Below are 115,343 nucleotides of genomic sequence, written 5' to 3'. Positions count from 1 at the left end.
ATTACTATCCCTCATATAACCTTTTGGACTCAATTCAACGATAAGTTCTTTACCTTCTATAGGTTCCTTCTCAAGGAGTCTTTCTGGCAACGGAAGAGGATCACCCATTTTCACATACTGGTCCCCATAGTACCACCTGTGTTCCTTATACTCAAATCCCCATGAGGACAAATAGCCCATATTTATGAAATCTAGTTCATTGTCAGTAAATTTTTGATTAATACGACTATAACTTTCTCTAGAGTATAGTCGCATGATCTCAATAATAGGCTTCTGATATTTGAAATAAGCATCCACTATTGGTAGACACTCTGTGTCATAAATGCTAAGATTTTTATTCTTATAAAAATCCGATCTCTCAGTAATAAACTGATATACATCTTCCTGAGCTAATTCAAAGTCAGTATGCTCAATAACACTAAAGTAAAAATCACCAATTAGACTTGAATGCTCCCATGAAATTTGATTGCCTCCACTAATTCGTGACAATTCCGATCTTACTAACTTAAAAGTTTCTTCAATTATTATGTTAGGAATTTTAATACACTCTTTGAGTATTCCAGTATAAAGACCATTGGAATCTTCCTTTTTCCCATCTCCAGCTAAGCTGTCAGGGCTAGTGGAATAAGAAATAAATGTGCCAATAGGAGCTTCTTTAAACGGTGCAAAACCGTTTGAAACAGGTCCTCTTATAGTATTAATAAATGGATTATTTCTGCATGCATCTAAAATTATTATATTTGTTTTCTCTCTAAAATTACTTATTTTTCTTAGGTAATCATTAATATTATAACTTGTCGAGATTGCTGTTACCTCGTCTGTAGCTTCTATGTCAACTGGTGCAAGATAATTTTCCCCTTTTATTTGAAGTCCATGTCCCGCAAAGTATACCAAGGATGCTTCGCAGTCCTTTATATTCTTAATGAATCTTATAAATGTCGTCTCCATTTCTATATGTGTTATATCAAGATGCTTTTCTACTTCAAAGCCAAGCTGCGTCAAAACATCTGTGATATCATTCGAATCATTTATTGGATTCTTTAATGGAGAATTATAATAATTCGAGTTTCCAATTACTAAAGCAATTCTTTTTTTCATGCTTTCCACTCCAATCTAGCAAATGAATTTCAGATAACGTTCGGTGTTCACGACGTTCCTGAGAAGACTTACAGGTGAAGTCCTGAGCTTAGAAATGCCTTTCTTAGCGAAGGCAAGCCGACACGGTTAGTCTCGGGAATGTTTATTTCTCACTTTTCAGTCTCGTCTTCATAATTTAATTAATGATAAGAACATTTCCACTCACTTAATATGTACCCTTTACTTCAGAAAGAAGCGTTATCTGTTTAATCTGATCTTGAACACTAGCACTCCGTTTGTTTAATAAGAGTTTATATTTTCTAAACCCAAAAACTGTCCTCTATAACCTTCGTCACCTAAAACCCAATATAAAAGAATTGTGATAATAAAAACACCGATTGTTAAACTAAACCATGCAAAATATCTATTCTCTTTATTTATCAAAGGGAATAATACAACCAGTAGTGTACCAATACCCAATGTAATTAGTACCGTTATTCTTGCTACAAGAAACTCCCACACTGCCCTAGCCCCCTTTTTAATTTGTAATGTATGTTTTTAACTTAAACTATCGCTTCCGTTTGTTTAAGTGTAACCTTTCGCAATATTAAGATTTTAATGTGGGTAATCACCAATTCACATCCATATTAGTGGAAGTATGAATGCAATAATTGAACCTGTCATCCATATTACAAGAATAAAAAACATTCTTTTGTTACTAATTTTTCTATCTTTCCAATCCTCTACTGAAGGTAATACCCCATAACTAATATAAACTATACAAGCTACACTCAATATTGTTGAGTTTGACATAATTGCTGAAGTAAGAAAAAGAGGAACACCAATAATTAACAAAATATATTTAGCTAATTTAAAGGATTTTTATATTTTTTTTTAATAGTTCTTTATCCTTTTGGTAAAAAAAATAATGTTTTCTTTCTCCATATTCTTTCCTCCTTATATGTCAAGTCTTCTTGGTCATTGAAAAAATGCTCTACTTAGTATTAAAGTAAAGGCTTTAGTTGTATTTGAATTCAACAGGTATATTTGCTTTTTATTTCCCTAACTGCTTCTTTACTTCAACAAGGAGAGATACTTATCCTGCTTAGAAAAGTACCTCTCCTTGTTCCACATTCGCATCCGTTAGTAAAAACGATTTTTATTTACCAAGAAAATTTTTATCTATTACGTCACCGTTCTCGTCATTAATTAACCAACTACTTAAAATTTCTCCACTATGTGCATCAATATAAATTGACGATAGTTCTTTACCGTCATTTATTTCGTAAGAAACAAACCAAATTGCTTTATATTGTTCTGGATTTTCTATATGATAATACTTTTTAATTAAACTATTTAATTTCTCGGTTTCTTTGATTAAACTTTTATTGACTATTACAAAATCTTGATTTAATCCTTCTGTTGCTATTTTTATCGCTTGGTTTTCATCAATGATGTGATTGTTTATTAATAAAAAACTAATACCAATAAGTAATATTGAAATCACAATAACTTTTTTCATATTCCCCCTAAAACAATACGTTACCATTTTCTAAAATCCGCTTCTTCAACATAAGCCTCCGTTAGTTTAATTAAATATTTTTTCTCCACGTCTCTGTTTTATCATCAATTGCTTTGATATAATTGTTCTTGCCTTCTATATACTTAGCAATATTTGTAGGGAATTTCTCTGCCAATGTTAGTTTCAATTCACTGTACTTCATAGCTTCCTCTGGATGTGCAATCATATAATCCCTAAAAGCTAAGTGACGAACAATTTCTTCATTTCCTTCTTCATAGATATGAACATGGTGAGTTCTATTATCTCCACCCTTTATAAAAAAACGTCTTTTAGAAATTCCGTATTCACCCATCACTTCATAGCCTAATTGTTCCATTTTGTTATTGAACTTATCAACTTCACCAATGTTAGTAACCTCAACCATAATATCAATTACTGGCTTAGCTTTAATATTTGGAATTGCTGTACTTCCAATATGATAGACATTTAAAATTTCATTCTCAAACAAATCTCTAAGTTTCTCACTTTCCTCCTGGAACATTTCTAACCATTCCACACTATATGGTAAAACCTCAACTCTTCGCATTAAATCACCTCACACTACACAATAATTAAACAACTATTTTTGCACTATCCTGCCACGTTTGTAAATAAGTTCCACCAAAAAGGCGTTTATTCCTTCTTGAATAAACGCATTCGTTAGTAAAAAAATTGATTTCTATTTACCAAGAAAACTTTTATCTAATACGTCCCCGTTCTCGTCATTAATTAACCAACTACTTAAAACTTTTCCACTATGTGCATCAATATATATTGACGATAATTTTTTACCATCATTTATTTCATAAGAAACAAACCAAATCGCTTTATATTGCTCTGGATTTTCTATATCATAATATTTTGTAATTAAACTATTTAATTTTTCGGTTTCTTTGATTAAACTTTTATTGACTACTACAAAATCTTGATTTAATCCTTCTGTTGCTATTTTTATCGCTTGGTTTTCATCAATCATGCGATTGTTTATTAATAAAACACTAATACCAATAAGTAATATTGTAATCACAATAACTTTTTTCATATTTCCCCCCTAAAACAATACGTTCCATTTTCTAAAATCCACTTCTTCAACATAAGCCTCCGTTTGTTTAAGTACACTAATTCACAACACTCTGTTTTCAGTTTCATTTAGATTGTTTAATCCAAATTTTCCAATCTTCAATACCATCGATTTCAACAACATTTAAATTCTCAGTAATTGGAACGTTACTTTCAATATAACCAACTTCATATCCAAAGTCGTCGTTAATAATGAGTGTTTGAATTTCACCATTTCCTTCAAAGGGTCCGTTCATTTGGACAATTTCTTTAGCTATCCATTGACCGTCTTCTTTATGAACATCAGCAAGCCAAATATCCTCATCATTCATTACCCCTCTAAAAACTATTAAGACTAAATCTTCATTTACTTTATGAGTACCAAATACATTTATTTCTCTTTCTCCGTTTTCAACCTCTATCATCCTTAAAGCATCTTCTGGTGAATTAGCTGTTTCTTGACTACTTTCATTACAACCTACAAGTAAAAAAACAAATGACATAATTATAAAGATTATACTTGACTTCATTGTTCTCACCCTCTCTAAATTTAAAAAATATGTACGATTATAACAGATAGGAACTGTTCCACTAACCTGCTTCGTTACTTTAATAAATAAAGAGTCCTCTACTTTTTGAAGGACAGCACCCGTTACTTGAAGAAGGGATTTCTATTCCTTTTTTCTTTTTACAAATTGTACAAACCAATATAACGCAATCCAAGGTAATATAAATCGAGTTGCCCATTCAACAAAACTTACTATAATAGTAAATCCATCATAATTTAAAATAGTTAAGACAATAAAAATTAGGACTAAACCTGCGTAACCGTATAGGGAATATTTCATTTATATCTCCTTTCATATTTTGCTAAACTGCTCGTTTGTAAATAAATTCCACAAAAAGAACGTTTATTCCTTCTTGAATAAACGCCTCCGTTAATTGAACATCCCAAATATTATAACGACAGAAAATAATCCAATTACTATCCAAACACTAAGTTGTTTATTTATTCGTCTATTTAGAAATTCAAAATGTAATTCTACCTTACTTTTCGAAAGACTAAGTAAAGATAGCAGAACCACAAAAATTAAATATTTTTGCCACTTTTCAGCTAATATGGGGTCAATATAATAAAAGTAAAAGATAAAAGAAGATAACGAGACAACAAGATATAGTAAGGTAGATATTCTCATATATAACATCCTTATATATATTTTTATTTATTTGTTTTACGTTTTTTTGTAAAGAAGGTTTCACTTTTTGTATTTTTTTAAGGATGATATTTTTCATTAACCTGCTTCAATACTTCGATAAGAAGAGGAACCGTTAGCTAACGCCTTCTTTAGCTTAAGAAGTTCCCAAAAAATATAACGCAAGTTAAAACTGTCGATAACCCCAATGTGAGAATTATAGTAGTTATGCTTCTCGCAATTCCTTTCCAATCTTCAATACCCGAAAAACCAAATCCCCCTAAAATAAACGTAATCAATGTAATATATAAGACCAGATTTAAAGGGTGCGTACCCATTAAGGAATAATCAATTTGACCTGAAAAAGAAACGATTAAAAATAGCAAAATACATATTATTGAAGAGATAAATGACCAAATGTTAATCTTTTTCTTCATTTTAGAACTCCTCTTTTTTCATTCGTTTTAACTGGTAAACTCTTTTACTAAAGCTCTCGTCAGTTGAGTAAAGAATTTGACCTTTTACTTCAAGTGAAATTACAAATTCATTTACATATATTGAATGATCAAAATGAAAAATACACCAGTTAACCAAATTAGCAGAATAAAAAACATTCTTTGGTTACCGATTCTTTTATCTTTCCAATCTTCTAATGAAGGTAATAACACATAACCTATTAGGTTAATTATCAACCCTACAACCAGTAAAGTTTGAATAGACATAATTATTCCAATAAGAAGAAGAGGTGCACCAATAATTAATAAAATAAATATTCCAAGTTTAAAAGGGTTTTTTAAACTCAATTTAAATTGTTCCATTTCCTCTTTGGTAAAAAATATAATATTTTCCTTCGGCAATCCTTCTCCCCCTTATTTGATACGACCTAGGCTCGGGCGCACTCGTATTCGTTACTTAAATAAATAACCTTTATTGCATTTTATTTACTAAATCAAGCAGTGTTTGTTTAACTTCACCTGATCGTTAGCACCACAAGCGATAACCCTGTTCAACTAATGCCTCCGTTAACGTAAGTAGAACAATTCACAGACTGCACTTTTTATCAGCTGACACTGCTTGGTTTTTGAAATATTGTGTTGCACCAACTACTGCAATTAAACCTACAAATAGAGGTGTAAGTAAGCAAATGAATAAAGTACAAATACATTCAATTGTGTACTGCTACCGATATAATTTCCAATCAACAAACTTGAGCCAATAATCGCCAAAACTAAAAGCGGTAAAAGGTAGCGATTCGTCTCTTTAACTTTTATAAATACAACAGAAAATCCAAAAACTAAAAATATAATGGAACCTAGAAGCGTAGCGTTCCACATAGTAATCCAAAATTGTTCTGAAATCCATCCAGAAATTAAACTAAACCGATAACCAATGAACTCAAAGTAACTATTAGATTTACACATGCTAACTTTTTCTTATTTAGATTTAAAAAAATAATAGGACTTATTAGTAAACACAATATTGAAAACCCGACCATAAATGAATCCCTCCATTACGCTATTGTATTCCGTTTGAATAAGAAATTAGAAAGCTTCCCTATCTTAATTTGCTATCCCTGTGTCATAAAAAACCAATTAAATAGTGTGAAGAATGATATTACAACGAAAATTACTAAGAGGATTATTAAAATTTTCTTCATCTAAAATCACTCCTTAAATAAAATCTTCTAATTCAATTAATCTGCTCCTTTACTTCAACAAGGAGAGATACTAATCCTGCTTAGAAAAGTACCTCTCCTTGTTCCACATTAGCTTCCAAGTTAATGCAATAAGAACCGAGCTTCTATTAGCTGGTTTAGTATAAATTCGTTACTTTTTAAACCTTTTGTATAAACCAATTATTAAAATTGAAAATGCTATTAAGTTCACTGTTTTCGGAATAAGATTTAAGATTGCTACAAATTCACTTATACTTTTACCGAATGGTGGTTCACTCATATTATCAATTAATGGCTTGATAGTATGTGGAAAAATAAATGAATATAGTTGAAGAAATAATAAGATTAGAAAGCTATAAAACCCTGCTAAAAAGGAAGATTTCTTAGACTGGATTAAACCAAATACTAATAACCTAAGAAAATTAATCAATTGGTAAAGAAATTGCATTATCATTATCCACCCCTTTCCAAGTGAATTAACTAACGCACCCGTTGTGAAAAATCCCCCTTTTATTATTTTAATTCTGCATTCCTATTCCACTTTTCAACAATCTCTCCATTTTGGTCGTATCCCACAGCGTTTTCAATTCAGAAAAAACATTTCTACATCTATTGTTAAAAAAGATGGAAATTCCGTTATAAAGGTATTATTCTTTGCACTAATTTCTTGTATTTCTCCATTTTTATAATGAATCTCAAATTTTTCTATCTCATGTTCATCTGTTGTAATAGCACCATGAATAATATTTCCTATACCTTCAAAATGGTTAGCTGAAACTAAAAAGGTAAACCACTTTCCGATTCAAAAGTCATACCAACACTTGTTCATTGTTATATTTGTATTTTCCATTCTCAAATTCATAAACTCCTATAATATGCTGTGTTTGGTCTAAGTAATAAACTAATTGATTATTTTCATCTTGGTTAATAACCTTTATAGGTGTTTTCCAATGACTTTGAACAGCTTCTTCAAGACTTGGATAACCTGTGTTACAACCAGATAGAATAACTAAAACAGTAACAAATAATAAAATTAACCTCATGTGTCTCACTCTCCATATCATAAAGACTAATACTTAAAAATTTACAAGTTGTTGTGCTAAACTGCTCAATAGTTACAAAGAAAGCGTCACTGCTGCTTGTTCCAGTAATGCTCTCGTTATTGAATAAGGATATAATTTAAATTATTCGGTTGAGAATTATTCGCCTTTATCAAAACCAAGATGAACAGAGTCTGCAATCCTTTCATAGCCAATTTCTCTATAGATCTTATTTGATGTCGGATTCATCATATCTGTGTACAGGACGCAAAAGTTGAAGTCTTTAAGTAGTTCTCTTGAAACCGCCTTAACAAGCGTCCGAGCATATCCTTTTTTGCGTTCTTCCTTTGGCGTATAAACCAAACTAACGGTTACACCGTTCTTTGTAGGACGTGACTTCTTCATCATAGATACGATCTTTCCTTTATCCTCCCAAATAAAAACCTCTTGTTCCTTAAGAAACATTGCAACACGTTTTTTCACTTGTTCGATTGGAGAAATCGGCAGTCCGGCATCATTTTCGAATGAGTTGAACCACTTCTCTATAAGTGGAGAATCATTTTCTTCCGCATAACGCCAAGAACCGGGACTATGTTCAAGCGTTTCATTGACCTTATTTAAACGATACAATCCCTGATCCATAAGCAGTTGATGAGCCTTACCAGTTTTAATTTCCCACTTCTTCGCGACTTTGTATGCCCACTCTTTCAAACTGATTATCGAACGAAAGTCAATTTCAATTTCGACCATATTTCTTATGAAGAAATCTATTATTTCATCTAAACGGTTTTCATCGACAAAAATAAGATTTAACGGATGCGGGGGTGTCATTTGGAAAAAGGCTAATACATTTCCCTCTTCCTCAATTGTTGCCATAAATGGATTTTCATAATTACCAGCTTTAATCGCTTGCAGTACACCGTAAAAAAGACTGAATATATCTTCCTTCTCCAATAAAAACGACTCTATCTTTCTCTCAAAATCATTAGCATTATCATAAACTTTAAATTTCATTTTCAACACTCTCCACTCATAATCAAATAAAATCGAAGGCACCGATTTAGAAACACCTTTTCATTCTATTTGGTCCAGATTAAGGTATAAACGACTGCTCATTTCGAACAATCGCTATCGTTTGTTTAAGTACAATGTTTCACATAATATCCTTATTTGGGATTTTTGTATTATCACAGTATCATAGGAATACTGCCCCTTAAATAAGGGCTTACTTCTACAAAAAAGGCATCAATCCTGCTTGGATTAATGCCCCCTATAAGTTCACGCTTTACGACCAATATACAACAAATGTTGACTTGTACCAATTAAACTTTCATCAGAACTTAGACGATACCCGATTTCTATCCACTTCCTGTACTCACTTTCATCTAATGAATTTATCTCTTTTTCCTTACAACCTAAAATATTTTCAATCCCTGCAAATGTTACCTCCTGTAATCCGTGGCTATTCATAAATTCTTTTGCTTCATTAGGATTAATAAAATATGCAGTTGTAAAACCTTTGCCTTCTTTATTTTCTCCATTTTCTAAATAACCAAGTAATTCTTCAACAAATTCAATTGGATATAAGTGCAATAAATTATCTTGTATTGGAGCATAACTGGAGATAAAAGTAACAATTATAATTCCATTTGGCTTTAATAATTTTATCGCACCTTCGACTGCCTTTCTCCTATCGGATTCTTTTATCAAGTGGTATAACGGTCCCATTAGAAGGATAACATCATATTGACGCTCAAATTCCCCCAATTCCAATGCATTGCCGTGAATGTATCCCTGTAAAGTAATACCTTTTTCAAAGGATTTTCTTTTTGCTACTTCAATATTTTTTTTCGATAGGTCCAAAAGAGTTACTTTATGTCCTCTTTCTGATAAATACATGGCATATCTGCCTGGACCCCCACCAATATCGAAGATTTCTAAATTCTCCTCTTTAATAAAATCATCAAGGAACCGTTTGGTAATATCAAACTCAATTTTATGACGCTCTAACCTTTCCCATTCGTCGTATTCAGTATCATACCAATACTCGATTTCATTCATTTTGTTGCCCTCCCAAAAAGGAAATATTAAACAAATTATAAACCTCAATGAATTCAATCAATTACCAAATTGTGTCTATTTTCTTACATTTATTATTTAATACACCTGCTTCTTTACTTGAATAAGTAAATTTTAACACTATCTACCAATTACAAAAAGACAATTTTAAAAGAAAAATAAAAGGACCTGGCTTAATAAGTATCCAGGTCCTCCACTGCCAAATTTTTCACTGAAGCACCCGTTTAGTGAAAATTCCCCTATAAGTAAACTTTGAAAATTGTACACCGGCATTTTCTATTAAAGAAAAGTGATATGTTAAGTTAAATCTTCACTGAATAAACACCAAATTCTAGCCTTAATTCAATATATCAGCTAATACCTCTGCTAAATAAGATGCACTTCTCTTTGCTTCTTCAATTGTATTTTCGTGTCCACCTATTTCAATTAAAAAGGCTTTATTTAGCAGGTCCTGATTATAATTTCGGTGAGAAGAAGCAATAACTCCTCTTGCTAAGTTAGGATAAAAATTTTCTATTTTATAATAAAGCTCTTTAGCAAACTCTAAGTTCTCTAAATAGTTTTCGTGACCGTCACCAATAACAATATTAATTCTTGCAACCTCTTCGCCATTAATAGTCGTTGTAGTGATGCTTCTTGGTTGGACATCGCGATGAATATCGAAAGTCATTTCTAAACTTTTATGTGTATTTAATGCTTCCATTACTATTTCTCGAGATAGATTATAAGATTGAGCATATTCCATTCCTTTGTTTTCTAATTCTAGATGATAATTTGTGGCATCATGTAAGGCGGAAACGCCTCTTTTTTCAAGCTCACTACTTAAAAATTTGCCAAGTGACGTAATGTTCTCATTTTCGTCCCAGGCCATTGAAGGATCTGCTTTTTCTCCTAAAAATGCTTCGTAATTATGGGTATGGTAAATGAAAACAACAGGTTCAAAATCTTTATTGTATACAGCATTGTTCAAAAGATTCGGTTGATTACTTACAATTAGTAACAGGATTAGAAGGCTTGCAACAACCGAACTAAAATAAGAAAGATATAACTTGTTTTTTGACTTTTTAGAAAACTTTTCGACAAGCATTTCCTCAAGCTCACTTTCAAATTCCTTGCGGGGAGAATTTAGACTTTTCGTTTTCTTTAATTTTTTTATCATTTCTTCATTATTCATTCTCCAGCCACCTCTCTTCAAATAGGATATTTTCAGACACTAGGCTTTCTTTCAACAGTTTTAAACCGCGGTGATAATTTACTTTCACTTTTGATTCGCTCCAGCCCAAGATAGTAGCTGTCTCTTTAATTGTGAATTCATTAATTCCTCTTAAAACAATCACCATTCTGTAATCATATTTAAGGTTTTTTAATGCAGCATCAACATTTCTTAAATCCTCTTTCGCTTCTACAATTTCTTCAGTTGTTTTTTCTTTTGATGGAGTAAGTTTTAACAATAAATCATTAAAAATTATTTGTCTTTTTAGACTACGATAATGGTCAATAGCAACATTTTTTGCAATGGAGAAAATCCAAGTTTTTAAATCAGATCTTCCATTAAATCTTGGAAGTGATTTAAATAATCTAACGAAAACCTCTTGTGTTAGATCTTCAGCTTCATCATGACTGCTAGTAAAAGAGACAATAAAATGATACACATCCTTAAAATATTCTCGGTATATAGTCCGAATTTCTTCTTCTATGTTCAATATCTCAACCTCCTTTAAAATTTGTTAGATATTAGTCGGATAAGTATCAAAAGGTTACAACTAAAACAATAAAGTTTAACTAATTTTTAAAAAATTATTGGTCATAGGATGTTTACTACTTACTAAATATTAGAATTTACATTTAGTTATTGTTTTGCAAACTTTGAAAATTCAACAAACTTAATTTTTTAAAATTAGAAAATGCGATTACCATTCAGCAATCGCAACAGTGTATTTAACAATTAATTTGTGGATGAAACCACAGTATGTTCTATGTATAAAAAAAATCGCCTGAATATACATCTAGATGAATTAAAATTATTGTATATTCAGGCTAATATTATTCCAAGTTGTTCAACTATTGCCTCCGTTAGTGCAAGAAGTATTAAACAAATCAAGATTACAAGTTTCTGCACTTAATCGGAAAGTAATTTTTCACTTTTATTTTTTTGTGACGGGAAATCCAAAATATTTATATTTAACATTTAAGGTTTCAATGTTTTCTTCATAAAATTCAACTCTTATTCCATAGCTAATGGGTGTCATTTCATTTCTGTTTATTATTTCAATAACATTTTCAGAAGGAATCTTAGTAGGGTAAATGTTCTCTTTGTTTAAGTCCATAAATTTAATATTTGGGCTATCAGTTCCACTTTGTACAATTTGAAGAGTATCATACTTACACCAAGTGCTAATTCCTTTGGAGTTTTGTTATCATTAATAGTTACTTCTTTTAGAGTCAATTCCTTAATGCCCATATTATCTATATTAAAAACAATTTCTTTTCGCCCCTGTTCTTTATAAGTTGTAGAAACTCCGTTAAGAGAAATAGGATTACTAAAATAAAATGAAAATAATAAATCCTCCAATTAGTAAAAAAGTAACAAATGATGCTATTAAAATCCAAATTTTTTCAAAGTACCTACCTCCAGATCAATAGTAGCAAGTTATAAAAACATTGGTTTCAATAATTACGAAAACTTTTGTTTTCATGTTAAAAAAACAAATCAAAAAAGTATTGTTGTTCAAGTATTCTGCTCCTTTACTTCAACAAGGAGAGATACTAATCCTGCTTAGAAAAGCGCCTCACCTTGTTCCACATTCGCATTCGTTACTTGAATATTATTCTTTATTTAACTTCTCTAACTTTTCTAACCTGCTTTCAAGCTCTTTAATTTTAAAATCATATTCCATATTTTTAAATTGCTTTAATGAACGGTCAATTAAGCTTTGAACAATAAGGATAAATATACCAAACAACAAAGGAGCAAAAATTAATAATAAAAAAGAATCCAAATCAAGACACCCCATCTCTATCTATCCTACCTTAACTAAACTGCTTAGTTTGTAAATAAATTCCACAAAAGAAGCGTTAATTCCTTCTTGGATTAACGCTTTCGCTGAAGATTAATAACTTGTTTGAATTTCCTCAATTACATCTCCTTCAAAAGAAATTCCTTTGACGGTAGCATCCAGGAGTTCTCCATTCGCAATCAAAAACCAAAACCTATCATCGTTATTATATTTTATCACTCTGGCTTGATATTCTTTTCCGTACTTCGTGATAACTTGTACTAACTCAATTTCAGGGTCTGTTATTTTCCCTCTAAGTAAATCTGAATAACTTGATAGATTATCTCTTAATTCAAAATGCCCCCAATTCAACTGAGAGTCCTCTAACAGATATAGACTTCCTCCACGAACAATTTCCCACCCTAAGAAGTTTTTCTCCAAGATTACATTCCCAAATGATGAATTTTCTCCTGACCCCAATCGTAAAACTGCGACGGCTTTATTTTTTTCGAGTAATTCAATATGAGCTACCTTTAATTCTGGATGCTCTAATGCAATAACAGCCTTTTGAATTTCCACTATATTGTCTTTTGTTGCTACATTTAAAAGATAAATACCAAAAACAATAACTAATAGTAAATAAAAATAATACCTTTTTCCCCATTCTAAATCTCCTTTTAACTTTTTATCAGTCCTGCTCCGTTAGCATCGTAACAGCAAAGACAACTATTGAACTAATGCTTCGTTAGTACAACAACAGGAGCACCAGATTGTTCGGCTAAAACTTCTCAAAAACTATTTTTTATAAATAATGGTAATTAGGGAGTATATAAAGCCTACTAATCCAAAATAATTAGTGCGGTCTCTTTATTTAATATAAAACCGCTTAGTTCAACCCATTCTGGATATGTCATATAAAAGATTAGATGTCCAATAACAACACCCAAGATACTAAAAAATGGTGTCTTTAAAATTCCCCAAATATCTTATCTTTCTTATCTGTTGATAGCAGGTCTGTCACCATTGTTATAGGTAAATAGATGATAAGGAAAAAAATAAAACCCATTTTTACGCTACTATAAAATCCTACTTGTACGTGTTCAAATGGATAAACTTTTTTACTTTCTAAATTTTCCAAAAGACTAAATCCTAAAGCAAATAGCATGACGTAAAATAGTCCTAGAATTGATAAACGTTTTATAGTTTTCAATAAGGTCACTTCCAATCAGCAATAGTAGATATCTCAAGACAACTTCTTCTTTCGTTAATCTCCCCTTTAGGGACACAAGCGTTGTAATCGCTTGTTCCACTAAAGCCTCCGTTACCTAAATAAAGACTTTATTTTAATTAAGAAAAAACTCTTCCAATTCCTCAACTTTACCTGTTTGAAGGACTATACCTTTATTATCAAAAACCACAATTTGAGGGAACTCATTTAAGGATAATGCTTGTTTATAATCATAATCATGTGAAGAATTTTCGTCCAAAATTATATACGTTAAGGAATGAATTTGTTCCCAAAATTTATTAGCATCAATTAAATCATTATTGATACTACGTTGGTATTCTCCAGAAGGCATTTCATCATCAAAAACCACAATACTGTATTTACCTTCAACTTCAGATTTCAATTTATTAATAACTCTTTCTTCCTCAGAAGAACACCCCATTAAAATAAAAACTAAACTTAGTATAATTGCTAATTTCTTTTTCAAAACTCTCCCCCTTACAACTACTTACTTTAACATGAATTTACGATTACCCTTATTAAACATTACTGCTTCGTTTGTTAATAAATTCCCCAAAAGAAGAGTTAATTCTTTCTTGAATTAAGCTTATCATTAGTTGAAGAAATTCCATTTATTCTTTTATAGGAGTACCTAACTTCACGAAATACGGGGTTATTAGCGAAATAAGAATTGCAGACAATATAAATATTGTGAGTTCAATTAGTAAATTTATTTCTGAGTCTGAGCTAAAAGAGCTAAAATAATTATTAAACAGCAACTTTGAAAATATATACGCTCCAATAAAAATAATTAAGAAGAGTAAAAAAGAATTCCTTACAGGATACTTTGTGTTACACTTGCTACATTTCAACTCTTTAGACGAATAGTGCCATTCTGATTTAATGATTTCTTTCCAGTTAAATTGGTGATTGCATACATTACATTTTGGCAGTTTCATTAATATCTCCCTATCTATTGATACTTTCAATCAGTTTTAAAATAAAATTATTCTTCTTAAAGTTTTCTGTTTCTTTACTTGAATAAGTAAATTTTAACACTATCTACCAATTACAAAAAGATAATTTTCTTAATAAAATAAATAGACCTGGTTTAATAAGCACCAGGTCCATCACTGTAAAATTTTTCACTAAAGCACCCTTTACTTTAAGTACAACAAGCTAATACTTTATCCATATCTTTTTCTCTAACCCAAATTTCACCTTCTCTTATTTCATACTTTATATTTGAATGGTCTAAACGCTGAATTTGATTTTCTGTTTTATCTGTCCAATAAATATAGTTTTCTTCTGTATTACAAGAAGATAAGATAATCACTAATGAAAAAGTAACAACTACTAATACTAATAATTTTTTCATATTAAACCTCATTAAAATAATACTTTTTATGAAACCGTATTGAATAAACCTGCTCTATAGTTACAAAGAAAGCGTTACTGTTGCTGTTCCAGTAACGCCTCCGTTTGTTTAAGAATAATTTAATAATTATTGAAAAGTTCCACTTCCATTGTTGCTTGTATTTCTTAAATCCTTCTTATACTTAGTATAGGATACAAGGACTCCTATCAAAAATACCCCCCATATTATTGGATTATTTAATCCGATACCAACTTGAGAAGCACCGCCAAGTAGACTTAAAATTATAAGTAACGAAAAAAAGTATATCCCCGCAAAACTTTAAAGATAAATTCTTGTCTGCTTGAAGTGAATACTGGTACTCCTTTTTGACGAGAAAGAGCTGATAATAGAATAAAAATAACAAGTCCTATCACCCCTATCGACATACTTATTCCTATATCAGGGAAAAAGTCTATAACAACCATTAAAGTGAAAAACATTACGGCTAAAACTTGGGATATAAAATTAATTTTTTTCATACGTCACTTTTCTCTCCTTTAATTCGACCACAAAATTATTCTAACTATACCATTAACTTACTTTATTTGGATAGTGGACTATTAAAACACATACCCCATATTAAACAAATCTCGTTTGTAAATAAATTCCACAAAAAGAGCGTTTATTCCTTCTTGAATAAACGCTCATCGTTACTTAAACAACATTTTTACGGTCCTAATAAGAAACCTACACCCATTATTAAGAATAATACGATATAGATAACTATAATCAATAAGATAATTATTAATGACAAGAATTTAGGGGAATCCTATTTCTTTGTTTTTAAATGCACAAATACTCAAAATAATACTTATGAAACCCATTATAATAGCCCCATAGAATAGTACTTGCAATAATATGACAATCATACCTTCAGGTTGTACTGGAGCAATTGCATAAGAAACGAAAAGTGAAACAGCACAAATTATACTTAATGTTGCAGACCATTTACCATAATTCAAAAAAATCCCTCCTTTGTTTAACTATACTGCTCGTTAGCATTCCTGTAGAGCGTTAATTATCAGTTTTGAAAAAATAGAGCCCCTCAGTAAGATATGAGAATAGACACCACTCTAAAACTCAAAAATCTAAGGAGGAAGCTCTACTATGAAGTATAAAATGCAAGACAAACAAAATCAATTGATTGAAAGAATTACACATGAACACCTTGTCGTAGGAGTAGATATAGCCCAACAATTTCATGTAGCTCGTGCTGTTAATTTTCGTGGGATTATCGTTGGTGAGCCTCTTACATTTGAAAATAATGAAGATGGCTTTGCTAGATTATTAGAATGGATAAATCATTTAATCTCTAAGGCGAACTTTAAAACAGCTATCGTTGGAATGGAACCTACCGGACATTACTGGCTAAATCTCTCCAAATGGCTCTACAATCATAACGTTGATGTTGTAACTGTCAATCCTCACCTTGTAAAAAAGAATAAAGAAAACCGAGATAATACACAATCTAAGAGTGATATTAAAGACGCTCTACTTATTGCTGATATGGTCAAGAATGGGTACTATGCGTTTATTCGCCCGACTTCAGAAGCCTTCGAACAGTTGCGAGTACTTATGTCAAACCGTGACGTGATCGTTAAAAGATTAGTCAGTTCAATCAATCAGATTAACCGTTGGGTCGATATTGTATTTCCAGAACTTCGACAAGTATTTAAAGATGTCAAAGGCAAAGGAGCTATTGCGACTCTACGTTTATTTCCTACACCAAGCGATCTTCAATCTTTAGAACCTCAAGAAATTATTGATGGATGGAGAACTGTGATGCAACGACACTCTGGTTTACATAAAGCACGCTTACTGATTGAATTAGCTAAACACTCTGTTGGAAGTACACAAGCTACCGCAGCTTATAAACTTCATCTAGAACAATTACTTGAAGAATTTGATTTAGCTACAGCTCAACTTGGAAGGGTAGAAAAAGAAGTCTCAAACGTACTCAAACAGATTACTTTTACAGACAAACTACTTGCCATAAAAGGTATCAGTGAAATTTCTCTGGCTGGAATCCTTGGAGAAGCTGGAGATTTAAGTAGTTTCGCACACGGTAATTCTCTCCTACGACATGCTGGTTTACATCTAGCAGAGGCGAGTTCAGGCAAATGGAAGGGTCAAATTGTGCTGTCCAAGCGTGGAAGGTCTAGGTTACGCCGATTCCTTTACTTAGCGACTATATCACTTATTGTAAATAATCCTGAATTCAAAGCTTATCACGCCCACAATGTACATGTTAAAAAATCAAAAAAATGAAATCCATTATGAAATTGATTGGCAAACTTGCAAGACTTTTAGTAGGAATGGCTAGAAGAAATGAATCTTATTGTCCTAAAAAAATTCAAACATGTTCACCAATTGCAGCCTAGTTAGTTAAAAGCTAGATTATACTTTTCGAGTGTTGTCTTATTCGTAGGATTTACAAAAAAGCACGGAGTACTGGATCACTTACACAAAAGGGCACCGACCCGTTTCGTTAGCAAAACAGCCTCCACCCCTTGGATAGGCATGACGAAGGAATGAAAGGGCTTAGACCCGTTGAGACATGGGAGGGAAAGCCTCCAGGGGCGGCGTGGAGAATACGTGCAATATCTGGTAATAAATGGAGTTAGACACTACCTCCTTTATTCCTGCACGCCTTCATGTAGCTCTTACTCTCAAAAATCTATCCATTATTCAGTCATAGTACGATCAAGTGGTTTGAAATCCTGCGAATAAGTGAGCATTCGAGAGATATATCTATCTAACTGAGGGAGTTTAAGTGAATTAATTCACAAAGCGACTAACCTTCATACGTAAATAATACCAGAAAAGTACTAATAGTTGTTCTTATTTTTCATAAAATTGGAAATAATTCCTCTAAAATACACATAATACATAGGAGGGATCAAGCAGTGCAACTAACTAAAGCCTGGGAAGCATACAAAGCTGAGAAAAGAATTGAAGGATTTTCGCCCCATACCTTGAATGCCTACCGACTGCAAGCAAATCTCTTAGTCCGTCACTTCCAAGATATTAACCCTCAATCCGTTACAACTCAAGGAATTAAAGATTACTTAGCTTCATCCAGCGAAGGATTAAAACCATCGAGTCTTGCTCATCGTGTTCGTTTTATCCGGTCATTTTTCCGTTGGTTACACGAGGAAGGTCATATAACCGCTAATCCAGCTGCCAAAATCAAGGAACCCAAAGTGGGAAAACGAATCCCAAAGTTTTTAACAGAACGAGAAATTGAGCATTTAAGGGAAGGTTGCCATACCACAATGGAGAAGGCCTTGTTTGAATTTATGTTTTCGACGGGATGTAGAATTGGTGAGATCGTTTCATTAAATAAGAATTGTATTAATTTTGGGGATCATTCAGCAATTGTAAGAGGGAAAGGTGATAAGGAGCGTGAAGTGTATTTTAATATCAGATGTGATATTTGGTTAAAGCGTTACCTTCAAGAGCGAACAGATCAAAACCCTGCCATTTTTGTAACGGAGCGAAGTCCTCACCGAATGAGCATTGCCCAGATGAGGTATGTTGTTAAGCGGATATCGAGTCGGGCTGGTATAGATAAGACAATATACCCTCATCAATTAAGACACAGTTTTGCAACTCATTTACTTAATAACGGAGCTCCTCTTGATGTAATACAGAGTTTACTTGGGCATGAAAAAAGTGAAACTACTCGTATTTATGCTCAGTTGAGTGGGAAATTGAGACAAGAATTTTATAAAAAATACTTTTAATCTAACTTAGATTTTATTAATCATTTTTAAAAGAAGGTACCATGTATATTATATAAGGTACCTTTGAAGTATTTTATCCTCAATTTACTAACTCATTGTTCCGCTAAAATATAAACATTATCCAAAACTTAATGTTCATTGTTGCACAGTATACGTCTATTACGTAATATAAAGCTACTCAACAATCAGCCCTTGTTTGCAGGATACTTACCTTATTGAAAATCATCCAATTATTTCGTATAGCAATTGATCTCAAAAATATGTTTTTTGTCTTTTTCATCAAAAATTTTGAAGTGGTAAACAATCTGTCATTGTTCGGAGTGCGTAATTGTTCGTACCATATTTCTAACAGATAGGATTTAAAATAACCGTCCCTGCGCTAAAAAATAAAAGTAGATGTCCTAGTTAGACTATTTGCTCTTGTTTGGGATTTTTTCGTGCAATAGGATTATTCGTGTGGTGAAGGGCGGTGAAACAATGAAAAGAAACGCAAGAATCATCCCTGCACTTTCGTGTTTTAACTTTTTGTATCAAGTAACATTTATTTTCTATATGTAACTTCTGTAGATACAGTAGTACGATTTTTCAACACTAACTTTAGATTCAATTTTATTTTTTATGACAGAATATAAATCAACTTCTGTCTCAGGTGCCTCAATACTTACTATTAAAGAATATCTAATCTTTGAATTATATTTCTTTAAGTTCGTTCTCAGTTTCCACCATCCCGTTATTGGATAAACAGCTATTTGATTGCTTTGACTTAATTCACTTGCCGTTCCTTCCCAAATATCAGAATGAACGGATCCTACGTTTCTATTAGATGCCCCAATAACCCAACGGCTGCTATCGTTTTTTTACATCACCTTTATCTTGCTCATCATCTCGCATAGCCTTATTAATTCTCTTCAAGAAATTATCTTGATCCTCAGTTGAATTATTAACATCAAACAGCAGGCCACAAGAAGGATATCGGTATTTATCTTTCCAGCCAACTTCTCCAGGACCTGGTTCAGTAAAATAAGACAATGTAACTCGCATCTTTACATTTTTATCTTCCAGACTAAGTAATACATCATCTGGCCAAGGTATATTATGAATATGCATTTCTTTTGAAGTAATGCTTCCACTAGCCTTCTTATAAAAAGGTTGAATTTCATCTTCTATAATAAGGTTAACTCTATTAGAAACACTCCAAAGTGCTTTCGAAGATTTGGCACACCATACCCACAAGTTCTCAATAAGTTTCTATAATCCATTCTTTTTGGGGGATTATTCTCAAAACAAGCATTTTTCATTGCATCTGTCCATTCAGCTGAATGAATCATCAAAGCCCTTATTGTTTCTGGCCATAGTTCAGGATAATGATGTAGAATATTTGCACCCATCCATGTAGCTTGTGCTGTTGCAGAACTTGTCATACTAAGTGTATCGAATGATTTACCCGTCGCAGCATCTTTACTTGTCGTCAAAAGTTGTAGATCTGGTAATTCTGTATAAAAATTAGAATTTTCATCATAAGCTAAATTTCCACCCTCTAAAACTATATCTGGTTTCACCGGCCATTTAATACTCCACGTAAGTGAGCTAGAGGTAAATGGTGAGAAACAGCCAGGTTCCACAACTGGATGATATGTACCACTTAATTCTTCAGGTATTTGGTATTTGACTGTATAAGCACCTACAGTAATAGCATTCCAAGCTTGTGCAGGATCTTCAATTGCATGGTTGATGACAGCAGTTTTTACATCACCTGATTCGCTAATCTCTGTAACACTTGTATTTCCTGCAGAAATGAACATAAGCTTTCTTTTTATATCCGTTTCCTCTATTACATTTGCACCTGAAATAATAGAATCAATCGCTCCTGACCATGAGGAAGGTCGTCCATCACCTTTAAGTGTATTCGTGGGAGCCGTAATAGCCATACAAATTGCTCTATTAGTCTCAGGATTTTGTATTTCCGCTAAACTAATAGCACTTTCGGTAACATATCCATATAATTCTCTTTGATTATCATCACTACGATCAAATAACTTTACAGACTCTAAAAAGTGATTAACTACAACAGGAGTAGTATTTTCAAGTTTATCTTCAAGTGTAAAGTAAGATGCTATTCCAGCCATTCTTGTACCATGATTAGCAATGTCATACACGCCTTTGAAGGATCTACTGCATGCATATTTTCATCAGTTAAAAATGGCGCTAACAAATCATGACCATTATTAACACCTGTATCAAGTAAACAGACCGAAGTATTTGACTGTTCTGAAATATCTAGTCTTTCTACTAAATCTTTTACAAAGTCTCTTTGATCTAATTCAGAAAGCTCTTCAAAAAAGCTTATTGGGGTAACCATAATTCTGAATTCTGCAATTCTAGAACTTAACCATTGCAATTCTGATAATTGCTGCTTATTGGCTCTTACTCCTAATACGACCCTCTCTGGAAATACTATTTTTTGATTTTTATGCTGGATTTGTCTTTCATCACAAATTCGAAAAAATTCTCCAATAATGGTGTCCACTTCTTCTTTCATATCAAACATTAACCACACTTCACACCATTTAGGAGTATTGTTGGGTAATTCATTTTTATCGCTCATCCAAAGAGCATCGACCATTGCTAGATTAATACTCTCTATTGTTCCAATTACTTTTTCTTCAGTCTCTGTTTCTTTGTACTTATTTAATTTCTTAACAAAAAAATCCCTTTTGTTTTCAGGGACAAAAACAGTGGAGCTTACAACTTTTTGCTCCTCACCATCATCTTCACTTTTTATATTACAAATCCTAACTTTTTGCGTTGTATTCTCTAAGCTTTTAGTAATCAGATCATAACCAGCCTGACCCTTAATTTCTAAATATACACCGTGTTGAGAAGATACCGAAACCGCACCTAAAGTTTCCTGTTGTTTTTCAGCTTCTTCCCACGCTTTTGTTAAGCTTTCTTCTAATCGTTCTGCATGGCTACGTCTACTAGTTCTAACGGGATAATTACCTTTTCCACCGTTGGAGACAATTGGTGTGTAATTAACTGTTTGAGAGGATTGATTAATATATAAGTTGCTTAATTCTGGTTTCATTTATTGCCTAAGCCTCCTTATATTTATAATAATTCTTCCGATCTTTAATGTAATTTAATAGTATGTTTTTTGTAATCAGCTGATCCTCTAAGATAGAATACTTAACTGCTTCCTCACACGCTTTAACAATGTCTGCATGATTTAATCCTTTAGCCTCTTTGTACACATCTTCTGTAAAAATATTGTTAGATGCTTTGCCATGAAGCTTCATCTTAAATAACCTTGTGATTTGTTCGATATCAGGATTTTTATATTCCATCACATCATCAAATCTTCTAAATAGAGCATTGTCTAAAATGCTCGGATTATTGGTTGCTGCGATGATAATACTATAGGATTCATCATCTTCAAGATTCTGTAAAAATGAATTTAAGATTCTTCTCATCTCGCCTACATCATTATCTAAGTTTCTATCTGACCCTATAGCATCAAACTCATCAAATAAATATACCCCTCGAACTTCCTTTATCTGATCGAATACTTGTCGAAGTTTTGCACTTGTTTCACCCATGTATTTCGTTATCAACCGATCAAATTGTATTACATAAAGCGGTAAATATAACTCGTTGGCTATAACCGAAGCAGTCATGGTTTTCCCTGTACCAGGATCACCTGCAAGTAACAGTTTTGAACGATTCATAAGTCCATTTTTTCTTAAGAGATCTTTTTTGTGATACTCATTGATTAAACGTTTGATTTTTTCTTCTATCTCAACCGAAACGATTAAATCAGATAAATGGACATGAGTCATCTTTTGTTCAAGAATGTCTAATCCATTATTTAATGCTACAACCTTATTTTTGTTTAGATATTTTGGGTTTTGAATAATTTCTTTAATTTCACGAGCACTTGCTGTATGACCTACTTTTGCTTCGTGAGCCGCAATTTGCAAAACAACAGTTTTAAATTTCTCTTCATTACTATCGAATGCGCTCTTATTAAAGCTTTAATCTGTTCTATTGTTGCCATGCGGATTCACCTACTTTCTTTAGAAGTGCTTATGATAAAAATATAAGGCACATACGTCCTTTGCGCCTCAAAAAATAGTGGTAAAGTTTGCTTTAATTACAATGTATGTTAAATTTTTCATTTGTTAAAGTACACGATTCTCTCTTCATTTTATCACTCAATGTCAAGCATCACAACTAAATCACTTGGTTTCGTTTGATAACTTTAGCTTGCTCTTGCTGGATATGCCAACAATTATCTTCGTCTACCCAATACCCATTAAGTAGCTTTCTTCCACCGAATAATTTCTCGGTTAGTCTAACTCTGATGTTCTCAAGCCATGCTCTTTGCAATATTCATCATCTTCTTTGTTTCAGAAAATCTGCCACTTTCATCGTATATTCCTCTATCTGAATGACATCTTCAAAATCAGCTTCAGTACGACGAATGGCGTCCGGGTATTAATCAGCAGTAAGCCGAAGGCAATACTGGGTACCTCTCAATTGCTCTGAATATCTGCGCCATTTCATCCTCTAAAAAATATATGGGTTGGAATTTTTAAGATATTTAGCTAAATATCGGTAATTTAAAACGAAAACCAATGCAGCATTTATTACAACTGCATCAAAAAAGATCCTGTATAACTTAGTGGCACTAAGTTATACAGGATCTTTTTTTAATTCGTTCTACAGCTACGGTTTTTATTACAAATCTTAGTTTAAATTAATAAAGTTAAAGCAATTCGTTGCCTAAAGTTTCATAAAGCATATCCTTGCCTTAGTGGCAATAATATGGTTTAAGTTACACGGCTACGCGGTTGATGTTGGTAATATTGGTGGAGACGGTGGGACATGTTATTCCACGCTTTCGCGGTGGCACTGACTATATCTTGAACTTGAGTGTTCTCAAGTCCCTTGGCGTATTATGCAGAATGTAGTTTTGCCTTTTGGCAGGATCCTGCATCCTAGTACTACCTATTAGGTAGCCTATAAGTCGATACACGGCTGTTGGATTGCTCCACATACCGCTCGGTGTTACCGTATCGCGTTTGCGACTTAGAGTTCACCGATAAAGCCAAGTTATCACTTGTGTGTCACCACACAAGGCGACCATTTTACTAATCGAACCCACGTCCAGAAACATTGGCACTTAAGCTTCTACGAGTGTAGTCACTACATTAGCGTTTCGCAATCAACTTTGCCTAGTGACAGGCGTCCTTGATGCTAGTCTGGTTAATCTCTTCCTTCGTCCTCAGACGGTGAACAACCGGCGTATCCCACTAAGTTGAGCCCCGACCCCTACCACATGGGCGATGGAGGGAGGAGCAGCTACTTTATATTAAGCAGCTAAAGCGTAATTAGGTTTGCCAGTTATAGGCGTTGGCGTTTTAACGAGGCCGACCCCCTCGACTCGCCACTTAAGCTCAAACTATCCCTGTCGAATCCAAAACGTCCCCAGATTAACAAAGTAATTTTGAGTTTTGAGTTTGTTTATGCATTATCAGTGATGCTTTTTGAAGCAACTCTGAGAAGCTTTCAGTAACTCATAACTCATAACTTAACTTACAAATTGATTATAGCACAAAGATCATTCGACATAAATGGAAATTATTGTTTTTGTCGTTCTCTAAATGCTTTTTCGATTTGGCGCTTGGCATCTTTTTCTTTTAAAGACTCGCGCTTATCGTAGTTTTTCTTTCCTTTACCTAGTCCGATTAAAACTTTTGCGAAGCCGTTTTTTAAATAAATCTTTAACGGGACAAGAGTGTAGCCTTGCTCTTTCGTAATACCAATGAGCTTACTAATCTCTTTTTTCTTCATTAAAAGTTTACGTGTTCGTAAAGGATCGTGATTGTAGCGGTTTCCCTGCTCGTATGGACTAATGTGGGCATTCCAGAGAAATACCTCGCCATTTTTGATCCGGGCAAAGGAGTCTTTAATATTGGCTTTGCCAGCACGAATAGACTTTATTTCAGTACCAGTAAGAACAATGCCTGTCTCATACGTTTCTTCTATAAAGTAGTCGTGATTTGCTTTTTTGTTTTGAGCAACAACTTTCCCATCAAGCTTAGCCATTATAACACCTCTTTACAATCATCGTCCCTAAATCATAACATTTCAATTGAAGTTTATCAAGATGCTCAGGCAGAGCTTTGAGTTTTGAGTTTTGAGTTACTCTCAGGTATAGCTTCGAAGCCCAACCTAAAACCACTCAAAACTCATCACTCACAACTCATAACTACTTACTACGTTTTTTTCCTTTATTGCGTTTTGCTTTAGGTGCGTTTTCGTAAAATTTCTTCTTTTTGGCGCCGCCTGGTTTTTGTCTGTCGCTTGGTTTTGCCTTGCCATCTTTTTTAGGACCGGTACCGCTTGCTGCTCCACCACGTCCATCGCCGCCGCTACGATCTTTGCGTTTTCCACCGCCAACAATGACTTTTGGCTTTTCGCGTTGTGGACGTTCTTTTCTCGCTTTCATGCCAACGACTTCAAAATCGATCGACATCTCATCAACGTTAACGCCGATGACTTTAATTTCGATTTCATCACCAATACGGAAGACGTTGCCTGTTCGTTCACCGATCATCGCGTACTGCTTTTCATCGTAGTGGTAATAGTCATCAGTTAGATAACTTACGTGAACAAGTCCTTCAATTGTATTTGGTAACTCAACGAAGATCCCAAAGTTAGTAACCCCGGAAATCATACCTTCAAACTGCTCACCAATTTTATCTTGCATGAATTGAACTTTCTTTAATGTATCGGTATCACGTTCTGCTTCAACGGCACGGCGTTCCATTTCTGATGAATGGCTTGCGATGACTGGAAGTTTTTCACCCCAGTGACTTGTTGTTTGTTCATCTGTTTTACCTTCAATTAAATACTTACGAATTAGACGATGAACAATTAAGTCTGGGTAACGACGAATTGGTGACGTGAAATGCGTATAGTACTCTGTTGAAAGACCAAAGTGGCCTAAGCTATTATGATCATATTTTGCTTGCTTCATGGAACGAAGCATGACGGTACTAATCACCGTTTCTTCCGGCTCACCGCGAACTTCATCAAGAAGCATTTGGAGCGATCTTGGATGTAGGGTGTTTGCTGTACCGCGAACAACGTAACCAAAGTTCGTGATGAATTCTAAAAAGCGTGTTAGCTTCTCAGCATCCGGGTCTTCGTGAATTCGGTACATAAACGGTACTTTCATCCAATGGAAGTGTTCAGCGATCGTTTCGTTGGCAGCTAGCATAAACTCTTCAATGAGTTTTTCAGCTACAGAGCGCTCACGAAGGACGACATCAGTTGGTGTGCCTTCTTCATCAACAAGCACCTTCGATTCTTTGAAGTCAAAATCGATCGCGCCTCGCTCCATCCGTTTTTTACGAAGAATATCTGCTAACTCACCCATTTGCTTGAAAAATGGAATCAGTGGTTCGTAACGCTTTGTTACTTCTTCATCTTCATCATTTAATATTTTACGGACATCGGTATATGTCATTCGTTCGGTAGTGCGGATAACACTTTGGAAAATGTCATGGCTTACGACTTGGCCCTCAGGGTTGATTTCCATTTCACATGAAAGTGTGAGACGGTCAACCTTCGGATTTAATGAACAGATCCCATTAGATAAACGATGAGGGATCATCGGAATAACTCTGTCTACTAAATAGCAGCTCGTTGCTCGCTCAAACGCTTCTTTATCGATTGGTGAATCTTCTGTTACGTAGTAGCTAACGTCGGCAATATGAACGCCTAGCTTGTAGTTGCCATTTTCCAAACGCTCGACGTTGACCGCGTCGTCAAGGTCCTTAGCATCTGCACCATCGATCGTCACAATCGTTTGATCACGTAGGTCACGGCGTCCTTTAATTTCTTCTGGATCAATTTCATCTGGAACCGAATTTGCTTGCGCTAATACTTCCTCAGGGAAGTCAAGCGGTAAGCCATGCTTGTGAATGATCGATAGAATGTCGACACCTGGGTCATTTTATGACCTAGGATCGTGACTACCTCACCTTCTGCACTCATACGCCCTTCAGGATATTTCGTGATATTTACCACGACCTTGTGGCCATCTACGGCACCAGCATTGGCGTCTTTAGGGATGAAGATATCATTAGGAATTCTCTTGTCATCTGCAATTACAAAGCCATAAAACTTATTTTCAGAGTATGTACCTACTACTTGGGTAAGTCCTCGTTCTAAAATGCGGATGACTTGGCCTTCTGGGCGAGCCCCTTCTGATTTTGGATGGAGTCGCACTAATACGATATCCCCATTCATTGCACTGTTCATGTCAGCACTATTCACATAGATATCTCGTTCTGACATATTGTCTTCTGGGATGATAAAGGCAAACCCCTTGGCATTAGCTTGTACCTTCCCACGGACAAGATTCATTTTCTCAGGTAAACCATAACGGTTACTTCTTGTTCTAACGATGAGGCCGTTTTGCTCCATCTCATTTAATACTTTTACAAAATCCTTAAATTCACTAGAATCTGTGATTCCAAACGCTGCTTCTAGCTCAGTTACCGAAAGCGGCTTATACGCCTCTTCGCGCATAAACGCTAGCAACTGTTCTTTTCGTTTTGCATAATCCATGTTATAACCTCCTTTTTTAGGGGGTCTGACCCCCAGTGCTTTAAAGCGGTACATTGTTGGGGGACTGACCCCCACCACTTTAAAGCGTTGCATCACTGGGGGTCAGACCCCCCAGATCGTTTCTAGAAAACTATGCACATCTTCGTGGAGCTGGTCTTTTTCTGCTCCGAGGGTGATGACGTGTGTAGAGTTTTCATACCACTTTAACTGCTTTTCTTCTGACTGTATGTGGTCATGAATGATATCAGCACTTTCTGTGTTAATCATTTCGTCGTGGCGTGCTTGTACAACGAAGGTTGGTGTGTAAATCATATCAACATTATCTCGTACCTCTTGTAAAAGTCCTTGTAGGGCTTTTAAAGTAGTCATTGGTGTCTTTCGGAACTCGTCCATTTCCGTGCTAATTTCTGCTTCACTTTTTTGCTCCCGCTTCTTATATTCCTCAGCATAAGCTAGTACACCTTTGTACATGATTTCTTCGCTTTTAATGTGCATTGGCGCACACATTGGAATTATTCCCTTTACAGGTAAAGTGTAACCTAATTTTAAAGAAAATACCCCTCCAAGAGAAAGGCCAGCGACGGCTATTTCTTCGTAACCGCGCTCTTTTAAGAAATTGTAGCCGTCAAGAACATCCTGCCACCAATCATCTGGTCCTGTATGAACCAATTCTTCAGGGGGCACACCATGACCTTTATATTGAGGCGCGTGGCATGTATAGCCTTTCTTCTGCAAAAATCTGCCGAGCATGCGCACATCTGCAGAACTTCCGGTGAAGCCGTGCAGAAGTAGTACGGCGCGATCGCCTCCTTCAAAAAGAAATGGTTTTGGTGCTGCTACTTTCATATCGTTAAACCTCCATTAGCTTTCAAGAAAATGATTAATAATCTCTAATAGATCCTCGCGCTCTTCGCCGAGCCAAATATAGTGCTTTGAGTTTTTAAAGTAGTATAACTGCTTTTCAGTCGAACTAATCATTTCATATATATACTCTGCGCTTTTTTTCGGGGGAACTAACCCATCACATTCCCCTTGAACTATGAGAGTAGGAACTCTTACTTTTTTTAAAATTGGTCGCGTTATATAAACTGTTTTCGCAAATTCAATTGTCGCTTTCACAGGCGTATCAATCACCTTTTTTCGGTAGAGCTTGTAAAGGTGGTCATTTTCTAGCTCCCCTCGCCAGCCTTCAATGATCCACCCCTTCATATCCTGGATGATTTGTTTTGGATTTAGATAGTATGCCGAGGCGCTTAAGAGTATTAGTTTATCAACCGGATATTTCGCAGCAACGTAGGAAGCAATCATGCCTCCCATTGAAAACCCAATGACGTAAACCTTATCACACCGTTTTAGTAACTCTTCAGCAGCCACTTGCGCAGCATATAGCCAATGCTTAAAGTTCGCCTTCTTTAACCCATCTTTACTACCGTGGCCAGGTAGCGTTGGTGAATACACTAACCAATCTTTTTTCTGTTTCAAAAAATTCGTCAGTGGCTCTACCTCTTTAGCCTCTCCAGTGAATCCATGAATACATAAACAGCCAATCATTTTTCAACCCTCATTTCGAAAATGTAGAATATATTGGAAAAATGCTCGACGACTACCATCTTACTCTAGATATACGCTTGTGTCATTGAATTTGTTTCAGTTATTTCAGTTAAATACCATTTTGCAGTACTTGTACAATAGCTGATGTTATGGTAAATTTAGAATAATGTAAACTCACGTTGGAGGTGTATGTCATGCAAGCTTTCTTAACAGTATTATTAGTAATTGTTTCACTTTTACTTATTGCAGTTGTTTTATTACAATCCGGTCGTAGTGCAGGATTAGCAGGTGCCATCTCAGGTGGTGCGGAACAATTAGTGGGGAAACAAAAAGCTCGTGGAATAGATGCAGTTTTTCAAAAGGCAACTGTTGTTCTAGCAACATTATTCATCGTTTTAGCAGTATTAGTTGCTTATTTTTCATAATAGTATTGTAAAACTCTCACTTTGGTGGGAGTTTTTTTGTAATAGAAAAAAGCCAAGTCAATCGACTTGGCTTTTTTTAATCTTAGTCCTTAGTTACTATCGCAGCTCTATAATTAGTTACTCCAGCTTTTTCTGCCCAAACAATTAATACATAATCTCCGTTAGGTAAATTATTGCCATTTAATTGCCCATTCCATAAAAATTCATGGATTGGTGCAGAGGCATTAGTAAATTCACCAATTGTACCAAGAAGTGCTCCAATTGTATTACCAGGGCCAAGGACGTGAATATCATATTCTAAAACATCAGCACCACCTGGCAAGTAAGATCCAACATAATAATTTTCAGCATCTTCCTTCCCAAAGAACATACCTGTTACACGAGGATAATCTGGCTCACCTACAAAAAGAATAGATGGTACATCAATCGTTGTCGTTCCATCGCTTACTTTAATTGTTGCTTCATAGTAACCAGGCTTAAGTTTTGAAGTGTCAACTTGAACATTGAAGTTCACTTGTTGTGTTTTATTAGCAAGTACATTAAGGTTGTTACTTGTTGTAACTTTAATTGCATCCGGATTTCCTGCAAACTCTACTTTAAAGCTATAACTTTTTCTTTCGCTAGAAAGATTCTTAAGCGTAAAGCTTTGTCTTTCGACTTGTCGGCCAGTGTCTTTGACAAACTTACCGAAAGAATGGCTTCCAGGTACTACAAGAGTTGTAGCGTTGATTGCGTCTAATACACGGATACTTCCAGCACCTTGTGTATTATGTGCGTAAACTTTACCATTAGCTGGATTAATCATATCTTCAGCAGTATTCATTAAAGCTGCTTTCACTTCATCTGGACCCCAAGAAGGGTTTGCTTGTAAAATTAATGCTGCAGCACCAGCTACGTGTGGCGCTGACATACTCGTTCCTTGAAGAGCTGCATATTCTTCTCCAGGGAACGTACTTACGATGTTAACACCAGGAGCAGATACATCTGGTTTGATCATATACGTTAGTGCAACCGGTCCTCTAGAAGAGAAGTCTGCCATTGTTTCGCCAACAGCTTTATCAAATTCAATATTAAATGAAACAGTGTTGTTTCCTGCTTCTAATTCATCAAGAAGCTTTTGTCCGTCTGCTAATGTTGTTTTGATCGTTGGTACAGCCATCCCTGGCACATCCGCATGCTCTCCAGCAACGTTATTAAAGATGATTGCTCCGACAGCACCAGCATTTTTCGCGTTCGTCGCTTTATCAACGAAGGCAAAATCACCACGAGAAATTAAGGCTATTTTCCCTTCTAAATCTTTTCCTTCAAAGTCTTTTTCATACGCTAAGCCTACATACACAAACTCGTATTCTTTACCATTAAGCGCAAGTAATTCTTCGTCACTTGGGAAGCCCATTACTTTTGCTGAATGATATTCTACACCTTCAGTAGTAGAGATTGTAGATGTATATACATTGTAAGGTAATCGTGTAGCTCCAACAGAAATTGCATCACGAGATGTACCAGGTGAGCCAACTGTCCAGTTGTTTGGACCGCTGTTTCCGTTAGATGTTACTGCAACTACTCCTTCAGCCATTGCCCAGTCTAGAGCAATTGAAGTAGCCCAGTCTGGATTGTTTAACGTATTACCTAGAGAAAGGTTCATGATGTCAGCACCGTCTTTAACAGCTAATTCAACACCAGCAACTACATCAGCAGTCGTTCCACCATTAGGACCTAACACACGGTATGCTAATAAGTTTGCATCAGGCGCAACACCTTTAATTGCACCGTTAGCTGCAACTGTTCCAGCTACGTGTGTACCATGGTATTGACCAGGACCCTCTTGTGGGTCGTTATCATTGCTTACAAAATCCCAGCCTTTATAGTCTCCAAACGCATGAGCTAAATCAGGATGAGTATAGTCCACTCCCGTATCAATAATTGCAACTGTTAATCCTTTACCAGTATAACCTTCAGCCCATGCAAGGTCTGAACCGATGAAAGGAGCACTTTCCATCATGTTTGGTACTGAGTCAAAATCAACGGGTTGTAGATTTAACGAATCAACTGTATACGTTACGTTAGGGTAAACTGCTTTTACCCCTGGCGTTGATAATAGTTGAGGAATTTGATTTGCTGGTAACTCCACTGAAAATCCTGAGAATACATGATCATATTCTCTCTTAACCTTTGCTGCGCTTCCTTTAAGCGCTTTGATTACTTGTTCTCTTTCTTTCTTTAAGTTTGCTTTGCTTTGTTTTTGTCCTTTATTTTTCGCCTCAACAATTGAAGGCGCTTTCAATTCAACGATTACAGTTGTAAGGGCTGAAGATTTAAGGTCATGTTCTCCAAATAATTCTGCTAATTCTAATGGCTTAGCATTAAGGTTACCTTTGCTTCCATTTGCAAATACCCCCATGCTAAATGAAGATAAAATTAGAGCGAATGCTAAAAAAACTACTAATGAACGTACAAACTTTTTACTGATCATCCAATCCAACCTTTCGTAGTAAAATTGTAGTACAATTACACTGGTAAACTAGTAATTTATGTAGCTATTCACCTCCCTAATTAACTATGTATTTGAGGGTACAACCACAATAATTATAACTTTAATATTCTGAATTTTACAACAATTATAAAGTAGGATGTTTTCATTTAATTTCAACAAAAACCTAAGCATTTTTCATAACAGGTATCTAATACGACAATTTTAGTTAGGACTTTTTACTCAGTCATACTTATTCTTTTATAGATCTTTTAAAATCAAATTATTACTTCACTACTAGATTGTGAAAAATCCTCATTATTGTTAAATAGTAATTTCGCCTTTTACTCAGTTACTTTCTTGCCATTTGCGGTGGCTGCCCCCTTGTACTCTCCACATGGACTTTTTGTAGGTTTTGTCCATTTGCGGTGTCAGACACCACAAATGGACACCACAAATAAACAAAAAAATCCTGTCTAGAAATTCTAGACAGGATTTTTCTATATTAGTTCTTGTATAGTCCAGCTAATTCAGCAAAAAGTTCTGCTGAAATTGCAAGCTCGCCACCAAGTACTGTTAATGTTTCTACACCGTTCTCAGCAATGTAAGTCTTTAAGTTCGCACGAACTGAGTTACCTACTAAGAAGATACCTGTGTCCTTTTTAGCTGCTAAAGCTGCACCTGCAAGGGCATCAGTGAAATCATTTGTTGTTGCTACGTAGAAGTGCTCAGCGCCTTGGTTGAATTTTTCTACAACCATTAATGCAGTGTCAAAACGAGTTTTTCCTGCAAAACGCTCTCCTCCTGGAAGTGCATTGAATACATCGTCAGACATGACTAAGTGTCCGCCTAATGCATACGTTGTTTCAACGTTTAATGCTACTAATGCATCTGCTGTAGCTTTTGGTAACTTTTCTTTGTCTGTTAATAGAATTGGCATACCTTTTGCTGCTGCATAAGGAGCGATCGCTAATGCATCTGCATAGTCTCTACCGTAAACTACTACTGCTTCGCTAGATCCTTCAGGAGCTACTTCATGAGCGATTAACGCTGAAGTTTCCCATCTAGTTTTACCAGAAATACGTTTTACGTTTGGAACTAAAGCCTTAAGCTCAGCTTCTACAGCTGCACTTACAGCAAGCTCTCCACCTAGGATGATTACTTCAGTTGCACCAAGACGTGCAATTTCAGCTGCAGTTGCTTTTGATAATGATTTTGTGTTTGTTAATAGGATCGGAGCATCGTGTTTCTTCGCAAGAGGAGCTCCAGATAATGCATCTGTGAAGTCATCTGAACGAGAAATGATTACTACGTTCGAAGTTTCCCATCCTTCTTTACTTACATTAACAGCCGTATCAAAACGTGTTTGACCAGCAAGACGATCAACACGGTAATCTACTTCGTTTCTGTAAACATTTAATTCTTGTGTTGTTACATTTCCAGCATAGTCTACTAATCTTAATTCAAACTTGTTGTTACCAGGTTTAACTTCAAGAGTTGTCTCGAACGTTTTAGAAGCACCGTTTAAAAGTCCTCCAGCAACATTCGTAGATGGTAATAGATACTCTTGGCTACCATCGATTAAGAATGATAGGTAATGGAAGTTATCTTCTAATAAGAAAGAAGCTGGAACTTCTGTTACATCATGATTAACGAATTTCGCTACATTTGCTTTGATTGTTGGAGCTTGAGTATCAAGATATACTCTTCTTGCAATTGAGAATTCGTTTCCAGCAGCGTCAAGTGCAGTAACAATGATTTCTTCAATTCCATCTTTCTCGAATGTTAGAACAGTTGAGAAGCTGTAACGCTTGTTTTCTTCATTATAAGTTAAATCTACCTTTTTGCCGTTTACAGAGACACTTGCAACACGGTCATTGTCTGTAGCATAACCAGCAACAGTTACTTCATGAGTTCTGTGTGCTGAGAATGCACCTGGAGAACTTAAGAATACTAATGGTTCTACTGTATCACCAATAGTTCCAGTAGTGAAACCAACATTATTCACTTTGTCCGTTGCATAAACTGCTACATCAGCAATTCCAACTGGTGAAGCAAACGTATAGCTTGTTGTACCTGCGTCAAGAGTTGCAACTGGATCATTACCTTCACCAACAAATACGAAGATTTGGTTCACACCAATTCCAGCATCTGTTGCAGTAAACTTGATTGTATTTGACGCTTTGTCAAAAGAGTCAATTGTTACTACTGGTGCAGTTGTATCAACTAAAACTGGAACCTTTTTCGATTGCCACTTCGCACCTACTTTGTCTGCTACAGCTTTGATTTCATAGAAATATTTGCCATCAGCAACTAGTTGATTACGAACAGTACCATCCCACCCTCTTGCTGTAACCCAGCTATGAAGTTGAGCGTTTCCTGCATTAAAGTAATTTTTGCGTACATCAGTTTGTTGTAAAACACGACGTAATAATTTTTCATTCGTATCTAAAATGTTGATTTGAACTTCACGAGCATTACGTAAATATCCTGTAATTGGATTAACTGCTTTCATTGTTGCGTGAGCAGGGTTAATTACATGATAACGATCACCTTTATCATCTGTTAAGAAAGGAACAAATTGTCCTGCTGCGTTTACTACATCTGACGCATAAGGCGTAAATTGACGAGCTTCATTAAAGATTAATAAACCGTCAAGAATTGATGGCTCAGACCAGTCACCATAGAAACCAAGGAACGGTACTGATAAAGATGGTTGTTGGTCAGCTGTTAAGTTAACAAAACCTTCAACGAAAATGTTCTTAACTAGATCCATGCTTGTAGCTTGTCCACTAGTTGTTAAACCAGGAATTTTTGCCTCAGAAAAATCAATCGCTACTGTGAATTCTACAGAACCACCAGCAGGTACTGTTACAGTTTCTGGAGCATTTACAACTGCACCAATAAAGTCACCAGCGATTAAAGCATTTTGCTTAGGACCAGAAGCCATTTCACGGAATGTATCTGTTAATACTTGCGTGTCAACAGTATATGTTACAGCTTCGTTAGTTAAGTTTTCTGCTACTAATGTAAAGTCTACATTCGTTTTATCAAAGTCATAAAGCTCAACTTTTGCTTCGTTTGTTTCTTTGTATGTCACAACTACAGGTGTAGTTACAGCGTAGTATGTTGACATCATACCTGCACCTTGACGGCGAGGAGAGAAAGGTTGTCCATTTAAATCTTCAATCACATAACCTGAGTTCATTAATAAGGCTTTCGCTAAACGAGTGCGCTCAGATGCTGTTAAACTAGCAAATCTTTCATCTGACTTTAGATATTGTTGTACAAGTGCAGCACCACCAGCTACGTGAGGCGCAGCCATTGATGTACCACTCTTCACTCCATAAGCATCGCCTTGGATAGTAGAATAAATGTTTCCACCAGGAGCAGTTAGCTCAGGCTTTAACTCTAAACTTGGCGTTGTTCCCCAAGATGTGAAGTCAGTCATACGACCCATTTCAACATCTTCTTTTCTTGAAAGTTCGTTCGTTTTTAATGTTGTATGACCTGCAGCAATTGCCGCTTGTAAGTCTTTTCCATCTTGGAATTGAACGTGCATGAATGGAATATCCCATCCACCTTGGTTCTCCCAGAAAAATAAGCTTGGATCATTGTTACGAACAATGATACCAGTCGCTCCTGCAGCAGCTGCAGTTTCTACTTTTGCGATAAACGAGAATGCACCACGTGGTACAACAACTACTTTACCAGCAACGTCAACACCATCGTAATCTGCTAAACTACCACCTAGTTTTTCTCCAAGGTCTACTAACTCAAGACCATCAAGATCAACCCAGCTGTCCATACCATAACCAACAGCAGAGTATGAGCTGCCTTCTACAGTAATTGCCGTTTGGTAAAGGTAAGCTTCGTTGCCGGAAGCAGCAACTTGAATTGTGTCATAGTTTAATCCAGGCGCCCCAACTACCCCGATATCCGGGTTGTGGTGGAATGGATTTCTAGCACTATAGCCACGTAAAATATGACCTGAGTTACCAGCAGATACAGCAGCTACAACACCGTTGTCTACTGCTCTAGTAATAGCAACGTCTTCTGCACTATTAGCATCATAGAAAGAAGCAATTGAACCTAAACTCATGTTTAGAACATCCGCACCTAATTTTACAGAATCATCAATTGCAGCTAAGTATACGTCTGATGTCGTTGATGGATAGTTAGGATCATTAGAGAATACTTTCATGCCTAACACTTGCGCTTCAGGAGCTACACCCATAATTGCTCCGTTTGCTACGACAGTACCAGCAACGTGCATCCCATGGTGAGAAGCGTGTGGTCCAAGATCTAAAATTTGGTTGTTTAAGTCAAAATAGTTGTAACCGAAAGGTACTTTTTCGTTAAAGTACTTCCCATTGATGTTGTTTTCTGAAAGGATCGCATTTACACCATCTTCAGTTAAAGCAACATCAACACCGTCACTAATATTGAAGTCTTTGTGAACTGGGTCAACCCCTGTATCAAGAACAGCGACAACCATTCCTTCACCTTTGAACTGTCCGTCAGCCCAAGTTTGAATCGATTGGATGAATTGGTGACTCTTGTCCATGTTCGGTTCAACTTCTGGTCGATTGTATTCGTTCGCTAAGTATACTTTTGAAACTTGTGGTAAGTTTTCAATCTTTGCTACGTCTCCAAATAAAACGTCACCACTGAAACCATTAAAGCTTGTTGTGAAGTTGTATTTGTAGTCAAAGATGACGCCTTCTGAAGCAAGCGCATTCTTAACCGTAGTTTGTTCTTGTAACACTTTGTTAGTTAAAGATTGCTTTTCAGAATCACTTAATTCCTTGAAAAGAACATCTTTCTTTGTTGCATACTCAATAGGTGTTTCACCTTTTAATTCAACGATTACACGGACACTATCAGTTGCAGCAAAAGCAGCTACCGTTGCGTCTCCGTCTAGCGTTTCAACATCTTCTAATTGTTGTTGAAGGATGTTATTAATGACGTCTAAATTCGTTTTCCCTTGTGCACCTACTGCGCCCACAAAAGAGAAATTCGAGAATACTAGTAAAAATACTAGTAAACTAGCAAGTTGTTTACGAAATTTTCCCAATGAATTTTCCTCCTTAAAAATATAAATATAATACCAAAATAGTTTTTTAGTAGCAGACCCCCCATGTTTTTCTAAAATTTCGACTTTCTAAACATAATATTACTGACTATTCTAAATTAAGTCAATTGTTTTATTGTATAAATGTTCAGAATTTGTACATAATTGTTGGTTCATGTTGTAAACTTGATACAAAGCTATAATTTTGCTTTTTTAGAAAAAATAAATTTGCTAAAATTCGAAAAAAATTATATATCCTTCCGCGTAAAAACATAAATGTCAGTTTCGGTGTTCCAAAGTTTTACATTTTGAATACCATCAATTGGAATTACATAATATCCCAATAAAGTTGATATTTTATTAAAATAGTTTTTTCAAGATTTTTTTAGAAACAAAAAAGACTGCTTAGACAATATGTCTAAGCAGTCTTTCCTCTATTAGTTCTTGAACAAGTTTACTAATTCAGCAAAAAGTTCTGCTGAAATTGCAAGCTCGCCACCAAGTACTGTTAATGTTTCTACACCGTTCTCAGCAATGTAAGTCTTCAGGTTCGCACGAACTGAGTTACCTACTAAGAAGATACCTGTGTCCTTTTTAGCTGCTAAAGCTGCACCTGCAAGGGCATCAGTGAAATCATTTGTTGTTGCTACGTAGAAGTGCTCAGCGCCTTGGTTGAATTTTTCTACAACCATTAATGCAGTGTCAAAACGAGTTTTTCCTGCAAAACGCTCTCCTCCTGGAAGTGCATTGAAGACTTCATCAGACATGACTAAATGTCCGCCTAGCGCATACGTTGTTTCAACGTTTAATGCTGCTAGTGCATCTGCTGTAGCCTTTGGTAACTTTTCTTTGTCTGTTAATAGGATTGGCATACCTTTTGCTGCTGCATAAGGAGCGATCGCTAATGCGTCGGCATAGTCTCTACCGTAAACTACTACTGCTTCGCTAGATCCTTCAGGAGCTACTTCATGAGCGATTAACGCTGAAGTTTCCCATCTAGTTTTACCAGAAATACGTTTTACGTTTGGAACTAAAGCCTTAAGCTCAGCTTCTACAGCTGCACTTACAGCAAGCTCTCCACCTAGGATGATTACTTCAGTTGCACCTAAGCGCGCGATTTCATCTGCAGTTGCTTTTGATAATGATTTTGTGTTTGTTAATAGGATTGGAGCATCGTGTTTCTTCGCTAGAGGAACTCCAGATAATGCATCTGTGAAGTCATCAGAACGAGAAATGATGACTACATTTGAAGTTTCCCATCCTTCTTTACTTACATTAACAGCTGTAGCGAAGCGAGTTTTTCCAGAAAGACGGTCAACAGACTCTCTTACAACTGTCACTACTTTTTCTGTTTTATTTCCAGCAATGTCAAATACCTCAACAGTAAAGTTGTTTGTACCTTTTTCAAGAGCAACTGTTGCTTCAATAGTTTGATTAAATGAACGTTGCTGATATGGAGCTCTAAATGTTTGATTTAGTACTTCATCACCATCGACAACTACTCTTACTCTATCAAAGTTATCTTTTACAGTAACAGCTAAAGTTGCTTCACTAGCAATAGTTGAAGCAGGTGCTGCTACTGATACTTCTGCAGGAGTAGTATCGACTACGATTGTTCTAGAAAGAGTTGCTTCATTACCAGCTACATCTCTTGAATAGATTGGAATATCAAATACGCCATCTTTCTCAACTGTAAATGTACCTGAGAATTCATATCTCTTTGTCTCTTCATTGTAGTTTAATGCTACTTCTTGACCATTTACTTTGAATACATCCATCTTCGAATTGTTTGTAATGTATCCTGAAATTGGAATTTCTAAAGAGTCATAGATTCCAAGTAAATCAGGGTGAGTGACATACATATTCGGAATGTTTGTATCTCCAGCACCTAAAATTGAACCTGATCCGACATTGTTAGCAAAGTCAACGGCTTCAATCGTAATTGTTGAACCAACAGCGATTGAATCGAATGCCACTTCATACTCATTTGCTTCAATTGAAGGAATTACTTGCCCTTCTTCTAAAATACTTTCACCATTTACTAATACATTAAAGTAACTAACTCCACTTCCAGTATCTTCAGCAGACCAAGTTAACGTATTTGTTTTTGCATCATACTTAGCGTCAACAGTTGGCGCTACAGTATCTACCTGGATCGGGTATGTGAATGTTTGCCATTTCGCACCATCAAAGTCAATTTTCGCTTTTACTTCATAGACGTATAGGCCATCCTCAACCTGTTGGTTCTTCACTTTTCCATCCCAAGCTGCTGCTGGTACGATTGTGTATGGATTATTTAATCCACGGTCAAAGTAATTTTTTCTTACATTTGTTTGCGCAGTAATTGCACGTAACTTGTTACCATTTTCATCTAAAATGCTGTATTGTACTTCTTTCGCATTTCTTAGGAATGATAAAATTGGAATCGCATTTGTTAATTCAGGTGAGAATGCAAGATTATCTGTGTATCCAGAACCTGGCTTAAACCCTAAGAAATAATAGTCATTATCTAGGAAACCAGTGAAGCCATAGAAACTAGTAGCATCATAGATAGGCGCATCAATGATAGGGGCCTTGTCCCATTCACCGTTAAAGCCTACAAATGGTACGCTTAGTGGTGGGTTTGTATCGTTAGGATCAACGAACGTTACAAAACCTTCTGCAAAGTATCCGTTAGGGAAAACGTCTTTTGCAAGCGAACTAGGCTCACCTTGCGTCCAAGCAACTCGAGCTTCTGTTAAGTCTAGCTCAAAGCTAACTGTAACTTTGCCATTTGCTGGGATACTTACTGAGTCAACTACTTCTCCACCTATTTTTGCAACGAATGGAGCATTAACTAATGTCATAGCTTCAAGCTTATTAGGTTCCCAACCCATTTCGCCAAAAGCAGCTAAGTCAGTTTGTAATTTTTTCTGAATGTCATAAGTTACTTCAGCATCACTAAAGTTTGTTACATCAAGATCGAACTTTACATTGTTTGTTACTTGACGTAAAGCTACTTTCGCTTCACCATCTACAGGGTTAACAACATAAGCAGGGGTACTGCTCGCTGCATGTAAATCCATTTCACCAGCACCTTGACGACGAGGAGAGAAATAGTTATTTAATCCTAATGCTCCGTTAACAAGACCAGTGTCTAATTTCGGAACGGCTGTGTTTAATAGTAAGTTTTTAGCTAGTAAAGAACGCGCTGCACCATCATAGCCAAATTCTTTGTCAACACGCTCAAGAATTAACGCTGCACCTCCGGCAACGTGTGGAGCTGCCATTGACGTACCACTCATTAATCCATAAGAATCACCTTGAAGCGTTGAAAGAATGTTTCCACCTGGAGCCGTGATTTCTGGTTTGAAATCAAGGTTAGGAGTTAATCCCCATGAAGTAAAATCAGACATATTTCCTGCTTCCGGGTTTGCTGCAGTCGTTTCATCGCCGTTAAATGCAATTTTCACATTGTCTGCAATTAAACTTTGTAAATGTAAACCTTCTGTTCTAGCCATAAATAAATGCGGAATTGTGATTGCAGGATCATCAGCCATATTTACGTAGCCAGAAGCGTTGTTGAAGATAATGGCTCCAACTGCACCGTTAGCCTGTGCATTTTTCGTTTTATCAACAAAATTGTAGGTTCCACGTAAAATTAACGCAATTTTCCCTTCCACATCAATATCATTAAAGTCATCCGGCCCACCTAGACCTGCATAGACGATCTCATATTCACCATCAAGTGTTACTGGGTCTACTTTCCCCGAAGACATGTAAGGTAATAAGCCAGTTTCTCCACTATCAGAAGTGAATTGTAATGCACTCATGTTGATGTAGTTGTTCTCACTTGAAGCTACACCAATTGATTGATAGGATACTGAAGGAGACCCCGTTACACCGATATCTGGGTTTGAAGAACTCGGGAAAGGATTATCCCAACCATTTCCAAAATGCGCTGAGTTACCAGCAGAGATCGCAACAACGACGCCACTTTCTTGCGCACGCTTAACAGCTTGTTGTTCTGGATCATTCGGACTGACGAAACCAGCTGTTGAACCTAAGCTTAGGTTTAGTACATCAACACCTAACTTAAGTGCATCGTCAATTGACTTTACATAAACATCCCCATATGTAGTTGGGATTAAAGGATCATTACCAAAAACCTTTAATGCTAAAAGTTGAGCTTCTGGAGCTACACCTTTGATACCACCATTGTCCTCATCACCATTTGCACCTGCCGTACCACCAACGTGCATACCATGATGTGAAGCACCTGGTCCTAAATCAAGAATTTCGAAGCTCTTATCCATATAGTTGTAACCATAAGGAATTTTATCTGTAAACCATTTACCTGGTACATCTAAAGCTTGTACTAATTCCTTATCGATTTTAAACTCGACTCCATCACTTAACACCATATCTCTATGGGCTGGATCGATACCTGTATCGATGATCCCGATAACAAGACCTTCTCCTTTATAGTCGAATTCATCCCACGTTTTTTGGGCTTTAACCATTTCTTTACTGTATAACATTTCTGGAGCTTCCACATCCGGGCGCTCGTATTCGTTTACAATGTACACAGCCTTAACTCCTGCAGTATTTTCAATTTTTGCAAGATCTGCATAAGTTACTTCAGCACTAAAACCGTTCGTAACTGCAGTGAAGCTATGAAGCACATCAACATTCAAGCCTTGTTGTTGTAAGCTAGCTTGAACTGATTGTTGTCCTTGAACTGCTTTATTATGAAGTTCTTTTTGTTTTGCACTTGAAAGCTCATCATATTTCACACCGGATTGTACCGCATGAAATACCCCTGGCTCCTCTTTCATTTCTACTAATACACGAACGATATCACTAGGATTGTAGGTTTTATCTAATTGAGTAAAATCAAGCTTGATGGGCTTGTCCGCAGTTGCGTTTGCATTCCCCTTACTTGGAGCTCTTTCCGGTAAAGATTGCGCACTAACTGCAAAACCGAAATTTGAAAAAATAAGTAAAAATGTTAGTAATAAACTAACGAGTGGTTTCACTTTCTTATTCAATTCGTTTTCTCCTCTCTTTTTTAAAATAGATTTAAAATTGCGATTTTCCATAAATCCCCCTTCCTATGAATCTACTAAAGGTCATATATTAGCTATACGAAATACCTGACCCTACTAGTAATCTAACCATAATAATGTTAATTTTGTCAAACTTTTGAGATTTTTTAAAATAATAACAATTTTCTGCTTTTATAATCAAAATTTACGATTAGTGGACAAAATTCGTCAAATATCACTGTCGCTTGTAGTCGTTAATACGCAGTTCCACCATCTATTTCAAATGGAGATCCGTCTAGTAAAATAATTTTATCGTCAAATATTTTTTCTTTTGCTAGCAAAATAAAGATCGTTGGGTTTACTAATGCTTGTGTGACCAACGCACCTTCAGGAGGAGAATACTCTTCTAAACTAATAACTGTCTTCCCATCAACATTTGTTATTGCCGCAACTTCAATTCGGTAGCCTCCAGTAGGTTTCAAACCAGTCGAAACTGCAATTATTTCGTAACCATTTTCAGTGTATATTCGATAATCACTAATATCCTTGTTACTCACAAGCGTGTAAAACTTATATACTTGCGGATAACTCGCCATTATTTCTTGCGTCGTCAGCAGTTCAAATGGTATATTCCCTTCGTTCATGACTTCTTCTTCTCCTTTTTCGTTTGGATTTTCTTCTTCCGCCTCAGGTTCGCCAAGATTATTATCAGGACTTAACGACCCCTGCCCACACCCCGTGACAATTAACATAGTAAATAGTAGCCATAACAGATGTCTTCTCATATAGCCTCCTCCCATCACTACTTTTGGTAAAAGTTGTTATTAATTTAATATTCTTCATTGTTAGACTATTACCTTCTATTAAATTGTAAAAAGTAAGTTTTGATTAAGGAAGAGAGAAAATTATAGAGGTTAGAGGATATGATTGGACTTAATTTTATAGTCTTGTCTGGGGCTAAGAGCTGGGTATGGTAGAGGGGGACTAGGATAAGGGATGTTTATATTGGATGGATCGGTGACAATGAACATTAGGTGTGTTTGATAATAGATAGGGTTAGTGATATGGGGGGTTTGATAGGTTGAATTTTATGAAACTGCCCAATCAAGCGTCCAATTGACTCTACTATATCCCGTTTTTATAGTTACTTTGGTTTTGGTGTTTTAATCTTGGGCGTTGGACCAAGGATTCTGCTTTTTAAGGCAGTTTAGTGTTCCAACCGTGATCCTTGGAACATAAATTCTACATTTAATCCTATTTTTGCGTTCCAAGCCATTCTCTGAAAACTCACTTTCAAAGTCCCTACCACTGCCAACGACGCCTACCCTACTCTATAAAAATGCAATTTTTAATAGAGTAGGTTCATTTCTATGAAAACACGTTTTCTAGATTTCAACATTCATCACTACTCTATGAAAACGCGAATCCATAGTTTCGATTTCTCTAAAAACCGATTTTGAGATAACTCTATAAAAACGCATTTTTATAGAATCGCTCACAGTAATAGAGTTTGAGATTAGTAGATCCAATCAAAGCCGAGCCCAATGTATGAGGTACGAATTGTAGTGGGATAGTGAAGAATATCGACCTACTTTTTCAATTTTAGGATAGAATAGATTTCAGGAGGTGCGGTAGAAGATGTTGGAGTTATTTTTGGTGATGCTGGAGCGTCTTGGGATTATTGTGTCAGTTGCATTTTTGATGACGCGCTTAAAGTTTGTGCGTCATTTAATAGATAAAAGGAAGTTATCGAAGCGGCAGCAAGTTAGTGTAATCGTGCTGTTTGGTATTTTTGGTATTATCGGAACTTATACAGGGGTGACTGTGGATACGGAGGCCCATACATATTCGCGTTGGGTTCTGGAGCTTGGTGAGGATGAAGCGATTGCGAATTCTCGAGTGATTGGAATTGTAGTGGCAGGTTTATTAGGAGGCTGGAAGGTTGGCTTAGGTGCAGGAGTCATTGCTGGTGTTCATCGATATACACTTGGTGGTTTCACTGGACTTGCTTGTGGTGTGTCTACAATCATTGCTGGACTTATTGCTGGATATTTTTATCGTAATAATAAAAATAAACGGATCATTTCGCTGCAGACAGCTTTACTTGTAGGAATGCTGGCTGAGGCGGTGCAAATGGTGATCATCCTGATTATGGCAAAGCCTTTTGATCAAGCATTAACGCTCGTTCAAAGTATTGGAATGCCGATGGTCATTGCAAATGGATTAGGTACAGCGATCTTTATTATGATTATTAGGAATGTCCTGCATGAAGAGGAAAAGATCGGCTCGCTACAAGCGCAGAAATCATTAAAGCTAGCAGACTTAACGTTGAAATTTTTACGTAAAGGACTAACAGAAGAGTCAACGCTACCAACCTGTCAAATTCTTTTAAAGGAGATTGATGTCGATGCCGTTTCGATTACCAATAAGGAAAAGGTGCTCGCGTTTGTTGGGGAAGGTCAAGAACACTATTCTAAAAATGAAGACATTCAAACCAGTGCTACAAAACGTGTTTTAAAAAATGGTGAACTTGTCATTGCTAAAAAAGAAGAAATTGAGAATTGGCCTTTTACTGCGGCGATTATTGCGCCTTTAAAAATTAAGGATGAAACGATTGGTACATTAAAGTTTTATCTTAAATCTGAAAAAGAATTGTCGCCAATGATCATTGAATTGAGTAAAGGACTTTCGTCATTACTAAGTCACCAGCTTGAGTTATCTGAGGTTGACCGCCATTTGGAGCTTGCGAAACAAGCGGAAATTAAAGCGCTACAGGCACAGGTTAGCCCACACTTTCTATTTAATGCATTAAATACGATTGTTTCCCTCATACGGACTGACCCAATGAAAGCAAGGAAACTATTGATATCACTCTCGCACTATTTTAGGCAAAACTTAGCTGGAACGAGTGCAACGGAAACGTCGCTGGAAGAGGAATTAAAGCATGTCAAAGCTTATTTAGAAATTGAAGAAGCGCGTTTTTCAGACAAGCTAACCGTTCGCTATGAAATAGATGAAGAGGCACTAACAACAAAACTTCCGCCGATGACGTTACAGCCGATCGTTGAAAATGCGATGAAGCATGGGTTAAAGCAGCTGCGAAACGACCATTTTATTTTAATAAAAGTAAAAAAGGAAGCTGACCAAATTCTTATAAGCATCACAGATAACGGGATTGGGATTGATCCGTCTCGGCTTGAGAAGCTCGGCAAGGAACAAGTCGCCTCAACAACAGGAACAGGAATTGGGCTTTATAATGCACGTCGGCGCTTAAATATGATGTACGGCGACGATACGAAATTTTTTATAGAAAGCGAAGAAGATCAAGGAACTACTATTTCTTTTTCAGTAAGAGAAGGAGACAAGAAAGATGAAAATTCCAATCCGTACAGTGGTTATTGATGATGAGCCCTATAGTCGTGATGAATTGAAATTTTTACTCGAGCGGTACGGTGACGTCGAAGTGATTGGCGAGGCTGACTCTGGTGAGAAGGGGTTGGAGGTCATCATTACGAAAGAACCTGATGTAATCTTTGTTGATATTGAGATGTCGCAAATGTCTGGGCTCGATTTGGCAGCTGCGCTAAAAAATTTGAAAAAGACACCTTTCATTATTTTTGCCACCGCCTACCCCAACTATGCGGCAAAGGCCTTTCGCGTTGATGCGCTCGACTACTTGCTAAAGCCTTTTAACGAGGAAGAGCTAGACGAGACGATGAAGCGCGTCAAGGAGCGTTTAAATAAGAATAAAGTAGTAGAAAAATCGGAACCAACCATTGCAAAGTTGGCCGTTGAGGATGAACGCTCAATCGTTTATTTATCGCCTTCTGATATTACGTATCTTTTCCGAGAGGATCGTGAAACAATTATTTGTACGGTTGATCGCAAGTTTTACTCAAAGTTACCGATGAAGGACCTAGAAGAAAAGTTACGAGGCTATCCATTTTTTCGAACTCATAAAAGCTATCTTGTGAATCTCGATAAAGTTGAACAGCTTATTCCTTGGTTTAACGGTGCCTACCAATTGAAAGTTGCCGGTCGAAAAGATGAAATTCCTGTTAGTAGAAACTACGTAAAATCACTTAGAGAGCGTTTAGAGCTCTAAAAACTGATGCACGTTAAACACTAAATCGGACATGTTAATGTCCGATTTTTACATGTTGAACACGTTTTAATCTTTCATTTCGCAATCAGTACTATAATGAAAGCGCAATCAATATTAGAAAGAGGTGTTCTTCAAATGATTACATTTTTAGCATCTATCGCCCTATTAATCATTGGATATTTTACGTATGGAAAGTTAATAGAGAAAATTTTTGGAGTAAAAGAAGCTAGGCAAACGCCAGCTTACAGTATGAAAGACGGTGTCGATTACATTCCGATGGGAACAAATCGAAACTCATTAATTCAGTTATTGAACATTGCAGGTGTCGGCCCTATTTTTGGACCGATCATGGGTGCTTTATATGGCCCAGTCGCTTTCATTTGGATTGTGGCAGGTGCAATTTTTGCCGGAGCTGTCCATGACTACCTAACGGGTATGATTTCGATTAGAAATAATGGCGCCCACTTACCACAACTTGCTGGACAATTTTTAGGAAAAACGATGAAGCACGTGGTAAATTTCGTCGCAGTTCTTCTTTTACTTCTTGTTGGTACTGTGTTCGTTACCGCACCAGCTGGTCTTTTATATAACGTGATGAATGGCTGGATGGCATTAGGCGTGATTACAGCAATTATTTTTGTTTACTATATTCTTGCTACAATGCTTCCTGTTGATAAAATTATCGGTCGAATTTATCCAGTTTTAGGTGCGCTATTACTAATTAGTGCAATTGGAATTGGTGGAATGCTTGTATTTACAGGGGCTCCAATCCCTGAATTAACATTACAAAATATGCACCCAGCTGGAGCAGCTGTTTTCCCAATTTTAATGATTACCATTGCTTGTGGAGCGATTTCTGGTTTCCATGCTACACAATCACCGATTATCTCTAGAACGTTACAAAACGAAAGAAATGGTCGTAAAGTATTCTACGGCATGATGATTGTTGAAGGAATTATCGCAATGATTTGGGCAGCAGCAGCGATGAGTCTTTTCTACGGAACTGACTTAAGCGAGTTAATTAAAACAGGTGGCGCTGGTCTTGTTGTAAGTGAAGTATCATTCACTTTATTAGGTGCAATCGGTGGAACATTAGCAGTTCTTGGTGTTATCGTCCTTCCAATTACATCAGGCGACACAGCCTTCCGTTCTGCGCGTATGATCATTGCTGAGTATATTAACGTATCACAAATTAAAATTACAAACCGTCTTTGGATTGCCTTACCATTATTCGCTGTTGCATTTGCTCTAACAAAAATGGACTTCACGCTTCTTTGGAGATACTTCGGAGTGACAAATGCAGCAATTAGTGCGATTGCCTTGTTTGTCGGAGCGATGTATTTAGCTATTCAATACAAAATGCACTGGGTAGCCACTATACCGGCAATCTTTATGACAATGGTAGCCTTTACCTTCATCTTTAATGCACCAATCGGTTTTGGATTACCGATGACAACATCTTATGTAGCTGCTACTGTAGCAACCGTTGTTGTCCTTGTACTATTCGCTTATAAAGTAAAGCTAAACCGTCAAGTAGCGAACTTTAAGTTAGACGCTGACGAGAAGAAAGCAGCTTAAATAAGTAAAAAATGTCTTAGTTCAAAGTGAACTAAGACATTTTTTTATATCTGCTTATTCAATCCAGTATTCTTCCGCAATTGTTTAATTCACACTGCATGATGTTTAATGGTTTGTATCTATAATACTTCTGGCATTATGAATGATTCGAACTACTTCAACTGAATTGTTATTAATACGATATATTATTCTATAATTGGCTAAGACTTTTTCTCTGATCATTTCGTCTTTCATTTCTGGAACACTTCTCCCGGAGTAAGGAAATGCAGCAGTTGTTTCAATTGTATCAATTATTTTTCTAGCAAACATCCTTGCATATTCTCAGAGTCTCCAGCTATATAAGTACATATTTGATCTAAATCTCTTACAGCAGTTTCTGCCCATCTTATTTCAACCATTCCCCTAATTTCTCCTTTACTTTATCATGAGAAACCACTTTTCCTGCATCTAATTCTTGAATACCTTTTTCAATCCTTAATCTTACATAAAGCTCCCTCATTATATCTTCAATAGTTGCATTCTCCTGTAGGTCCTTAATTAAATTTATTACTTCCTCTTTTGTACTCATTTAATCATTCCTCCCTTTAAAGGTTTTCGTTATCAGTATTATAAAACAAATTTAATATTATAGCCCTACTCACTTCAAAGAAATGTAAAATTTAATTTATCAAATAAACCCTGAACAATTCTTTTGTACTCTCTGTAGTGATTAATCATAACTAAGAGGATTTGGACATACCATTACAAAAAAGGGGGATTCAAATGAAAAAAACAGTTTGTAAGCTTGGTCATTGTTATTTTATTTGGATGGTATGTTTGGAGTAGCGAACAGACTAAAATAAGATTAAATCAAGAAATTGAATTTTTAGAGGAACATACGAAACTATTAAATGAACATTTCCCTGATTTTTTATGGCAACTATTTTCAGAACCAATATTAACTGCAATCAGTCAGCAATACGGTTTAGATGAGAATTTTGGTCATAAAGTAGATGCAAGAAAACATATTGAATTAACTCGTAATTGGGATAATGGTGCCGAGTTTATTGTACAGTTTTATATAATTTCTCACGATACCAAAAGGGAGCTAGGTCATGATGTTTTGAAGTTCAGACTATATAGTAACAATAAAATACAGTTACTAGAATATAAGAAGAATGGTTGGTAAAATAGCTAAGTTATTCTGGGTGAGGAAAACTACTGTATAAATACATATTTAGACCGATTAGTCGCCTAAAGTTTTTTCTTCAACCCAGCTGAGTAATCCCCAATAGGATATATCATCCACTAACCACAGTATAATAAAGGTAAGTGCTATTCCTAACCACACTAAAAGTGATATATAATTTCTTGTTTTTTGATTTTCAATATATTTTGAAGTAATAAATTCAGTTAACCCACCTATAAGGAAAAGCATAATCAAAATTGTCCAATCGTCCATTTCTGATCCTCCCCAAATTACTCTTAAGTTTGATTAATCAGTTCGTTCAACAGTAAAATCTACTTTTTACTGTTTTCCTCCAATTGTTCACGTATTTTTTTAAGCTCCTCGGTCTGAACAAGGATATTATTGTTAACTTTTCTTATTGCATCATATATTGCAAAAATACCAGCAAAAATTACAATTAATAAAAGTACATCCATTTTAATTCCTCCTTTCTGTTACTAGCACTTACGCTCCCAGCAAGAATAAAGTTTCTCTTTATACATACTTTAACATCACCAGAACTTTCAAGTCAGTACTTTTTGCGCTTTAACTTGCTGCGTATTTTTTAGCGATCTATTGCTTAATTTCATTTATTTCCCGGAAATATTTCCTCTTGAAAATAAAAAATGAGCCACCAGAGTTAAATCTGAGGCTCATTTTTTTATACTAACTTTTGCAGGACCTTCCTGCTAAAAGTTAAAGATTTTTTAGGTTGTAGAATGCTTTCTTACCAGCGTATTGACCGATGTAGTCTAGGCCGTCTTCGATACGAAGTAATTGGTTGTACTTCGCAACGCGGTCTGTACGTGATGGAGCACCTGTTTTGATTTGGCCAGCGTTTGTTGCAACAGCGATGTCAGCGATTGTGCTGTCTTCTGTTTCACCAGAACGGTGAGAGATTACTGCTGTGTAACCAGCGCGTTTTGCCATTTCGATTGCATCGAAAGTTTCAGTTAATGTACCAATTTGGTTAACTTTGATTAGAATTGAGTTACCAATTCCTTTTTCGATACCTTCAGAAAGCTTAGTTGTGTTTGTTACGAATAAGTCGTCACCAACTAATTGAACTTTGTCTCCTAATGCTTCAGTAAGCTTCTTCCAGCCATCCCAGTCGTTTTCGTCAAGGCCGTCTTCGATCGATACGATTGGGTATTTAGCAACTAATTGGCTATAGTACTCAACCATTTCTTCAGCTGTTTTTACAACGCCTTCACCCTTCATGTTGTACTTGCCATCTTCGTACATTTCAGAAGCAGCAACGTCCATTGCAAGAACCACTTCTTCACCTGGCTTGTAACCAGCTTTTTCGATCGCTTCAATGATTGTTTGAAGAGCTTCTTCGTTTGATGATAAGTTTGGAGCAAATCCACCTTCGTCACCTACAGCTGTGTTGTAACCTTTAGACTTAAGAACTGCTTTAAGGTTGTGGAAAATTTCAGCACCCATACGAAGAGCGTCAGCGAATTTTTCAGCACCGATAGGCATTACCATGAATTCTTGAATGTCTACGTTGTTATCCGCATGCTCACCACCGTTAATGATGTTCATCATTGGTGTTGGAAGAGTTTTTGCGTTAAATCCGCCTAAGTATACGTATAAAGGAATATCTAAAGCGTCAGCAGCCGCACGAGCAACAGCCATAGATACACCTAAAATAGCGTTAGCACCTAGTTTAGATTTGTTAGGAGTACCATCAAGATCGATCATTAATTGGTCAATTCCAATTTGATCAAGAGCGTCATAACCAACTAATTCAGGTGCAATCTCTTCGTTAACATTTTCAACAGCTTTTAAAACACCTTTACCCATATAACGGTCGCCGCCGTCACGAAGCTCAACTGCTTCATGCTCACCAGTAGACGCACCACTTGGAACCATAGCTCGTCCCATTGCACCACTTTCAAGATATACTTCAACTTCAATAGTAGGGTTTCCACGAGAGTCTAATACTTCGCGTGCATAAACATCAGTAATAATTGTCATTTAAAAACACTCCTTTTATAGTGTAGAGTGTAGAGTTCAGAGTGTAGAGTTGTTTAGAAACGCTTCGTAGCTTTTCCCAAACAACTTTTCCTCTTGACTCTACCTCTATAATAAATAATGTTATTTTTCATTCAAGTAAAGTGCATCCCAGAGTTACTTTCACAACTCTAAACTCTACACTTTACACTTTAAACTCTTACTAAAGTGCATCCCAGAGCTGCTTCCACAACTCTAATCTCTACACTTTAAACTCTAAACTAGTAAAGATTTACCCGTCATTTCCTCTGGTTGTTCTGCTCCTAGGAGGGCTAGAACGGTTGGGGATAGATCGGCAAGTTTTCCGTCTTGACGAAGTGATGCGCCTGTTTTTGTAACGATCACTGGAACTGGGTTGGTTGTATGAGCAGTCATTGGTGTATCTGCTAGTGTGATTACTTCATCAGCATTGCCGTGATCGGCTGTAATAACTGCATAACCACCCTTAGCAAGGATTGCATCAACCACTTTTCCAAGGCACTCATCTACTGCTTCGATCGCTTTAACAGTTGGCTCAAGCATTCCTGAGTGACCAACCATATCAGGGTTAGCGAAGTTTAGAATGATTGCATCGTGCTTGTCAGCAGCGATCTCACTAAGAAGTGCATCTGTTACTTCATATGCACTCATTTCAGGTTTTAAGTCGTAGGTTGCTACCTTTGGCGAGTCGATTAGGACACGCTCTTCACCAGGAAACTTATCTTCACGACCGCCACTAAAGAAAAATGTCACGTGTGGATATTTTTCTGTTTCAGCGATACGTAATTGCTTATAGCCTTGTTGGCTTAGCACTTCTCCTAGCGTATTATCAAGGTTTGTCGGTTTGAATGCCACAAAACCATCGACTGACTCACTAAAATGAGTTAAACATACATAGTGGAGATTTGTCGGGTGTTTATCACCACGATCAAAACCACGGAAGTCGTTATTTGTAAAAACTTGAGATAATTGAATGGCACGGTCAGGACGGAAGTTGAAGAAAATGATTGCATCATTATCCTCAATCGTTCCAACAGGTGAACCATCTTCATTAGTCATTACAGAAGGTAAGACGAACTCATCATGGATCCCACTTTTATAAGAATCTTGTAGTGCATCCACACTATTCTTATATTTTAAGCCTTCTCCATACACCATTGCTTTGTATGTTTTTTCAACTCGTTCCCAGCGTTGGTCGCGATCCATCGCATAGTAACGGCCTGAAATTGAAGCTATTTTTCCTGTGCCTAACTGTTTCATTTTTTCCTCAAGCGCAACAAGATATTCCTCAGCGCTTGTCGGTCCAACATCTCTTCCATCTAAAAAGCCGTGAACATACACACGCTCTACATTTTTGCGATTCGCAAGCTCAAGTAAAGCAAATAAATGTTGAATGTGGCTATGTATACCACCATCGGACAATAGCCCGTAAACATGAAGGCTAGTGTTGTTTTCATTTACGTGATTGATGGCATTTAAGAAGGTTTCATTTTCAAAAAACTCACCTTCGCGGATCGATTTATTTACGCGAGTTAAGCTTTGATAAACGACACGACCTGCACCAATATTTAAATGTCCTACTTCAGAATTTCCCATTTGCCCTTCAGGTAAACCTACTGCTTCACCAGATGCCATTAACTGAGCATGGGGATATTCGTTCCAGTAACGGTCAAAGTTTGGCTTTTTCGCGTGGGCAACTGCATTCCCCTTCGTTTCATCGCGTAAAGCAAATCCGTCCAGGATAATTAATGCTACAGGTTTCTTACTCATTGACTGCCTCCAAAAGCTGTAAAAATGATTGATGGTCAAGGCTTGCGCCACCTACTAAAGCACCATCAATATCTGAATGACCTAAGTACTCAGCAATATTTTCAGGCTTCACGCTACCGCCATATTGAATGCGTACAGCGTCTGCCGCTTCTTGTGAAAACATTTCAGCTATAACCGTACGGATATATCCGCACGTATCATTTGCTTCTGCTGCTGAAGAAGATTTCCCTGTTCCGATTGCCCAGATTGGCTCATATGCAACAACTAGGTTCTTCACTTGGTCTTCTGAAAGCCCTGCTAAACCATTTTGCATTTGGCCGCGGACAATATCATTTGTTTTTCCAGCTTCACGCTCTTCTAGCGTCTCACCACAACAAACAATCGGTACTAGACCATGCTTGAAGGCTGCATGTGTTTTCTTGTTTACTGTCTCATCTGTTTCAGCAAACATTTCACGACGCTCTGAGTGACCAATAATCACGTAAGTTACATCTAAATCCTTAAGTGCAACAGGACTAATTTCCCCTGTAAAAGCGCCACTTTCTTCAAAGTGCATGTTTTGAGCACCAATTTTCAAGTCTGAGCCAGCTGAGTTATCAACTAAACAATCTAAAAATAAAGCCGGTGCACAAACAACAGAATCTACTTTTGAGCTATCAGGTACTAGACCCTTTACTTCCTGCACAAAAGTTCTTGCTTCACCAATAGTCTTATTCATCTTCCAGTTTCCTGCAATGATTGGTTTACGCACGTTCTTCACTTCCTTTTTCAGTTTTGAGTTTTGAGTGTTGAGTTTTGAGTTGTTGTAGGTTTGGGCTACGAAGCAATGCTCACGATAACTCATAACTCTTAACTCAACACTCTTAACTTCTTTTAGTTTTGAGTGTTGAGTTTTGAGTTGTTGTAGGTTTGGGCTACGAAGCAATGCTCACGATAACTCATAACTCTTAACTCAACACTCTTAACTTCTTTTAGTTTTGAGTGTTGAGTTTTGAGTTGTTGTGGGCTTGGGCTACGAAGCAGATGCTCACGAAAACTCATAACTCTTAACTCAACACTCTTAACTTGTTTTATTTATCGTTCAACGCTACTACGCCTGGAAGTTGTTTGCCTTCCATAAACTCTAATGATGCGCCACCGCCTGTTGAGATGTGGTCCATATTTTCAGCTAAATCGAATTTTTCAACTGCTGCAGCTGAATCTCCGCCACCAATGACAGTGTACGTATTTTGCGCGTCAGCTAAAGCAACGGCTACTGACTTTGTACCATTTTCAAACGATGATAATTCAAATACACCCATTGGTCCATTCCAAATCACAAGCTTTGATTCTAGGATGACTTTACGGAAGGTATCGACTGTTTTCGGTCCAATATCAAGTCCTTCCCAATCACTTGGAATCGCGTCGATATCAACGACTTGTGTTGTTGCCTCATTTGAAAACTTATCTGCAACGATAACGTCTTCAGGCATATACAAATTAACGCCTTTTTCTTTTGCTTTATCAATAAATGATTTCGCTAAATCAATTTTATCTTCTTCAAGAAGTGAATTCCCAACGTCATGACCTAAGGCTTTTACAAATGTATAAGCTAGACCACCACCGATGATGAGATTATCTACTTTTTCTAGTAAATTCTCAATCACACCGATTTTGTCTTTTACTTTTGCCCCACCAATGATCGCTGTAAAAGGACGGTCAGGATCTAGTAACGCTTTTCCTAACACTTCTAATTCTTTTTCCATTAATAGACCTGAAACAGCTGGAATGTGATGAGCAATTCCTTCTGTAGAAGCATGAGCACGGTGAGCAGCACCAAATGCGTCATTTACGTAAATGTCAGCTAGACTAGCGAACGCTTTCGCTAATTCAGGATCATTCTTTTCTTCACCTGGGTAGAAGCGAACGTTTTCTAGTAGAACGACATCACCTTCTCCAAGAGCAGAAATCGCACTTTCAACCGCTTCGCCATAAGCTTCATCGGTCTTTGTAACTGGCTTTCCTAATAACTCGCTAAGGCGACTTGCAACAGCATTTAAACGCATTTCTTCGTTCACTTGGCCTTTTGGACGACCTAAGTGGCTAGCTAAAATAACTTTTGCACCTTGATCGATGAGATATTGAATTGTCGGAAGAGCTGCACGAATTCGTGTATCATCAGTTATTTCGTTACTTTTCATTGGAACGTTGAAGTCAACACGGCAAAATACACGTTTTCCTTTTACCTCAATATCGCGAACAGACTTTTTGTTCATGTGGAACCCTCCTTTTATGTAGAGTGTAGAGTTTAGAGTGTAAAGTTTAAAGTCTTGAGGGCTAGGCTTCGATGCATTAACCCTCAGAACTCTCAACTCTACACTTTACACTCTACACTGAATTACATTGGAAAGAGGAGAGAGAAACACGTTTCCCTTCTCCTCTCTGCCAACTTATTATTATTCAACAACCGCTATTAAATTCCCTTTAGACAAATTATGAACTTTGTCTAGCCCCTCCGGCAAAATAATTTATACATTTGCTTGTTAGGGCTTTTCTTTGTCTAACTTCACCGCCTAGCCCCTCCGGTCAAATATTTTCCTTAAGCCACTTTCCTGCTCCTGCGATTACTCGTCGCAAAGCTCAAGATGTAAACTCGGGGATGTTGCTTGGCTTACCAGGCGGTTCCGCTTTTCTAACTTAAAGTCCTTTGTTAGCGATGTACTCTACTAGGTCAACTACACGGTGAGAATAACCAGACTCGTTGTCATACCAAGAAATGATTTTTACCATGTTGCCTTCCATAACCATTGTAGAAAGTGCATCGATTGTTGATGATGCAGGGCTTCCGTTGTAGTCACCAGAAACTAGTGGCTCTTCGCTATAGTAAAGAATTCCTTTTAATGGACCTTCAGCAGCTTCTCTAAGAGCAGCATTAACTTCTTCAACTGTAACTTCTTTGTCAAGTTCAGCAACTAAGTCTACTAAAGAAACGTTTGGTGTTGGAACACGTAATGCGCCACCGTTTAGTTTTCCTTTTAACTCAGGAAGTACTAGAGCTACGGCTTTAGCAGCACCCGTTGTTGTTGGGATGATGTTTTCAGCAGCTGCACGAGCACGACGGAAATCTTTATGTGGTAAGTCAAGAATTTGTTGGTCATTTGTATAAGAGTGAACTGTTGTCATCATTCCACGACGAAGTCCGAATGTATCGTTAATTACTTTTGCGAATGGAGCTAAACAGTTTGTTGTACAAGATGCGTTTGAGATAACGTCATGGCTAGCAGCATCGTACTTGTCTTCGTTAACACCCATTACGATTGTGATATCTTCATCAGTTGCAGGAGCTGAGATAATTACTTTTTTCGCACCAGCTTCTAAGTGTTTTGCAGCGTCAGCACGTTTTGTGAAGAAACCAGTTGATTCAACAACAACTTCTACACCTTGCTCGCCCCAAGATAATTTTGCAGGATCTCTTTCAGCTGTAACTTTGATTTCTTTTCCGTTAACAACTAGGTTTTCACCATTTGTTTCAACAGTTGCATTTAATGTACCGTGCACTGAATCATATTTTAAAAGGTGAGCTAGCATTTTTGCGTCTGTTAAGTCGTTTACTGCAACAACTTCCACATTCGGGTTATTTAAAGCTGCGCGGAAAACCACACGTCCAATACGTCCAAATCCATTAATTCCTATTTTAGTTGCCATTATAAAAATTCCTCCTTAGATTAAGCTGAAACTTTTTTATATATAAAGGGTTTGCCCTCTAAATAACTTTTTTTAGTTTTGAGTTTTGAGTTTTGAGTTATTTAGTATTGCTTCGATGCTAAGCCATCACCTAATTACAAACAGCACTCTTAACTCTAATAGTATTTATTAAAAAATTTTTTTTATGAATGTAGTTGTAATAATACTTTAGCTGCACCTTCGTCAGTAACGAGGATATTGCTTGTTTCTTGTTTCAAAAATGCAGAAATTGCCTGAGCCTTTGAAGCACCGCCTGCAACTGCAACAACTACTTTGCTGTGCATGACATCTTCTAGCTGTAAACCAATGGTTAAGACTCTATGGATAATATCTCCATTTTTATTAAAATAATAACCAAACGCTTCGGCAACAGCTTCTTTTTCGTGAAGATTTTGTAAAACCTCCTGCGAAGAACTTCGACGCTCTGCCATTGTTTTTGCCTCACCTATTCCGTGAACAACTAAGCTAGCTGAACGGATTAAGTTAAGAATTTCCTTGATCTTCGGTTCTTCAATAAGGGAAGAGTATGAGTCTGAACTAAGTTGATCGGGTACATGCAGCAAACGATAATGTCCCATTGCTTTTGTAGCCATCGTCGCGCAAATTGTATTGGCTTGATTTTCTACTTGCTCACCAAGACCACCACGCGCTGGTACAAATAATGTTTCTTTCATTTCACTATCCGGAGTCATCATCTCCGCCACTGAAGCAATGGTACTCCCACCAGTCAAGGCAACGATTTTCGTTTCCTCACCAGCTAAATGCCGTTTCATCAATTGAACAGTAGCACGGCCCATTTCCTTTTTGACCCAAGGAGCCTCATCACTATCACCTGGTACCACAATGACTTCAGAAAGACCTAGACATTGCTTGAGCTCATCCTCAACATTTTTCAAGTCAAACACATCACTCATGACTTCCTCTAGTTTGCTGAGAACACTTTTCCCTTCATCGGTTAGCGTCATCCCTGATGTCGCCATATCGATTAAGCCCTGTTCTTTTAAAAATGTCACTTCACTACGTAAAACTCGTTCAGACATTCCTAAAGTTGTTGCTAAGCTTCTGCGACCAATCGGTTGCATCAAGCGGATCAATCGTAAGATCCGAAAACGGCTACCTAAAACTTCTAGGAGGTCAGGTAATAATTTTTTCTGAATGTCTAATAATAACCTCATAATAATCCCCTTATCGTTTTGTCTATGTATATTCGGGACTTACAACGTCCCTCATAGACATATTGTGTCCCATAAGGGTTAAAAAATTAGAAAAACGCAACCTTTCGCAAATTTTACACGAAAGCATCGTTTTCCAAGTTCCAGGAAAATAAAACAAATTCCTTATTACAATGTAAGTGTAACAAGGAATTTATTTGATATCAAGCCTATTTACACTATTTTTTGAAATGTCACAATTGAAAGCGCTTTATATAGTGTAGAGTTTAAAGTGTAGAGTGTAGAGTCTTGAGAGACTTGCTCCGGAGCTTTGCCCCCCGACAGCTCAAACCCCTTATGAATGTAGAGTTGTACGGGCTTTTGCTTCTTCTTGAATCAGCATTCAAGAACTCTTAACTCTACACTCTAAACTATAAACTCTTTAAGTACGATCGGATTTTTGCTTCGGAAAGAATTCCGAAGTCTACTTCTTCTCCGTTGATTTCGACCACTGGGATCATAATTTGGTACTTTTCTAAAAGGGCATCGTCTTTATAGATATCAACTAATTCGATCTCTAAAGGGAAATCCTTCTTGATGGCCTCTAATACTAACAGCCCTTTCTCGCATAACGAGCAATTTTCCTTTGTATAATACGTAACTTTCATGGTACCTCCATATATCAGTGATGAGTTTTGAGTGTATAGTTTTTTTAGAGCATTGCTTCGTAGTCACTGCTAAAAGCAACTCATAACTCAACACTCACAACTCAAATCTAAAATCGTTTCCTCTTCGATGACGATGGGATGTGTAGTTCTTCACGGTATTTTGTGACGGTTCGTCGTGATACTTCAATGGAATGCTCATTTTCGAGAATTGAGACAATTTTTTGATCTGAGAGTGGTTTTTGCTTATTCTCTTGATCAACTATTTTCTTTATAAGTTCTTTTACTGAGAGTGATGATGCTGAAACTCCACCCTCACCTTTTAAGCTGGAACTAAAGAAATACTTTAATTCAAACAAACCTCGGGGGGTTTGAACATATTTTTGAGTTGTGACGCGGCTAACGGTTGATTCGTGCATGTCGATGTCAGCAGCAACTTCCTTTAGTGTTAAAGGCTTTAAATATTCGTAACCAAATTTAAAGAAATCTTCTTGGTATTTGGCGATAGCTTCCGTTACTTTCAGTAAGGTTTGTTGACGTTGATCGATGCTTTTTAATAGCCATAAAATTTGTTGATGCTTTTGCTGAACATATTTTTGCGCTTGTTCATCTGTGGCCTTTTGAAGTAACTCTTCATAATGGCGACTGATCGAAACATTTGGAAGAAGATAATCATTCATCGTAATAAAAAACTTGCCATCGATTAGCTCAATAAAAACATCGGGACTAATGTAGGTTTGTGGTTCTACATTATAGATCGAGCCTGGTTTAGGCTGTAAAGTTTGAATGAGATCTGCGACAGACTGTATTTCTTCAAGAGTAATTGAAAGCTCTTTAGCAATTTCTTTCCATTTTTTATTAGCAAACATCGTCAAGTAATTCTCTACGATTTGTTCAGCAACGGGATTGCGGTTCGCAAGCTTTCTTAATTGAAGAAGTAGGCACTCTTGCAGTGATCTCGCGCCGACCCCTACAGGATCGAGTGATTGCAAGACGTTTAGGCAAAATAAAGCAATCTCATCTTTAATCGAAAAATGTGTAGCAACTTCCTCTATATCTCCTATAAAATACCCATTTTCATCTAATGAATGGATAAGGTAAACTAGCACCCTTTTTTCAGTTGCTGCTATTGGCATGAAGCGAATTTGAGATAATAAATGGTCCTGAAGACTGACGTCATTTTTGCTTAAATAATCAAGTGGTGATGTATACTCACCATCATAGGTTTTCCATACATCTACTTTTTCATAATCAGCGTCAAATTCTTTACGAGTTCGAACTTCATTTATTTTTTCTTTCACTTCGAGTAGAGGATTTTCCAATTGTTGCTCTTCAATAAAAGACAATAATTCGTGTGTTGAATATTGCAAAATGGAAATTGCTTGGCGCAATTCGTTTGTCATGACTAGCTTCATTGACTGTTGTTGGTACAAACCGAAGTCCATATTCATTACTCAACCTCCCCTAAAATCTATCATACTATGTTTAAAGTGTTCAGTGAAGCGTTATTATCCACCTATTGTAAACGGTTACAATTTTATTTATATTCTATGTTCCCTCGTCTTAATGCGAGAAGAATCAACATTTGCTCAGAAAGTTTTAACTTAACATGAATCACTCTACCATTTTCTCATAAGCTACTACTAATCATCTACATATATTTGATGGTACTATTGGTAACTTTTTTATGACGCAATAACGTATTAGCGAAATGTAATTAAACTGAAAAATTTAGTTGGTTTAAATTGTATAGTTTCGGTTAAGATGAATATGTATTAAAAATGAGGGCAGGTTGGAAGCAGGAAAATAGGAATCGTCATCGAACTTATACTATTAGTGGATGCGCCCCTAGGTGCAGAAACTAGACATCTATTCTCAGTGTAAATCCTTTGACCTTCACTGACCTTTAGATTATGATATACATACACTAAGTTTATCGAAAAAATTTTAAGGAGGAGAAGTACACTATGAATTTAATCCCTACAGTTATTGAACAAACTAACCGCGGAGAGCGCGCTTATGACATTTATTCGCGCTTATTAAAGGATCGTATCATTATGCTAGGTAGTGCCATCGATGACAATGTGGCAAACTCAATTGTTGCTCAGCTACTATTCTTAGCAGCTGAAGATCCTGACAAAGATATTTCTTTATACATTAATAGCCCTGGTGGGTCGATTACAGCTGGTATGGCTATTTACGACACAATGCAATTTATCAAACCAAAAGTATCAACAATCTGCATCGGGATGGCAGCATCAATGGGTGCATTCTTATTAGCTGCTGGTGAAAAAGGCAAGCGTTATTCCCTACCAAATAGTGAAGTGATGATCCATCAACCACTTGGCGGTGCACAAGGGCAAGCGACTGACATCCAAATCCATGCAAAGCGTATCATTGAAATGCGTGAGAAGTTAAATGAAATTTTAGCTGAGCGCACTGGTCAACCACTTGAAGTAATTGAACGTGATACAGAGCGTGACAACTTCATGACCGCAGAAAAAGCCAAAGAATACGGCATGATTGATGAAGTAATTACACAGAAGAAATAAGGCATGAAAAAAGCTAGGTCGGGTGACCTAGCTTTTTGTTTTGAGTTTTGAGTTAATGTGAGTAGATGCTACGGAGCTTTATCCCACGTAACTCAACACTCAACACTCTTAACTCAAACCTACACTTTATTCTTCCTTCTCCACAAACGCCACAAGAGCTGTTAATGCCTCTGTTTCGTCTTTACCTTCTGTGATGATCGTGATTTCTTTTCCTGTTGCAACCGCTAAGCTCATAATCCCCATGATGCTTTTTGCGTTCACTTTTCTACCTTCTTTTTCAATGAAAATATCTGAACTAAATTTATTTGCTTCTTGAACAAATAGTGCTGCAGGTCTTGCTTGTAAGCCAGCCTTGCGTTTAACTACGACAGCTTTTTCTACCATTTCCTTCTCCTCCTAGTTTCTTTATCATCATTATTTACCATTCATACAATTTAAATCGCAATTTCATACTCACTTTTACGTTTAAAAGTTATATTCGGGTTCACCATTTCGAAGTTTATTTGCAAATTCATCAATTTTTCTCAGGCGATGGTTCACACCAGACTTACTTACCTTGCCTGTAGTGACCATTTCACCTAATTCTTTTAATGTCACATCTTGATGCTGGACCCGAAGCTCGGCAATTTCTCTTAGCTTCTCTGGTAGGATCCCCAGACCAACTTCACGCTGGATAAAACGGATGTTTTCGACCTGGCGCATTGCCGCCCCAACTGTTTTGTTTAAGTTAGCGGTTTCACAATTAACGAGTCGGTTAACTGAATTCCTCATGTCTTTCATGATCCTTACATCCTCGAAAAAAAGTAGTGCTTGATGGGCCCCAATGATATTTAAGAATTCGGTGATCTTCTCACCTTCTTTGATATAGATAATAAACCCTTTTTTTCTTTCGAGAATTTTTGCATTCAAGTCATAGGAATTTGCCAATTCACAAAGCGATTCATTGTGCTCCTCATAAAGAGAAAAAACCTCTAAATGATAGGATGATGTCTCAGGGTGATTAACTGAACCTCCCGCAAGAAAGGCCCCCCGTAAATAGGCCCGCTTACAACAACCGTTATTTTTAATGTCATCAGAAATTTTTCTGATAAACTGAAAGCCCTCTTCCATAATACCTAATTTGGCTAAAAGTTTCTGCGCTTCTTGTGAAATCCTCACCAAATAGACATTATTTTTCTTTAGGCGCATCTTTTTTCGAACAAGAAGTTCGACATGAACTGGAAACGTTTTCTTTATTAATGTATAAATTCGCCTTGCAATAGCAGCATTTTCGGTTATTATATCTAGTACTAATTGTTTATTACTGAAAGATATTGAACCATTCATTCGTATGAGGGCAGCTAATTCCGCCTCTGCACAGCATCCATCTGCATCCAATTGCGTCAATTCTTTTTTTGTCATAGCAGCGAAAGAAGACAAGGCAAGACCCCCTTTTTAGTGTAGAGTGTAGAGTTGAAAGTTGAGAGTGCTCTGGGTTAAGCTCCGAAGCTATTGCCCGCAAGACTTTACACTCTAAACTATAAACTCTACACTATAATAATGATAATAATACTCGTGAAAGTTTAATTGCGTCGTGACGCAGGTAGTTTTCACGATAAATTAATAATTGATCGGCGACAATTTGGTACGGGAGTTTTTGAAGCTCTATTTTATCAAAAAGAACGTCCTTTGCTCCTTCTTTTCATATTGTTCAAGATATTGCTTATCTATTGCTTGATCATTCACAATAATTGTATCTATAATACCTGCACCTACATGGTCAATTAATGCCTGCACATGATTACTCGCTGTATAGTTATCTGTTTCTCCGGGCTGCGTCATGACGTTACATATATAGACTTTTCGAGCCTGGGCCTTTTTTACTTCATTGGCGATCCCCGGAACGAGTAAGTTTGGAAGAACACTAGTATACAGACTTCCCGGCCCAATAACAATCAGATCCGCGTTTCGAATCGCAAGGAGCGTCTCGTTTAAAGGTTTCGCATCCTCAGGGGTAAGAAAGACACGTTTTATTTTTTTTCCTATTTTAGGAATCGTTGATTCACCAACAACGATACTCCCATCACACATTTCCGCCTTCAAAACAATGCTTTGATTGGCAGCTGGGAGTACTTTGCCACGGACATTTAAAACCTTGCTAAGTTCATGTACTCCTTTGGCAAAATCTCCAGTAATCGAAGTCATTCCTGCTAATAATAGATTACCTAGCGAATGGCCAGATAATCCATGACCGTTTTCAAAGCGGTGTTGAAATAACTCTTCAATTAAAGGTTCTACTTCTGAAAGGGCAACAAGAACATTGCGAACATCACCAGGTGGTGGGATGTCAAGCTCATTGCGAAGGCGCCCTGAGCTACCACCATCATCGGCAACTGTAACAATTGCAGTAATATCTACAGGAAATGTTTTCAATCCCCGTAAAATGGCTGACAAACCCGTCCCACCACCGATAACAACGATATTAGCCTTCTTCACTTAATTTGCCTTCCCTTTATGAACGTCTCGGTGTGTAATAAACGTTTTGTATTCTTGTGAATATTTTTTACCAAAATATTCAGCTAGTGTCACAGAACGATGCTTACCACCCGTACAACCAATTCCGATAACCACTTGGCTTTTTCCTTCTCGTTTGTAATGAGGCAAGATATACGACAATAGGTCATCTAATTTTTCAATAAATTGCTGTGTTTCTGCCCATTTCAAAACATATGAGGATACTTCCTCTTCTAGCCCTGTTTTCGGCCTCATATGATCAATATAATGTGGGTTAGGTAAAAAGCGAACATCAAAGACAAGATCAGCATCGATTGGAATCCCGTATTTAAATCCAAACGACATAACATTCACTGAGAAAGAGTGTTGTTCTGCTGCTGAAAAGCGTTCGATTAGCTTTTCGCGTAACTGTAGCGGTTTTAGATCTGTCGTGTCAATAATTTGCTGAGCCTGACCTTTTAATTCCTCAAGCATTTCCCGCTCAAGCTGAATTCCTTCTAACGGAAGACCTTTTGGAGCTAACGGATGTGAACGACGCGTTTCTTTATAACGTTGGACAAGCTTACTATCCTTCGCATCTAAAAAGATAATTTGTGGTTTAACATCGGCTACCGTTCCTAAATAATCGATCGATTGAAAAAGCTGGTCAAAAAACTCGCGACCACGTAAATCAATGACTAGTGCAACTTTATTCATTTTATCTCCAGAGCTTTCGATCAGCTCTATAAACTTCGGAATAAGCGCTGGCGGAAGATTATCAACACAGAAGAAGCCCAAATCTTCAAAGCTTTGTACAGCAACTGTCTTCCCCGCACCTGACATTCCAGTAATAATTACAACTTGTATATCTTTGTTTACTGCCATAATTGCTTCTTCCTTTCTTTATTAGTGTAGAGTTTAGAGTGTAAAGTGTAGAGTCTGTGAAAGCTACGCAATGATGCAAGGTAAAAACATCTCCGAGTTACCCGCACAACTCTAAACTTTACACTCTACACTTTTTTCACCGGATCTAATTGGTAAGACAATAATTCAAAATCTGGGGTGTAGTAAAAGGTACCGTAAATGGTGTCCAATGAGTTGAGGATGAGGTTAAAATATAGACATCACCAGGTGCCATTGGTAGGTTTTTCACGTCATTCACATGCTGCCATTGAAGCTTACCTTCTGGAGATACCTCTAGCATCTCGCCTGTCACTTTCGTAGCTAAAAAGGTAAACATCATCCATTCGTCAACAACCTTCTCTTCTTCTTTTATTACTATAGTAAAAACACCTTTTATTTCAGGGTTATCAATTTCCAGTCCTGTTTCTTCCCAAAATTCTCTTGTTACTGCTTCTTTTATGGATTCTCCACTTTCCATTTTTCCACCTGGAGCAACCCACCAACCTCTAGAAGGTTTTTGCAACAATAATACTTGCTGATCTTGCATTACTATACAATTTGTAACTCTTTGCAAAGTTCCCACCTCTGTACTAGTCTTTTTAGAAAAGGCATTTTTCGGTATATTGTCGCTAAAAAGTTAAAGTATAGGCCTAAACCATTAAGGATCTGAGCCAACAAGTGCCCCAGTGAAAACCTTATCAACTTAGTCAATGACAAACAATATTTTACGAAAAGAGCCTTAGAAAATAAAAGAAACACAATCCCCAAAGACGAGTACGGGGATGATGTAAAGCTTTACGAAAGAAATTCTTCCATACATTATACTATATTTTTCACATAGTAACATTCACTAAAAATTGTAACAGTTTTAGTATGTGAAGTCATTAATTTACTATTATTATACAATATTTTTTTACTAATATTTTGTAAATTAAGTATTATTTGAACATTTTAACTATTATAACCAAAAAAAGAGCACGAATAGCGTTCATCCGTGCAACAAGAAAGTATATAAAAAAGGGGGTCAATTACTTATTCTTATCATAACCTTATTATATTTCAAAACTGTTACAGGAGAATTAAAAGCGAGTAACGTTTTCGTGAACTACTCACACCGTTCAGAAACTATATTAAATAGGTTTTACCTGATTAACGCCTATGTTCTTAGTATCGAATAAGGATTTTGCTGACTCGTATTGCCCCTCATAAGAAAAAGCCCAACTCATACTGAATTGGACTTCTCATCAATTATTTTTTTAGTTCTTCCATTAGTTCTTCGATGTAGTGTTGAGCTGCTTGGGCGGCGATACTACCGTCGCCTGTTGCTGTAACGATTTGTCGTAATGTTTTTTCACGAATGTCACCAGCGGCGAAAATTCCAGGAACTTTCGTCTCCATTTGGTCATTTGTTTCAACGTATCCATCAGCATTCGTGATGCCAAGGTTTTTAAATGGCTCATTTAATGGCTCCATACCGATATAGATAAAAACGCCGTCTGTTTTAAATTCGCTTTCTGTCCCGTCTAGAACATTCTTAATCGTGACACTGCCGACTTTTTTGTTGTCTTCATTTATTGAAGTAACGACATGGTTCCATAAAAAATCAATTTTTTCATTCGCAAAGGCGCGATCTTGTAGAATTTTTTGCGCGCGAAGTTCCTCACGACGGTGAATTACGGTAACTTTTGATGCAAATCGTGTCAGGTAATTGGCTTCCTCAACTGCAGAGTCTCCTCCACCTACGACAACTAACTCTTTGCCTTTAAAGAATGCCCCGTCACAAACGGCACAATAAGATACCCCGCGACCTCCTAGAGCACTCTCTCCAGGAACGCCAAGCTTCTTATACTTGGCACCAGTCGTGATAATTACTGCTCTTCCTTTAAATTCTTTGCTTCCTGTTACAACGGTTTTGTATTCTTTGCCGTCGATAATTTCTTTGATATCACCATATGCATATTCTGCGCCGAATTTTTTTGCGTGATCAAACATTTTTGTTGATAGATCAGGACCTAAGATACTTTCGTAGCCTGGATAGTTTTCAACATCCTCAGTATTGGCCATTTGCCCGCCAGGTACGCCACGCTCAACCATTACTGTAGAAAGGTTACCTCTAGATGTATACACAGCAGCTGTCATACCTGCTGGTCCTGCGCCTGCAATAATAACGTCATAAATTTTTTCTTCACTCATTCTATTCAACTCCCTATCGACTTTTCTTTATTATATCACATATACCCCATAAGGTATATAACTTCACAACTTTATTGTAAATTATACTACGGAATAAGTCCAATCTCCTGCTCAGACGTCTTGGTTTTATAAAAAAAGTACAAAGTATACCCAACAGGGTGTTACTTTGCACAGGCAAGTTAACAATAATAATTTTTACTTAACTCGTTGCAATTATGCTCGGTAGTTATAGGTTGGCTTTAAGTGATTTCCTTCTTGAAGGAATTGTAAATTTGCTAACGCGTCATTATTTCCTAGGTTGGCAAGCTTTTCCCAAATCGCAACTGCTTTTTCGATTTTACCTGTGTAAAAATAAGCAACAGCTACATGGTAATGAAACTTTGGAAAGTCTCCAAAACCTCTTCGTTGTAATCTCTCAAAGCCGTCTAGGGCACGATTGTGTTCTCCAATTTTACCGAAAGATATCGCTAAGCTATAACAATGTTCATCATCAATACTCCACACATTTTTTAATGAATCGGCGATAAGGGTTGCCTTTGCCTTTTCATCTGTTTCATATAGGTAGGTCATTAAATAGCCACGAGCGACCACATTGTCTTCTTTTTGCAACACTGAATTAAGTATGTCAATTGCCTTATTCGAGTTTCCTTTTAAATAATAGGCTTCAGCAAGGCGAATATGTGCCATCCAATATTCAGGGTTTTCCTTAAGAAGATCATTGAAATACAAAATCGCTTTATCATAGTTTTGTTTTTTAAGCTCATGAGCTGCTAACTCATAACGAATTAACATTGTTTCTGCTTCAGCAAATAAATCATCTTCCTCCTGCAATAGCTCGAGGAGATCTTCCGTATCCTCGAGAAATTCTCCATCAGGATCCTTATCAAGATAAAGAAGTGCTTCTTTTCTGGCATGCTCGAACAAGCCCAAGTTTGCATAGTTATTCGCTAAAAAAAAATGACATTCAGGCATTTCATCAGCTAAATGTTCATCGACTATTTTTATTAAACAATCATTTGAGCGATGAAGATCACCTAAGTCAGCAAGAATAATTGCTAATTGACAATAAAATGCAGGCTCTTTTGGATCTAAACTTACAGCACGCTCAAGGTATTGTTGTGCTTTTATTAAATTTTGCAGACGAAAAGCTTCTATTCCTTTGTTGTAGAAATAAGCTGCATCTTGCAGATTAGAATAAACTAATCCCATTTCTTTCATTGTTTCATTATTTTGACTCATTTCTACCTCCTACTCAACCAATAGTTTACTCGCGTAAGTATATCACTTTTTTAGGCTTTTGTTAATGTTATTGTGCGTTCTGGGTAGTTTTTGTGAGTAGATTGTTTTCTAAAGGCGTTATTCGATCATTTCCCGTATTTATTCGAATATTTCCCAAGATTATTCGGTCATTTTCATTTTCGATTATATATTTTATTTCCTACATCTCCCAAAAATGTAACATATTAGAAATTTAATCGTCAAATTAAAAGGAAGCAGCAAAACAAACATTAAAGGAGATAAAATCATGAAAAAAAATAAATTAATGTATTCAATTATATCTAGTGTTTTAGCTTTAAATCTGATGACTGGTTGTATCGGCGAGACATTAACACCACCAATTGAGGAAGGGAAAGTAACGCATGAATATGATTTCAACATCGGTACGATGGATGGGACGGTGGCTTTTCTGACATTCCTGCTGCTTATCATGAATATGACTATAACCCTACTTTTGCGCATTCGAAGATTGTCATTGATGGCGTGGAGGTGCCTGGACTTAAATTAAGTGGGATGAACCGCAGTGATGATATGTTTATGTATTTACAGTTTTGAGTTTTGAGGGTTGAGTTTTGAGTGGTTGTGGGGAATGGGAGAGAAAGATTTTGAATTGGCCTTAATATCTCTGTCATTATTAGCTATTTTAAAAGCAACAATCTTCAGCTTTGCTAAAAGATTGTTGCTTTTAACTTTTAGGCCTAAAAGCAATAAGTCATCGAAGCTCCACCTTCTTCAACTCATAACTCATAACTCATAACTCAAAATTCACTTCCCATGTCTTTCTTCCAATGTCTTTAATACTTCGTCGAGTGGAAGTTTTTGTTCGCGGAGGACAACGAGAAGGTGGAATAGCAGGTCGGCGACTTCCCATTTTAGTTCTTCGGGATCGCGGTTTTTAGCTGCGATAATGACTTCGCCGGCTTCCTCACCGACTTTCTTCAGCATCTTATCAATTCCTTTTTCAAATAGGTAAGTTGTATAAGAGCCTTCGGGTTTTTCGGCCTCACGCTGGGCAATGGTTGATTCGAGAATATTCAAAATCCGAAAGCGATCGTCACTAGTTGGCGCTTCAGATGACAACAAGGAATCACTGAAGCAACTATATTTTCCCTTATGGCAGGCAGGGCCAGCAGGAATGACTAGGACAACAAGAGCGTCTTGATCACAATCGTAACGAATGTCGATGACCTTTTGCGTGTTTCCTGAAGTTGCGCCTTTATGCCATAGTTCTTGACGGGACCGGCTATAAAACCAGGTCTCGCGCGTTTCCAGCGTTTTTTGCAGGGATTCTTCATTCATATAGGCAACGGTTAGCACTTCTTTACTTGTGGCGTCCTGCACAACAGCCGGGATTAGTCCCTTTTCATCGAATGTAACGTTCATTAGCGAACTTCAACCCCTCTCTGTTTTAAAAAGCTTTTCACTTCGGCGACAGATGTTTCTTTATAGTGAAAAATTGATGCTGCCAAGGCTGCGTCTGCTTTGGCTTCTTTAAACACCGGATCGAAGTCTTCTTTCGCGCCAGCTCCACCTGAGGCAATGACTGGAACTGATACCGCTTCGCCAACAGCCTTCGTTAGTGGTAGGTCAAAGCCTTTCTTTTCCCCGTCTTGGTCCATACTTGTGAGGAGGATTTCTCCAGCGCCGCGACGGACGGCTTCCTCGGCCCAAGCAACGACTTCCCATTCGGTGGGCTTGCGGCCGCCATGTGTGTAAACGCGCCAAGAGTCAAGAGCTTCATCATATTTTGCGTCAATTGCGACAACGATACATTGGCTGCCGAAGAAAACTGCTCCTTCGGTAATCAATTCTGGGCGATTGACCGCTGCAGTATTTAGTGAGACTTTATCTGCTCCTGCTCGTAAAATTCGTTTCATATCCGCTAGTGTGTTGATGCCACCGCCAACGGTGAAGGGGATGGCTAATTGCCCGGCTACTTGTTCAACGACATCAACCATTGTTTTGCGCCCTTCATGAGAGGCTGATATATCTAAAAAAACGAGTTCATCGGCGCCTTGCTCGTCGTAAAAGGCGGCAAGTTCGACAGGGTCACCAGCATCGCGTAAATTGACAAACTGAACGCCTTTGACTACGCGGCCCTCTTTGACATCGAGGCAGGGAATAATTCGTTTAGCTAACACTAGCAGCACCTCGTTCCAACGCTTCTGCAAGTGTAAATTGGTTTGTATATAAGGCTTTTCCAGTAATCGCACCGGCAATCCCGTCTTTTTCGAATTGCTTTAGCTCGGTGATATCATCAAGCGAGCTCACTCCACCTGAAGCGATCACCTCTTTGCCAGTGGCACGGGCAAGCTTGGCAATTGCTTCTGTATTTGGTCCTGAAAGCATGCCATCACGGGATATGTCGGTAAAAATAAAAACCTCAGCACCGAAACTAGCAAGTTCAATTCCTAACGCTTCAGCGGTCACTTTCGAAGTTTCAAGCCAGCCTTCCGTTGCCACAAAGCCGTCTCTAGCATCGATGCCAATGGCAATTTTTTCACCGTATTGCTTTAGCATCGCTTTGACAAATTCCGGATCTTTAATGGCCGAGCTTCCGAGTATTACCCGGTCAACGCCATTGTCTAAGTAAGCAGCCACATCTTCCGGAGTTCGGATGCCACCGCCAACCTGTACTTTTACGTCTAACTCGCGCGCAATCGCGATGACATGCTCATGGTTGACGCGTCGGCCTGCTTTGGCTCCGTCTAGATCAACCGTGTGGATCCACTCTGCACCCGCTTCTGCAAAACGTCTCGCCATGTCTAACGGAGAATTGCCGTACACCGTTTCTTGGTCATAGTCTCCTTGAATGAGGCGAACACAATTCCCGTCGCGAATATCAATCGCCGGATAAATGATAAATTTACTCATGAATTTTCGCCTCTCTCTTTTTCGTTACTAGGTTTGCAAAGTTTTCGAGTAGCTTCATGCCGACCGTACTGCTTTTTTCAGGGTGAAATTGGGCTCCTAAGACATTGTTTTTGCCCACAACTGCAGGAACAACGCCATTGTAGCTGCTACTAGCTAGTAATTGTGTTGGGTCCATACCTTGAACGACATAGGAGTGAACGAAATAGACGTGCCCTTCCTCGACATCGTCTAAGAGCGGATGTTTTTGCTGAAATTCAAGACGGTTCCAGCCCATGTGCGGCACTTTATAGCGCTCTCCTGATTGGGTTACACCCTTAAAGCGACGCACTTTGCCTTGAAGAAGCGCTAGGCCCTTGGTTTCACCATTCTCTTCGCTTTCTTCGAAAAGGAGCTGCATCCCGAGGCAAATTCCTAGTAAAGGCTTTCCAGATCTCGCCCATTCCAGTAAAAATTGATCTAATTTTTCAGAACGGAGAATGGCCATGGCATCTTTGAAAGAACCAACCCCAGGTAAAATGAGACCATCCGCTTTTTGGAGCTCGTCTTGATCTTCAGAAATAAAATAGTCATAGTTTAAACGCTCTAACGCTTTACTGACACTATGGAGATTGCCCATTCCATAATCAACAATTCCAATCATCTATAACATCCCTTTCGTTGATGGCACTCCTTTAATGCGCGGATCGACCGTTGTTGCCTCATCCAGCGCTCTCGCTAACGCTTTAAATATCGCTTCGATGATGTGGTGCGTATTCGTTCCGTAATGAACGATCACGTGAAGGTTGATTCTTGCTTCAAGCGCAAACTTCCATAGAAATTCATGGACAAGCTCTGTATCAAACGTTCCAACTTTCGCACTTGGAAGCTCTGCCCGGTATTCTAAGTGCGGACGATTACTTAAATCGACGACAACCTGAGCAAGCGTTTCGTCCATCGGGACCATCGCACTACCATAACGCTTAATGCCTTTTTTATCACCAAGCGCATCTTTTAGCGCTATTCCTAAACAAATCCCAATATCCTCTGTTGTGTGATGATCATCGATCTCAACATCTCCATTGGCTTCAATCGTTAAATCAAAAAGACCATGCTTCGTCCAAAGGTCAAGCATATGATTAAGGAATGGCACAGGCGTTTGAATATTCGCCTTGCCCTCACCATCTATTTGTAACTCAAGCTTAATTTGCGTTTCATTCGTATTCCGTTCAATACCAGCCGTTCTACTCAATTTCCCTTCCTCCAATCAATCTATCTAAGTTTCTAAGTCTACCTTCAACATTTTTGCATACTACCATTTTCCTTCGAGGTTACAAGGAGAAAGTCCCCCTGGCGTGGACTTATGATTAAAATTGTCCACGAGCGGTGTCAGACACCAATCGAATTTCTACCGCGCGGGCGTGGGCTTCGAGGCCTTCGAGGCGGGCGAGTGCGGCGATTTTGTGGCCGTTATTTAGCATGGCCGTTTTGCTATAGGAAATGATGCTTGATTTTTTTGTGAAATCGTCTACGTTTAGTGGGCTTGAGAAGCGTGCTGTCCCGTTTGTTGGTAAGACGTGATTTGGCCCGGCAAAGTAGTCGCCAACTGGCTCTGAGCTATATGGTCCTAAGAAGATTGCTCCAGCGTGACGAATTTTCCCTAAGAGCGCCATTGGCTCGGCAGTCAGAACCTCTAGATGCTCTGGTGCTAGTTCATTGACAACGTCGATTGCTTCATCTAAATCCTTCGTCACATAAATCGCTCCGTAATCGCGGATTGATGCTGCGGCAATTTCTTTACGTGGTAGCGTCGCGAGTTGCTTTTCTACTTCGAGAGACACAGCTTCAGCTAGTTCTCTTGATGGCGTCACTAAAACAGCTGATGCTAGTGCATCGTGTTCTGCTTGTGATAATAGGTCAGCAGCTATGTACCCAGGGTTTGCACCTTCATCTGCTAGAACAACAATTTCACTTGGGCCGGCGATCATGTCAATGTCAACGTGACCAAAGACAGCGCGTTTAGCGAGGGCTACGTAGATGTTGCCTGGTCCAACAATTTTGTCGACGGCAGGGACTGTTTCGGTTCCGTAGGCGAGCGCTGCGACAGCTTGCGCACCACCCATTTTATAAATATGTTCTACGCCTAATTCCTTGGCTGCGACTAAAACGCCAGCCGGAAGGCGGCCATCTTTTCCTGGTGGGGAAACCATAACAATCTTTTTGACTTCGGCCACTTGGGCTGGGATGACGTTCATTAAAATGGATGATGGGTAAGCAGCTGTTCCACCAGGAACGTAGACGCCAACTGAGTCTAGTGGCGTGATTTTCTGACCTAAAATCGTCCCATCCGCTTCAGTTGTCAACCATGACTGGCGCTTTTGACGTTCATGGAAGCGGCGGATATTCTCACTTGCCTCGCGAAGCGCAGCAAGGACATTGTCATCAATTTGTGCGTAGGCTTCTTCTAGTTCTTGGTCGGTCACTTTAAAACTTGAGAGTGTAGCCCCATCGAATTTTTCCGTTAGGGCACGAACTGACGCATCACCTTCAGATCGAACTTGCTCAATAATCGCTGTAACAGCTTGTTGCTGAGCGTCTGTTCCTTGGTCGATGCTGCGTTTTAATGAGACTTTGGACGTTACTTTCTCGATTTTCATTGTTCTTCCCCCTCGATAACGGCAGCTAGGCGCTCGACCACTTCGTCGATGATGGCGTCCTTCATGCGGTAGCTAACTGGATTGACGATCAGTCGGGATGTAATCGTGACGATTTTCTCAAGCTCGACAAGCCCGTTTGCTCTTAAGGTACTACCGGTTGAAACAATATCAACGATTCGATCGGCCAGGCCAATTAGTGGTGCAAGTTCGATTGATCCGTTCAATTTTATAATTTCGACCTGCTCGCCTTGTTCGCGGAAGTAGCTGGCGGCTAGGTTCGGGTATTTTGAAGCAACTTTTGGAGCGATGTCATTGCTTTTTTCATAGGTTGGCAGTGCTGCAACGGCCATGTAGCATTCGCTAATTTTCAGATCGAGCACTTCGTAAACGTCACGCTCTTCTTCAATCATCGTGTCTTTTCCAGCCACCCCAATATCGGCGACACCGTGCTCGACGTAGGTAGGGACATCCATTGGTTTCGCTAAAATAAAGCGCATGCCCGCTTCAGGTGCATCAATGATCAAGCGACGGCTGTCTTCAAACTCAGGCGGAAGATCGTAACCCGCTTTCCGAAGCAGTTCAACAGCTTCTTCAAAAATTCGTCCTTTTGGCATTGCTACTGTTAGCATTTAGTTGTCCCCCTTTCCGTTTTTGCCGATGCAATAAATGATATCTTCATAGCTTTTGGAAAATTGATCGACGTCTTTGACACCTGAGAGATCCTGAAGAATGACTGCCGTGCCTTCAAGGCGTTTTTCTTTGGCTAGTTCGATCGCATCTTTACGGCGTTCGTTTGAGTAAATGATACAGGTAATTGCCTCTTTTTCTGCGGTGACGCCGAGGGCTTTAACAAGTAAATCTAAACGGATGCCAAAGCCAGTGGCTGGTGCCGGACGATTGAACTTTTGAAGCAATTCATCATAGCGACCTCCTGAGGCGATTGGTGTCCCGAGGTTATCGCTGTAGGCTTCGAAAACGGCACCGGTATAATAGCTCATATGCATAACTAGGTTTAGGTCTAGTTTGACAAAATCAGTAATTTCGTAGCAATCAAGGACACCCCAAAGTTTCTCAAGTTCATCGAGCGCTTTTTTCGCTTCACCGTTTGTGACGAGCTCTTTTGCGAGAGTCAATTTTGAAAAATCGCCACGTAGATTAAGTAGTTGAAGTAGGCGACTTTTATCAATCGATGATAGGGATAGGCTTTTCACATGCTGGCGGTAGCCAACGTAATTTTTTTCATATAAATAGCGGCGGAGCGTATTGGCGCGCTCTTCATTGCCGACGATATCGACTAACAAGGCATTCACATAACCAACGTGACCGATGGCAATTTTAAAATGGTTGAGACCTGCTTTTTTCAAAGAAGCGATCATTAGCGCAATGACCTCACCATCAGCACTACTCGTTTCATCACCGATTAACTCGACACCGATTTGTTCAAATTCCGCTGGTCGTCCGCCTTCGTCGTGTTGCGAGCGGAAAACATTTGTATCATAGGCTAATCGTAGCGGCGTACTGACATCTTTTAAGCTTGATGCAGCAAGTCTGGCAATTGGTGCGGTCATATCAGGACGTAACACAAGCGTATTGCCGCGTTGGTCTAAAAGTTTAAACAACTGCTGATCTAAAATCGCCGAGGCGACCCCAACAGTTTCATAGTATTCTAACGTCGGTGTTTCAATTGGTTGGTAACCCCAAAGCTTTACTTCTGTTCTCATCGCTTGGCGGATTTGGTTCTTAGCTTCATATAATTGTGGAAGCGTATCACGCATTCCAATTGGCTTTTCAAACATAAATGGCTTTGACATTCCTCACACTCCGTTCTTCTATCTGTACACTTTACTCTGCTAATATGATAAAGGATCTTAAGTAGTAGTCTACACCGCTCAGATATACCCGTCAACCTTTTTGTGCTGTTTTAGTGGTAGTATGTGCAAATTTTTAGAAAGTTCACATCGTAGCGAAATCCCTATAAAAAATAGCCTGGAGATTTTCCAAGCTATTCCCTCAAATTCTAGCTACGTTTCTTTAGATTTTTGATTACTGCATTTGTTACTTCTTCTGTTGTTGCGGTACCACCAAGGTCACCGGTCTTAATCCCTGACTCTAGTGTATCCTCAACGGCCGCAAGAATGAGTGAGCCAATTTCGTTGTACCCGAGAAAATCTAGCATCATCTTCCCGGTCCAAATTTGGCCAATTGGGTTTGCAATGCCCCTTCCGACAATATCTGGAGCAGACCCATGAACAGGTTCAAACATCGACGGATATTGTCTCTCAATATTCAAATTAGCAGCAGGCGCAACGCCAATACTGCCCATGATGGCGCCACCTAAATCGGTAAGAATATCACCAAAGAGGTTGGAAGCTACAATGACATCAAAAACTTCTGGCTTCATCACCAAAAATGCTGCTAACGCGTCAATATGTGTACTGGTTGTTTTAATATCTGGATAGTGCTTTTGAACATCTTGAAAGACATCATCCCAGAACGGCATACTGTATGTAATTCCATTGGATTTCGTTGCGCTCGTTACATGATTTTTTTGTTGGCTTGCTAATTCGAAGGCATATTTCATCGCACGTTCGGTACTTTTGCGGGTAAAAATCGCATTTTGAATCGCAATCTCTTCTTCACCTTGATGGATCCGTCCACCGCTCTCTGAATATTCACCTTCTGAATTTTCGCGAACGACGACAAAATCGAAATCTTTCGGATTTTTAAGTGGCGAATTAAGGCCACGGAGCAGTTTTACCGGACGTAGATTAATCGCTTGTTTCATTTCACGGCGAATTTTAATTAACAGTCCCCATAGCGAGATATGGTCGGGAACAAGGTTTGGCATTCCGACTGACCCTAAAAATATTTGATCAAAATTCTTTAATGCAGCAATCCCATCATCAGACATCATCTTTCCATGCTCAAGGTAATACTGACAACCCCACGGAAAGTTTGTCCATTTAAAAGAAAGTCCCCCATCAATTTCACTAGCCGCCTCAAGAACACGGAGAGCAGCTGGCACCACTTCATTGCCAATCCCATCCCCAGGAATAACTGCAATTTCAAAAGTATTCATTTCCATTCCTCCATTACAAAGTTTGCCACTCTTATGTGAGAAATTATCTGTAGTAAAAATGATAAAGGAAACGGCGGAGGAAAGCTAGTATTTTTAGAATATTCGGTTTTATAAGGGATAAATGTAATAAACCACCACGACCGTACACTGGCTTGTGGTGGTTTTTTGAGTTTTGGGATGATTTTTTGCGAATTTACGGCGGGGTTGTTAGGGCAAATCACCTTATGAAGGTCGTGAAGTTAGCTATTCATTCAAATTGCTTACTTATTCAATCATTTCCTGAGGTTATTCTCTCATTTCCCAAATTATTCAATCAATTTCTCATTTATCCTATCAAATCGACGCGTTATTCTATCATTTGCGATGAGACGGAAAAAAAACAAGCCTCCCCGGCTTGTTTCATTTTTACCCATCTAGTTAGGGCTGTCTGCTTCTCTAATGATCTGCATTGGATTTCCGCCGACAAAGGCACCGGCTGGGACGTCTTTATGGACGAGGGAACCGGCAGCAACAATTGCTCGGTCACCGATGGTTACACCAGGCAAAATCGTGGTGTTCGCACCAACCATAACTTCATCACCAATAATGACCTCACCAAGGCGGTATTCGTTAACTAAGTATTCATGCGCTAGTATCGTGGTGTTGTAGCCAATCACTGAATTCCTACCGATACTGATTTTTTCAGGAAACATAATATCCATCATCACCATGAGAGCTACAGCCGTTTGATCGCCTACCTTCATCCGTAAAAATGTGCGGTAAAGCCAATTTTTAACGGCGACTGAAGGGGTGTAGCGAGCAATTTGGATGATAACAAAATTTTTCATGACCTTTAAAAAGGGCACCGTTTTGTAGATTTGCCAAAGGGAATTTGCGCCTTCAACTGGATAGCGTGTCGTACGTCTAGCCAAGAGAATCTTCTCCTAGGTACGTGAGCAAGTCAGACATTGTTTCAAGCATCACATCTGGCTCATACGCTTCTAAAAATTCACGGCCTTTAATTGTCCAAGCAACCGCAGCTGTTTTCGTACCTGTATTTTTTCCACCTAGAACGTCATATTGGCTATCGCCAACCATAATCGCTCGCTCAGGTGATGAATCTAATTGTTCAAGTGCATTTAACAGCGGCTCTGGGTCAGGCTTAACTTTTTCAACGTTATCAATCCCAACAAGGACTGGGAAGTATGGCTCAAGACCCATTAGCTTCAAGCCCATTCGTGCCGTATCTGAACGCTTTGTTGTAACGACCGCTAGCTTATAACCCTTTTCATGGAGAGCCTTTACAGTTTCCTTTACAGTCCCGTACTCTAAGACCAACTCATCATGCTTTTCATGATTAAACGTACGGTACATATCAATCATCTCATCCACTTTGTCAGGGTTTAAGCGACTAAAGCTATCATGTAAGGATGGCCCAATAAATTCGATGACTTTTTCACGCGTATATTCATTCGGAAAATAATGATCTAACGTATGCAAAAACGAAGCAATAATTAGCTCGTTCGTATTAATTAATGTACCATCTAAATCAAATAACACCGTATCTATTTTCATGTTAGAACTCCTTTTAATAGTTTTAAGTGTTGAGTGTTGAGTGTTGAGTTTGCGTGGGTAATGGCTGCGAGGCTTGCCCCATTTGACTCTTAACTCATAACTCAAAACTCATACCTCTATATCACTTCTTTTTCTTCTGTAACTTGGCCATTCTTCTCAAGCCGGTTCCACACAAAGGCAACGAGCATCGTCAGGACGATGGCGGTGACCAGGCGGATGAGAAATAGCGGCCAAATCGGGATGCCTAAGGGAATAAAGAGTAAGGTATCTTCGACGACGGCATGGCAGGCGACGAGAAAAATAAAGGCTAAATATAAATCTTTCTTTTTGACGCCGTCTTCTTTCACTGCTTGCATCATCACGCCGGCGCCGTATGCTAGGCCAAAAACAAGCCCTGCGGCTAATGTGGTCGAAGTGTTTTCTTTCATTCCGAGCATCCTCGTAAATGGTGACATGGCCTTTGAAAACCAGGTGAGCCAGTTTAAATCTTTCATGATTTGCACGGCAACCATAATCGGAATGACAATTAGTGCTAATTGGAAAACACCTAATGTTGCACTCTCCAAACCTTGGTAGATGATTGCTCCCCAGCCAGTGACTTCGCCCTGAGTACCTGTTGAAACGAAACCGTATTGGGCTTGTTCACTACCGCCATCCCAGAAAAAATTGATCGCTAAGCCTGAAAAAAGCGCGAGTCCGATACGAACACCAAGGACGACTGACATGCGAATGCCGACTTTTGTGGCTACGGCCGATTCAACTAGTAAGTTATGAGAAAATGAAAGCATGACTGCTAATATAAAAACCTCTTTTACTGATAAATCTAGTGTGAGTATTGCCCCTATCGCTGCATACAAATTTAATACATTTCCAAGTACTAACGGAATGGCCGCTTCACCAGACAATCCGAGAATACTCATCACTGGTGAGAGAATTTGAGCTAGCCACTTTAATAGTGGCGTATGACCAATAATCGTCACCAAAAGGGTAATTGGAAAAATGATTTTTCCTAATGTCCAAGTTGTCTTTAAACCTACTAGTAAGCCCCTTTTTAAACTACCCAAAATCTCTCACTCCCTATTTGCTTTTCTTTTTCTTCACTTTCTTCTTCTCTGGTTCTGCATCTAGGTAACGCTCATCTGCTAGCCCCATTTTGTTACGATAAATAATCAGGACCACAGCGCCAATAATTGAAACTAACGATACGACCTGCGCGGTTCTTAGTAAATCAAACATCATTAAACTATCAGTACGTAAGCCTTCGATAAAAAATCTGCCTACTGAATACCAAATCACATACGCGAAGAATAGCTGACCGCGGCGTAAATTAACGCGACGTAGATATATTAAGATGGCAACCCCTAGTAAACTCCAAAGAGATTCATATAAAAATGTTGGATGATAATGCTGTCCATTAATGTACATCTGATCAATAATGAATTGCGGTAATTGCAGTCTATGCAAAAATTCAGGGTCAACTGGGCCACCGTGAGCCTCTTGGTTCATAAAGTTCCCCCAACGACCAATGGCCTGACCTAGTAAAATGCTTGGAGCGGCAATATCAGCAAGCTTCCAAAACGAAACGCCACGTTTTTTTGCAAAAATATAACCAGTAATAAGTGCACCAATTAAACCACCGTGGATTGCCAAGCCACCTTCCCAAATCGCCAAAATTTGACCTGGATGTTGACTATAGTAATCCCACTTAAAAATGACATAATAAAGTCTCGCTGAAATAATTGCAACCGGAATGGCATAGAGCAAAACATCAGCGAACATGTCTTTTGGTAAGCCACGCTTCACTGCCTCTCGATTTGCTAGTAAATATCCTAAAAACGCTCCAAACCCAATAATTAGCCCATACCAGTAGACAGTAAGAAACCCTAGATCAAGCGCCACAGGGTTCAATGGCTGAATTTGATAAATCATCTAAGCACCTCTTTCTTTTTTAGTGTAGAGTTTATAGTGTAGAGTGTAGAGTCTGTGAGGGTTTTGCTTCGCGGTTAAAACTCACAACACTCTAAACTTTACACTTTACACTCTAAACTCGTATTATATTTCCTCGCGATCGCCTTCTTCAATGACACTTGAAAGTCTTTCTGAAAATTCTTCTGCAGCGTTAATCCCCATTCGCTTAAGTCGGAAGTTCATTGCAGCAACCTCAACAATAACGGCAAGGTTACGACCTGGACGAACAGGTACCGTAATTCTTGGCAAGCCAGTGTCAAAAACTTTCATGATTTCTTCATCAAGCCCTAATCGATCATACGCTTTTTTCTGGTCCCAAAGCTCTAGATGAATCACTAACTGGATTGGTGTAAATAAACGAACGGCTCCAGCACCGAACAACGTCATTACATTAATAATTCCTAATCCGCGGATTTCTAGTAAGTGGCGGATTAATTCTGGTGATTTTCCAACAAGTGACCCATCATGCTCTTGGCGAATTTCGACAGAGTCATCTGCAACTAAGCGATGCCCTCTTCGAACTAAGTCAAGGGCCGTTTCACTTTTACCGACACCACTTGAACCAGTAATGAGAACCCCAATGCCATAAATGTCAATTAAGACACCATGAACAGCAGTCATCGGTGCCAATTGATTTTCTAGGTAGTTTGTTAAGGTACTACTTAAGCGCGTTGTCGTTAACTTCGAACGCATGACCGGCACGCCATATTTATCTGAGGCTACCAATAGTTGGGACGGAATTTCCAAACCACGAGAGATAATAATGGCTGGTGTATCGTATGTACAAAGACGTTCCATGCGGTCTGTTTTTTCACTTTCGTTTAGCTGAGCAAAGAACGTTAACTCCGTTTTTCCTAATAATTGAACACGGGTCGCTGGATAATAATTGAAGTAACCCGCCATTTCCATTCCTGGACGCGAGATGTCACTTGTCGTGATCGGGCGGTAAATTCCTTCTTCGCCACTAATTAGTTCGAGATCGAACACTTCCATTAAATGATGCGCTGTTACCTTTGGCATGAAACGTCCTCCATTCTTTCTCTAAAAAACTCATCTATGATACATCAATGAATTTCAACATTCATTTTTCGCAACTACGTTATAACTGTAGTTGCGTAGTTAAGGCAATTATGAAATTCACTCACATACATTTATTTTCACTTCTAAATGATGACTTATACATTTTACCATAATTAATCATCAATCACGTAGAATTTCACGTTGACAAAGCTCTTTTCGTAATAACTGCTCCTGCGGTTACTCGTCGCACAAAAAAACTAGTTGATTTTTAACCTAAGATAATTAGAAAAATCCCTAAGTTGAAGAATTCACCCAGTAGAATAAGTAAGAAAAGAGCATGCAACTAAATAAGTAGTGATATCTAAGTGTTTATGTGTAAAAATCCGGCTTTTGGGATTTTTACGAAAGCTACAAACTTTGCGAAAACAACCTTGTCAAAAAAAAACACTCAGATCCTATAGACCTGAATGTTTTCTGATTATCGTTATTTTTTTTGCATCGGTTTGACAACAAAATTATTGATCAGCATCGTTAATAGACTGATGATAATTGATGCAAAGATCGCCATCCCAAATCCGGAAATCTGAAAGGCGTCGCCCATCAAACTTGCCGTGATCATCAATGTTATCGCATTAATTACGAATAGGAAAAAACCGAACGTGATCACAGTCACCGGTAAGGTTAAGATCACAAGGATTGGCTTTAAGAGAATATTAATAATCGAAAGCAAGACACTTGCGATGATTGCTGCTGAGACACTTTCTAAATAAAAACCTTCAAAATAACCAGCAACGACGACAAGGACAACACTATTGACTAGCAGATGAATGAGCCAGCGCATGGTTAACGGACGTCCTGTTCATTTGGAATAAGCATTGTGGCTACTAGATACGCAATTGGCATCGTAAAAAACGCTGTAGGAATAATGAGAATTAGAAAAAGAATTCTCACGATTGTTGGATCAATATTAAAATATTGGCCTAAGCCACCACAAACCCCTGTTAATTTACGATCATGCTGGGTTCGAACTAACCTTTTCACTTTCATCTATTCCCTTCTAATTTTGAATGAGGATTGATCCAGTCCGTGCTTCTGCTTCTACGTAAAATACCGGCTCAACACCTTTATTTGAAACAAATGTTACTGATTTATTGACGATATCCTTTTTCTCATCAAGGATTTGCATATCTGGTAAATCACATGTAAACCCACCGACTACCGTTTTGAACTCTGCTTCTGTTTTCATATCAGCAGGTACAGTCATTTCGATGCTTCCTGTGGTTGTTTTTAGATAAGCTTTTGCTTTTACTTTTTCCGTCAGCTTGTATTTAATGGTGCCATTTAATGTTTCGATATCGACTTCGCCACCAGACACCGCTAAATTGACCGTGCCATGGACTGTTTTCGCTTCGACCTTTTCTGTTTCTAATGTAGTTACATTGATGCTGCCATTGACGGTTTCTAAGTTTGCTTTCGTACCCGTTAGCTTATCAATCGAAATACGTCCATTGACCGTTTTTGCTTCAAGTTCACGAGCTTCAATGGTTTCCCCATTTAAATGGCCATTAAATGTATATAACTTCACTTCTTCATAGGCTTTTCGTGGGATGTAGAACGTTGCGTTAATCTTCAACGACTTTTCACGAGATTTAAAGCGCAGCTTATCATCAGTGACATGAAAAGATACTTCATCTAAAAAATACTTACGAGCAGCCTCAACGTCTTTTTCCCGATAAACCTTTACTTTACACTCAACTCGAACATCATTTTCATCCCAAGGTACAAAGTTAACACTTCCATTTTCAACAGCGATGTCCACTCGTTGAATGTTGCTGTCACGGTGCTGGTAAATGTGATCAATTTCAACTGAGTTACCGAAGTTTAAATCAAGGTCGAACTCTTTAATTTTTTGAACAGCCTGCTCGATAAAATCGGTAAAGCGGTTCGTAAATGATGGTTGACTGTATTTCCCGCGATAATCTCTGCCGTTCTCCCAATCAACATCATTTGATAAAAATGTGTTAGCCTCTTTCTTTGAAGCCGTCTTCTCCGTTTCACCTAACTCCTTGAGTAACGCAACTCCCTCATCTGCGGTGATCTTTCCGTCCTCAATCATTTTTAAGATCATTTTGCGTTCTTCCTGCATAATAACAACCTCCTCTTATTTTACCTATCTTTAGTTACGATTCGAAAAAGAAAAAGTTTCTTCTCTATGGTTAGTATTTTCCATAAGTGATATCAATCAAAATGTAATTGTGAAAAAATAATTGTGAATTTCATTAGATAACTCAATTTTATCATCATCATACGAAAAAAAAACCGTCTTGAGACTGAGTAAATGAAATATGTGAGAAACTAAGTGGTGTAGATTGGTTTTTTTGTTTCTTCTATTGAGGTTATTCGAACAACTTTTTCGATTATTCGGCTAACTTTTGCATTTATTCGAACAACTTTTTGAGTTATTCGAACAACTTTTGTATTTATTCGGCTAATTCACCTATTTCAACCCATTTTCATGAGGAATTAAAAAACGAGGCTGACATCCGCCTCATTTTATTCTATCTTGATATCCCCTTAATTCGTTCTTTCATTCGTTCGCGATCTCGTTCTAAGATTGGTTTTAGGTATTGTCCTGTATAAGACGCAGCAGTGGCTGCGACGTCTTCTGGCGTTCCAATGGCGACGATCATTCCGCCTTTGTCGCCACCTTCTGGTCCAAGTCAATAATATGGTCAACAGTCTTAGTGACATCAAGGTTGTGCTCGATGACTAATACGGTATCCCCTTGATCAACAAGACGCTGCAGTACTTTCCATTCATTATTTTCACTACTACAACTCACTCCATGGTAAGTACTTATTTTGATAACTTAATTTTATCATCACCAAACGAAAAAAAAACCGTCTTGAGACTGAGTTACTCTTTTTTTGAGTGGAAATATGTAACCACATGGAAAAATAAGATGGTCAGAGGCTGAACGAATAAATACACGGAAAAGGAGTAAAAAACGTGCCACTCATCATATTTGAAAAAATGAAACAAAGAACCAAGGTATTCATATAATGTCCCTGCTAGGGATGTGAAAACAATGAATAGCACTAGGCCAATTCCTCTGAATTGAAAATGTGAATACACATAAATAAAAAAGTAACTAGAAAAAGAATAAAGCGGATAAGAGATGACATCAAATAGTTCATACTTCCCTGTATCTACGACATTATAAAAATTTGTTTTAGGTGCTGCTAATAGTTTATCTGCCACACGTGCTACCGTAGCCCCGAAAATAAGCAACAAGATCGTTATACTTGGTTTAAACTTTTTTGGTAAGCGCCAATAGGCAATGATCGCAATCATCAGCGATATGATAAAAAACCATTCATTTTCATCAAACTTTTGAGGAAGTGGTAACAGTTTGTTCACGATAGCACTCCCTCTTTGCTTAATTGTTTTCTAAATAGATAGTGCATTCCCATGATTAAGAGAAGCAAAGCGACCCAAAGAATAAAGGAAAAGAAAAAATTCCAATTGGTATGTTCAATAATTCCACTCCAAATTAATATCGACTCAAATAGAAGTAAAAGTATAAGGCAACTAAAGAAGGAAACTAACCGTTTTCCTTTGCTGTAAATACGTTCGATAAATAACTGAATCAGTAGCGGTAACCCAACCATTTGAACAAGTTTGAACGTTGAATGTAAATTCACTTTATCAGAAAGCGTCCAGAAATCCACATTATCAACAATCACAGACGTGGTACTAGTGATCGTAAATACTAGGACCATCCACAAAAAGACATGCTCGAGAATATGTAATCTTTTGGGTAACGCAAAAAATGTAACCATAATTATTAATGAGAGATTCATGCTAATGAGAAATTTCATTTTTAATCGATCCCTTATCTGTTTATCATCTCAGTAATTATGAGATTTATTTAGTTATTTTTTCCTGAAAGAATGAAAAAACACCATTACTTACGATAAATGGATGGGGACACTTTATTTTATGTACTCACATAGCACCGTTCTTTGGAAAAATTTTATCAATCAAAAAACGAGGCTGACATCATCCTGTCAGCCTCATTTCATTTTATCTTGATATCGCCTTAATTCGTTCTTTCATACGTTCGCGATCTCGTTCTAAGATTGGTTTTAGGTATTGTCCTGTATAAGATGTAGCTGTGGCTGCGACGTCTTCTGGCGTTCCTGTGGCGACGATCATTCCGCCTTTGTCGCCACCTTCTGGGCCCAAGTCAATAATATGATCTACAGTCTTAATGACATCAAGGTTGTGCTCGATGACTAATACGGTATCCCCTTGATCAACAAGGCGCTGCAGTACTTTGAGTAAGCGGTCGATATCATCGACGTGAAGTCCTGTTGTTGGCTCGTCAAGAATGTAAATCGTTTTACCAGTCGAACGGCGATGAAGCTCAGATGCAAGCTTGACGCGCTGTGCTTCGCCTCCAGATAAGGTTGTTGCCGGTTGGCCAAGTTTCATATATCCTAGACCAACATCTAGTAATGTTTGAATTTTTCGCTTGATCTTTGGGATGTTTGCGAAAAATTCGACGCCATCCTCAACTGTCATATCGAGAATTTCAGAGATTGATTTGCCCTTATAAGTAATGTCTAATGTTTCACGGTTGTAGCGTTTGCCATGGCAAACCTCACATGGAACGTAAACGTCGGGTAAGAAGTGCATTTCAATTTTGATAATCCCGTCGCCACGACAAGCTTCACAACGACCACCTTTGACGTTAAAGGAAAAGCGTCCTTTTTTATAACCACGGACTTTTGATTCGTTTGTCATCGCAAATACATCGCGGATGTCATCAAACACTCCTGTGTATGTCGCTGGATTTGACCTTGGTGTCCGACCGATGGGTGATTGGTCGATATCAATGACTTTATCGATATGATCTAAGCCATCGACTACTTTATGCTTTCCTGGCTTTACTTTTGTTCTATACAGATTTTGGGCTAGTGCTTTGTATAAAATTTCGTTTATTAAGGTACTCTTTCCTGAGCCTGACACCCCTGTAACAGCGACAAAAACACCTAATGGAAATTTCACCGAGACATTTTTCAGGTTGTTTTCGGTTGCTCCTTTAATCTCTAAGAAGCGTCCGTCAGACTTGCGTCGTTCTGCCGGAAGCGAAATGAATTTTTTCCCGGAGAGGTATTGCCCGGTTAACGATTGATCATCGTTCATAATTTCTTCAGGGGTACCTTCTGCCGTAATCATTCCACCATGAACTCCCGCACCCGGACCGATGTCAATAATATAATCGGCTGCCATCATCGTATCCTCGTCATGCTCAACGACAATCAGTGTGTTACCAAGGTTGCGCATATGCTCTAGGGTGGCAATCAGACGATTGTTGTCGCGCTGATGAAGTCCGATTGAAGGCTCGTCTAAAATGTAGAGAACCCCCATCAGTGAAGAGCCGATCTGTGTTGCTAAACGAATCCGCTGCGCTTCCCCACCAGATAACGTCCCCGCCGCTCTTGAAAGCGATAGGTAATCAAGACCGACATTAATTAAGAAGCCTAGACGCTCCCCGATTTCACGTAAGATCAGCCGGGCGATTGCCTGTTCTTTTTCAGTTAGGTCGAGTGTTTCGAAAAATTGCTTTGCCTCTTTGACAGACAGGGCAGTAATCTCGCCAATTTGTTTGCCATTAATGAGCACAGCCAAGCTTTCTTTTTCAAGCGGTTGCCGCGACAAGTTGGACATGGCTTTTGCGCCATGTAGCCTTCCATTTGTTCACGAATGTAATCTGAGCTTGTTTCTTTGTAGCGGCGCGCAAGGTTGTAAAGAACACCTTCAAACTCGATATGATTTTCACGAATATGGCCAAATTCATTCTCATAGCGGAAATAGATTTTTTCACCATTTGTACCAGCTAAAACTTTTTCAAGCAAATGCTTCGGAATTTGTTCGATTGGAACATCCATATCAATTCCATAATGATCACAAACACTCGTAAGTAGCTGCGGATAGTATTGAGAACTCGTTGGCTCCCAAGGTGCGATCGCATGGCCTCTTAAAGTCCGTGACCAATCAGGAATAACGAGATCTAAATCAACCTCTAGCTTTGTTCCGAGACCATCACAGGTTGGACAAGCACCAAACGGGCTATTGAAGGAAAACATTCTTGGTTCAAGCTCACCGATTGAAAACCCACATTGTGGACAGGCATGATGTTGGCTAAACAGTAGCTCTTCACCATCAATAATATCAATCATCACCCGACCATCAGCTAGATTTAAAGCTGTTTCTAATGAATCGGCTATTCTTGTTTCAATTCCTGGTTTGACGACGATCCGGTCAATCACGACCTCAATGTTATGTTTTTTGTTTTTTTCTAATTCAATCTCTTCGGCAACCTCGCGGATTTCGCCGTTCACGCGAACACGGACGAAGCCTTGCTTTTTTATATCTTCTAACGTCTTTACATGCTCACCTTTGCGTCCTGAAACTACCGGAGCTAAAATCTGCATTTTCGTACGTTCTGGGAAAACCATGATTTGATCGACCATTTGCTGAATTGTTTGGGATGAGATTTCAATCCCATGCTTCGGACAAACTGGACGCCCGATGCGAGCATATAGAAGTCGTAAATAATCATAAATTTCAGTGACAGTACCTACTGTCGATCGAGGGTTTCGGCTCGTCGTTTTTTGGTCAATTGAGATTGCTGGAGATAACCCTTCAATCGCATCGACATCCGGCTTGTCCATTTGTCCTAAAAATTGACGTGCGTACGCTGAAAGTGATTCTACATAACGCCGTTGTCCTTCTGCATAAATGGTGTCAAAAGCTAAAGACGACTTACCTGATCCAGACAAGCCTGTCAGAACAACGAGCTTGTCTCGGGGGATTGTTACATCAATATTTTTTAAATTGTGAGAACGCGCCCCTTTTACAACGATATTTTCTAAAGCCATTTATTCATGTCACCCTTCCGCTTTTAACTCCAATATTAAATCACGTAGCTCGGCAGCGCGTTCGAAGTTTAATGCTTTTGCCGCTTCTTTCATTTCTGCTTCCATTCGCTCGATCACGGCAGCACGTTCTTTCTTGCTTAACTTCGTGATTGGCGGTGCTACGTAGTCTTCGTCTGTTTCTGCTACTAATGTAGCTTTGATAAGATCCGGTATATCCTTTTGAATAGTTGTTGGGACAATTCCGTGCTTTAAGTTATATGCTTCTTGGATTGCGCGACGACGATTTGTCTCTTTGATCGCAATATCCATGGAATTGGTGATTTTATCGGCGTACATAATGACATGTCCAGAAGCATTTCGGGCTGCACGACCTGTTGTTTGAATTAACGAGCGTTCTGAGCGTAAAAACCCTTCTTTGTCAGCATCTAAAATCGCCACGAGTGAAACTTCAGGAATATCAAGCCCTTCTCGAAGCAGGTTAATCCCGATAAGGACATCAAACGTGCCCAAGCGGAGCTGACGAATGATTTCGATCCGCTCTAACGTTTTAATCTCAGAATGTAAGTAGCGAACCTTGATCCCGAGTTCTTTTAAATAGTCGGTCAAGTCTTCAGACATTTTCTTCGTTAATGTCGTCACAAGGACTCGTTCATTTTTTTCGACACGGTCATGGATTTCGCCAATTAAATCATCAATTTGACCATGAATTGGTCGTACATCTATTGTAGGGTCAAGCAGTCCTGTTGGGCGAATAATTTGCTCAACCATTTTCGGTGTATGTTCTAATTCGTAAGGACCTGGTGTTGCTGAAACAAAAATCGCTTGCTTAACCTTTTTCTCAAATTCTTCAAAGCGTAGCGGCCGGTTGTCCTTCGCTGAAGGCAAGCGGAATCCGTGGTCGACTAACACTTGTTTTCTAGCTTGGTCACCATTGAACATCCCTCGAACCTGAGGCAGAGTTACATGGGACTCATCGACAACCATCAAAAAGTCTTCTGGAAAGAAATCAAGTAAAGTATATGGTGTCGCACCTGGCTCACGAAACGTTAAATGGCGCGAGTAGTTTTCAATTCCGTTGCAATAACCCATTTCTTGCATCATTTCAATATCGTAGCGGGTTCGTTGCTCAAGTCGCTGCGCTTCAAGGAGCTTCCCGTTTTCATGAAGCTCCTTCAGTCGCTCTTCAAGTTCAGCTTCAATATGAACGATCGCATTTTTTAGTTTCTCTTCACGAGTAACGAAGTGGGATGCTGGGAAAATAGCGACATGGCTACGTTCGCCAAGAATTTCACCGGTCAAAGCATCAACTTCTGTCATCCGGTCAATTTCATCCCCAAAAAACTCAACACGAATACAGCGCTCGTCTTTTGAAGCCGGAAAAATTTCAACGACATCCCCACGAACACGGAAGGTTCCACGGGTAAAATTAATGTCATTGCGGTCATATTGAATGTCTACCAAATCACGAAGAAGCTGATTGCGGTCTTTTTCCATGCCTGTACGAAGAGAGACAACTAGATCTCGATATTCCTCAGGTGAACCTAACCCATAAATACATGAGACACTGGCAATAATAATGACATCCTGGCGCTCGAATAAAGAACTAGTTGCTGAGTGACGTAGTTTGTCAATTTCGTCGTTAATGCTGGCGTCCTTTTCAATGTATGTATCCGAATGGGCAATGTAGGCCTCTGGTTGGTAGTAGTCATAATACGAAACGAAATATTCAACAGCATTATTAGGGAAAAATTGCTTAAACTCACTGTAAAGCTGGCCGGCTAACGTTTTATTATGGGCAATGACCAGTGTCGGCTTGTTCACTTGTTTAATGACATTGGAAATCGTAAAGGTCTTCCCTGTCCCTGTAGCCCCCAGCAAAGTTTGCATTCGTTTTCCTTCGTTTATTCCAGAAACTAATTCAGTGATCGCACCGGGCTGATCACCTTGTGGCTCATATTTTGAAACAAGCTGAAATTGCTCCAAATTTGCCCCCTCCAATTTTGTATTTTTAGTGAACGATTTTTCATCGTTGTTGTCACAAAGTCTGTCTAAATCCGCTTTAACCATTATATCACAAGCTTATCATATTCAAACATCATTTACGAACATATATTCTTCTGTGATAAAAAATACATTCGGCAGATTTTGGCACGTGATACACTGATTTCACTAATTAACATTATTGAACAATTGTTTATAGTATTAAAACTTTTAGGCATGCTAATTTTAGGCTCTTTTCGTAAACATTGCTATTTAACCTAAAATAATTGGAACAATCTCTTAGACGAAGAATTCACCCAGTAGAACAAGTAAGAAAAGAGCAATGCTTACCAAATAAGTAGTGACATTTTAATGTTTATGTGTAAAAATCCGGCTTTTGGGATTTTTACGAAAGTAACAAGCTTTACGAAAACAACCTAATTTTAAGATTATTTTTTACCGGAGGAATGACATATGGCAAAACTAACAAATTGGACACCAGAAAATGAACAATTCTGGGAAACAGAAGGCAAGAAAATCGCCAATAAAAATTTAGGTATCTCAGTATTTGCACTAATTCTTGCTTTTTGTGTCTGGCAACTTTGGTCTGTAACCGCAGTGCGCTTAAACGATGTTGGCTTTAATTTTACCAGTGGTGAATTATTTACGCTTGCTGCGTTGCCTGGTTTAACAGGGGCAACGTTAAGGTTAGTATATACTTTTTTACCAAGTATTTTAGGTGGGAAACGCACAACTCTTCTTACAACAGCTGTTTTATTAATTCCAGCGATCGGAATTGGTTTCGCTGTTCAAAATCCAGAAACTCCTTATTCTGTCATGGTTTTTCTGGCAGCACTTTGTGGTTTAGGTGGCGGTAATTTAGCTTCATCAACGGCTACACTTAATCCATTTTTCCCGAAAAAACGCAAAGGTACGGCAAATGGCATTAACGTAGGGATTGGTAATCTTGGTGTCAGCGTCGTGCAGTTTGTGACACCAATTGTTATTGGTGTTGGGTTCATAGGAGCTTTCACCGGTGGCGGACAAATCATGCCTAATGGTAACGAAGTCTATATTCAAAATGCGGCATTTATTTGGGTCGTACCGATTATTATCGCGTTCTTTTTAACGCTATTCTTTATGGATGAGCCACCAGTTGTTAAACAAAGTATTGGGGCACAGCTTTCGGTGTTAAAACTAAAGCACACGTGGATTATGGCTTGGTTGTATATTATGTGCTTTGGTTCATTCATTGGATTTGCAGCTGCATTTCCATTATTAATCCGGTCCGAGTTTCCGGAAATTAATGCTGTTTCATTTGCCTTTTTAGGACCATTCGTAGGGGCGAGTGTTCGTCCATTAGGCGGATGGATCTCTGATAAAGTGAACAGCGGTTCAAAGGTTACCCTGTGGGTCATTGTCAGCATGATACTCGCAACTGGTGGTGTCATTTACTTCTTACAAGCACACAACTTTACTGGTTTCCTTATCATGTTCTTGATTTTATTTGCTGCAACTGGGATTGCCAACGGTTCGACATTTAGAATGGTTCCATTTATCTTTAATGAAAAAGCCGTTGCACCTGTGTTAGGGTTAATCGCTGCATTCGCGGCATATGGTGCTTTCTTTATCCCGAAAATTTTTGGCTGGTCAATCGAAACTACTGGCAATGCCGACTTAGCCTTATATATCTTTATTGGATACTACGTGATTAGCCTTTGGGTATGCTGGAATTGGTATACAAGGAAAAATTGTGAGGTTAAGTGTTAGATGCAGTGTAGAGTGTAAAGTGTAGAGTGTAGAGTTTTGTGGGTGTTGCTTTGTAGTGTGTAGTTTTGAGTTTTGAGGGATGAGTTTTGAGTTTTTGTGAGTAGCGCTTTGTTGAGTTGTGTGGGCGTCACTTTGTAGAGTGAGTTTTGAGTTTTGAGTTTTGAATTTTGAGGGTTGAGTTTTGAGTTGTGGCGGTCCAGCTACGCTGAATGGAATGTAGAATGTAGAATTTTTTGGACATCGCTTCGTAGTGTGTAGTTTTGAGTTTTGAGGGATGAGTTTTGAGTTTTTGTGAGTAGCGCTTTGTTGAGTTGTGTGGGCGTCGCTTTGTAGAGTGAGTTTTGAGTTTTGAGGGATGAGTTTTGAGTTATTGGACTGGACTTCGGAGCTATACTTTCACCAACTCATAACTCATAACTCAACACTCTTAACTTTTTTAGTTGTGTGGGCGTCGCTTTGTAGAGTGAGTTTTGAGCAATTGTGAGTAGCTCTGTGGTGCTAAATTAATAATAAAAAGTAGTCGTTCCTGGTTGGGGCGGCTACTTTTTGACTTTGGAAGGGGATTTTTATGTATTTCCCGGTGTTACTCGAACATTTCCCGTGGTTATTCGAACATCTGTCACGGTTATTCGTACAAGTAACTCCTTTATTCGAACATTTCACTAATCTCCGAAAAAAAACACCGCAAATGGCGGTGTTTTAGGCTTTCGTAAAATATGTTGAAACGAGCTGCTCGAGCTCCTCTATTTGATTTTTTTCATATATAGAATTTTTCAAAGCTGAAAGTGTACTCTCAATTAAATACTTGCGCGGGTTTTTGGCGTGTAATAGTTCTTCTTGAATAAAGTCTAGCAGCTCGGCTGCTTTTAACTTGTCAATATCAGAAACACTTTTTTTCATAGTTGCTAAAGTATGGGTCAGCTTTTCGTGAAAGTTGACTTTCGTTTGATTAGGCAGCCATTTATCTAAAAGTTCGGGTGGGTTTAGTTGCTCACCTGATTTAACCAGATCCTTTGCTATGTTCTCAATTCGATTTACACTAAAACGGACGACTTGATGCACACCTACATTTGTCTCATGATCCATTGCATAGTACTTCATGTTGTGATGGATAATTCCCAAGAACATGATGGCACAATCTAATAAATACGGTTTTTTATCAGCTCCGAAAATTTCTAGAAAGCGTTGGTATGTCCAATGAAGCATTCGTAGTTGCCCTTCTTTAATGAACTGCTTAAGCTCAACATCGTTGGAAATGAGCACTTCTTCAAAAAGGGTAAAGAGTTTATTTTTTTTATTTGTATTTAATTGAAATTCGATTTGTTTTATGAACATATCAATATTAGATAAATCCTGACCGATGAGGAGTTCATCTCGTTCTTTTTCCATTTTCAAATAGATAGCTTTAACTAGAGCCATTAATAGTTCGTTTTTAGATGAAAAATAATTATAAAATGTACCTTTGGAAATTCCACTGTAATCCAATATATCTTGGATAGACGTTGCTTGGAATCCTCTATCAATAAATAATTGGTGAGCCATTTTGATAACATGTTGTTTTCGATCATTCATAATTACTATCACCTTTATAAAATATAATTTATACTCCTAGTACAATTCCAATCATACCTTAATTAATGGTTATAAACAAACCTTATTATATGAAAAGATAATATCATTGAAATACTTGAACTGGTAGTATAATATAATGTTGTGAACTAAGAGTATAAAATAATGAACTTACAGTACACTGGAGGGAATCATGATGGATCAATCAATCACGCCTAATCGTCCTAATTATGGCATTCTTGCTGTTCTCATGGTTGGGGCTTTTATAGCTTTTTTGAATAACACGTTATTAAATATTGCTTTGCCTTCGATTATGGCAGATTTACAGGTAGGAACAGCGACGGTACAATGGCTGACTACAGGTTTTATGTTAGTAAACGGAATTATCATCCCAATAACCGCCTATCTCATTCAAAAGTATTCGGTTCGACGACTATTCATCACAGCAATGGGGCTGTTTACGATTGGTACGATTGTTGCCGGAACCTCTTATGTATTTCCACTATTATTAACAGGGAGAATGCTTCAAGCTTCTGGAACGGCCATCATGATGCCACTGTTAATGAACGTCATGTTAATCAGCTTTCCAATTGAAAAAAGAGGAACAGCTATGGGAGTATTAGGGTTAATTTTAATGGCTGCACCAGCAATCGGTCCTACAACCTCTGGCTGGATCGTCGAACATTATCACTGGAGGATGCTGTTTCATTTTGTAACACCAATTGCAATCACCATTCTTTTGCTAGGAATTTTCTTACTAAAGGACAAAAAGGGCAAAGTCGACCTTCGCTTTGATATATTTTCTCTTGTTTTATCAAGTATCGGTTTTGGTGGGATCCTCTATGGATTCAGTTCTGCTGGTAATATGGGGTGGAACAACCCTATCGTTTATCTAGCAGTTAGTATCGGTATCGTCTCATTAATTTTCTTTATCATGCGTCAATCAAAACTAGAGAGGCCTATGTTGAACTTTGGTATTTATAAATATCCAATGTTTGCTTTATCATCCGCTATTAGTATGGTGCTGAACATGGCTATGTTTTCAGGAATGCTGCTTTTACCAATCTATGTTCAAACGATCCGGGGCATCTCCCCGTTTGATGCTGGATTGATGATGTTACCCGGAGCTCTTGCGATGGCTTTTATGTCACCAATCACAGGGCGGTTATTCGATAAGTTTGGCGGGCGAGCACTCGCGATTATTGGGCTATCGATCACAACGGTGACGACCTATCTTTTCAGTACAATTTCACTTGAGACGACCTACAATTATTTAATGATGTTAAATGCTGTTCGAATGTTAGGTATATCGATGGTGATGATGCCAGTGTCAACAAATGGATTAAATCAGTTACCGACACGTTTTTATCCGCATGGTACTGCTATGAACAATACCTTAAATCAAGTTTCCGGTGCCATCGGAACAGCGCTATTGGTAACCATTATGTCGACTCGAACTACATCAGTTGCCAAGACGATGACAGCAGATTTAGTTGAAGTATCTGAGGCAGCACTAGCAGAGATCCAAATGCTAGCGATGCTAAATGGAATTAATTTTTCATTCTTTATTTCTACGTTTATTGCAGCTCTCGCACTACTCCTTGCATTATTTATCAAGCGTGCAAAACAAGCGGAAGATCCACTAGAAATAGAGAAAAAAGCAACAGTGGAACGAGGTTGAAGCTAAAGATACCAGGGACAGATATTGCCCCTGGTTTTTTGTTGAGTAGGTTTTCACTTAAATCCAACTGTCATTTTTGCAACCCACACGCTAAATAGTTCATCATAATTGACAAGTGCTTTTTGCTTTTTGTATATTTACACATGCAGTTAGTTGTTATAGCAACCATTATCCGTTTATTTGCATTTTTTCGCACCACGACAACTATTGGTTGCTATAACAACCATCTATATACAACAGGAGGAATTCACATGGCAAACGTATTATTTATTAAGGCAAACTCTAGACCAATTGAGCAGGCGGTTAGCGTACAGTTATATCAAGCATTTCTTGATCAATATAAAGAGTCAAACCCTGAAGACACAATTACTGAGCTTGACCTATTTGAGGAAAACTTGCCTTACTACGACAATGAGAAAATTACGGGTATGTTTAAGCTTTCAAAAGGAATGGACTTAACTGAGGCAGAAAAGGCAGCCACAGACCTAGTTATTTCATATTTAGATCAATTTTTAGCTGCTGATAAAATTGTCTTTGCATTCCCACTTTGGAATTTTACTGTACCTGCAGTGCTTCATACCTATTTAGACTATCTAGCTCAAGCAGGCAAAACATTCCGCTACACTGCTGAAGGTCCTGTAGGATTACTTACAGACAAAAAGGTTGTTCTCTTAAATGCAAGAGGAGGGGTGTACTCTGAAGGACCTGCACAATCAGTCGAAATGGCAGTCAATTTTGTAACTGCAATGCTTAGCTTCTGGGGCGTACAAGATATTACAAAGGTTATTATTGAAGGTCATAACCAATATCCAGATCAAGCTGAAGGCATTATTTCAAAAGGTCTAGCTAACGCGGTAGATGTTGCAAAAACATTTTAAGTAAAAAAAGAGGATGTCCCAAAAGTGTCTGACACCACGCGGATCTTACTAAATATAGACGTACAGATATATCATATGTCTATATTCGGTGACTAGCGGTGTCTGACACTTTATTTTGGGACAGCTTCTTTTTCATTACTTATAGGATGGGAAACACGGGAATTTTATCTCGTTTTCTATCCCTTTTGGTTTACTTACTAGTTCTTTTATTGAAGGAGAATTAGCTTTAAAGCTCTCCAAGCAGCTCCCATCATAAAATGGTGGCAATTTCACTTCGACCATTCATTTAGAACCTCTCCTCTTTAATTCCATTTAGTTTTCATTAACATCAAATTACATATATCCCTTATTTTACCACCATTTGTTACTAGGTAAATAGCTTTGTTAAGCTATTAATTCATTTTTTGCTGGTTATTATCGCGGATTATTGACTTATTTATCAACTTTATTCTAGCATCTGCCTCTGGCAAACCTCCCCAACAAAAAGAGCTAAGTGCAATCAAAAACTAGTGTTTTTATCTTACAGATTTTTGCTCGTTGAATAATAACGTTTAGTTTCCCAAAAAATATCATTGTTAAATAAGAAGTAGAAATGGAGTGAATGGTTTGCAGAAAGCAAAGTTCTTCTTGATTTCAATTATATTTATCGTTTTTACAACTATTATTGGTGGCTGTAATGACAATCAAGATGAGGCGAAAGAAAAAGCAACTGAAGAAAAAGCAGCTACTCAAGAGAAGGAAGAAACAGATGATGAGTTAGCTCTACGGTTGGCAGGAGGAAGACTAGGTAGCGATGGACTGGCGTTTATAGGCGGAGGCGATAGTAACAAAATCTGGGTTGCAGATGCTAAATATCATAAATTGGTATCTCAGATCGAGGTTGAGGGACCAAAGCTAGAGCGCACCCAACCCTATTATCCAAATTTACATGATGTTCATGCAATGGTTTTCCCTAAAGATTTCAGTGTTTTATACACTGTCAACTGGTACGAATATGACAAGCCTTCAGAAGTTATTGCCTATGACCCAAAAACATTCAAGGAGCTATGGCGTTCAGAAGCTGGGTTAGGTGGACACCACGCTGCTTTAACTCCTGATGATAGGTATCTTTATGTCGCAAATCAATACGCTGATACTGTTTCAGTTATTGATACGACGACTCAAGAAAAGATCAAAGATATTACAACAGGAATGGGAAATGATTATATTTCACCAACGATGTATTGGGATGGAGAAGTTATTGACTCACCCTACCTATTTGTTTCTGTTCATGAAGGCGGAAAGGTTTTTGCAATTGATTGGAAAACTCATGAGGTTGTCAAAGAGCTTACTTTCGGTGGTATGGTTCACGGTGTAAACTTAACTCCTGATGGTAAGCAAGCGTGGGCAGCTGTTATGAATGAAAATATTGTGCCTGTCATTGACGTTGAAACACTGGAGGTTGTTCATAAGATTGAAACTGAACAGTCCCCAATTCACCTATCTTTTAGCCCTGACGGTAAATTTGTTTATTTTACGACATATGGCGATCAAATTTTTAAATATGCAACTGATAGCTATGAACAGGCCTGGAATGTGACTGGAAAAACGATTCCTGCTCATACCGGCGTAAGTCCAGACGGCAAACAATTATGGACCCTTAACCATGGGATGGACCCTAGTCGTTATCCATATGAGTTAGGTGGATCTACACTAAGTGGCATACAGATCTGGAATACCGAAGATGGAAGTCTAATTAATGAAATACCTGCTCATGGAACGCCTCACGAACTGCAATTTGTTCCTTATTCTGCTGTAGGTGTTCCCAAAACTGAAGTAGATGTTGGTCAAGCTACAGATGAGGCGACTGCTCAAGCTATGGAGTCTTATGGTAAATCATGCCTTGCTTGTCATGGCGCTGATCTAACAGGTGCATCTGGTCCTAGTCTCGATACAGTAGGCAGCAGACTAACAAAAGAGGAAATTGAGCATATCATCATCCATGGAAAAGGTTCCATGCCTGGCGGTTTAGCTTCTCAAGAAGAAGCTACATTGATCGCAGACTGGCTATCACAGATGAAATAAGGATGTTTGTTGTTGTTAAACAACCCTTTAATACGCAAAGAAGGAACTGAGTTTACTTAAACTCAGTTCCTTCTTTAAACACCTTTATTTTTCCTTTGAATGCGTAGTGAGACTATGTAGCCGACCACGATTGATATTGCACCAGTAATTATGACTGGCCATGACTGATGTAAGCCATCAAACGCAAAAATAACAATCATTAACGTTACCATAAGCGCCCCAATCTTGCTGTAAGATACTCTTGTGAAAAAGAGCATCATGATAAATGGGAGAGTAAGCGCTAAAAGTATAGTGAGCATTTTGATTTTTGCTCCTTCCAACATTAATTACGAGCGTAGTTTACATGACCTTATCTTCAAACTGAGACTCCTCGCCAACAAAAAGTAAGCCAACTTGGTGATGTTCACCATCGTATAAGGCAGTTTGCGCAAAACGTAATTCCCCGTTTTCATCAATGACCTCAAGCTTACAGAAGGCGGATTTAAGTTGCAGAGCCTCATAAAATTGTTGAGCTGATCGAATACGTACGCCATTTACCTTCGTAACAATCTCGCCGATTTTTACATTCATTTTTTCTGCAGGAGAATGCGGGAGCACACCCAGAATGACAAGGCCAGTTTCTTTTTGAGTATAAAAATTTGCTTGTTTTTCTTCGGACATCTTTAGAAGCGTTGCTACTATTTGCCTTCCAATAATGGCAGTAAGCGCAACAAATGGAATGAAAATCGGTAGATATAAGCTAAGTATACTCAAAGCTAAGACTATGGTTGCAACAAGTAGCACTCGTTTCCCATTGCTTATAATAGCATGAACAGGAAGTGTACTGCGAATCACTTGCTGAAAGCCAATGGCAAAAGGTACGGCCATTAATCCTATTTGCGAAAGCTCAAGGTTTAATAATGGCCAATATTCTGTCGGAAATAACGGTCCCGCAGGAAGTAAGAAGAAGATCGGTAAAATCCAAACTCTCCCGGCCTCATGGGCACCAACTACTTTCCCACGTTTACTATTTAGTAATGTAGGTGATGTTTTCTTGGAACCATTTTTTAAAATTAATAATCCTTCAACGATTAAGAGGAAGCTAGTTAATAAAGCTAGTCCACTTAACTCGGCAGTATGTATTTCCGTTATCCAACGATCGATCACTAGGAGGCCTGTTTCAAATTCTGGAAGAACAAGAGCAATGAGAAGTGTTAACCCACCTGAATATGCAGAGGAGAGCCAGCGAGCTTGTCCAGTTATTAAAATTGCCCCATAGACAAGTGCGTATAAAGCAATAACCCCGATTGGAATAGCTATTCCGATTCCAATGACTAAGATTGAGAGTACGAAACCAGCTAATAAGCCCGGGAACAGCGGTACCAAGATATCATCGACAACATCATACACACGAGTATGGAAGTTATTACGTTCTCGCTGCACGCGCTTGTAGCCTAAATAAAAGCTAAATAGCAGAAGGATGTAAAACAGCGGATGTAAAAAAAAGAAGCCTATTCCCTTTAATAGTTCCATGGCAACTACTGACATGTCCATTTTTTCAGCACCCTTCCCTTAATAAATACTTACCTTCATTATAACTACTTTGGCTGAAAATTACATTTATTTTTTCAGAATTTAACAAAGCCTGAGCATTACAAAAAAACTGAGCTCAATGAGGTCTGCCCCCTTGAGCTCAGTCTAATCAATATTACCGTTGTAAAATTAATTCTATCGCAGTATTTAACTGGTTATCATTTTCTTTGTCTCGAACTGCTTCGATGATCTTCTCTTGAAGTGTTTGAGCGGTTTTTTCATCAATCTCTCCAGTAGCCGGAAGATCGTTTGTGCGTTGGAATGCAGTAACTGCATTTTTTGTTTGTTCGCCAAAGTAACCATCTACACGTCCTGGCTCAAGCCCAAGTCCCTTTAACATAATTTGAGCATTTTTTATTTGCTCGCCCATCATGTCATATTTTAATGTCTCTTCAACATTGATTGGAGCCACATAGAAAAAGTCTGGTTGTTTTACTGGAATTGTAGGCTCAACACCAACTTCATTGATGTTGTTACCGCTAGATGTTAACCAGCGATATAAAGTTAGCTTAATTTCACTACCATCACCCATTTGTAGTGCTTGTTGAACCGTACCTTTCCCAAATGTTGTTTCACCAACCACATCGTGTCCGCCGGCTTCCTTTAAAGCTGCAGCTAAAATTTCAGAGGCGGAAGCACTACCTTTGTTAATCAATGTGATAATTGGGTAGTCCTTTTCTTGCTTTAAAGTAGAGATGTAGCGTTCACGTTTGCCATTTCGACCTTCAATTTGGACAATTGGCTCTCCTTCAGGGACAAGTAAGTGTCCGATTTCTTGGACGCTTCTTAAATATCCGCCCGGGTTACCACGTACATCAATAATTAAGCCAGTAATTCCTTGCTTCTCATATTCCTCCAAAGCTTCAGCAAAATCTTGTGCTGTTCCTTCAGAGAATGATGTTATTTCAATTAAGGCGATCTTTTGCCCATTTCGTTCAATTAAACTTGTTCTGATCGTTTCAATCGGAATATCGTCTCTCGTTACGGCTAATTCGATTGGCTCAGATACACCAGGTCTTTCAATAGTTAGATTGACCACGGTTCCTTTTTCACCACGAATTTTCAGAACTGCTTCATGTAACGATAAACCTTCGATACCTTCACCATCAATTCGGATAATTTGATCATTCGGCCTTAACCCTGCCTTTTCAGCAGGAGAATCACGGAATGGAGCCACAATCGTTACTTTTCCGTTTGTCATACTCACTTCTGCACCAATTCCTTGAAAATGAGAATCTAATGAGTCCATAAATTGCTTCGCTGTTCTTTGATCCATATACACGGAATATGGGTCATTTAACGTTTCAAGCATTCCTTGAATAGCACCTTCTAAAAGCTTTTGTCCTTCAACTTCTTCTACGTAACTCTGGTTAATAATTTGATAGGCCTTAGCAAACTTCTCTAAGACATCATCCAATGCTGGCTCAGGAGCTGGCGCCTCAGGGTCTTGCTTTTGGGTTTCTGTTTTTACTAGCTTTGGGGCACTAACGTCGAACACTGTCATAGCCGCATATGTTCCACCTGCACCTACTAATAATGCTACGATAATAAAGAATGCTACGACTTTTCGATTAATGTACATATTTTCACCTCATTTTTTACGGAAAAGGCATTACATCAATGTTCATGATGCAATGCCTTTCTATCAACAATAGTATATGACGAGCTATCTAAATGTAGAATGTAAAATAAAGAATTAATTATACGAAGTACCTCGGGAAAACTCTAAACTTTACTCTTTAAACTCTACACTAAACTTTTATAATTATCAAATAAAACTATCTTGGAATATAACGAAGTGGATCTACAGAGTTAGACTTTGCACCATTCCATGGACCTTCATGGACTTCGAAGTGTAAATGCGCTCCAAACGATTGTCCTGTATTACCCATATAACCTAGTAGTTGGCCTTTGCTTACACGCTGACCATCCGAGACAAAACGATTTTCCAAGTGAGCGTATAGTGTCGTTATTACTTGACCGTTTACGTTATGCGAGATCATAACAGTATTCCCGTAACTTGGTGAATAATATGAACGAATAACCGTTCCAGCCTCAACTGCGACTACATGGACATCTCCTGTCCGTCCATTTTTTCCAATATCAATTCCATGGTGCATTTTCCCCCATCGGAAACCGTATGGAGATGTAATTGTTCCTGTCGTTGGTCGCATAAATTGCCCTTCTCCTGTGACAACTGGAGTGGTGTTAGCTGGAGGTGGTGTCGTAGTTTGCTGACTGCCACCGCCATTACTTCTTGATACTTCTTCTTGACGCTTTCGTTCAGCTTCCTGTCGCTGACGTTCAGCTTCCTGACGTTTTCGTTCTTCTTCTAGCTCTTTTTGACGTTGCTTCCATGCCTCAAGCTCTACTTTCATCGCTCTTTCTTGGGCTTTAAGAATTTCATCAGCTTCTTCTAGTTCACCTAGTTCGGCATGCATTTCTTTTTCTTGCTGTTCCATTTTCCCCATCAGGCGATCTTTCTCTTTACGTTGCTTTTCTAATTCCTCTTTTAGCGTCTCTAGTTCAGCTAACTGAGTTTCTAGCGCCTCTAACGCTTGTTCCATCTCAAGTTTTGCTTCTTCAACCATCATTTTTTCAGTGTGATGGATTTCTAAAATATTCCGGTCTTGTTGTGCGATCGTGCTAAGTGCAGAGATACGATTAACAAGATCTCCAAAACTGCGCGCACCAAGAATAACCTCTAAGTAGTTGACAGAGCCTCCATTTTTATACATCGAACGAACGCGATTTTTCAATAATTCATCTCGCTCTGCAATTCGCTCTTCTAACAATTGGATTTCTGCTAATAATTCTTCAATTCTTTCTTTTGTACTTTCAATTTCTTGATCTTTTTCACGAATTTTTTGGTTTGTCGCTGTCGTTTGATTGTCGACAACGCGAATTTCATCCTGAAGCTTCTTCTTTTCTAGTTCTAGCGCTTTAAGTTCCTGTTCCTTTTTTTCTAACTCACTTTGATTATCTGATCGCTCTTCTTGAATCGATTTAATCTTATTTTGAAGTGAAGTATTCGCTTCTACTTCTTCAGACCCTAGCATTGTCAATGAACTTGTAAACGCTAGTGTGAAGACTAAAAGGACGAGAAATAGTCTACGTTTCATCGGTGGTTTCCCCCTTTAAAAATATAACTTATTGCTGTGATTTTCCGTTGATGTCTTTTTCTATTAAACTTTTAAGAACTTTCTAACTGACGTCATACTTCCCCAAATACCGATGAAAGCTCCAATACCAACAAGGATTAAGCTTACATGGAGGACAAGCGGGTCTGGAGAAAGTAATCCAATAAACATTACTTCTAGTTGTTGGCTAAAACTATCAAAAACTTTTTGATAGGCAAACGCTAATATAGCAACGGGAATCAACGAACCAATCATACCTAAAAGGAGTCCTTCGATGAAAAATGGCCATCGAATGAAGCCGTTTGTTGCTCCAACAAGCTTCATAATTTTAATTTCTCTTTTTCTAGCAATGATCGTCAATTTAATTGTGTTTGCAATTAAAAACATAGTTGTAAACATTAAGCCGATGACAAGGAAAAGACCAATTTGCCTGGCGACCCCTGTAAAAGCGAACAATTGCTCAACAACATCCTTGCCGTAACCAACATCCTCTACATAAGGTAGGGGTGCAATTTTTGAAGCGACTTCTTCGGTTTGCTGTGGCAACGAGGCTCTGACAACAAACACATCATTTAGAGGGTTTTCCGATCGTAAGGTTTCGAAAATGGCCCCTTGTTCACCTAAACTTTCAATGAACTGTTCTAACCCCTCATCTTTCGGTAAGTAGGTCACTGTATCGACGTTCGTAATTCGTTCAATTTTCTTAAGAAGTTCATCTTTTTGCTCTTCGGTTGCAGTTAAGTCAATAAATACCCTTACTTCTACATCCTCTTCTACTGACGTAGCAAAGTGGTTTAAATTTAAAATTAATAAAAGAAACACACCTACAATAAGTAGCATGATCGCAACTGCACTAATTGACGCGAAGGTCATCCAACCGTTACGACCTAAGTTTTTCAGTGCTTCTTTACCGTGGCGAATGAGAGTTCTAACGTTCATAACCGTATAACCCCCTTACTTCATCACGAGCAATTCTTCCGCCTTCTATCGCAATTACTCTTTTTCGAATTGTATTTACAATTTCTTTGTTATGTGTTGCCATAACAATCGTTGTGCCTCTGTTATTAATTTCCTCTAGTATCTTCATAATGCCCCAAGATGTATCGGGATCTAAATTCCCCGTTGGCTCGTCTGCAATCAAGACGGCGGGGTTATTAACGATTGCTCTAGCAATTGCCACACGCTGTTGTTCTCCCCCTGACAATTCATGGGGTAAAAACGCGCCTTGTTTTTTAACATAACAATATCTAATACGTTCATGACACTTCGTTTGATTGTTGATGGACTTTCTTCGATTACCTCAAGTGCAAAAGCAACATTTTCATAGACAGTCATGGTTGGCAATAGCTTAAAGTCCTGGAATACGACTCCAAGACTGCGACGCAGCATTGGAATACGTTTTTCTTTTATTTGACCTAAGTTGTAGCCATTAATAATAACGACTCCTTTTGTAGGTTTTTCCTCGCGATACATTAATTTAATAAAAGTTGATTTACCTGCCCCACTAGGGCCAACAACATAGACAAATTCTCCCTTGGAAATGGACACATCAATACCATTGATGGCCATGACTCCATTCGGGTAAGTTTTCCATACGTCTTTCATATCGATCATGGCTTTCACTTCCTTATGTTAATCTCGAATGTAGAATGTAAAATGTAGAATGTAGTTTTAGGTTCAAGAGGTGAGAATTCTCCATACATTCTAAATTAGTTCATTCTGCATACAAATTCTATTAATCTATTTATTATTCATTATTTTACAGGATTAAACAAATTTGTACAGCAAACGTCTCAAATATCATTATATCATCAATAAACTACAAATTAAGCTGAAAAATATTACATTTTTATTTCACGGCACTGAATTAATCTGAATTATAAATAGTAGAAGAGAGTTGAGGATTTTACTTGAAGAATGTTATGAAAATGAAATAACATCCAATATCTACCTTTATCGTATTAGGGGAATAGGTGATTATCAAGGCATGAAGAAGGAGATTTTGTAAACATTTTCTAGATCTAAGTTAATATTATTTGAAAAGTCACTAATAGCTTGGTTTACGAAATAGTTAAAACCCCACTCTGTTTTGAGTGGGGTTAAAAATTGCCTAACCTATTCTTGATCTGCCATCCAAACAGCTAAGTTTTCTGCCTCTTCACCCGTGACTAAATTGGCCGGCATCACTCCAACCCCCTGAACGATCGCGATATACAGTTCTTCTTTGCTTATCCCTGTAATCGGGTATGGGTGGGCGCCTCCACCTTGTAAATCAACACCATGACAGGCTGCACAAGATTTTGTATAGGCCGCTTCAGCACGCGCTGCATCGTATGTATCTGGTAACGTAACGTCTTCAGGTTTTAATCTCTCTTGTGGTGCTGCGTTATTTCCGCCACAGGCTCCTAATACGAAAGCCGCGCCAACTAGTGCTACGATTAATTTCTTCATTCTATTAAAATCCCTCCAAGCTGTTTTTTGTCTATTGTTTAACTATACCTAATATTCATACCTGGAAGCTAAAAGATAATTGAACAATTCATGAAAAAACTCTTACCTTAAGGTTTGCCTCGAGGTAAGAGCTTGGTATTTACATCTTATTGAGCAGCAACCCATGCTGCTAAGTTTTCAGCTTCTTCACCTGTAACCATGTTAGCTGGCATAATTCCAGGACCTGCTTGGATCGCAGCTAAAACTTCTTCAGCTGTTAAGCCTGTGATTGCTGGGTTATTTCCTTGACCTTGTAAGTCGCCACCGTGACAGCCAATACATGATTGGTAAGCAGCTTCTGCTCTTGTTGCATCAAATGTACCTGCTGCTGTTTCGTCAGCTGGAGTTTCAGATGGTGCTGGCTCTGCTGGAGCTGGAGTTGGCTCATCGCCACCACATGCACCTAGAATTAACGCTGCACCGAATAATGCTGTAAGTAGTTTTTTCATTTCTAAGACCCTCCCAAATTTTTAGAGATTATTATTTGCAAGTACTAGTATGCCCTTGCCTCTCTATTTCTAGTATCAATACTATAAAAATATTCTTAATTATGCAAGCTTTTCCAATCGACTATTTTCTACTTTTTAAACCCTTCGCCCAAAACTTCTGTGGCATTTGTTACAATTACGAAGGCATTTGGGTCTAGATTTCGAACAACCTGTTTCAATTTCGTGACTTCTGTTTGATTAACGACACACATCAGTACTGGTCGTTTATGGTCGGTATAACCACCATATCCTTCTAGCTTTGTCACACCTCTATCAACATCTTTTAGTAGTCCTTGCTGAACTTCTTCTTGCTTTTCCGAGATAATTAAGGCTATCTTCGCATAGCCAACACCCATTTGAACAATATCAATTGTTTTCCCTGTAATAAAAAGGGCAATTAATGCATAAAGAGCCAATTCAATATTAAAAACAATCGCTGAAGAAGCAACAATTAAACCGTCAATAATAAAGACACATGCGCCTAATGACAATCCTGTATATTTATGAATAATTTGCGCTGCAAGATCGGTCCCACCTGTAGATGAATTGGAACGGAAGACAATTCCTAAACCAACTCCGACTCCAATTCCACCAAATAGAGCTCCCAAAAGCGGATCTAAAGTCGCTGCTTCTAAATCCCTAGTTAAGAAAACAACCATCGGTAAAAAGATCGTTCCCACTAACGTTTTGGCTCCGTATTTAAACCCTCCTAGAAGTACGATCCCAGCTATAAACAAAGGAATATTTAAGGCCCACTGTGTAAAAGCTGGTGTAATTCCAACTATATCATTAATGATAATACTAATCCCACTTACCCCACCTGAGGCAATACGATTAGGCAGTAAAAATAAATTAAAAGCTAACGCAACAATGGCTGAGCCGATCACCACATGTGCATACTCCCAGACAACTAACCATTTCGGACAACTAGGTCGAAATGCCCCTCTTCTTTTCCCATTTTTCATCATTTCTATCGACACCTACTTTTATGAATATCTTGGAGAAAAAATCCTTCCGTAGTATACCACCACACCTCGAAATCTGTAAACGCGAGCAAATTAACGCTTTAACGAGAAACGGTGTCTGACACCTCAAATGGACAATTTTGTTTAAATGTCCATTTGAGGTGTATACTCTGCGAATAGTCTCTCACAGGAAAGTTCACTTTCTCTTATTAAAATCAGCAAGTGCAAAATAAATTTACATCTATGATGGTGAAAGTGAACTTTCATTGGTGTCTGACACCGCTCGTGGACATTTCCCTGAATTTGTCTTTTTAGGGTGTACAAAAGTGTTATCCTAAAACCAAAAAGAACAATGACGTAGGTCATTGCTCTTAGCTTCTGATTTGTGAGCGTAAATATGCGTCGATAAATGGATCTAAATCGCCGTCCATGACTGCTGAAGAGTTTCCAACCTCATGGTTCGTACGATGATCTTTTACTAGGCTATATGGATGGAAGACATAAGAGCGAATCTGACTGCCCCAACCAATTTCTTTTTGCTCACCACGGATTTCATCTAATTCTGCTTTTTGCTCATCTAACTTTAGCTGAAAAAGCTTTGCTTGAAGCATCTTCATCGCTCGCTCACGGTTTTTAATTTGCGAGCGCTCAGTTTGACAAGTAACTACTGTATTTGTAGGAACATGTGTGATGCGGATCGCCGAATCAGTTGTATTAATATGCTGACCGCCTGCTCCACTTGCACGGTACGTATCTACTTTCAACTCATCTGGAGATATGTTAATTTCAATATCATCCGGGAGCTCTGGCATCACTTCACAAGAAACGAATGAAGTATGACGACGTCCAGATGCATCAAACGGAGAAATGCGGACAAGACGGTGTACCCCTTTTTCCGCTTTTAAATAGCCATAGGCGTTATGCCCTTTGATAAGCAGTGTTACACTTTTTACGCCTGCTTCTTCACCAGGCAAATAATCTAGAGTCTCAACCTTAAATCCTTTGCGTTCAGCCCAGCGTGTATACATGCGCAATAGCATCGAAGCCCAGTCTTGCGATTCTGTACCACCTGCCCCTGGATGAAGCTCCAAGATGGCATTATTTTTATCATAAGGCTCGCTAAGAAGAAGTGTTAATTCATACTCGTTTAGATCATTGGCAAGAGATCGGACACCAGCCACTAATTCTTTTTCCAAATCAGTATCTGGCTCCTCTTTAACTAGCTGATAAGAGACATCTAAATCATCATAACGTTCTTGAAGACTTAGATAATTCTCTACCTGTTCTTTTAAAGCATTTGATTCATTTATTACTTCCTGGGCTTTTGATTGATCATCCCAGAAGCTTGGGTCCGACATCTTTTCGTCAAGCTCAGCAATTCGTTCTTGCTTCACTTCAAGGTCAAAGGGACCCCCTAAAGTCCGCTAACCGCTTAGCCATCATTGTAAGCTCTTGTTTTATCTCGACAAGTTCCATGTGTATCCACCTTTTAAAGTTTTGAGTGTTGAGTTTTGAGTGTTGAGTTAGAGAGGGGTCTGGCTTCGAAGCTAGGCCCACACAACTCGTAACTCATACCTCAAAACTCATACCTAGTTACCACAACATTGTTTGTATTTTTTACCGCTTCCGCAAATACATGGTTCGTTACGACCGATTGTTTCGCCTTTACGGATTGGTTTCTTTTTCTCCGGCTCTTTTCCTGAGCTGGCATGAACGGCCTTGCCTTCAGCTACCTGCTTACGCTCTAGGTTTTGCTCAATTTGCGCTTTCATAATATACGTTGAGACTTCTTCTTCAATAGAAGCAATCATTTCTTCAAACATTGCAAATCCTTCAAAACGGTATTCACGAAGCGGATCATTTTGACCATAGGCACGTAAATGGATACCTTGACGAAGCTGATCCATTTGATCGATATGATTCATCCACTTTGTATCAACAGAACGAAGTAAAATAACCTTTTCGAATTCACGCATTCTTTCCGGTTGGAAATCAATTTCTTTTTGATTGTAAGCTGCTTTCACTTTTTCCATAACTAGCTCAATCATTTCTTCAGGATCTTGTCCATGGAGGTCTTTTTCTGTGACAACACCTTCATTAAGAACAGTTCCTCTTAGGTAATCTGCAATAGCTTTTAAATCCCAATCTTCTGGTACTTGATCTTCAGGAGTATGGGCGTGAACATTACGTTCAACAGCTGATTTGATCATATTTTCAACGATATCACGAACGTTCTCAGACTCAAGCACTTCTAAGCGTTGCTTGTAAATGATTTCGCGCTGCTCACGCATGACATCATCATATTGTAAAATTTGTTTACGAGCATCAAAGTTGTTACCCTCTACTCGTTTTTGTGCCGTTTCAACCGCACGGCTGACAAGCTTACTTTCAATTGGATCATCATCCATACCGAGTCGATCCATCATTGCCTTCATATTATCTGAACCAAAGCGTCTCATTAATTCATCTTCCATTGAAAGGTAGAATTGTGATGACCCTGGGTCTCCTTGACGTCCAGCACGTCCACGGAGCTGATTATCAATACGACGAGATTCATGACGTTCTGTACCAAGTACATGCAATCCGCCTAAATCAACAACACCTTCGCCAAGTTTAATGTCGGTTCCACGACCAGCCATGTTTGTAGCAATCGTAACCGCACCTTTTTGACCAGCATTTTCAATAATTTCTGCTTCTCTCTCATGGTTCTTCGCATTTAAGACGTTGTGAGGAACACCCTTCTTTTTTAAGTAAGAAGCAAGTAATTCTGATGTTTCAACACTTACTGTACCGACAAGCACTGGTTGTCCCGTCTTATGAAGCTCTGCAATTTGATTTACAACTGCTTTGAATTTCGCATCCATCGTCTTAAAAATCAAGTCCGGTCGATCTTCACGAACAACTGGTAAATTTGTTGGTAGGACCATAACATCCATTCCATAAATATTACGGAATTCTTCTTCTTCTGTTTTTGCTGTACCCGTCATCCCGGCAAGCTTTTGGTACATTCGGAAGTAGTTTTGGAACGTAATTGACGCTAATGTCATACTTTCCCGTTGAACAATCAAACCTTCTTTCGCTTCAATTGCTTGGTGAAGTCCATCAGAATAGCGACGCCCCTTCATTAGACGTCCTGTAAATTGGTCAACGATTACTACATCGCCATCCTCAACAACATAATCGGTATCACGATGCATGACAACATGAGCTTTTAATGCTTGGTTAATATGGTGGTTCAATTGAACATGCGTTGAATCGTATAAGTTTTCAATGTTGAAAGCTTTTTCTGCTTTCTCAACACCTTCGTCTGTAAGCTGAACATTTTTTGTTTTTTCATCATACGTATAGTCTTCTTCTTTACGTAGTGTGCGTACAAAAGAATTTGCGACTTGATAAAGCTTCGTTGATTTTTCAGCAGAACCTGAAATGATCAATGGAGTACGAGCTTCATCAATTAAAATGGAATCGACCTCATCGACTAAGGCGTAATTTAACGTACGTTGCGCCATTTGTTCTTTATAAATAACCATGTTATCACGGAGATAATCAAAGCCAAATTCATTATTTGTTCCATATGTAATATCACAATGGTACGCTTCACGTTTTTCTTCTTTTGACATACCACTAATATTTAACCCGACCGTTAGCCCTAAAAAGTTATACAGCTTACCCATTTCTTCAGCATCACGACGTGCTAAGTATTCATTGACAGTAACAACGTGAACACCTTTTCCAGAGATCGCATTTAAATAAACAGGGAGTGTCGCTACAAATGTTTTACCTTCCCCAGTTTTCATCTCGGAAATGTTACCTTCATGAAGGACGATCCCACCTAATAACTGTACTGGATAATGACGCATGTTTAAAACACGCTTAGCACCTTCACGAACAACCGCAAATGCCTCTGGTAAAATTTGATCTAACTCTTCACCATCTTGGTAACGTTTTTTAAATTCTTCTGTTTTTTGACGTAGACCATCATCTGAAAGCTTCGCAATCTCGCTTTCGAGAGCCTCGATTTGATCAACCGTCTTTTGCATCTTTTTCAATTGACGTTGGCTTGGATCACCAATCACTTTTTTCAAAAAACCTATCATCTATACTGCTCTCCTTTGTTGGGATAAATCCCAGTTAATTATCTATCTTAAAATGTAACACAAATATCTGCTTACTGTAGGTCTTTAGTTAGAAATTTCCTTGTTTTAACACTCTGTTAATTTTAACAGTTTGAGGAGTTGGTTACAAGGACTGGCCTTTTAGATGAAGGTTTTAGACAATTTTAGAATTTATGCGTCAAATTTCGCTATACTAGAGTTGTCTTTTTGGAGCGCCATTTGAGAAGAAATGAATCGCAGAGGCACATGGATTTATCTCTGAGACTCATTTCTTCTCAAAAGAGAATGAAATAAAAGAGCACAGCTTCTGCTGCACTCTTTCAATACGTATTTTATTGTGGCTCGATTAGTCCATAGCGGCCATCTTTACGACGGTACACAACGTTTGTGTCACCATTCACTGAATTAGCAAATACGAAGAAGTTATGTCCTAACATGTCCATTTGTAAAATCGCTTCCTCTGCATCCATCGGCTTTAAAGAGAAACGCTTTGTACGAACGATTTCTAGTTCATCTTCATCTTCAAAAGTAACACCATTGCCAACCTCATTGCGGAACATATATTTCAAGCTACCTTCTTGACGGAATTTTCTATTTACTTTTGTTTTATGTTTACGGATTTGCCTTTCAAGCTTCTCAACAACAAGATCAATCGCTGCATACATATCAGTGTGAGTTTCCTCACCTCTAAGTAGAAGTTGCGGCATCGAAATTGTAATCTCAATAATTTGTTGGTTGTTGATTACTTGCAGGTTTACATGAACTGGTGAAGTTGGGGTTTCGTCGAAATACCTTTCAAGCTTACCCACCTTCTTTTCTACGTAATTCCTAATAGCTGGAGTTACTTCAATGTTTTCACCACGAATGTTAAAGTTCATATAAACTCCTCCTTTCCTTTATGCATGTAATATTCTACATACCCTCGCCATATTCCTTCAAAACCCTACAATGAATCAAGAAAAAATTAAAAAATTGTGAACATATTGTTACTAAAGCGTAAAGATTAGGCATTGCGATTAGCAAGGCGTAAGCTTTATCGCCAAAGCGTAAAGATTAGGCATTGCGATTAGCAAGGCGTAAGCTTTATCGCCAAAGCGTAAAGATTAGGCATTGCGATTAGCAAGGCGTAAGCTTTATCGCCAAAGCGTAAAGATTAGGCATTGCGATTAGCAAGGCGTAAGCTTTATCGCCAAAGCGTAAAGGATGCGGTTTGCGATAGCAAAACGCAACTTTATCACTAAAGCGTATGCTTTTCCACCAAGCTCAAGACCATTTTTCCGCAGTTGTAACAACTAACTTATTGTTCACCTATAGTGTCCACATATTTATGGAAAAATAGTCCTATTTTCTAGGAATTATTTTCATCTGACATCGCGTCAAAAGACCTATCTTCATTCCGCTATTATTTTGATCGTACTTGTCTTTGAGCCGCCGATTTGCTTCTAACATTCCTGCCGCCACAATTTTTTCGAAAAGATCCTTAGAAATTCAAAACCCCACCAAAAAGGCAGGGTTTGTTGCTCATATTCATTTCCCTTACTAAAGCTATATAAAAAAATTTCTTTTTAAAATAACTTACCTAATTTGGGAATGTGCCCTAGCGCTTAGTTACGTTTGCAGCTTGAGGTCCACGAGCTCCTTCAACGATTTCAAATTCAACTTCTTGTCCTTCTTCTAATGTTTTGAATCCATCAGAGTTGATTGCTGAGAAATGAACGAATACATCGTCTCCGTTTTCGCGCTCGATAAATCCAAATCCTTTTTCTGCATTAAACCATTTTACTTTTCCTAACATTGATACACATTCCCTTCATGTTTAAAATCATGTGGAATTCCATCCACAATTTAACTATAGCAACGACTCAAAAACTAGTCAAACAATTTTGTTTTTTCAATTTCGACAAAATATTAGGGGAATTTCGCTGTTATTTTTAAGGGACTTTCCCTCTATATCCCTACTAATACTTTTAACTACAATGTTTCTGGTCAGAGTGAAATTATTGGAAGAGTTTTTACCTCAAAATACCAAAGCTCCACGCTTCAAGCCTATTCGACATGTGTCTTCAAAAATATTTACATATTTACAGGATTTTTCAAATACTTATCGAAAATAATAGTCTATAATTAGGACAAGTATGTTTTTTTCAGGAGGTATTTACTATGTGTGGATTTATTGGCGCCATTTATCATAGAGAAACTATAAATTCTAACCTATCTCACCTTACTAATACGATTATTCATCGTGGACCAGATCAGCAGGGTTATTATAGTGATAGCTATGTTCATTTAGGGTTTAGACGGTTAAGTATCATTGACTTAGAGAATGGTAATCAACCACTCTCCTTTGAGAATGAACGCTACTGGATTATCTTTAACGGTGAAATATATAACTATATTGAAATTCGTGAGCAATTACTCAAAGATGGCATCGAGTTTCAAACATCATCAGATACTGAAGCACTATTGGCACTTTATAGTGTCAAAAAAGAAGCGATGGTAAACGACCTTCGGGGGATGTTTGCGTTTGTTATTTGGGATAAACAAGAAAAATCGCTTTTTGGAGCAAGAGACCATTTTGGAATCAAGCCGTTTTTCTATCATGAAAAAGAGGATATCACCTATTTTGCATCTGAAAAGAAAAGCATTTTGGCAGCACTTGAGAAAAATATTTTAAATGAAGATGCCATTCAGCATTATTTAACGTATCAATATGTACCTGAGGCAGAAACAATGTCGAAAAATATTTTCGAGTTAAACCCAGGCTCATATTTTACAAAAAAATTAGGTGACGGGTTAAACATCACTCGTTATTGGACACCTACCTTCAAACCGGTGAACAGCGATTTAGACAAAGCGAAAAAAGAAATTCTATCCGTTTTACGAGATTCTGTTAACATGCACATGCGTAGTGATGTACCGGTCGGGTCTTTCCTATCGGGAGGAATTGATTCAACGGCCATCGTTGCACTAGCAAAAGAAGTAAATCCAAACTTAAAAACATTTACGGTTGGTTTTGGATACGAAGCTTATAGCGAAGTGTCTATTGCTGCAGAGACTGCTGCAAAACTTGGATTAGAACACCACACTCATACAATTACACCTGAGGAGTTTGTTCAAGAATTACCAAAAATCATTTGGCACCTTGATGTTCCTGTAGCAGATCCTGCCTTGGTTCCTCTTTACTTTTTAGCAAGAGAGGCTTCACATCATGTGAAGGTTGTACTTTCTGGTGAAGGTGCAGATGAATTATTCGGTGGTTACAACATTTATCGTGAACCACTTTCATTACAGCGCATCTCTAGCCTTCCTCCAAAAGCAAAAAAGCTGTTAAAGCAAATTGCTTATTTTATCCCCGAGGGGGTAAAAGGGAAAAGCTTCATTGAACGCGGTTGTACAGAAATCGAAGACCGCTACATCGGAAATGCAAAGATCTTTACAGAATCTGAAAAAGCAAAGCTTTTTAAAGGATACTCTCCTTCGAATACGTATACAGAAGTAACCAAGAAACTATATAATGAAGCAAAGAGCTATGACGATATTACAAAAATGCAGTACATTGACATGCATACTTGGCTTCGCGGCGATATTCTCGTTAAAGCTGATAAAATGACTATGGCACACTCTTTAGAGCTAAGAGTTCCGTTTTTAGACAAAGAAGTATTTAAAGTAGCGGCATCACTAGACTCGAAATTAAAGGTCACTAACAGCACGACAAAATATGCGCTTCGAGAAGCGATGAAGGAAGTCGTTCCGGATCATGTCTTAAACAGAAGAAAGTTAGGCTTCCCTGTTCCAATTCGCGTTTGGTTAAAAGACATTTTGCATGATTGGGCGAAAAATAAGATCATGACGAGTAACACAGATCACTTGTTCCATAAAGAGTATTTCCTAAAAATGCTTGACGACCATGCAAAAGGAAAAGGCGATTACAGTCGTAAATTATGGACTGTACTTACCTTCATGACATGGCATCAAATTTATATTGAAGACAGCTATGAAATGATTAAGGACACAGAGTTCAGAGCAGAGCAAAAACTAGTAGTCCTTCCTAATGAAGGTTCTTCGGTTCAGCTTAGTAATTAATAAGAAAAGCGCAAGCGCCCTGCTTAGCCCCGACAAAAGCTACTGACCTCGTTCACTACGTGTGTTACTTCTAGATTTACTACATGCAGCTTTGCCTCGAGGACCTACTGGACCACAGAGGCAGCATTTAAGTCAGCAGGTTATTTGACCTCGAGGGGCTGGGCGGTGGAGCTAGACATCAAATACTAAAAACACATATGCTTTCATAGTCTTAGAGAAGAAGACCACTCGCACAGGAGTTGGTCTTCTTTCTTTGTTGGTTGGGCTAAAAGTCATCCTGTGGCTTGACATAACTTATTGCTTGGCGACCCATTTGTTCCCAGGCCTCTTTGAATTTTTTTATTGAAATCGGTCTGTTGACCTCAATTGACATTGGGTCATTGTAATAAATTCTTTTTTCATCATAACCGGTAATTAATATTGCATGGCGGTATCTAGTGACCTCGATGTCTCCAGATGGTGTCTGCCAGGTTTGAAACTCATCTTGAGGTAATGTTTTGTATTGCGTATGGATAATTGCCCAAACAGGATGACCTTGATGAATGGGATATAACACATCTTCAAAATTCGCTCCTGTCATATCAATCATTTGGCCAGGTAAATAATGTTCTGCCAAC

The 115,343-nt window shown here is 38.1% G+C and carries 97 protein-coding genes, 1 other RNA gene and 8 pseudogenes (2 of these 106 running past the window's edge); 14 read left to right on the top strand and 92 right to left on the bottom strand.

The annotated features are described in order from the left end of the window. The 22 genes from H1D32_RS23125 to H1D32_RS23025 form a co-directional block, all read right to left on the bottom strand. Window positions 1–1,098 carry the 5' portion of a caspase family protein gene (locus H1D32_RS23125; protein WP_261180546.1) on the bottom strand. It extends 345 nt beyond the left edge of the window, so the window shows 1,098 of its 1,443 coding nt (coding positions 1–1,098); its start codon is at window positions 1,096–1,098; the stop codon falls past the left edge of the window. 279 nt (window positions 1,099–1,377) lie between these two features. Further along, window positions 1,378–1,599: a hypothetical protein gene (locus H1D32_RS23120; protein ID WP_261180545.1), complete on the bottom strand. Its 222-nt coding sequence runs from the start codon at window positions 1,597–1,599 to the stop codon at window positions 1,378–1,380. A 637-nt stretch (window positions 1,600–2,236) separates the two neighbouring features. Further along, window positions 2,237–2,599: a PepSY domain-containing protein gene (locus H1D32_RS23115; protein ID WP_261180544.1), complete on the bottom strand. Its 363-nt coding sequence runs from the start codon at window positions 2,597–2,599 to the stop codon at window positions 2,237–2,239. A gap of 70 nt (window positions 2,600–2,669) precedes the next feature. Then, on the bottom strand, window positions 2,670–3,185 hold the full coding sequence (locus H1D32_RS23110) for a GrpB family protein (protein ID WP_261180543.1): 516 nt from the start codon (window positions 3,183–3,185) through the stop codon (window positions 2,670–2,672). Between the two features lie 132 nt (window positions 3,186–3,317). Beyond that, the gene (locus tag H1D32_RS23105) at window positions 3,318–3,680 is read right to left on the bottom strand and encodes a PepSY domain-containing protein (RefSeq protein ID WP_261180542.1); all 363 of its coding nucleotides are present in this window, start codon (window positions 3,678–3,680) and stop codon (window positions 3,318–3,320) included. A 103-nt stretch (window positions 3,681–3,783) separates the two neighbouring features. Further along, the gene (locus H1D32_RS23100; protein WP_261180541.1) at window positions 3,784–4,227 is read right to left on the bottom strand and encodes a hypothetical protein; all 444 of its coding nucleotides are present in this window, start codon (window positions 4,225–4,227) and stop codon (window positions 3,784–3,786) included. 815 nt (window positions 4,228–5,042) lie between these two features. Beyond that, window positions 5,043–5,327: a hypothetical protein gene (locus H1D32_RS23095; protein ID WP_261180540.1), complete on the bottom strand. Its 285-nt coding sequence runs from the start codon at window positions 5,325–5,327 to the stop codon at window positions 5,043–5,045. A gap of 111 nt (window positions 5,328–5,438) precedes the next feature. Next, a complete protein-coding gene (locus H1D32_RS23090; RefSeq protein ID WP_261180539.1) occupies window positions 5,439–5,747 on the bottom strand; it encodes a hypothetical protein in 309 nt (102 codons plus the stop codon). A gap of 969 nt (window positions 5,748–6,716) precedes the next feature. Further along, window positions 6,717–7,019, bottom strand: coding sequence for a hypothetical protein (locus H1D32_RS23085; protein WP_261180538.1), 303 nt, complete (start codon window positions 7,017–7,019; stop codon window positions 6,717–6,719). 355 nt (window positions 7,020–7,374) lie between these two features. Then, window positions 7,375–7,608, bottom strand: a complete 234-nt coding sequence (locus tag H1D32_RS23080; protein WP_261180537.1) for a hypothetical protein — start codon at window positions 7,606–7,608, stop codon at window positions 7,375–7,377. Between the two features lie 156 nt (window positions 7,609–7,764). After that, window positions 7,765–8,619, bottom strand: coding sequence for a GNAT family N-acetyltransferase (locus H1D32_RS23075; RefSeq protein WP_261180536.1), 855 nt, complete (start codon window positions 8,617–8,619; stop codon window positions 7,765–7,767). 264 nt (window positions 8,620–8,883) lie between these two features. Continuing rightward, window positions 8,884–9,666 (bottom strand): class I SAM-dependent methyltransferase, encoded by a 783-nt coding sequence (locus tag H1D32_RS23070; protein ID WP_261180535.1) that lies wholly within the window; start codon window positions 9,664–9,666, stop codon window positions 8,884–8,886. Between the two features lie 355 nt (window positions 9,667–10,021). Beyond that, window positions 10,022–10,858 (bottom strand): stage II sporulation protein P, encoded by an 837-nt coding sequence (gene spoIIP, locus H1D32_RS23065; RefSeq protein ID WP_261180534.1) that lies wholly within the window; start codon window positions 10,856–10,858, stop codon window positions 10,022–10,024. Beyond that, window positions 10,851–11,387: an RNA polymerase sigma factor gene (locus H1D32_RS23060; RefSeq protein WP_314733487.1), complete on the bottom strand. Its 537-nt coding sequence runs from the start codon at window positions 11,385–11,387 to the stop codon at window positions 10,851–10,853. The genes spoIIP and H1D32_RS23060 overlap by 8 nt, the downstream gene beginning before the upstream one ends. Before the next feature lie 1,122 nt (window positions 11,388–12,509). Next, window positions 12,510–12,683, bottom strand: a complete 174-nt coding sequence (locus H1D32_RS23055) for a hypothetical protein (RefSeq protein WP_261180533.1) — start codon at window positions 12,681–12,683, stop codon at window positions 12,510–12,512. A gap of 111 nt (window positions 12,684–12,794) precedes the next feature. Next, on the bottom strand, window positions 12,795–13,259 hold the full coding sequence (locus tag H1D32_RS23050) for a hypothetical protein (RefSeq protein WP_261180531.1): 465 nt from the start codon (window positions 13,257–13,259) through the stop codon (window positions 12,795–12,797). Between the two features lie 563 nt (window positions 13,260–13,822). Then, window positions 13,823–13,990, bottom strand: coding sequence for a hypothetical protein (locus H1D32_RS23045; RefSeq protein WP_261180530.1), 168 nt, complete (start codon window positions 13,988–13,990; stop codon window positions 13,823–13,825). A gap of 33 nt (window positions 13,991–14,023) precedes the next feature. Beyond that, on the bottom strand, window positions 14,024–14,395 hold the full coding sequence (locus H1D32_RS23040) for a hypothetical protein (protein WP_261180529.1): 372 nt from the start codon (window positions 14,393–14,395) through the stop codon (window positions 14,024–14,026). Between the two features lie 145 nt (window positions 14,396–14,540). Next, window positions 14,541–14,867 carry a TIGR04104 family putative zinc finger protein gene (locus H1D32_RS25590; RefSeq protein WP_396126297.1) on the bottom strand — a complete coding sequence of 109 codons (327 nt, stop codon included), beginning with the start codon at window positions 14,865–14,867 and terminating at the stop codon, window positions 14,541–14,543. Between the two features lie 206 nt (window positions 14,868–15,073). Then, complete coding sequence (locus H1D32_RS23035; RefSeq protein WP_261180528.1) at window positions 15,074–15,286, bottom strand: hypothetical protein; 213 nt, start codon at window positions 15,284–15,286, stop codon at window positions 15,074–15,076. A gap of 281 nt (window positions 15,287–15,567) precedes the next feature. Next, window positions 15,568–15,804 carry a hypothetical protein gene (locus tag H1D32_RS23030; protein WP_261180527.1) on the bottom strand — a complete coding sequence of 79 codons (237 nt, stop codon included), beginning with the start codon at window positions 15,802–15,804 and terminating at the stop codon, window positions 15,568–15,570. A 279-nt stretch (window positions 15,805–16,083) separates the two neighbouring features. After that, window positions 16,084–16,287, bottom strand: coding sequence for a hypothetical protein (locus tag H1D32_RS23025; protein WP_261180526.1), 204 nt, complete (start codon window positions 16,285–16,287; stop codon window positions 16,084–16,086). 145 nt (window positions 16,288–16,432) lie between these two features. Here H1D32_RS23025 and H1D32_RS23020 point away from each other — a divergent pair. Both H1D32_RS23020 and xerA read left to right on the top strand, forming a co-directional pair. Then, window positions 16,433–17,706 (top strand): annotated as a pseudogene (locus tag H1D32_RS23020) (IS110 family RNA-guided transposase). A gap of 525 nt (window positions 17,707–18,231) precedes the next feature. Next, window positions 18,232–19,071 (top strand): site-specific tyrosine recombinase/integron integrase, encoded by an 840-nt coding sequence (gene xerA, locus H1D32_RS23015; protein ID WP_261180525.1) that lies wholly within the window; start codon window positions 18,232–18,234, stop codon window positions 19,069–19,071. Between the two features lie 846 nt (window positions 19,072–19,917). On the opposite strand, the gene H1D32_RS23010 is transcribed toward xerA, so the two are convergent. The 10 genes and pseudogenes from H1D32_RS23010 to H1D32_RS22965 form a co-directional block, all read right to left on the bottom strand. Further along, window positions 19,918–20,112, bottom strand: a complete 195-nt coding sequence (locus H1D32_RS23010; protein ID WP_261180524.1) for a hypothetical protein — start codon at window positions 20,110–20,112, stop codon at window positions 19,918–19,920. A gap of 122 nt (window positions 20,113–20,234) precedes the next feature. Continuing rightward, entirely contained in the window at window positions 20,235–21,227 is a 993-nt protein-coding gene (locus H1D32_RS23005) for a S8 family peptidase (RefSeq protein WP_261180523.1), read from the bottom strand. Next, a complete protein-coding gene (locus tag H1D32_RS23000; RefSeq protein WP_261180522.1) occupies window positions 21,185–22,156 on the bottom strand; it encodes a hypothetical protein in 972 nt (323 codons plus the stop codon). Before H1D32_RS23000 ends, H1D32_RS23005 begins: the two co-directional genes overlap by 43 nt. Window positions 22,157–22,163: 7 nt before the next feature. Next, on the bottom strand, window positions 22,164–23,048 hold the full coding sequence (locus H1D32_RS22995; RefSeq protein ID WP_261180521.1) for an AAA family ATPase: 885 nt from the start codon (window positions 23,046–23,048) through the stop codon (window positions 22,164–22,166). A 253-nt stretch (window positions 23,049–23,301) separates the two neighbouring features. Next, the gene (locus H1D32_RS22990) at window positions 23,302–23,457 is read right to left on the bottom strand and encodes a hypothetical protein (protein WP_261180520.1); all 156 of its coding nucleotides are present in this window, start codon (window positions 23,455–23,457) and stop codon (window positions 23,302–23,304) included. A 765-nt stretch (window positions 23,458–24,222) separates the two neighbouring features. Continuing rightward, window positions 24,223–24,552, bottom strand: a transfer-messenger RNA (tmRNA) gene (ssrA, locus tag H1D32_RS22985). Between the two features lie 159 nt (window positions 24,553–24,711). Further along, entirely contained in the window at window positions 24,712–25,179 is a 468-nt protein-coding gene (smpB, locus tag H1D32_RS22980) for an SsrA-binding protein SmpB (RefSeq protein WP_261180519.1), read from the bottom strand. A 163-nt stretch (window positions 25,180–25,342) separates the two neighbouring features. After that, window positions 25,343–27,711 (bottom strand): annotated as a pseudogene (rnr, locus tag H1D32_RS22975) (ribonuclease R). A gap of 102 nt (window positions 27,712–27,813) precedes the next feature. Continuing rightward, a complete protein-coding gene (locus H1D32_RS22970) occupies window positions 27,814–28,557 on the bottom strand; it encodes an alpha/beta hydrolase (protein ID WP_261180518.1) in 744 nt (247 codons plus the stop codon). Window positions 28,558–28,572: 15 nt separating this feature from the next. After that, window positions 28,573–29,262 (bottom strand): alpha/beta hydrolase, encoded by a 690-nt coding sequence (locus tag H1D32_RS22965; protein WP_261180517.1) that lies wholly within the window; start codon window positions 29,260–29,262, stop codon window positions 28,573–28,575. 194 nt (window positions 29,263–29,456) lie between these two features. On the opposite strand from H1D32_RS22965, the gene secG reads away from it, so the two are divergent. After that, entirely contained in the window at window positions 29,457–29,687 is a 231-nt protein-coding gene (gene secG / locus H1D32_RS22960; protein WP_261180516.1) for a preprotein translocase subunit SecG, read from the top strand. 82 nt (window positions 29,688–29,769) lie between these two features. Here the strand turns inward: secG and H1D32_RS22955 are convergent, their stop codons facing one another. The 4 genes from H1D32_RS22955 to H1D32_RS22930 all read right to left on the bottom strand — a co-directional run bounded on the left by H1D32_RS22955 (window position 29,770) and on the right by H1D32_RS22930 (window position 43,043). After that, on the bottom strand, window positions 29,770–32,160 hold the full coding sequence (locus H1D32_RS22955; RefSeq protein ID WP_261180515.1) for a S8 family serine peptidase: 2,391 nt from the start codon (window positions 32,158–32,160) through the stop codon (window positions 29,770–29,772). A gap of 502 nt (window positions 32,161–32,662) precedes the next feature. Next, window positions 32,663–37,234 carry a cell wall-binding repeat-containing protein gene (locus tag H1D32_RS22950; RefSeq protein WP_261180514.1) on the bottom strand — a complete coding sequence of 1,524 codons (4,572 nt, stop codon included), beginning with the start codon at window positions 37,232–37,234 and terminating at the stop codon, window positions 32,663–32,665. A gap of 434 nt (window positions 37,235–37,668) precedes the next feature. Further along, window positions 37,669–42,312, bottom strand: a complete 4,644-nt coding sequence (locus H1D32_RS25200) for a cell wall-binding repeat-containing protein (RefSeq protein ID WP_314733486.1) — start codon at window positions 42,310–42,312, stop codon at window positions 37,669–37,671. 200 nt (window positions 42,313–42,512) lie between these two features. Continuing rightward, entirely contained in the window at window positions 42,513–43,043 is a 531-nt protein-coding gene (locus H1D32_RS22930) for a protease complex subunit PrcB family protein (RefSeq protein WP_261180513.1), read from the bottom strand. Window positions 43,044–43,896: 853 nt separating this feature from the next. On the opposite strand from H1D32_RS22930, the gene H1D32_RS22925 reads away from it, so the two are divergent. The 3 genes from H1D32_RS22925 to H1D32_RS22915 all read left to right on the top strand — a co-directional run bounded on the left by H1D32_RS22925 (window position 43,897) and on the right by H1D32_RS22915 (window position 47,941). Beyond that, entirely contained in the window at window positions 43,897–45,660 is a 1,764-nt protein-coding gene (locus H1D32_RS22925; RefSeq protein WP_261180512.1) for a sensor histidine kinase, read from the top strand. Further along, window positions 45,629–46,363 (top strand): LytR/AlgR family response regulator transcription factor, encoded by a 735-nt coding sequence (locus H1D32_RS22920; protein WP_261180511.1) that lies wholly within the window; start codon window positions 45,629–45,631, stop codon window positions 46,361–46,363. Before H1D32_RS22925 ends, H1D32_RS22920 begins: the two co-directional genes overlap by 32 nt. A gap of 135 nt (window positions 46,364–46,498) precedes the next feature. Further along, the gene (locus H1D32_RS22915; protein ID WP_261180510.1) at window positions 46,499–47,941 is read left to right on the top strand and encodes a carbon starvation CstA family protein; all 1,443 of its coding nucleotides are present in this window, start codon (window positions 46,499–46,501) and stop codon (window positions 47,939–47,941) included. A gap of 105 nt (window positions 47,942–48,046) precedes the next feature. Here H1D32_RS22915 and H1D32_RS25585 read toward each other — a convergent pair whose 3' ends face one another. Both H1D32_RS25585 and H1D32_RS22910 read right to left on the bottom strand, forming a co-directional pair. Beyond that, window positions 48,047–48,250 carry a type II toxin-antitoxin system RelE/ParE family toxin gene (locus tag H1D32_RS25585; protein WP_396126295.1) on the bottom strand — a complete coding sequence of 68 codons (204 nt, stop codon included), beginning with the start codon at window positions 48,248–48,250 and terminating at the stop codon, window positions 48,047–48,049. A 76-nt stretch (window positions 48,251–48,326) separates the two neighbouring features. Next, complete coding sequence (locus H1D32_RS22910; RefSeq protein ID WP_261180509.1) at window positions 48,327–48,509, bottom strand: hypothetical protein; 183 nt, start codon at window positions 48,507–48,509, stop codon at window positions 48,327–48,329. A gap of 216 nt (window positions 48,510–48,725) precedes the next feature. Between H1D32_RS22910 and H1D32_RS22905 the strand changes: the two genes are divergently transcribed. Beyond that, window positions 48,726–49,109, top strand: a complete 384-nt coding sequence (locus H1D32_RS22905; protein WP_261180508.1) for a hypothetical protein — start codon at window positions 48,726–48,728, stop codon at window positions 49,107–49,109. Window positions 49,110–49,166: 57 nt separating this feature from the next. Here H1D32_RS22905 and H1D32_RS22900 read toward each other — a convergent pair whose 3' ends face one another. From H1D32_RS22900 to rpoN, 10 genes are all read right to left on the bottom strand, one after another. Beyond that, the gene (locus tag H1D32_RS22900; protein WP_261180507.1) at window positions 49,167–49,382 is read right to left on the bottom strand and encodes a hypothetical protein; all 216 of its coding nucleotides are present in this window, start codon (window positions 49,380–49,382) and stop codon (window positions 49,167–49,169) included. Between the two features lie 59 nt (window positions 49,383–49,441). Then, entirely contained in the window at window positions 49,442–49,585 is a 144-nt protein-coding gene (locus H1D32_RS22895; protein WP_261180505.1) for a hypothetical protein, read from the bottom strand. 259 nt (window positions 49,586–49,844) lie between these two features. Continuing rightward, window positions 49,845–51,131 carry a phosphopyruvate hydratase gene (gene eno, locus H1D32_RS22890; RefSeq protein WP_261180504.1) on the bottom strand — a complete coding sequence of 429 codons (1,287 nt, stop codon included), beginning with the start codon at window positions 51,129–51,131 and terminating at the stop codon, window positions 49,845–49,847. A gap of 252 nt (window positions 51,132–51,383) precedes the next feature. After that, a complete protein-coding gene (gene gpmI, locus H1D32_RS22885) occupies window positions 51,384–52,916 on the bottom strand; it encodes a 2,3-bisphosphoglycerate-independent phosphoglycerate mutase (protein ID WP_261180503.1) in 1,533 nt (510 codons plus the stop codon). Then, entirely contained in the window at window positions 52,909–53,667 is a 759-nt protein-coding gene (gene tpiA, locus H1D32_RS22880; RefSeq protein WP_261180502.1) for a triose-phosphate isomerase, read from the bottom strand. Before tpiA ends, gpmI begins: the two co-directional genes overlap by 8 nt. A 319-nt stretch (window positions 53,668–53,986) precedes the next feature. Then, window positions 53,987–55,171, bottom strand: a complete 1,185-nt coding sequence (locus H1D32_RS22875) for a phosphoglycerate kinase (RefSeq protein WP_261180501.1) — start codon at window positions 55,169–55,171, stop codon at window positions 53,987–53,989. Window positions 55,172–55,592: 421 nt separating this feature from the next. Then, window positions 55,593–56,600 carry a type I glyceraldehyde-3-phosphate dehydrogenase gene (gene gap / locus H1D32_RS22870; protein WP_261180500.1) on the bottom strand — a complete coding sequence of 336 codons (1,008 nt, stop codon included), beginning with the start codon at window positions 56,598–56,600 and terminating at the stop codon, window positions 55,593–55,595. Between the two features lie 182 nt (window positions 56,601–56,782). Beyond that, window positions 56,783–57,814 (bottom strand): sugar-binding transcriptional regulator, encoded by a 1,032-nt coding sequence (locus H1D32_RS22865; RefSeq protein WP_261180499.1) that lies wholly within the window; start codon window positions 57,812–57,814, stop codon window positions 56,783–56,785. A gap of 407 nt (window positions 57,815–58,221) precedes the next feature. Further along, window positions 58,222–58,458 carry a glutaredoxin family protein gene (locus H1D32_RS22860; protein WP_261180498.1) on the bottom strand — a complete coding sequence of 79 codons (237 nt, stop codon included), beginning with the start codon at window positions 58,456–58,458 and terminating at the stop codon, window positions 58,222–58,224. A 107-nt stretch (window positions 58,459–58,565) separates the two neighbouring features. Continuing rightward, the gene (rpoN, locus tag H1D32_RS22855) at window positions 58,566–59,906 is read right to left on the bottom strand and encodes an RNA polymerase factor sigma-54 (RefSeq protein WP_261180497.1); all 1,341 of its coding nucleotides are present in this window, start codon (window positions 59,904–59,906) and stop codon (window positions 58,566–58,568) included. A 513-nt stretch (window positions 59,907–60,419) separates the two neighbouring features. Here rpoN and clpP point away from each other — a divergent pair. Next, a pseudogene (gene clpP, locus H1D32_RS22850) lies at window positions 60,420–61,007 on the top strand (ATP-dependent Clp endopeptidase proteolytic subunit ClpP); the annotation flags it as partial. Window positions 61,008–61,133: 126 nt separating this feature from the next. Here clpP and H1D32_RS22845 read toward each other — a convergent pair. From H1D32_RS22845 to H1D32_RS22815, 7 genes and pseudogenes are all read right to left on the bottom strand, one after another. Then, complete coding sequence (locus tag H1D32_RS22845) at window positions 61,134–61,391, bottom strand: HPr family phosphocarrier protein (RefSeq protein WP_261180496.1); 258 nt, start codon at window positions 61,389–61,391, stop codon at window positions 61,134–61,136. 81 nt (window positions 61,392–61,472) lie between these two features. Then, entirely contained in the window at window positions 61,473–62,408 is a 936-nt protein-coding gene (whiA, locus tag H1D32_RS22840; protein WP_261180635.1) for a DNA-binding protein WhiA, read from the bottom strand. Between the two features lie 130 nt (window positions 62,409–62,538). Then, window positions 62,539–63,482: pseudogene (locus H1D32_RS22835) on the bottom strand (gluconeogenesis factor YvcK family protein). Continuing rightward, window positions 63,483–64,364 (bottom strand): RNase adapter RapZ, encoded by an 882-nt coding sequence (gene rapZ / locus H1D32_RS22830; protein WP_261180495.1) that lies wholly within the window; start codon window positions 64,362–64,364, stop codon window positions 63,483–63,485. It abuts the pseudogene before it with no gap. 125 nt (window positions 64,365–64,489) lie between these two features. After that, a pseudogene (locus tag H1D32_RS22825) lies at window positions 64,490–64,956 on the bottom strand (NUDIX domain-containing protein). Window positions 64,957–65,630: 674 nt separating this feature from the next. Next, complete coding sequence (gene trxB, locus H1D32_RS22820; protein WP_261180494.1) at window positions 65,631–66,575, bottom strand: thioredoxin-disulfide reductase; 945 nt, start codon at window positions 66,573–66,575, stop codon at window positions 65,631–65,633. 213 nt (window positions 66,576–66,788) lie between these two features. Further along, window positions 66,789–67,814, bottom strand: coding sequence for a tetratricopeptide repeat protein (locus H1D32_RS22815; RefSeq protein WP_261180493.1), 1,026 nt, complete (start codon window positions 67,812–67,814; stop codon window positions 66,789–66,791). Window positions 67,815–68,100: 286 nt separating this feature from the next. Between H1D32_RS22815 and H1D32_RS22810 the strand changes: the two genes are divergently transcribed. Continuing rightward, on the top strand, window positions 68,101–68,361 hold the full coding sequence (locus H1D32_RS22810; protein WP_261180492.1) for a hypothetical protein: 261 nt from the start codon (window positions 68,101–68,103) through the stop codon (window positions 68,359–68,361). Between the two features lie 257 nt (window positions 68,362–68,618). Here the strand turns inward: H1D32_RS22810 and hisIE are convergent, their stop codons facing one another. From hisIE to uvrB, 22 genes and pseudogenes are all read right to left on the bottom strand, one after another. Next, the gene (gene hisIE, locus H1D32_RS22805; protein WP_261180491.1) at window positions 68,619–69,236 is read right to left on the bottom strand and encodes a bifunctional phosphoribosyl-AMP cyclohydrolase/phosphoribosyl-ATP diphosphatase HisIE; all 618 of its coding nucleotides are present in this window, start codon (window positions 69,234–69,236) and stop codon (window positions 68,619–68,621) included. Continuing rightward, window positions 69,236–69,994, bottom strand: coding sequence for an imidazole glycerol phosphate synthase subunit HisF (gene hisF / locus H1D32_RS22800; RefSeq protein ID WP_261180490.1), 759 nt, complete (start codon window positions 69,992–69,994; stop codon window positions 69,236–69,238). The genes hisIE and hisF overlap by 1 nt, the downstream gene beginning before the upstream one ends. Beyond that, window positions 69,984–70,727, bottom strand: a complete 744-nt coding sequence (gene hisA, locus H1D32_RS22795; protein ID WP_261180489.1) for a 1-(5-phosphoribosyl)-5-[(5-phosphoribosylamino)methylideneamino]imidazole-4-carboxamide isomerase — start codon at window positions 70,725–70,727, stop codon at window positions 69,984–69,986. The genes hisF and hisA overlap by 11 nt, the downstream gene beginning before the upstream one ends. Next, the gene (gene hisH / locus H1D32_RS22790) at window positions 70,720–71,367 is read right to left on the bottom strand and encodes an imidazole glycerol phosphate synthase subunit HisH (RefSeq protein ID WP_261180488.1); all 648 of its coding nucleotides are present in this window, start codon (window positions 71,365–71,367) and stop codon (window positions 70,720–70,722) included. The genes hisA and hisH overlap by 8 nt, the downstream gene beginning before the upstream one ends. Continuing rightward, window positions 71,368–71,955, bottom strand: a complete 588-nt coding sequence (gene hisB, locus H1D32_RS22785; RefSeq protein ID WP_261180486.1) for an imidazoleglycerol-phosphate dehydratase HisB — start codon at window positions 71,953–71,955, stop codon at window positions 71,368–71,370. Window positions 71,956–72,070: 115 nt separating this feature from the next. Then, a complete protein-coding gene (hisD, locus tag H1D32_RS22780; protein ID WP_261180485.1) occupies window positions 72,071–73,360 on the bottom strand; it encodes a histidinol dehydrogenase in 1,290 nt (429 codons plus the stop codon). Beyond that, entirely contained in the window at window positions 73,357–73,989 is a 633-nt protein-coding gene (gene hisG, locus H1D32_RS22775) for an ATP phosphoribosyltransferase (protein WP_261180484.1), read from the bottom strand. Before hisG ends, hisD begins: the two co-directional genes overlap by 4 nt. After that, window positions 73,990–75,171: an ATP phosphoribosyltransferase regulatory subunit gene (locus tag H1D32_RS22770; RefSeq protein ID WP_261180483.1), complete on the bottom strand. Its 1,182-nt coding sequence runs from the start codon at window positions 75,169–75,171 to the stop codon at window positions 73,990–73,992. Window positions 75,172–75,377: 206 nt separating this feature from the next. Next, window positions 75,378–76,439 carry a tartrate dehydrogenase gene (locus tag H1D32_RS22765; protein WP_261180482.1) on the bottom strand — a complete coding sequence of 354 codons (1,062 nt, stop codon included), beginning with the start codon at window positions 76,437–76,439 and terminating at the stop codon, window positions 75,378–75,380. A gap of 413 nt (window positions 76,440–76,852) precedes the next feature. Continuing rightward, a complete protein-coding gene (locus tag H1D32_RS22760) occupies window positions 76,853–77,350 on the bottom strand; it encodes an acyltransferase (protein WP_261180481.1) in 498 nt (165 codons plus the stop codon). Further along, a complete protein-coding gene (gene ppaX, locus H1D32_RS22755) occupies window positions 77,343–77,993 on the bottom strand; it encodes a pyrophosphatase PpaX (protein WP_261180480.1) in 651 nt (216 codons plus the stop codon). Before ppaX ends, H1D32_RS22760 begins: the two co-directional genes overlap by 8 nt. 116 nt (window positions 77,994–78,109) lie before the next feature. After that, the gene (locus H1D32_RS22750; RefSeq protein WP_261180479.1) at window positions 78,110–79,057 is read right to left on the bottom strand and encodes a nucleoside recognition domain-containing protein; all 948 of its coding nucleotides are present in this window, start codon (window positions 79,055–79,057) and stop codon (window positions 78,110–78,112) included. 13 nt (window positions 79,058–79,070) lie between these two features. Then, a complete protein-coding gene (gene lgt / locus H1D32_RS22745) occupies window positions 79,071–79,922 on the bottom strand; it encodes a prolipoprotein diacylglyceryl transferase (RefSeq protein WP_261180478.1) in 852 nt (283 codons plus the stop codon). Window positions 79,923–80,045: 123 nt separating this feature from the next. Continuing rightward, window positions 80,046–80,981: an HPr(Ser) kinase/phosphatase gene (hprK, locus tag H1D32_RS22740; protein WP_261180477.1), complete on the bottom strand. Its 936-nt coding sequence runs from the start codon at window positions 80,979–80,981 to the stop codon at window positions 80,046–80,048. Window positions 80,982–81,465: 484 nt separating this feature from the next. Further along, window positions 81,466–81,822 (bottom strand): phage holin family protein, encoded by a 357-nt coding sequence (locus H1D32_RS22735; RefSeq protein WP_261180476.1) that lies wholly within the window; start codon window positions 81,820–81,822, stop codon window positions 81,466–81,468. Between the two features lie 2 nt (window positions 81,823–81,824). Continuing rightward, window positions 81,825–82,028 (bottom strand): PspC domain-containing protein, encoded by a 204-nt coding sequence (locus H1D32_RS22730; RefSeq protein WP_314733485.1) that lies wholly within the window; start codon window positions 82,026–82,028, stop codon window positions 81,825–81,827. 10 nt (window positions 82,029–82,038) lie between these two features. After that, on the bottom strand, window positions 82,039–83,127 hold the full coding sequence (locus H1D32_RS22725) for a DUF4097 family beta strand repeat-containing protein (RefSeq protein WP_261180475.1): 1,089 nt from the start codon (window positions 83,125–83,127) through the stop codon (window positions 82,039–82,041). Window positions 83,128–83,539: 412 nt separating this feature from the next. Continuing rightward, a pseudogene (locus H1D32_RS22720) lies at window positions 83,540–83,793 on the bottom strand (hypothetical protein); the annotation flags it as partial. A gap of 104 nt (window positions 83,794–83,897) precedes the next feature. Next, window positions 83,898–84,401 carry a hypothetical protein gene (locus tag H1D32_RS22715; RefSeq protein ID WP_261180474.1) on the bottom strand — a complete coding sequence of 168 codons (504 nt, stop codon included), beginning with the start codon at window positions 84,399–84,401 and terminating at the stop codon, window positions 83,898–83,900. Next, complete coding sequence (locus H1D32_RS22710) at window positions 84,398–84,862, bottom strand: hypothetical protein (RefSeq protein WP_261180473.1); 465 nt, start codon at window positions 84,860–84,862, stop codon at window positions 84,398–84,400. The genes H1D32_RS22715 and H1D32_RS22710 overlap by 4 nt, the downstream gene beginning before the upstream one ends. 205 nt (window positions 84,863–85,067) lie before the next feature. Next, window positions 85,068–87,931, bottom strand: a pseudogene (uvrA, locus tag H1D32_RS22705) (excinuclease ABC subunit UvrA). Window positions 87,932–87,940: 9 nt separating this feature from the next. Next, the gene (uvrB, locus tag H1D32_RS22700; protein ID WP_261180472.1) at window positions 87,941–89,914 is read right to left on the bottom strand and encodes an excinuclease ABC subunit UvrB; all 1,974 of its coding nucleotides are present in this window, start codon (window positions 89,912–89,914) and stop codon (window positions 87,941–87,943) included. Between the two features lie 471 nt (window positions 89,915–90,385). Between uvrB and H1D32_RS22695 the strand changes: the two genes are divergently transcribed. Beyond that, window positions 90,386–91,681 (top strand): MFS transporter, encoded by a 1,296-nt coding sequence (locus tag H1D32_RS22695; RefSeq protein WP_261180471.1) that lies wholly within the window; start codon window positions 90,386–90,388, stop codon window positions 91,679–91,681. Between the two features lie 699 nt (window positions 91,682–92,380). Here the strand turns inward: H1D32_RS22695 and H1D32_RS22690 are convergent. Continuing rightward, window positions 92,381–93,253: a TetR/AcrR family transcriptional regulator gene (locus H1D32_RS22690; protein ID WP_261180470.1), complete on the bottom strand. Its 873-nt coding sequence runs from the start codon at window positions 93,251–93,253 to the stop codon at window positions 92,381–92,383. A gap of 193 nt (window positions 93,254–93,446) precedes the next feature. On the opposite strand from H1D32_RS22690, the gene H1D32_RS22685 reads away from it, so the two are divergent. The 3 genes from H1D32_RS22685 to H1D32_RS22675 all read left to right on the top strand — a co-directional run bounded on the left by H1D32_RS22685 (window position 93,447) and on the right by H1D32_RS22675 (window position 97,873). Beyond that, window positions 93,447–94,931: a DHA2 family efflux MFS transporter permease subunit gene (locus H1D32_RS22685; protein WP_261180633.1), complete on the top strand. Its 1,485-nt coding sequence runs from the start codon at window positions 93,447–93,449 to the stop codon at window positions 94,929–94,931. A gap of 251 nt (window positions 94,932–95,182) precedes the next feature. After that, window positions 95,183–95,809 carry an FMN-dependent NADH-azoreductase gene (locus H1D32_RS22680; RefSeq protein WP_261180469.1) on the top strand — a complete coding sequence of 209 codons (627 nt, stop codon included), beginning with the start codon at window positions 95,183–95,185 and terminating at the stop codon, window positions 95,807–95,809. Between the two features lie 606 nt (window positions 95,810–96,415). After that, entirely contained in the window at window positions 96,416–97,873 is a 1,458-nt protein-coding gene (locus H1D32_RS22675) for a c-type cytochrome (protein ID WP_261180468.1), read from the top strand. Window positions 97,874–97,947: 74 nt separating this feature from the next. Here the strand turns inward: H1D32_RS22675 and H1D32_RS22670 are convergent, their stop codons facing one another. The 13 genes and pseudogenes from H1D32_RS22670 to cspD form a co-directional block, all read right to left on the bottom strand. Beyond that, window positions 97,948–98,172 carry a CsbA family protein gene (locus H1D32_RS22670; RefSeq protein WP_261180467.1) on the bottom strand — a complete coding sequence of 75 codons (225 nt, stop codon included), beginning with the start codon at window positions 98,170–98,172 and terminating at the stop codon, window positions 97,948–97,950. 40 nt (window positions 98,173–98,212) lie between these two features. Next, on the bottom strand, window positions 98,213–99,406 hold the full coding sequence (locus tag H1D32_RS22665) for a PDZ domain-containing protein (protein ID WP_261180466.1): 1,194 nt from the start codon (window positions 99,404–99,406) through the stop codon (window positions 98,213–98,215). A 154-nt stretch (window positions 99,407–99,560) separates the two neighbouring features. Next, window positions 99,561–101,027: a S41 family peptidase gene (locus tag H1D32_RS22660; RefSeq protein WP_261180465.1), complete on the bottom strand. Its 1,467-nt coding sequence runs from the start codon at window positions 101,025–101,027 to the stop codon at window positions 99,561–99,563. Between the two features lie 196 nt (window positions 101,028–101,223). After that, a complete protein-coding gene (locus H1D32_RS22655) occupies window positions 101,224–102,567 on the bottom strand; it encodes a murein hydrolase activator EnvC family protein (RefSeq protein ID WP_261180464.1) in 1,344 nt (447 codons plus the stop codon). 63 nt (window positions 102,568–102,630) lie between these two features. Then, complete coding sequence (gene ftsX, locus H1D32_RS22650) at window positions 102,631–103,524, bottom strand: permease-like cell division protein FtsX (protein ID WP_261180463.1); 894 nt, start codon at window positions 103,522–103,524, stop codon at window positions 102,631–102,633. Continuing rightward, window positions 103,514–104,199: pseudogene (gene ftsE / locus H1D32_RS22645) on the bottom strand (cell division ATP-binding protein FtsE). Before ftsE ends, ftsX begins: the two are co-directional and overlap by 11 nt. A gap of 501 nt (window positions 104,200–104,700) precedes the next feature. After that, window positions 104,701–105,036: a c-type cytochrome gene (locus H1D32_RS22640; protein ID WP_261180462.1), complete on the bottom strand. Its 336-nt coding sequence runs from the start codon at window positions 105,034–105,036 to the stop codon at window positions 104,701–104,703. 146 nt (window positions 105,037–105,182) lie between these two features. Then, window positions 105,183–105,524 (bottom strand): c-type cytochrome, encoded by a 342-nt coding sequence (locus H1D32_RS22635; protein ID WP_261180460.1) that lies wholly within the window; start codon window positions 105,522–105,524, stop codon window positions 105,183–105,185. Between the two features lie 128 nt (window positions 105,525–105,652). Continuing rightward, window positions 105,653–106,528 carry a YitT family protein gene (locus H1D32_RS22630; RefSeq protein ID WP_396126316.1) on the bottom strand — a complete coding sequence of 292 codons (876 nt, stop codon included), beginning with the start codon at window positions 106,526–106,528 and terminating at the stop codon, window positions 105,653–105,655. Between the two features lie 371 nt (window positions 106,529–106,899). Further along, a protein-coding gene (prfB, locus tag H1D32_RS22625) for a peptide chain release factor 2 (RefSeq protein ID WP_261180458.1) occupies window positions 106,900–108,004 on the bottom strand; the annotation gives its coding sequence in 2 pieces (ribosomal slippage) (window positions 106,900–107,931 and window positions 107,933–108,004; 1,104 coding nt in all). A gap of 113 nt (window positions 108,005–108,117) precedes the next feature. Beyond that, on the bottom strand, window positions 108,118–110,625 hold the full coding sequence (gene secA / locus H1D32_RS22620; RefSeq protein ID WP_261180457.1) for a preprotein translocase subunit SecA: 2,508 nt from the start codon (window positions 110,623–110,625) through the stop codon (window positions 108,118–108,120). Between the two features lie 350 nt (window positions 110,626–110,975). Continuing rightward, on the bottom strand, window positions 110,976–111,521 hold the full coding sequence (gene hpf / locus H1D32_RS22615) for a ribosome hibernation-promoting factor, HPF/YfiA family (protein WP_261180456.1): 546 nt from the start codon (window positions 111,519–111,521) through the stop codon (window positions 110,976–110,978). A gap of 719 nt (window positions 111,522–112,240) precedes the next feature. Next, window positions 112,241–112,438: a cold-shock protein CspD gene (cspD, locus tag H1D32_RS22610; protein WP_261180455.1), complete on the bottom strand. Its 198-nt coding sequence runs from the start codon at window positions 112,436–112,438 to the stop codon at window positions 112,241–112,243. Window positions 112,439–112,803: 365 nt separating this feature from the next. On the opposite strand from cspD, the gene asnB reads away from it, so the two are divergent. Further along, the gene (gene asnB / locus H1D32_RS22605; protein ID WP_261180454.1) at window positions 112,804–114,726 is read left to right on the top strand and encodes an asparagine synthase (glutamine-hydrolyzing); all 1,923 of its coding nucleotides are present in this window, start codon (window positions 112,804–112,806) and stop codon (window positions 114,724–114,726) included. Window positions 114,727–114,991: 265 nt separating this feature from the next. Here the strand turns inward: asnB and H1D32_RS22600 are convergent, their stop codons facing one another. Beyond that, window positions 114,992–115,343, bottom strand: partial view of a C39 family peptidase gene (locus tag H1D32_RS22600; RefSeq protein ID WP_261180453.1) — the 3' end only. The gene runs 629 nt beyond the window's last position; the window shows 352 of its 981 coding nt (coding positions 630–981); its start codon lies beyond the right edge, outside the window; its stop codon occupies window positions 114,992–114,994.

The organism is Anaerobacillus sp. CMMVII (assembly GCF_025377685.1).
Taxonomy (GTDB): Bacteria; Bacillota; Bacilli; order Bacillales; family Anaerobacillaceae; genus Anaerobacillus.
The sequence above is the reverse complement of the archived record's forward strand: the minus strand, read 5'-3'. Positions and strand labels throughout refer to the sequence as shown.

Excerpts from the sequence above, each read along its gene's own strand:
- H1D32_RS23115 (WP_261180544.1), bottom strand. The coding sequence starts at position 2,599 with ATGAAAAAAGTTATTGTGATTTCAATATTACTTATTGGTATTAGTTTT.
- H1D32_RS23110 (WP_261180543.1), bottom strand. The coding sequence starts at position 3,185 with ATGCGAAGAGTTGAGGTTTTACCATATAGTGTGGAATGGTTAGAAATG.
- H1D32_RS23105 (WP_261180542.1), bottom strand. The coding sequence starts at position 3,680 with ATGAAAAAAGTTATTGTGATTACAATATTACTTATTGGTATTAGTGTT.
- H1D32_RS23100 (WP_261180541.1), bottom strand. The coding sequence starts at position 4,227 with ATGAAGTCAAGTATAATCTTTATAATTATGTCATTTGTTTTTTTACTT.
- H1D32_RS23095 (WP_261180540.1), bottom strand. The coding sequence starts at position 5,327 with ATGAAGAAAAAGATTAACATTTGGTCATTTATCTCTTCAATAATATGT.
- H1D32_RS23085 (WP_261180538.1), bottom strand. The coding sequence starts at position 7,019 with ATGATAATGCAATTTCTTTACCAATTGATTAATTTTCTTAGGTTATTA.
- H1D32_RS23080 (WP_261180537.1), bottom strand. The coding sequence starts at position 7,608 with ATGAGGTTAATTTTATTATTTGTTACTGTTTTAGTTATTCTATCTGGT.
- H1D32_RS23075 (WP_261180536.1), bottom strand. The coding sequence starts at position 8,619 with ATGAAATTTAAAGTTTATGATAATGCTAATGATTTTGAGAGAAAGATA.
- H1D32_RS23070 (WP_261180535.1), bottom strand. The coding sequence starts at position 9,666 with ATGAATGAAATCGAGTATTGGTATGATACTGAATACGACGAATGGGAA.
- spoIIP (WP_261180534.1), bottom strand. The coding sequence starts at position 10,858 with ATGAATAATGAAGAAATGATAAAAAAATTAAAGAAAACGAAAAGTCTA.
- H1D32_RS25590 (WP_396126297.1), bottom strand. The coding sequence starts at position 14,867 with ATGAAACTGCCAAAATGTAATGTATGCAATCACCAATTTAACTGGAAA.
- H1D32_RS23035 (WP_261180528.1), bottom strand. The coding sequence starts at position 15,286 with ATGAAAAAATTATTAGTATTAGTAGTTGTTACTTTTTCATTAGTGATT.
- H1D32_RS23030 (WP_261180527.1), bottom strand. The coding sequence starts at position 15,804 with ATGAAAAAAATTAATTTTATATCCCAAGTTTTAGCCGTAATGTTTTTC.
- H1D32_RS23010 (WP_261180524.1), bottom strand. The coding sequence starts at position 20,112 with ATGCGAGTTACATTGTCTTATTTTACTGAACCAGGTCCTGGAGAAGTT.
- H1D32_RS23000 (WP_261180522.1), bottom strand. The coding sequence starts at position 22,156 with ATGAAACCAGAATTAAGCAACTTATATATTAATCAATCCTCTCAAACA.
- smpB (WP_261180519.1), bottom strand. The coding sequence starts at position 25,179 with ATGGCTAAGCTTGATGGGAAAGTTGTTGCTCAAAACAAAAAAGCAAAT.
- H1D32_RS22970 (WP_261180518.1), bottom strand. The coding sequence starts at position 28,557 with ATGAAAGTAGCAGCACCAAAACCATTTCTTTTTGAAGGAGGCGATCGC.
- H1D32_RS22965 (WP_261180517.1), bottom strand. The coding sequence starts at position 29,262 with ATGATTGGCTGTTTATGTATTCATGGATTCACTGGAGAGGCTAAAGAG.
- secG (WP_261180516.1), top strand. The coding sequence starts at position 29,457 with ATGCAAGCTTTCTTAACAGTATTATTAGTAATTGTTTCACTTTTACTT.
- H1D32_RS22955 (WP_261180515.1), bottom strand. The coding sequence starts at position 32,160 with ATGATCAGTAAAAAGTTTGTACGTTCATTAGTAGTTTTTTTAGCATTC.
- H1D32_RS25200 (WP_314733486.1), bottom strand. The coding sequence starts at position 42,312 with ATGGAAAATCGCAATTTTAAATCTATTTTAAAAAAGAGAGGAGAAAAC.
- H1D32_RS22930 (WP_261180513.1), bottom strand. The coding sequence starts at position 43,043 with ATGAGAAGACATCTGTTATGGCTACTATTTACTATGTTAATTGTCACG.
- H1D32_RS22925 (WP_261180512.1), top strand. The coding sequence starts at position 43,897 with ATGTTGGAGTTATTTTTGGTGATGCTGGAGCGTCTTGGGATTATTGTG.
- H1D32_RS22920 (WP_261180511.1), top strand. The coding sequence starts at position 45,629 with ATGAAAATTCCAATCCGTACAGTGGTTATTGATGATGAGCCCTATAGT.
- H1D32_RS22915 (WP_261180510.1), top strand. The coding sequence starts at position 46,499 with ATGATTACATTTTTAGCATCTATCGCCCTATTAATCATTGGATATTTT.
- H1D32_RS25585 (WP_396126295.1), bottom strand. The coding sequence starts at position 48,250 with ATGTTTGCTAGAAAAATAATTGATACAATTGAAACAACTGCTGCATTT.
- H1D32_RS22910 (WP_261180509.1), bottom strand. The coding sequence starts at position 48,509 with ATGAGTACAAAAGAGGAAGTAATAAATTTAATTAAGGACCTACAGGAG.
- H1D32_RS22900 (WP_261180507.1), bottom strand. The coding sequence starts at position 49,382 with ATGGACGATTGGACAATTTTGATTATGCTTTTCCTTATAGGTGGGTTA.
- H1D32_RS22895 (WP_261180505.1), bottom strand. The coding sequence starts at position 49,585 with ATGGATGTACTTTTATTAATTGTAATTTTTGCTGGTATTTTTGCAATA.
- eno (WP_261180504.1), bottom strand. The coding sequence starts at position 51,131 with ATGACAATTATTACTGATGTTTATGCACGCGAAGTATTAGACTCTCGT.
- gpmI (WP_261180503.1), bottom strand. The coding sequence starts at position 52,916 with ATGAGTAAGAAACCTGTAGCATTAATTATCCTGGACGGATTTGCTTTA.
- H1D32_RS22875 (WP_261180501.1), bottom strand. The coding sequence starts at position 55,171 with ATGAACAAAAAGTCTGTTCGCGATATTGAGGTAAAAGGAAAACGTGTA.
- gap (WP_261180500.1), bottom strand. The coding sequence starts at position 56,600 with ATGGCAACTAAAATAGGAATTAATGGATTTGGACGTATTGGACGTGTG.
- H1D32_RS22865 (WP_261180499.1), bottom strand. The coding sequence starts at position 57,814 with ATGAGGTTATTATTAGACATTCAGAAAAAATTATTACCTGACCTCCTA.
- H1D32_RS22860 (WP_261180498.1), bottom strand. The coding sequence starts at position 58,458 with ATGAAAGTTACGTATTATACAAAGGAAAATTGCTCGTTATGCGAGAAA.
- rpoN (WP_261180497.1), bottom strand. The coding sequence starts at position 59,906 with ATGAATATGGACTTCGGTTTGTACCAACAACAGTCAATGAAGCTAGTC.
- H1D32_RS22845 (WP_261180496.1), bottom strand. The coding sequence starts at position 61,391 with ATGGTAGAAAAAGCTGTCGTAGTTAAACGCAAGGCTGGCTTACAAGCA.
- whiA (WP_261180635.1), bottom strand. The coding sequence starts at position 62,408 with ATGACAAAAAAAGAATTGACGCAATTGGATGCAGATGGATGCTGTGCA.
- rapZ (WP_261180495.1), bottom strand. The coding sequence starts at position 64,364 with ATGGCAGTAAACAAAGATATACAAGTTGTAATTATTACTGGAATGTCA.
- trxB (WP_261180494.1), bottom strand. The coding sequence starts at position 66,575 with ATGAGTGAAGAAAAAATTTATGACGTTATTATTGCAGGCGCAGGACCA.
- H1D32_RS22815 (WP_261180493.1), bottom strand. The coding sequence starts at position 67,814 with ATGAGTCAAAATAATGAAACAATGAAAGAAATGGGATTAGTTTATTCT.
- H1D32_RS22810 (WP_261180492.1), top strand. The coding sequence starts at position 68,101 with ATGAAAAAAAATAAATTAATGTATTCAATTATATCTAGTGTTTTAGCT.
- hisIE (WP_261180491.1), bottom strand. The coding sequence starts at position 69,236 with ATGAACGTTACATTCGATGAAAAGGGACTAATCCCGGCTGTTGTGCAG.
- hisA (WP_261180489.1), bottom strand. The coding sequence starts at position 70,727 with ATGAGTAAATTTATCATTTATCCGGCGATTGATATTCGCGACGGGAAT.
- hisH (WP_261180488.1), bottom strand. The coding sequence starts at position 71,367 with ATGATTGGAATTGTTGATTATGGAATGGGCAATCTCCATAGTGTCAGT.
- hisD (WP_261180485.1), bottom strand. The coding sequence starts at position 73,360 with ATGAAAATCGAGAAAGTAACGTCCAAAGTCTCATTAAAACGCAGCATC.
- hisG (WP_261180484.1), bottom strand. The coding sequence starts at position 73,989 with ATGCTAACAGTAGCAATGCCAAAAGGACGAATTTTTGAAGAAGCTGTT.
- H1D32_RS22770 (WP_261180483.1), bottom strand. The coding sequence starts at position 75,171 with ATGTCAAAGCCATTTATGTTTGAAAAGCCAATTGGAATGCGTGATACG.
- H1D32_RS22765 (WP_261180482.1), bottom strand. The coding sequence starts at position 76,439 with ATGAATACTTTTGAAATTGCAGTTATTCCTGGGGATGGGATTGGCAAT.
- ppaX (WP_261180480.1), bottom strand. The coding sequence starts at position 77,993 with ATGAAAATAGATACGGTGTTATTTGATTTAGATGGTACATTAATTAAT.
- lgt (WP_261180478.1), bottom strand. The coding sequence starts at position 79,922 with ATGATTTATCAAATTCAGCCATTGAACCCTGTGGCGCTTGATCTAGGG.
- hprK (WP_261180477.1), bottom strand. The coding sequence starts at position 80,981 with ATGCCAAAGGTAACAGCGCATCATTTAATGGAAGTGTTCGATCTCGAA.
- H1D32_RS22735 (WP_261180476.1), bottom strand. The coding sequence starts at position 81,822 with ATGCGCTGGCTCATTCATCTGCTAGTCAATAGTGTTGTCCTTGTCGTC.
- H1D32_RS22730 (WP_314733485.1), bottom strand. The coding sequence starts at position 82,028 with ATGAAAGTGAAAAGGTTAGTTCGAACCCAGCATGATCGTAAATTAACA.
- H1D32_RS22725 (WP_261180475.1), bottom strand. The coding sequence starts at position 83,127 with ATGCAGGAAGAACGCAAAATGATCTTAAAAATGATTGAGGACGGAAAG.
- H1D32_RS22710 (WP_261180473.1), bottom strand. The coding sequence starts at position 84,862 with ATGAAATTTCTCATTAGCATGAATCTCTCATTAATAATTATGGTTACA.
- H1D32_RS22695 (WP_261180471.1), top strand. The coding sequence starts at position 90,386 with ATGGCAAAACTAACAAATTGGACACCAGAAAATGAACAATTCTGGGAA.
- H1D32_RS22690 (WP_261180470.1), bottom strand. The coding sequence starts at position 93,253 with ATGAATGATCGAAAACAACATGTTATCAAAATGGCTCACCAATTATTT.
- H1D32_RS22685 (WP_261180633.1), top strand. The coding sequence starts at position 93,447 with ATGGATCAATCAATCACGCCTAATCGTCCTAATTATGGCATTCTTGCT.
- H1D32_RS22680 (WP_261180469.1), top strand. The coding sequence starts at position 95,183 with ATGGCAAACGTATTATTTATTAAGGCAAACTCTAGACCAATTGAGCAG.
- H1D32_RS22670 (WP_261180467.1), bottom strand. The coding sequence starts at position 98,172 with ATGCTCACTATACTTTTAGCGCTTACTCTCCCATTTATCATGATGCTC.
- H1D32_RS22665 (WP_261180466.1), bottom strand. The coding sequence starts at position 99,406 with ATGGACATGTCAGTAGTTGCCATGGAACTATTAAAGGGAATAGGCTTC.
- H1D32_RS22660 (WP_261180465.1), bottom strand. The coding sequence starts at position 101,027 with ATGTACATTAATCGAAAAGTCGTAGCATTCTTTATTATCGTAGCATTA.
- H1D32_RS22655 (WP_261180464.1), bottom strand. The coding sequence starts at position 102,567 with ATGAAACGTAGACTATTTCTCGTCCTTTTAGTCTTCACACTAGCGTTT.
- ftsX (WP_261180463.1), bottom strand. The coding sequence starts at position 103,524 with ATGAACGTTAGAACTCTCATTCGCCACGGTAAAGAAGCACTGAAAAAC.
- H1D32_RS22640 (WP_261180462.1), bottom strand. The coding sequence starts at position 105,036 with ATGAAGAAATTAATCGTAGCACTAGTTGGCGCGGCTTTCGTATTAGGA.
- H1D32_RS22635 (WP_261180460.1), bottom strand. The coding sequence starts at position 105,524 with ATGAAAAAACTACTTACAGCATTATTCGGTGCAGCGTTAATTCTAGGT.
- H1D32_RS22630 (WP_396126316.1), bottom strand. The coding sequence starts at position 106,528 with ATGAAAAATGGGAAAAGAAGAGGGGCATTTCGACCTAGTTGTCCGAAA.
- secA (WP_261180457.1), bottom strand. The coding sequence starts at position 110,625 with ATGATAGGTTTTTTGAAAAAAGTGATTGGTGATCCAAGCCAACGTCAA.
- hpf (WP_261180456.1), bottom strand. The coding sequence starts at position 111,521 with ATGAACTTTAACATTCGTGGTGAAAACATTGAAGTAACTCCAGCTATT.
- cspD (WP_261180455.1), bottom strand. The coding sequence starts at position 112,438 with ATGTTAGGAAAAGTAAAATGGTTTAATGCAGAAAAAGGATTTGGATTT.
- asnB (WP_261180454.1), top strand. The coding sequence starts at position 112,804 with ATGTGTGGATTTATTGGCGCCATTTATCATAGAGAAACTATAAATTCT.